Source organism: Marinobacter sp. F3R08 (genome assembly GCF_018860425.1).
Lineage (GTDB): Bacteria > Pseudomonadota > Gammaproteobacteria > Pseudomonadales > Oleiphilaceae > Marinobacter.
Window position 1 is genome coordinate 56654 of record NZ_JAHKPI010000015.1, and the last position, 114736, is coordinate 171389.

The following is a 114736-nucleotide window of genomic DNA, read 5'->3' on the forward strand; positions in this document are numbered from 1 at the left end:
TCGACAAGGAGTACGCCTATGGCTGGCCAGGAAAGCCTGCCGCTTCGCCGCCTTAAAGAATTTCAGCCTTTGAACCGGCTGACGGATGATCAACTTGTCCTGCTGGCCAGTCGTGCCGAGAGACGAACCCATGGGCCAGGGCAGCGGGTTCTGGAACGGGGTGTCCGGGATGGTCTGGATTTCTTTCTTGTTTCCGGCAAGGTGGAGCTTGAATCTCTGGACGGCCGTAAATCAATCATCGAGGCCGAGACGGAGAAAGCCCATAATCCCGTTGCCCGGCTGCAGCCACGAATGTACGACGTAACGGCCGTTGCGCCCAGCGAATTCCTGGTCGTCGAACAGGAGATCCTCAATCAGTTGCTGCGCTCGGCGCCGGTAGAGCAGGTAGAAATGGATTCCGGTGAGAGCACCGGTGATATGGAGAGTGAAGAGCACCACCTGTTGATGGAATTCCTGTCTGAGCTGAGGTCCAATCAGGTCAAGCTCCCCAGTGTGCCGGATGTGGCCTGGAAGGTCCGGAGGGCTGTTGATCGTGATGAGTCCACGGCAGACCAGGTAGCGCTGGCGGTCTCTGCGGATCCGGCCATGGCGGCGAAGCTCGTCCGTGCCTGCAATAGCCCCTTGTATCGCGGGTTCAGTGATGTCCGGAATGTCCGGGAAGCGGTTGTCCGCCTCGGTATGCGAACAACTCGTCAGCTAGTGACTGTGTTCTCCATGCGCGAGGTGTTCAAGACGCGTCAGGCGGCGTTGCAGAAAGAAATGGAAAAGCTCTGGCGACACTCCCGGGAAGTGGCGGCCCTGTGTTGGGTTCTGGCTGATCATGCCACTCGGCTCAACCCGGAAGAGGCGCTGCTGGCAGGTCTGCTCCATGATATCGGTGTGGTCCCGGTTCTGGTGCAGGCAGAGCACCATGTGAATCTGTTTGCTGATGAGGCCAACCTTGGTCACGCGATCAAAGAACTTAGAGCGGACGTGGGTACGGCGGTTCTGGAAAACTGGTCATTCCCTCCGGCATTCGTGGAGGCGGTTCGTCATGCTGAGGACTGGGGGTATGAATGCCGGGAGGCGTCGCCTCAGTTGGTGGACGTGGTGATTGTGGCACAACTGCATTCCATGATTGGTTCCAGTCAGAATGCCGATCTGCCCTCGTTTGACGAGGTGCCGGCATATCGGCGCCTGGGTGAACTTGAACTCAACGCTTCCCGCAGTTTGCAGCTTCTGACGGAGGCCAGGGCCCGGGTCGACGAAGTTCAACAATTGTTGGCCATTCGGTGACTGTTGAACTTATGAACGTACCTTTGTTTCCCCTGAATTCCATCGTCCTGCCCAGGGGGCGGATTCCCCTGCAGCTGTTCGAACCGCGCTACATCGATATGCTTACCCGATGTCTGAAGGAAGATCGCGGGTTCGTTGTGGTGTTGTTGCAAGAAGGCGGAGAAGCCGGGCGTACGGTAGCCTTTTACGACATTGGCACCTACGTGCGGATCATTGATTTTCAGCAACTCGACAATGGCCTCCTGGGGATCACCGTTGAGGGTGAGTCCAAGGTCTCGGTGATTCGTAGCTGGCAACAGGAAGATGGATTGAATCTGGGCGATGTCGAGTGTCTGATTGAAGAGGTGGCGAGTGAGGTGCCGGAGAGTTTCAGCGAGCTGCCGTCGGTGCTGAAGGCCCTGTTCCGGCATCCCGTTATCCGGGATCTCAATATGGAAATTGATTACGGGGATGCCCGTGATGTCGGCTGGCGGCTCACGGAGCTGCTGCCCCTGGACAAGCAGGAGAAGCAGAGATTGGTGGAGCTGCAGGATCCTCTGGAGCGACTTGGCCGTCTTCAGGAGCTTCTGGAGGCTTTGGAAGAGGGGTAGGCTCTAGCTCACCGGTCGAAAATTCAGAACGGCCTGTTCCCATGACATCATGATATATCCCACAGCAAACACCAGCCAGATAACCGTAGCGGCCACGACGGTTATATCGGGTGCCAGTGGTACCTTATCGTAACGGCTGTAGCTGGCCCGGATTGCTCCGGTGACCGTCAGAGCAAGCAATAGCCCTCCGATCACGTCTGTGAACCAATGAACGCCCAGGTAGAGCCGGCTCAGCGCGACCGGTACCAGTGGGAGAGACAGAAGAACATAGTACTGCCAACGCTTCCGGTGCCGGCTTTCACTGGCAACAAAGCTTGCCAGCAGAGTTACCAGCAGGGTAATCCCCGCGGTGTGGCCGCTGGGAAAGGCTCCTGAGTCAGGCGGCCCCATGACTTCGGTGGGCCGGGGGACACCGAGCAGGGTTTTAAGGCCCCAGACCAGAATAGCCGTCACGACGATGGCGATCAGGATATGGATGGCGGCGGCATAGTAGCCCCGAAGCAGCAGGGTTGCGCAGGCAAGTGCACCAGCGGCCATTAAAACCGGAGGGTCGCCAATCAATGTAACGGCAATGAAGGGGCCATCTAGCAGAGGCTGTCGGAGTTGCTCGAACCACTGGAGAACCGACTGGTCGAACCCGTCAAGCAGATTGGTTGCTGTAGCGAGTTGTCCCCAGATCAGGAAGAGTGCGGACGCGCCCAAAGCAAGCATGAATGACGCCAGAGGGAACTCGCCCTCCCGGGCAGGGCGTTGATTGGTGTACAGGCGCCAGAATCGATTCATGGCTTCGTATTGCTCCATCCATCGTTTAAGCCCCCGATAGAAGCGGCTGCTTTCTCCAAGCCCCAGTTGAAAACGCAGGAGCACGAAATAGACCACGGTCAGGGCGGCGAGGCTGACGCCGATCACCGCATAAAAGTGAGCCGGGGGCCTGATTTCGCTGGCCAGGGCGCTGCCGACGAGAAATCCCGGGAAAATATAGACGGGTGCCCAGGCGAACGCCGAGCCGATGTTAAAGACCAGAAAGCGACGCCAGGGCATCATCAGAGCCCCGGCCACGAGGGGGATAACCGGCCTTACCGGCCCGACAAAGCGCCCGATGATCACGCTTTTACCGCCGTGACGGTTAAAAAAACGCTCTCCAGTACTGACGATCTTCGGGTATCGGCTCAGTGGCCAGGCTGTTGTCAGGCGCCCCTCTAGCACCCGGCCAAGGCCAAAGCTTACGGTATCGCCAGCAATCGCTCCCAGGCCGGCCCAGAGCAGAGCTTCGGGTAGCGGCATGCCAGTCTCACCGGCCATTACCGCAACGGCAAACAGAATGGCGACGCCGGGGACAACAATCCCGGCTATAGCGAGGGATTCAATGAATGCGGTCCCAAACAGAGCCAGCGCCAGCCAGCCGGGATGCAGGCTCAGCCAGGCCGACAGGTCGTTTAGCCAGGCACTGCTCATGTTTCGATGGTTTCTCCCGGACTGAACCAGACCGAATCAGCGCCTCGCCTGCGGGCCTCCTCCATGGCCTGGTGGGCTCGCTTTCTGAACATGTCGGTGCGGGTGTCGCCACTGCCCCGAGTGGTGCAGCCGATGCTCACGGTCGCCTTGCCAACCACGGGCCAATTGTGCTCGGCGATGGTCCGACGAATCCGCTCCGCTATTACCCGCAAGCCTTCTTCGGGCGTAAACGGCAGTATCAGGAAAAACTCGGAATCCTTTAACGTGTACAGAGTGTCGCCAGCGCGTATCACACCGAAGAGGTGCTCGGTGATATCCCGGAACAGGCCCTGGATCTGATCCTTACCATGGAGATCGGCCACTTCATCCGCGTAATCAATGCTCAGATCGATCACTGAAAGACTGTGCCCGGTGGCAATCGCGCGACTGATTTCTTTCTGCAGGGTTTCATCCAGAAAGCGGGCATTGTGGGCTCCGGTCAGCGGATCCGTAATAGCCAGATCCTCAGCCGACTGGGCCATATGGTCATAGTGCCAGATGTACAGGGCAGCGACGGCCAGAAGAATGAACAAACCCGCGTTGATCGTGAGGGCGGCAGCCGGCTCGGTTTCCAGAAAAAGAATGGTCGACATGGGTAACAGCAGCAGAAGCGAGAGCCCGACGCCCTGGCGCAACGGCAGGATAAGCAGGTTCAGAACGAGCAGGGGCATTGCCCAGTGACTGATGCCGGGCGCGTCCATGGTCAACAACGCCGCCAGCATGCCGCTGTTCAGGCCGGACAGGAGGATGAGGTGTCCCGGCGCAGATAGCTGATGGCGCCGGCAAATAATAGTGTATATGGCGCCGACCAGAGTCAGTATGGCCATACCGGATGCCAGATAGAACAACTCATAGAAGCCGTAGCGGAGGTTTTGCACGGCCAGGGTTGAAATGAACAGGCAGGCAATGCTGTAGCCGGCGGCGTGGGTCCATGTCCGGAGGCGGGTCTCTGTCATGAAACCGGTCCCTGTGCTTGCGGTTGGCTCGGTTGTGCCGGCTGTGACCAGGAACTGTAGGCCTGGCTCCGGTTACCACCTTGTTGCTGCGCCCTGCGCAGAGCATTCGCTGCGCTCTGCTGCAAGCTATTGGCATCGTCGCCGATATTCAGCCCGGCAATTCCTGTACTGACGGTCAGGTTCATGCCGTGTGATTCCAGGAGGTTTGCCAGACCCTTGCGGATAGTTTCAGCGCGGACGATGGCGTCGCCGGTGGAAATGCCTGGCAGGATTGCCAGAAACTGGAGGTCTGCAACCCGGTAATAGGTGTCGAAATCACGGATCTGGGAATGCAGGTAGCGACCAATGCGCGGAAGTATCGAACGGATATCCTCATCCGGTTCGTCGTCACTGAGATGAGTGTCCAGTCCGATCATGATAATCGACATATCCGTGCCTTCCCGTTCACTGCGTTGGATTTCCTTGTGCAGATCGGCGAAAAGGTATTCCCGGCTGGCGGCTTGGGTCAGCTCATCGGTTCGACGCAACGGGGCCAGCTGCCGGGCCTTATAATCACGCAGGAACACCAGCAGGGCCGAGAGCAGAATGGTGAGCAGGAAGGCGCTGATCATCTGGTGCCGGTCGGCAAGACCGACGGCCCAATGTGAAGCGATTATTGCCAGAACAGCGATAACCACGGTCACCAGTGTTGCAGCTGCAGGAGGGATCAACGCAAAAGCGACAAGTGGAAGACCGTAGAGCCAGTGGCTCAAAATCCAGGGGCCGGTCCAGAAACTGGCGAGCAGGATCAGGAGAAGAACAACGAAGAAGGCCTGCTGGACCCGGGGCCAGGGCTGGTTGATCCGGTTTTGGTGATAGGCCTTACCGGCAATGACAACGCCTGAAGCCGCAGCCGCAGCAGCGGCAACCATGGGTTCTCCCATTACTGCGCAAAGGGTTGCGATGGCGATCAGGGCTACAAAGCCTGCCCGTGATAACTTGCTTAACAGGAATTTTTCGGCCATCTGGGCCATGGTGTCCTTCCTTCTCCTGAACTCCCCGAAAAAACCTTCCTCGGGGAGCCGTTCAGGTTCCGAGTATGGCATATCGCAGCTGTATAATATCTGTTTGGGATGCGTACTTGAAACGGGAAAGGTAAAGTTAGGCACTTATTCCTGATTCCGCTTGAAAACAGAAAGGTACATGAATGGACATAGTAGCGTATATGGCCGAGGTCGGGCAGCAAGCACGCACAGCTGCAACCGGCGTGGCGCGTTCCACCACCGACGCGCGCAATCAGGCGTTACTGGCGACGGCAGAGTCTCTGGATGCAGCCCGGGAAGAGCTTTCTCTGGCCAATGGCAAGGATCTGCAGCGGGGGCGTGAAAACGGCCTGGATGCAGCAATGCTGGACCGGCTGGAACTCACACCGCAGCGAATCGATGCGATGATCGAGGGTCTGCGCCAGGTGGCGACTTTGCCTGACCCTATCGGTGCCATTACTGACATGGCCTATCGCCCATCCGGTATTCAGGTTGGCAAGATGCGCGTTCCGTTGGGTGTCATCGGTATCATCTACGAGTCTCGCCCGAACGTGACGGTTGAGGCTGCCAGCCTGTGCCTCAAATCGGGCAATGCGGCCATTCTCCGAGGCGGTTCCGAGTCGATCCACTCCAATCAGGCGATTGCCCGCTGCCTTGCCGAAGGTCTGGCGCAAGCGGGGCTGCCCGAAAACGCAGTGCAGGTGATCAAAACAACGGACCGGAGTGCCGTGGGTGAACTGATCACCATGCCGGACTATGTTGATGTCATTGTGCCCAGAGGCGGTAAGGGGCTGATCGAGCGCATCAGCCGTGATGCCAGGGTTCCTGTCATCAAGCATCTTGATGGTGTCTGCCATGTATACGTTGACAGCCATGCCGACCCTGAAAAGGCGCTCAAGGTGGCGGTCAATGCGAAAACCCACCGGTACGGTACCTGCAACACGATGGAAACCCTTCTGGTCGACGCTGAGGTTGCAGAAGATATTCTGCCCCTGTTGGCCCGGGCTTTTATTGATAAGGGGGTGGAGTTGCGTGGTTGCGAGCAGAGTCGGGCGATAGTCGACGGCCTGGTCGAAGCCACTGAGGCAGACTGGGAGGCAGAATACCTCGCCCCGGTGTTGGCAGTGCGTGTGGTTGACGGACTGGACGGCGCGATTGGCCACATTAACCGATACAGCTCCCAGCATACCGACAGCATCATCACGGAGAATTATACCCGAGCCCGTCGTTTTATCACCGAAGTGGATTCCAGTTCCGTGATGGTCAACGCCTCGACACGCTTTGCCGATGGGTTTGAATACGGTCTTGGGGCTGAAATCGGAATCTCTACCGACAAGATCCACGCCCGGGGTCCGGTGGGGCTTGAGGGCCTCACATCCCAGAAATATGTGGTTTTCGGTGATGGACATATCCGGACCTGATGCCCATGCATGTAATTTATGGCGGGACGTTTGATCCGGTACATCATGGTCATCTCAGGCTGGCGCTGGAAATGACTGACCGTCTGGGGGTTGAGCGAATCAGTCTGGTGCCCTGTCATATTCCTCCCCATCGGGGGAAGACAGGTGCGTCCCCGGGGCAGCGGTTGAAAATGCTCAGGTTGGCGGTTGCCGGAGAGCCTCGTCTGCATATCGATGATCGGGAGTTGGCGCGAGAGGGGGCTTCCTATACAGCCGATACCTTGCGCCAGCTTCGTGCAGAGCTTGGGCCAGACGAACCTCTGGTGATGGTGGTCGGGACCGATGCATTCGCGGGCTTTGATCGCTGGCGGGAGTGGCAGCAAATACCGGAGCTGGCTCATGTGGTTGTCGTTCGCCGGCCGGGCCCGGCACTGGACCCATCCGGAGAGCCCGCTCGATTGCTGGCTGAGCGTGGCGTGGCTGGCCCTCAGAGCCTGCACGATCGCCCTTGCGGCTGTGTTTTATCGCTGGATCCCCCGCTTCTGGATATTTCTGCCACAGGAATACGTGAGCGAATTGCGAGCGGTCGTTCACCCCGTTACCTGATGCCCGATCCGGTCTGGACAGAAATTCGCCATCAGGGACTGTACGGTGCATGCCCCGACGGGAACTTTTAGTGCTACAATCGCGTCTGAATATGACATTTCGGGCGGCCATACCGGCAAACGCCCGTCCAACAGGGTGATTATGCAGGCAGAGCAACTGAAAGATCTGGTAGTTAATGCGCTTGAAGACGTGAAAGCACAGGACATCAGCGTGATTGATGTTCGTGACCGCACCAGTGTCACCGACTTCATGATTCTGGCATCCGCTACATCCAACCGCCATGTGAAATCTCTCGCCGACTCCGTCGTTGTCGAAGCCAAAGAGCAGGGCGTGCGCGCGAGCAATGTTGAGGGCGCAGGCGTCAGCGATTGGATTCTTGTGGATCTGGGCGATGTGGTAGTTCACGTGATGATGCCTGCCACGAGGGAATTTTACGATCTGGAGCGCTTCTGGCGCGATGCTCCGGATCTTGGTGTTGCGGGCAGCGAATAGTTATGCGGTTACGCCTGATCTGTGTGGGGCAGAAAATGCCCGACTGGGTCAGTACCGGATTCGGAGATTATGCCCGCCGCATGCCGCCGGAGCTACCCGTAGATCTGGTAGAGATTCCCGTCGCCCATCGGGGCAAGAATCCCGATATCCCCAGACTTATGCAGCGAGAGAGCGACGCTATCCTGGCGGCCACCGGCCAGAAGGATCGTGTGATTGCGCTGGAAGTTGGAGGTCGACCCTGGTCGACCGAAAAACTCGCAGCGCAATTGGAACTCTGGCAGCAGGATGGCCGAGACGTCAGTTTTCTGGTGGGAGGCCCGGACGGGTTGGCCGATGCCTGCCGCAAGCGGGCAGACCAACAATGGTCGTTGTCGCCGCTCACCTTGCCTCATCCCTTAGTGCGTATTGTTCTGGCAGAACAACTGTACCGGGCCTGGTCGATCACCCGCAATCACCCGTACCACCGAGGCTAGGGGACAGTTATGCCATGGGGTGAGTTCAAGGACACGGCGGCAGAGCGTCGTCTTTTTCAGCGCCGGACCCTGGTGATGCTGATCGTTGTCATGCTGGCTATTGGCGGCCTGGTTGCGCGAATGTATCAACTCCAGGTGGTGGAGCACGATATCTACACCACTCTCTCGGACAAGAACCGGGTTCAGGTCCAGTCCGTACCGCCTCCTCGGGGGTTGGTTTATGATCGAAATGGCTCTCTGCTGGCGGAGAATCGCCCTGTTTTCAGTGTGACGCTCGTACCCGAAAGGGTGCAGGGCATGGACGACACGCTGGCTCAGCTTGACACTATCCTCGATATTTCCGAAGAAGATCGTGAGCGCTTTCAGCGCCGGCTTCAGGAGCCTCGCCGTCCTTTCCAGGAAATCCCCCTGCGCTATGATCTGAACGAGGAAGAAATGGCCCGCCTGGCAGTGCATCGCCATGAACTTCCGGGGGTGGAGGTCGAGGCCGAACTGGTTCGTTTCTATCCGCACAGCGAACTGACGGCCCACGCTCTGGGTTTTGTCGGTCGTATAAACCGGGACGAGTTGCAGCGGATCGACCCGGTTAATTACGCGGGCACCAACTACATTGGCAAATCCGGCATCGAACGATTCTATGAAGAAATACTCCACGGTGAAGTCGGCTATCAGCATGTCGAAACCAACGCCCGTGGCCGGACCCTTCGGGTCTTGGAGCGCGAAAATCCGGTGCCAGGCGAGGATTTACAGCTCCATCTGGACCTGAGATTGCAGCAGCGTGCCCATGAACTCCTGGATGGTCGCAGAGGCGCCATTATCGCGATTGAGCCTGATACTGGTGGCATTCTTGCGCTGGCCAGCGTGCCGGGCTTCGACGCCAACAAGTTTGTGACAGGTATCAGCGTCAATGACTACCGGGAGTTGAGTGAGAGCAGAGATAAACCGCTGTTCAACCGGGCCTTGAGGGGGCAGTATCCGCCCGGATCCACACTCAAACCGATGCTTGCGGTTGCGGCCCTGGACAGTGGCGCAACGACCCGGGATTACACGATCTGGGATCCGGGCCACTTTCGGCTCAATCCGGGCGGACGGCTCTGGCGTGACTGGAAACGATCAGGACATGGCTGGGTCGATCTGAAAGATGCTGTGGCGGAATCCTGTGATGTCTATTTCTATGATGTCGCGGTCAAGATGGGTGTAGACACCATGTACAGCTATCTTTCTCATTTCGGATTTGGAGAGGACGCAACCCTTGATGTCTCGGGCGCACTGAGTGGCCTGCTACCTTCCAAGGACTGGAAACGTGCGGTCCGGGACGAGCCCTGGTATCCCGGAGACTCTGTGAATCTGGGAATTGGTCAGGGCTTTATGCTGGCCACGCCGCTGCAGTTGGCAACGGCGACGGCCCTTATTGCCAATCGAGGCAGATGGGTCGAGCCAAGATTATTGAAAGACATAAAAGGGGATCGCCCAGTCGAGGAATTTCTGCCCGCCGAGACCCATGAGCCGCTAGCGTTGAAGAACCCGGATGACTGGGAGTTTGTGGTGGAGACCATGGTTGAAGTCATGCACGGCCCGAAAGGCACTGCCCGCGGGGCCGGTCGGGGAGCGCCTTACCGAATGGCAGGTAAGACAGGCACTGCTCAGGTGTTCAGTTTGGCGGAAGATGAGGAATACGACAAAGAAGAGGTTCGTGAGCGGCTCAGGGATCATGCGCTTTTTGTTGGCTTCGCACCGGTCGACAACCCACAGATTGCCGTCGCTGTGATTGTCGAAAACGGCGGCAGCGGCAGTGGCACCGCGGCTCCGGTTGCAAGGGCCCTGTTTGACTCCTGGTTGCTCGAATACGGGCAAACAGATGGTGCGCTGATCAGTGGCGTTGATGAGGTGGCCAACTGATGGCATTCAAGGCGTTACTCGATTCAACGGCGAGCAACCCGCTTGGCCGGCATCGCAGTATCTGGGCCGCCCTGCACCTGGACCCGATACTTTTATTTCTTCTGCTGATATTGGTTTCTGGCGGCTTGTTCGTACTTTACAGCGGCGCTGACCGGAACCTCGAAGTGGTCAAGGCCCAGGGCTTACGTCTGGGTGTGGCATTTGGGGTGATGCTGATCTTTGCCCAGCTGGATCCGTCGGTGTTCCGTCGATGGGCGCCCTGGTTATACGGAGCCGGAATTATCGCGTTGGGTGCGGTCATTCTGGTAGGTGTTGGTGCCAAGGGGGCTCAGCGTTGGCTGGCAATACCGGGCCTGCCTCGTTTTCAGCCTTCGGAGTTGATGAAGCTGGTGGTGCCGATGATGGCCGCCTGGTACCTGTCACAGCATTTTCTACCGCCGAGGTTCCGGCAGATTGCAGTCGGGTTGGCCATTGTCCTTGTGCCCATGGTCATGATCATGCAGCAGCCGGATCTTGGAACTTCCCTGCTGGTCGGCATGGCGGGCATCTTCGTGATTTTTTTCGCCGGAATCAGCTGGAAACTGATAATGGCGTGCGTGGCCATGGTGTCGGTATCGGCTCCGCTGATGTGGTTCTTTGTAATGAGGGAGTACCAGAAACAGCGCGTGCTGACCATGCTCGATCCCCAAAGTGACCCTCTGGGCGCTGGCTGGAACATCATTCAGTCCAAGACGGCCATTGGCTCGGGCGGATTGGATGGAAAAGGGTGGCTCCAGGGAACCCAGTCACATCTTGAATTTCTGCCCGAGAGTCATACTGACTTCATTGTGGCGGTGTTGGCGGAGGAATTCGGGTTCGTGGGCATGCTTACCCTTATGACGGTGTATTTCCTGATTATTCTACGATGTTTGTATATTGCGGCAACCGCCCAGGATTCGTTTGGCCGTCTTCTGGCCGGCGCGCTCACCATGACGTTCTTTATCTACATCTTCGTGAATATCGGGATGGTAAGCGGGCTCTTGCCCGTTGTCGGTGTGCCGTTGCCGCTGATTAGCTATGGTGGAACCTCAGGGGTAACTCTGATGGCGGCATTTGGCGTTTTAATGTCGATTCACACTCATCGACGAATGATTGGTGCCTGACCGTTTCCATCCAACCATGGCGTGCGGGTAATGGTGATTCCGACGGAGAACCCGTTACAATGGTAGGGAGGCCGCCGAAAATCTGATGGCGGTGGCCATTGTAGTCAAGAGGAACCCCGGACAGTGAATTTCAAGCCTTCATTATCTCTATTGCTGACAGTTGTGGCGTCGCTGGTACTGGGAGGCTGTGCTTCAGCCCCGGATACAGACTCTTCGTCCCGCTATACGTTGGCCACCGATAGGGCGCCGTCGGGCAGTTTCGACGTCTCGGGGCTTGACGACGCGGTACCGGTTTATGAGGCTCCACGTAGTGCGGGCAACAAGTCTCCGTATGAAGTCTGGGGCAAGCAGTACTTTGTGCTTGAGAGCAATGATGGTTACGTTTCACGGGGTACAGCGAGCTGGTACGGCGAGAAATTCCACGGCCATAAGACCTCCAACGGTGAGACCTTTAACATGTATGCCATGTCCGCGGCGCACAAATCTTTGCGGATTCCCGGTTATGCCCGGGTGACGAATCTGGATAATGGTCGTTCAGTGATCGTCAGGGTCAACGACCGGGGGCCCTTCCACAGTGACCGGATCATCGATCTGTCCTATGCGGCTGCCAAGAAACTGGGCTATCAGACTCGGGGCACGGCGCGGGTGGAAGTTGCCGCTATTTCAGTCAAGCCGGACGGCAGCATGGCCATCGCAGGGGAGCCCTTCACCCCGGGAGAGTCGGTCGCATCGGCTGAAAGCCGGGTAAAGGCGAGCGGTGACATGGCCATGACGAACCGGTCATTGTTTGTGCAGTTGGGGTCCTTCAGTAGCCGGGATCCTGCCGAAAAATTGCTTAGCCAGGTGAGTGCAGTGCTGGAGAGCCCGATACGGGTACGAGCTGTTGATACGTCTTCAGGACGCTTTCATCGGGTTCAGGTGGGCCCGTTCAGCGATGAAGACAGTGCCAGGCGGACCCAGAGCTTACTGGAAGCCCGTGGTTTTGATCAGTCTATTCTGTTGACTGACTCCCACTGAGCACACCGAACAAAATACCCACATAAAAAACACACTTAACGACGAATGAATGGATCCATGGCCTTGAACTCTGTTTTCCGAACTCTATCCGTAGTCTTTGTGCTGATGCTTGCCCTGACGGGTAAGGCAATGTCCCAGTCGGTACTGATTCCGTCGCCGCCGCAGATTGCAGGCAGCTCCTATGTTCTGATGGATCCCAAAAGCGGACGAATCATAATGGAGGAGAATAGCCACGAGCGTCTGCCTCCGGCCAGTTTGACCAAAATGATGACGGCCTACATTGTCGAGCGGGAGCTTGATGAGGGGCGTATTTCGATGTCTGACATGGTTCCGATCAGTGTTCATGCCTGGAAGACTGAAGGTTCGCGAACCTTTGTCCGGGAAGGCACACAGGTGTCGGTGGAGAACCTGCTCAGGGGCGTGATCATTCAGTCGGGCAACGATGCCTCCGTGGCCCTGGCGGAATTCATTGCCGGCAGTGAAGATGCGTTCGTTGATATCATGAACCAGCAGGCCCAGTTGTTGGGCATGAAAGACACCAACTTTCTGAATGCGACTGGCCTGCCCTCTCCGGATCATTTTTCAACCGCCTATGACCTGGCTATGCTGGCCCGCGCGATCATCAATGATTACCCGGATAATTATCCGTTGTACGCCGAAAAACATTTTACTTACAACAATATCCGGCAGCCGAACCGGAACAGCCTGCTGTGGCGTGATGAAAGCGTTGATGGACTGAAGACCGGTCACACCGAGGAGGCAGGCTACTGTCTGGTTGCATCTGCAAAGCGTAATGATACCCGCTTTATTGCCGTGGTTATGGGTACCAGCAGTTCGGACGCGCGGGCGCAGGAAATCCAGAAAATGCTTAACTATGGTTTCCGTTACTTTGAGAGTGAACGCCTGTTTCGGTCGGGTCAGGAGTTGATAGAAGCTCCGGTCTGGGGCGGTCAGATTGATCAGCTTTCTGTCGGTATGGCTGAAGATGTTTACGTCACTATACCCCGGGGGTCCCGCAACGACCTCGAGTCTACGGTGGACTTGGATTCTGTCATCAAAGCACCCATAAAGATCGGGGATGAGCTGGGTCGCGTCAAGGTGTCCTATAACGGAGAAGTTCTGGTTGACCAGCCGGTACTGGCCCTCACTGAGGTTCCTGAAGGCGGGTTTTTCAAACGCATCTGGGATGCCATCAAGCTCTTTTTCGTTCAGTTATTTCAGTAGGGTGACGCGGGTCCCCGGGGAGTAAAGCGGCATGAGTGAGCCGAAAGCACCAAAAATTGAGTTTCCATGTGACTATGTGATCAAGGTGATCGGCAACGCCGCGCCGGATTTCACCGAGTTTGTCGTAGAGGTTGTTGAGCAGCACGCGCCCGGAATCTGTGAAACGGATATTACGGTTAACGACAGCAGCAAAGGCCGGTTCTCGTCGGTGCAGCTCAAAATTGTCGCTACCGGGGAAGAGCAGCTGAAAGCTCTGTTTGAAGACCTCAAGGCCAGCGGCCGCGTACACATGGTGCTCTGATTGCCATGGCTGACCTGATTGTTCGCGCGCTGGGAAAACAGCCCTATCTGGAAACCTGGGAGGCAATGAAGTCATTCACCGCCGATCGGGATGACAGCTGGGCTGATGAGCTCTGGTGCCTTGAGCATCCACGAGTTTATACCCAGGGGCAGGCGGGCAAGGCAGAACACATTCTTGCACCCGGTGATATTCCGGTAATTCAGGTGGATCGGGGTGGTCAGGTGACTTATCACGGCCCGGGCCAGTTAGTGGTTTACCTGATGATCAATCTGACCCGCAAGAAACTGGGCGTGCGCTCTCTGGTCGACGAAATTGAGCAGGCCATTGTGCGGACCCTGGCAGGCTTGGGCGTTGAGGCCGCGCCCAGGCCGGATGCGCCTGGCGTATACGTGGGAGCATCCAAGATTGCTTCTCTTGGTCTCAGGGTGCGTCGGGGCTGTTCATTTCACGGGCTGGCATTGAACGTGGACATGGATATGGAGCCCTTCCGGCGCATCAATCCCTGTGGCTATGCCGGTATGGCCATGAGCCAGGTGCGGGACTTCGTTCCCGGAGTAACCCTGCCCGACGTTCAGCAACGATTATCCGAGCAGTTGGTCAAAGGCCTGGCCCACAGCGATGTTGAATTCCGGAATGGTTGGTAGTTCTGGTCGCTGACAGCCGGTCGGCTTGGTTAAGCCAGTCCCAAGGACTATCCGTATAATGGGGATAAGTACCAGGCGTGATGAAATTCTCTGATCCGAACAGGTCACTATGTCTTCCAGACGTTCAGGAAATTCCGTTTCCCGCATCAAGACCGGCAGCTTCGAACGCAGGTTGAGTCTCACCCGTGCCGGGCTGTTTGCCGGTACGCGTATGGCTTCCCATATGGCAACCAACTGGTTCAGTAGCCGGGAAAACCGGGAAAAGCGGCACAGCGCCATGCTTTCAAGTCAGGCCCGGTTCCTGGTCGATGAACTGGGTAAGCTCAAGGGCAGCGTGGTAAAAATCGGCCAGGTCATGGCCCTGTATGGTGAGCACTTTCTGCCCGAGGAAGTCACCGAAGCACTGCATACCCTGGAAGATCAGACGACCTCGCTGGAATGGCCAGCTATTGAGCGCGTTCTGGTTGCTGAGTTGGGCGCGGATCGGATGGCCCAGCTGGACGTTGAGCCTGAGCCCATCGGGGCGGCTTCTCTGGGGCAGGTCCACCGTGCCTGGCGCCGAAGTGATGGCCTGGAGTTGGTTCTTAAAGTCCAGTATCCGGGCGTTGCAGATGCTGTCGACAGTGACCTTAATGCCGTCGCCCAACTGCTGCGCGTGGCAAGGTTGGTCAATTTCGGCCCTGAGTTCAATGACTGGCTCGAAGAAGTGCGGCACATGATGCACCGGGAAGTGGACTATCGCCTGGAGGCGGAAACCACCGAAAAGTTTCGCAACATGCTGGCGTCGGATCCGCGCTTTATTGTGCCCAGAGTCCTGCCGGAGTTTTCAACGGCGCACGTTATAGCCTCTACTTACGAACACGGCCATTCGGTCAGTTCCCGGGCGGTCAGGGATCTTCCACTGGAGCGCCGTAGCGCTCTGGGCAAGGCTGCATTGGAGCTGTTTTTCCGGGAGCTGTTCGTCTGGGGCGAAATTCAGACCGATCCCAATTTTGGCAACTATCGCATCCGGATCGCTGGCGAAGAGGGCGATGACCCCGGGTACGACCGCATTGTCCTGCTTGATTTCGGCGCTGTGCAGGCCTATTCCGATGAGTTTCTGAATCCGGTCATCCAGATGATCAGAGCTTCCTATGAGAACAATCTCGAGGAGGTGATTGACGGAGGTGTGAAACTTCGGTTCATGAGTACGGAGTGGCCCGGCGATGTGCTGGAGAAGTTTGGTCAGGTGTGTATGTCGGTACTGGAGCCTCTTGCGAGCAACAAGGATGCCTGGCCGGACTATGCCGTGAACAGCCATGGACAGTATCGCTGGAAGCAGAGTGAATTGCCGTCCCGGGTTGCCCGTCAGGCGGCCCGGTCTGCCATCAGCCGTTACTTCCGGGTACCTCCCAAGGAATTTGTTTTCCTCAACCGCAAGCTGATCGGTGTGTACACATTTGTGGCGGTATTGAATTCCGAATTCAACGGTGAGCCGTTGCTTCGTAAATACCTTTACGGCGATGGTGATGATGCACCGGACGCTTCCGCTACCAGCCAGAGCACGAACGCATAGCGCGCGCCCTTGCCAATACCCACGAGTATAACAAAGTTCAGCCAGGGCACGCGCATGATTCCGCCTACCAGAGTCAGCGCATCACCGCCCAGGGGCAGCCAGCCCATCAGCAAAGACCACTGTCCGTAGCGATTGAAACGATTCCGTGCTTTATGCAGTTGCGTTTCGCTGATTGGAAACCAGCGCTTGTGCTTGAGGCGATCCACCTGTCGCCCGATGATGCCGTTGACGACCGAGCCAAGGGTGTTGCCTAGGGTTGCCCAGAACCAGAGCCAGCACCAGGAGTAACCCTGGGTAAACAGGGTGCCGAGCAGAATCTCCGAGTAGGCAGGCAGCAGTGTGGCGGCAGCGAACGCGGTCAGAAATAGCGTCAGGTAGGCCAATGAGCCCTCCTTGAATTACGGCTTCAGACAGAGATCGATGACCGAAACTGACAGGGCCCATGGTGTATTGCAAGCGTGCCGGCGACTCACGCGCACATGGTTGGCTACTATAGCGACGATTCAAAGCATCAATTTTCAATTTTCTTGGGCCGTGTCATGCTTGGGCTATAGGATTTTCATCTATGTAGTTACTTTCAATCAGGTTCGGGAGAACGTTATGGAGCAGGTCACGATATATGGCCGGTCAAGCTGTGGATTCTGCGTGCAGGCAAAGCATCTGTGTGAAACCCGGGGTATCCCCTATGTCTGGGTTGATATGATCGAGAAGGGTATGAGTAAGCAAGACATTGCCGACCAGATTGGCCGACCGGTGTTCACCGTGCCTCAGATCCTGGTGGGGAGCCAGTACGTAGGTGGCTTTGACCAGTTTTATGCCTACCTGCGCGATCATGAGGCGGAAACGACGGGATGACTGATCGTTGTTGGTCATCAGAATGAAAAAGGCCTGCCAGAGATTCTCTGTCAGGCCTTTTTGGTACTTCCTGATGCACTCTGGCGTGCGACCTAGAGCTGGAATTCGGTTTTCAGCTTCTTCTCGGTCAGAATATTCTGCAACCTGGCGACCCGAGGCAGCCCATTGTCGAACGGTGGGAAACTCTCCCCGGCGATCAGGGGCTCCAGGTAATCCCGGCAGTCCTGGGTAATGCCAAAGCCGTCGTCCGTAATGTAATGGATCGGCATCTTCTTTTCCTGATTCGCCACCTCACTCAACGGTGCTTCGCCGATCTTCCAGCGGTAGGGTTTTGCCTGTTCGCGCACAATGGTGGGCATCAGTGCCTGTTTGCCTTCCAGGGCCATTTCCACCGCCGCCTTGCCAACGGCATAGGCTTGCTCTACATCGGTAGCGGAAGAAATATGGCGAGCGCTGCGCTGCAGGTAATCCGCAACGGCCCAGTGGTACTTGTGACCCAGCGCCTGCTTGACCATGTTCGCCAGGGCCGGTGCCACACCGCCGAGTTGGGTGTGCCCGAAAGCGTCCTTGGCTCCGGCGTCGGCCAGGAAGCGCCCGTCTTCGTACTGGGCACCCTCAGACGCCACAACAACGCAATAGCCGTATTCTTTTACGCAATGTTCTACGCGGGCAAGGAAGGTGTCGCGATCGAACGGAATTTCCGGGAACAGAATAATGTGCGGTGGCTCACCTTCGGTCTGGCCGGCCAGACCGCCGGATGCTGCGATCCAGCCCGCGTGGCGCCCCATAACCTCAAGAATGAATACTTTGGTGGACGTTTCACACATGGACTTGATGTCCAGGCTGGCTTCCAGCGTCGAGGTGGCGATGTATTTGGCAACGGAACCAAAGCCCGGACAGCAGTCGGTAAACGGCAGATCGTTATCCACGGTCTTGGGGACACCGATACAGGTAATGGGGTAGCCCATCTTGTCGGCGATCTGGGAGACCTTGTAGGCGGTATCCTGTGAGTCCCCTCCGCCGTTGTAGAAGAAGTAACCGATGTCATGGGCCCGGAAAACTTCGATCAGCCGTTCGTATTCGCGGCGGTTCTCGGAGATGTTTTTGAGTTTGTGGCGACAGGAGCCGAAGGCGCCCCCCGGGGTATGAATCAGCGCCTGAATGGCGTCGTCGCTCTCGAGGCTGGTATCAATCAGCTCTTCCCTCAGCGCTCCGATAATGCCGTTGCGTCCGGCGAACACCTTGCCAATTTTGTCCGGATGCTTGCGGGCGGTCTGAATGACGCCACAGGCACTGGCATTGATGACGGCGGTAACACCGCCTGACTGAGCGTAGAATGCGTTCTTGATGGCCATCTCGGGCTGGAGCCTCCTGCTGGTTCGATAATGGCGCAGATGATACGCCAAACGCTGGCAATTTTCATGAGCAGGATTGCGGATGGCGTGGCTCTTGACGGGGTGGGGCGGATACGGGAGGCTTGTCGGGTTTCAACACAGAGGGCAGTTGCCGAATGCACATTCACATCCTCGGAATCTGTGGCACCTTTATGGGTAGCCTGGCCGTTCTGGCCCGGGAGCTCGGCCACACCGTGACAGGGTCCGACCAGGGCGTGTACCCGCCCATGAGTACCCAGCTGGAAGCGCAGGGTATTAGCCTGATGGAAGGGTACAGTCCGGATCATCTGGAGCCGAAGCCGGACCTTGTGCTGATCGGCAATGCCATGTCCCGCGGTAATTCTGAAGTCGAAGCGGTGCTCAACCGGAATATCGATTACATGTCGGGGCCCGAGTGGCTGAGCCGTGAAGTCCTCAGGCATCGTTGGGTGATGGCGGTAGCCGGTACCCACGGCAAGACCACAACAACCTCCATGTTGCTCTGGATACTGGATCAGGCCGGGTTTGAGCCGGGTTACCTTGTTGGCGGCGTCCCTCTGGATTTCCCCGTGTCGGCGCGTCTGGGTAACAGCGATTTTTTTGTCATTGAGGCGGACGAGTATGACAGCGCGTTCTTCGACAAGCGCTCCAAGTTTATCCATTACCGGCCTCATACCCTGATCCTGAACAACCTTGAATTTGATCATGCCGACATCTTTGAAAATGTTGAAGCCATCGAGCGACAGTTCCATCATCTGGTCCGGACGGTACCTTCCCAGGGGCTGATTGTCCGGCCTGCGGTGGATGGTCATCTGGATAACGCTCTGGCCATGGGCTGTTGGAGCCCGGTGCAGGATACCGCCATCGGCAGTGAGACGCCGCGTGTATCGGATTGGCGGGCTGAACTGCTCTCTGAGGACGGCAGCCGGTTTCTGGTGATCCATCACGAGCAACCGGTGGCGACCCTGAAATGGGATCAGACTGGTTTTCATAATGTTCGCAACGCCCTGTCTGCCATTGCCGCAGCGCGTCATGTCGGTGTTACTCCGGATCACGCGGTGGCGGCCTTGTGCCGGTTCTCCGGTGTCAAACGACGGATGGAATTGCTGGCAGATATCGGTGGCGTGCGCGTGTACGACGATTTCGCCCACCACCCGACGGCGATTGCGACCACCCTCGAGGGCTTGCGAAACCAGGTGGGTGAGGAGCCGATACTGGCTCTGATTGAACCGCGCTCCAACACCATGAAGCAGGGTGTCCATCAGCAGACATTGCTACCTAGTGCTGACGCGGCGGACCGTGTTCTCTGGGCCAATCTGAATGATATGGACTGGCTGCCGGAACTGATTGCCGGCTGGCAGGACCTCAATGCCGGCTCCGACAGGCACCAGGTGGAGACTACGGTGGAGGGTCTGCTGTCCCGGGTATTGGTAGATCTGCCCAGCCCCTGTCACATTGTGATCATGAGTAACGGCGGTTTTGGTGGTATTCACAGTAAACTTGTTGCCGAGCTCGAGCGTATTCGTGGCTGATCCGGCATGGCCGGTCCTTCATCTTACAGACAACGGGCGGAATCCATGAGCAACGATCTGAACCGGGTATCAACCGTTAATCTGGCCTTTACCGGTGCGTCTGGCGCCCACTACGGCTTGCGGCTGCTGCAATGCCTGGTGTCGGCAGGCTGCCGGGTAAACGTCATGATAAGCCGGGCAGCGCAGGTGGTCATTGCCACGGAAACGGACCTGAAACTCCCAGGCACACCTCCTGCCATGCAGGAGACGCTGGCTGCGTACGCTGGCGCCGAGCCTGGCCAGGTTCTGGTGTTCGGTCGGGAAGACTGGTTTGCCCCGCCGGCTTCAGGTTCCGGGGAAAAAGCACCGCTGGTGGTGTGCCCCTGCAGCACCGGAACCCTATCGGCCCTGGCGACCGGTGCCAGCAATAATCTGATCGAACGGGCTGGTGATGTTGCGCTGAAAGAGCGGCGTCCTCTTATTCTTGTACCCCGGGAAGCGCCATTCTCGGAGGTGCATCTGGAGAACATGCTGAAGCTGACCCGTATGGGCGCCATAATCATGCCGGCCAGTCCGGGGTTCTATCACAAACCGCAATCGGTTGAGGATCTGGTGGACTTTATCGTCGCCCGCATCCTCGACCACCTGAATCTGCCCCAGAACCTGATGCCCCGATGGGGCGAAGCCCGCACGGAACAAAAGCGTAACGGTTGACGCTGCCAGGGGCGTTGTTTTTGGCCAGCCTGATTGATGCTTTTCATCATTGAGCAAACCGGGCTTCGGGCAGAGACTTGGTGAATGACAATTACAACACAGGTTATTCACCGAGGTTTATCATGATTCCACGAACACTTTTCGACGCCGACCTTGAAGGCTTCCGGGATTCTGTCCGTAAGTTCCTGGAGCAGGAAGCGGCGCCTCATCATGATCAGTGGGAGAAGGACGGGCAGGTCAGCCGCGAACTCTGGCAGAAAGCCGGTGAGTTGGGTTTCCTTTGCCCATGCCTGCCGGAAGAGTTTGGCGGTGTTGGCGCGGATTTCCGGTACAGCGCGGTGTTGATTGAAGAGGTGGCCAGGGCCGGCTTGACCGGGATCGGCTGGGGCTTGCACTCTGACATAGTTGCGCCCTACGTCCTCAACTACGGCTCCGACGAGCTCAAAAACCACTATTTACCGAAGCTGGCCCGCGGTGAGATGATCGGCGCTATTGCGATGACCGAGCCAGGCGCTGGTTCGGATCTGCAGGGGGTGAAAACCACGGCGGTCAAGAATGGTGACCATTACGTTCTGAATGGTTCAAAAACGTTTATTACCAATGGCCAGCTTGCCGATGTGGTTATTGTTGTTGCCAAGACCGATCCCAATGAAGGCGCCAAGGGCATCAGTCTGTTCATGGTGGAAACCGCGTGGGAAGGTTTCGAGAAAGGTCAGAACCTGAACAAGGTGGGCATGAAGGCTCAGGATACCTCAGAGCTGTTCTTCCAGGACGTGAAAGTGCCTGAAGGAAACCTGATCGGCCCGGGCGAAGGGCAGGGTTTTTTCCAGCTGATGCAGGAGCTGGCGGCCGAGCGTCTGCAGGTGGCTCTGGGAGCTGTTGCCGCCGCTGAAGCGGCCTGGCAGTGGACCCTGGATTACGTCAAGGAGCGCAACGCCTTCGGCAAGCCGGTGATTGCCTTCCAGAATACCCGCTTCAAGATGGCGGAAATGAAGGCGGAAATTACCGCCGCCCGGGTGTTCACCGATCGGTGTCTGGAGCTGCATCTTGATAAGAAGCTCGACATTCCCACCGCCGCGATGCTCAAACAGCTCACCACAGATCTGCAGTGTAAAGTGATGGATGAGTGCGTGCAGCTGCACGGCGGTTACGGCTACATGTGGGAGTATCCGATCGCGCGGGCCTGGGCAGACTCACGAGTGCAGCGGATTTACGCCGGCACCAATGAAATCATGAAGGAAATCGTTGCCCGTTCATTCTGATCCCGGCCTCTGGGCCTGGTTATAGGGGTAACTGAGGGCAGTGCTGGCACTGCCCGTTTCCTTTGATCAGGAGAGGTACAGATGAAACAGCCGTTGTCGCGAGAAACCGGTTTCGAGGTAAACAGCCTCGAAGAACTTGCACCGATGGCCGATTATTCGCTGATGGATCATCTTACCCCTGATCCTGACGCCACGCCCGATGGTGTTGACCATCGGCCAAGGCAGGTCTTTTCGGGGCATTATGTCCCGGTCAGGCCCACGCCCATCGAGACACCTGAATACGTGGCCCACAGCAAGAGTTTGTTCCGGGAACTGGGCTTTGCCGATAGCCTGGCCCAATCCGATGATTTTATCCGGATATTCTCCGGCGACCTCTCGCTCGTACCAGAGCCGATGCGAAAAGTGGGCTGGGCTTCTGGCTACGCGCTTTCCATCTACGGCAACGAATACACCCAACAGTGCCCGTTTCAGACCGGCAACGGCTACGGCGACGGTCGTGCCATTTCGGTACTTGAAGCCGTTATCAACGGTCGGCGCTGGGAAATGCAGCTCAAGGGTGGCGGGCAGACGCCGTATTGTCGCGGTGCCGATGGACGTGCCGTTCTGCGCTCCAGCGTCCGTGAATTTCTGGCGCAAGAGCACATGCACGCCCTGGGTGTGCCGACCTCGCGATCACTGAGTCTTTACGTCTCGAAAACGGAGAGGGTGCGGCGTCCCTGGTACTCCGAGGGCTCCCATTCCCGGGATCCCGACCAGCTTGTTTCAGAGCCGGTTGCCATTTCCACCCGCGTTGCGCCTTCCGTCATCCGGGTTGGCCAGCTCGAACTCTTTGGTCGCAGGGCCAGAAAACAGGAGCACCCTCGAGCGATCGATGAACTCGAACAGCTTGTGCTGCACCTGATTGATCGGGAGTACAGCGGGGTCATTGACCAGACGCTCGCGACTCCCACGAAAGTCATCATGCTTGCACGGGCGTTTCGCGGCCGCCTTGCCTCGCTGGTGGCAAACTGGATCCGAGTTGGCTATTGCCAGGGCAATTTCAACAGCGACAACTGCGCCGCTGGCGGCTTCACGCTGGACTACGGGCCTTTCGGCTTCTGCGACGTGTTTGAGCCGTTTTATCAACCGTGGACCGGTGGCGGACAACACTTTGCTTTCCTGAATCAACCGGCGGCAGCCGAGCAGAACTTCAAGAGTTTCTGCTTGGCCCTCCGTCCACTGCTCAATGGCCATGAAGACGAACTGGCTCAGATCGACGAGATTCAGAGAGGTTTTCCGGAGGTGATGCAGACGGAAATGCAAAGGATGTGGTCAGCGAAACTGGGGCTCAAAGGTTTTGACGTCGAACTCTTCCGGGAGCTGATGATGCTGATGAGCCGAACCCCGGTGGATTACACCATTTTCTTTCGTGAGCTGTCCTCGGTACCGGGCGATCTTGAACCAATAAAGCAGAGCTTTTACAGGTCACTGGATGAAGCCGGTAGAGCTGATTCGGACGGGCTGCTCAAGCGCTGGTCCAAATGGCTTGCCAAGTGGCAATCTCAGATTGGAATCGATGGGTCTGGTGACGGTTCCCGGCTCCGCGAGGAGCTCTCCCGAGACATGAAACTCGTGAATCCGAAATACACCATGCGCGAGTGGTTCGTGGTGCCTGCCTATCAGCGGGCAGCGGAGGGTGACTACCAGCCACTGAGAGAGTTGCAGGATGTATTGACGCAACCTTACGCCGAGCAGTCGAATGCCGTCGAGTCGCACTACTACCGGCTCAAGCCATTGGAATTATTCGATCTCGGTGGTTTTTCACATTACAGCTGCTCGTCGTGACTAGTGTTCTGTCTGGTTAACTCGCTGACCGGACGGGACGCTAGTTACCAAACTTTACAAATTGCCAAACCTATCAAGGTCTTCGGCCATCACATCCCCTAAAGTAGCGGCACAACCTCTAACAAGGATAAACGGTTGCCGCGATGAAACGCTTAATTTGCCTGTCTGTTACTGCTTTTTGCCTCGTCCTGACCGCTTGTGGCCAGGAGTCCGACGAGCTGCCTGAGGATGGGCGGGATTTCGATGGTGTCGCGTACAGTGAGCCGGCGCCCTATACGGGCAGGGTCATCGACGGTTACCTCAAGAATGCCCGGGTCTGGCTGGATATGGATGGCGACAGTCAGTACACGCCTGGACCGCTGGTTGTTAGGCTGGATAACGGCAATGAGGTCACTCTCACTGCAGGCGAGCCTACCACCATCAGTGGTGCCGGCGGTCGCTTTACGCTTGATATTTCAGAGTTGGTTCTGGATCCTTCAGTGGGCCCTGACCTTGATCCCGGAGACTATGCGCTGCATGCCCTGGCCCTGCCAGGTAAAACCCTTGAGGAAACTCGCAACGGAGAGGTCGCGGTGGCGAGTGCCTACCTGATGTCGGCACCTCCCGGGGTTCGCAATATCACGCCACTGACCACGCTGGCCCGTTATCGCGGAGTTGTCGGCCTTGGTCCTTTCCTCGAAGCGTCTTCTGTAAATGCGGCCAGCCTGGCCGACCTGAATCTGGTAAGGGATTATATTCTTGCCCGGGATGAACGCTCTCATGCCTATGCCCGTGCCCTGGCGAAGTTCATGGCAAGCCAGATGCCAGCCGCCTATAACGATGTGCTTGCAGAGGGTGACGGCACGGAGCGATTTCTTGGTAAGGATGCAGCTTTCCTGCTGGGTGTGTCTCTGGTCCAGAATGCCGGCGATGTCATCGAGGCGGTAGATGCCGCGGCCCAGGGGGATTTCGCTAATGTGGATGTTGACGCCGTGACGCTGCCCGAGGTCGATGTGGCGTTGAGCAATCCGGTGTTGCTGACCAGCCAGAAAATATACGCCGAGCCCTCCAGCCAGGACACTTTGCCGGCTAACCGTTCTGGCCTTCAGCTCTCTGCCGAGCTGGCCTTCGATTACAGCGAGAGCGGACGGCTGCTATCGGTGTCCGCTAACGGCTGCCTGGCACCCTCCATGACGGAACTGGCAAGGCTGATCGGCGTAAATGGCTATATGGCGGAATTGCAGACCCAGTGGCGGCCGTCCGCTGCACTCTCGGAGCAAAGTCGTTTGAATTTCGACGGCGAGGGCACGGATGAGCGCCTGATTTTTGATTGGGATAACCAGAGAATCTATTTCGAGACCGGTACCACCTGCCATGAGCACAAGGGGGTGTCAGCGGGCTCAACGGTGCTCGGTGGGGTTCCTGAAGTCACTTACAGCTGGACAACTGATGGTGGCGACCTGCTGACGTTATCTGCAGAGTATCGCGATGGCAGGCTTCGCACGCTGGTCCCGGAACCTGCAAATTCGTCGGCAGTGTTCCCGGGGTACCGGATTTCAGAGCAGGGTGGCGAGGTGGAAGCGGCCACTTTTGCAGCCGGCATCACCCTCTGTGATCCACAGGAAGATGCTGCGGCAATGAGCCAGGTGGTAACAGGTATGCAGGCATACCAGTTCTCAGGTTATGAACCACAGCCCCCCGGCTTTACCAACCCTGTACTGGAATTCGACCGAAGGCAGTTTTCCGGGCCTGAGCAACCAGCTCTTCGGCTGTTGCGTTACGGATTTCTTGATCCGGATTTGCTTAACCTCGCCAGGGTGACAGGTGATGGCAGTTTTGAATGGAGGATGAATTATTTCGCGGCAGATGTGGAAGATTTTGTGGCAGAACAGCCAAACCTTATTCGTGATGCCTACCTGAAAAGCTACGCTCCTGCAGGCGATTGTGGTCGCGAGTTTGACGGTGTGCCCAGTTCCGCTTATGCACGGGTGGAGTACAGCTATCAAAGACTGTCTGAGTATCTTGTGGGCTTGCTGGACTAGTCAGAGAAAAGCCCTGTGCTGACTGAAGAAAAAGGAGTCAGTTCGGCACCTGGTGTTGAATGCGTAGCAAGTATTGAGTAGGTAAAAGATGTTGCCGGTTGGCTGTCTGGCCACTTTCTGAGGAAGAAAGTGGTGCCGAGGAGAGGACTCTCTCATCAGCTTTTAATGTCGTTCTAAATCAGTTGCTTATCGATTCCCTGTCTGAGGTTGTGTACCAGCTTTGTGCCAGTACGTCGATTATATCACCTTATCAGTTGAATGATCAGCAAACGGTAACGGGCGGGTTAGTCAGTGTTGAGAGGCAAGTTGAGATTCTTAAAGCAAGAACCCTAATGAAAGGTCTTATAGGATGACTATTCCAGGCTGCTTTGGCTTTGCTTTAATGCCGTAAAGGCAAGTCGGTTCACAGGGAACTATTCGCCTCACAGAGCCTTAATTGGCTACTTGAAGCAATTTATCTTCGACATAGTGGGCTCCAATTGGAGAAAGCTTGCATCTGCCGTCCGGGAGGTAATCGATAAGCCTCTTAGACTTCATTTTTTTTAATATCCCTTTGAAGCGACTTGAGTTGCTGTACTCAACTAGTGTTTGGAGTTCGCTATCGATTAAGTTGTCCTTTTTGTAGAGAGTGATAAGGGCTTTCTCTTCAGCGGTCAGGCGATCATTCAGGACCATAAAGCTCTCGCCGTCGTCCCAAATTGCCTCTACTTGGCGTTCTACGATCTGATCAACAAGGAGTGATGCTTCTTTTGAAGTCAGGTTTGAGTTCAATCGAATGAGCTCCGCTAAACACCATTTGACGGATGCCAGGATTAATGATGCATCCATATGGTTTGGTGAAACCTCTCCAACATGCCCAACTCCCCTTTTGTTTCGAACGCAGTAAACACTATAAAGGACACGAGGCATTATCATGCGGTAAGACTCGTGCCCAGCAGCTTGCTCATACTTTGATAAGACTGAGCCGTTGAAGCTGCCGAGTGATTCTTCAAAAGGTTTGTAGGAACCGAATAGCTGGTACTCGATAGCCCTTCTGGCAGATTCAACGAAATGTCCCGCATCTAACTCGCTGGTTTTCCATTGGCCCAATGCGTACTGGCGTTCAACTTCCCGATAGGACTCGGATAAATGGGAGGCAATATCCTCAGGGAAGTGGTGTGACAGAATATCCTTAACTTGGGTCACTTTCGAAAGACTCCGCAAGTTCTTGAGCTGCTTTGCGCCCGACATGGGTTAGCTTTACTGTTTTGTTTCTGGCTCCGTTGAGAATGAATTTCCGCTTGTCTTTGAAAGCTTTCGAAAAGTTTCCTGCGTCCAAACAACCATGATTTTTGCAGCTCTGGCGAATCTCTTCGAAAGTGACCGTATCTTTGCCTATCATCTGTGAGCCAAAAGCATAAAGTAACGCAACATTGGTCATCTTCGCGCGATCACTCTCGCCGGGTATGTCCGCAACGATATGGAGGTCACCTTCTAGCACCTCGAAAGTGTGGGGATAGTTTTGTATGTCAGGCTGTCCGCCTGCCCTCTGGACGGGTGTGTTGTCAGTCTCCGGAGAGGAAGTGCCTTGAGGTTGATTTTCGTGATTAGGCTCGGTCCGATTAACTGCACTTTTAGATTCAGAGGAAGGAGAAAAAGAAGGTTGGGATTTGGTTTTGTTCATCAGTTCCGACAGCATAGGCTTCATATCAGCAACTGTCTTGGTAACGTATTCCTCTGGCCCTTCTAACTCTAATTCCCCGGTGCTTATATTTAGGCTGAATTTGACGTAGCTGTCCGACATGTCATCTCCTTTTTAGTCAGTCTAAAACTTTTTATTATCGCCAATTTAGCACCCTAATGATCGGGAAAACAATTCTCATCACCGTGTTAGATTTAGGTTGTTCTCCTGGCGGACATCCCAAACGTATTTTTCTTAAAAATTTGAGCAGCTAATACTATTAGAAGAATTGTCCGGAATTCCCCCGGTGCCCCCCTCAATCTCATCGTGTATTCCGCTAGCTTCATCTCAGAATTTTTTTATTCGCCTGTGAGCACGTTCGTAGTTTCTGTACGAATTATTGAAGAGTGATTAGTACAGTGTACGATATTTACATAATTATAATTCGGACATAGGGTTCAGTCACGTGTATGTAACTTTTAACTTTCGGACAGTCATTGCGAGGTGACCATGTGGATTGGGTATGCACGAGTCTCGACCAAGGAGCAAGACCTTGATAATCAGCTTGAAGCTCTGAAGCAGGCAGGTTGTCAGAAGGCTATCCACGGTAAGCAGTCGGGATCGTCAAAGGAGAATGACGCAAAGCTGGCGGAACTCGTGGAGTATGTCAGAGAGGGTGATGTTGTCGTTGTCACCAAGTTAGATAGGCTTGGGCGATCCCTGAAGATGATCTTGCAGACACTTGAAGACATCCACGAGAAGGGCGCGATGCTCAAAACCTTGGATGGTTCCATCGATACCAGTCAGGAGACCCCCTTCAGCAAGGCCATGGTGTCGCTCATTGGGACTTTTGCCGAGCTTGAGCGAAACCTGATCGTCTCCCGCACAACTGAAGGTCGAGATGCTGCCAAGAGAAAAGGCGTCAGGTTTGGACGTAAGCCTTCAATGTCAGAGGATGAGCAGCGGCAGGCATTGGCCAAGCTTGAAGCAGGGCAATCAGTCAGAGCCACAGCGCTTGAGTTTGGAGTTACACGTCAAACCCTTTACCGGGTCAAAGAGAAGGCCGGTAAGAAATCCTGAGGCTGCCTTAAAGCTACTGTGTTGGCTTTTCTTGATTGCTGCTGGGGGCTAGGTCAGGGATGACCTTGTTGTTTGCTCTATGCTCTCTTTCCTTTGGGCGGTCTCTTGGTCGACGACATGAAGTGTGACCTGGATGTTGGGTCTGCTCCGTTCCTCAAGCCTGAGTCATTAGCCATCTGCATTCCTCCCTCCCTGTCGTTTTGTTCTTCCGGTCAATCAAATGGCTTGCCTAGGGAAGAACTGAAACTAAACGACGTTATAGAGGAGGAAAACTATGAGCGATAAGCACAAGCAACGCCTGATTCATAAACACGCCGGGAAGCCCGGAAAAACAGGCAAGATTGCCGCAAAGTGCATCGAGTGTGTGTATGACCCCATGGAGGCAGGAACATGGCGTAAACAGGTCGAGAATTGCTCTGCTACTGGGTGTCCGTTGTACTCGATTCGCCCCAAGTCTGAAGCGAGGTCTGCCTGATATGGATCAACATAACACTATCAACATACACACAGACGGAGCCTGCAAGGGAAACCCTGGTCCCGGTGGCTGGGGTGCTGTGCTTGAGTTTGGCGATAAGCAGCGCTGCATTGGTGGTAGAGAGAACCTCACGACCAATCAAAGGATGGAGCTGAAGGCTGCCGTTGAAGCCCTGAGGCATGTCGAAGGCTCGGGCCGCAACATACGTCTTCTAACCGATAGTCAGTATGTCCAAAAGGGCATGTCTGAGTGGCTGCCTAACTGGAAGGCGAAGAATTGGAAGACCGCTAGTAAGAAGCCGGTGAAGAATGTTGACCTCTGGAAGGAGCTAGACGCTTTGGCAGGCGGACATTCGATTGAGTGGCTCTGGGTCAGGGGGCACAGCGGTGACCCCGGCAATGACCTGGCGGACAGTCTTGCCAACAGAGCGATTACAGAGGGCGACATAAAAGAAACCAACAGTTAGCTGCGCTTCAATCACCCGGCCTGAGTCCCTTAGCTTGAAGTTCTTAAGGGCGAGGGCTGGGTAAGTGGCTTACCTAAGGGGAAGGACACAGGCTCCAAGGATCGATGTCATCAGTGTGACCTAAGGTTAAAGCCTCAAGACACCTGAAGAAAGCCAAGGGCTAACCTAGGGACTGACCATGGACATCATTAACAACAAACAGGAAACAAGAACACAGGGCAGACCTGGAGATAGACCTAGGGTTAAACCTTGGGGGGGAAGGGGGGGTTTTCAGATAGATGCATTATGCATATAGCTTTAGTCTAACCTCTATCCTGAGGTCTCCAGTCTTATCCTGTTTGATTGGATAGTCTTACTTGTATTGATGGTCTTGAAGAAAAGCCAAGGTTAGCCACGAGAAGGAACTCATGGCTCCCTTAGTCTTTATCCTGAGGGCTGGTGGTCTCCGCGTTTTACGCTGGGTCATTGGCCCTATTTTTTCGTTAGATCGTCGCCTCAGGTTGACTATCAACAGCACTCAGAGGCGAGGGTATCTTAACGACCTCCTCGAGAAGTATCGGTACATCTGCAGGACCATACCTACCATGGACGTCGGAAGCCTTGTGGCCTGTGATGATTCTCTGGTGGTCGCCATCGACAGAAGCCCTGCGACACTCTGAGGTCAGCCAATGTCTAAAGCTGTGGTTCGGGTTGAGTCTGTCCCAGTCAGCTCCCGGAATCTGCTTTTTGATCCATTCTCTGAGTTTATTGGCCGGTGTCTTGGTGCGGTCTCCATGTTGGTCTTTCCATTGGCCCGGGAATAGGTATTTATCTTCCTTTGAAAGTGCTCGGACGTATTCGAGAAACCCCTCATTAATAATTGCAGGATGAAGTGGGACCGACCTTATAGACTCTGAGGTTTTGACTCTCTGACCTTCTTCGCTCCTGTCTATTTGAATATCTATGTAGGTAATACCCTCAGTTTCTCTGACATCGGAGCATCTGAGCCATAAGATTTCGCTGATTCGAGCACCTGTAAAGGCACATAACCACGGGACCCAACGGCTGATATTGGCGTTGGTGTTGGATACTCTCTTACCGCGTGGTTCCCTTGTGGCTTTCAGGAGCGTTGCAACCTGCTCTCGGGTGTACCCGATGATTTGACTAGAGTCAGAAGCTGACGCTTTAACTCTGACGCCTTTCGTAGGGTCGGCTTCTAGTTTCTCTTTGGATATTGCCCACTTGTATAGGGCCGACAGTGCCGCCAGGTGGTTATCGTTAACTGTCTTCGCTGTGAGCCTTTTTCCAGCCGGTGAGGTATCTTTCTCATGGGAGCGTAGCGCCTCAGCGTAAGACCAGATATCACTTTTACTGATTGATGAGGCGGGCCTGTGGTTGAAAAACCTGGATGCCTTCTCAATGTTCGACCGCCAGCCATCCAGCGTTCTCGGCGCTGTCCCGGCGTTTCGCCTTGACCGCTCGTAGCCTTCCCATAGTTCCACCAGAGATTGGCTAGGAGCTAACGTCTTGCCGGCGTACCGTGGTGGTGTCCAGTTGTCATAACCTAAAACTTCGGCGGCTGCGCCTTTGTAGGCTTGAATTTCGGCCTTGAGGATTTCTAGCCCGAGCCGCTTTTTATTAACAGGTGTCAGTGTAAGCCCGTGTTTTTGTAATAGTGGTTTGACAGCTTGAAGACCCCAGTCGTTCGCCCGCTGCCTCCGTTCGTCCCTCCATTCCTCTTGAGTTAGGCCTTCTTTGACTGGGGGTTCAATGTCCTCTAACAGCAGGTCGGGCGGTATCTCAAATCCAGAATCGGTCCATTGCTCCCTTTGAGCTTTCCGTATGGTTTCATCTAGTCGCTGATTAAAGTATTCACCCGTTATTGCCTGAAGGTCACTTGACCCCATATGGAGCGAACGGCGGAGCCTGGCTATCTCACTATCAATCTCAGCGCATACGGTTAGGGCCCGGCGCTTAGCTTCGTGGGGGTCTTTGGTCCTGAGGGATTTCTTGAATTCGAGCTTACCGGCTAGGGCTTGAAGTTCTTTGGGAACCCGCTTGCGAATCCAGTAGTTGGCGCTGCGTTTGGGGCGATAGGGACTGCACATACGGAGAGACATTTTAGACCTCTGTGTACCAGCTATGTGTACCAGTCAGGGTCTATAAGCAATTGAAAAAACGGGAAGTTACTGATTCGAAAGGGCCATTCAAGAAGAATGGTGCCGAGGAGAGGACTTGAACCTCCACGGGGTTGCCCCCACTAGCACCTGAAGCTAGCGTGTCTACCAATTTCACCACCTCGGCAGGTGATTTGCAGTTCTGCATTTAGTTTATTGAAAACTTGGCAGTTCTGCCGCAGTTGAAGTGTTGCCCCTCAACCGATGGCGCGTACTTTAATAATTCCGGAAAACGGTGTCAAACGTTTTTTATCAAAAATCTTGAATGGTATTTGTGCCTATATTTTTCGTGTGGTTAGGTAACTTCTTTATACCGGCGTTATACTCGGGAACAAATTCAATCATGAATACCGCTTTCAGGTACCAGGACAAGGACACGAATGGCTTCGAGAAAAAAGACAGGCAGAGATCCGCACGCAGGTCGTGAAGCAGAAAAATACGACAATCCGATTCAGAGCAGAGAGTTTATCCTCGAGCACCTGAAGGAGCGTGGCGCGCCGGCGACACACGAGACGCTTTGCGAAGAACTCGGGCAGAATTCCCCCGAGGGTATCGAAGCGCTGCGTCGACGTCTCATCGCCATGTGCCGTGACGGACAGATGATCTGCAATCGCCGTGGTGCGTACCTTCCGATTGAAGAGGCAGAACTGGTCGCCGGTCGGGTGGTTGGCCATAAAGATGGTTTCGGTTTCCTGATTCCTGATGACGGCGGTACTGATTTATTCCTCACTGCCCGGCAAATGCGCCAGGTATTTCATGGCGATCGGGTGGCAGCAAGGGTTGATCGCATTGATGATCGAGGTCGGCGTGAGGGTGTGATCGTCGAAGTTCTGGAATACCGGACCAGTCAGACGGTGGGGCGGTTCTTCCAGGAGAGTGGTATCAGCTTCGTTGTTCCGGAAAATGCGCGGATCAACCACGAAGTGCTGGTTCCTCAGGAGAACTGCGGCAACGCCCGTCACGGACAGTATGTGGTGGTGGATATTGTCCGTCAGCCTACCGTGCGTACCCAGCCATTGGGTAAGGTCGTTGAGGTCCTTGGTGAGCATATGGCGCCAGGAATGGAGATCGACGTCGCTATCCGCTCCTACGATATTCCCCATAGCTGGTCACCGGCTGTTGGCGAGCAGACGGCAGAAATTCCTGAAGAGGTCGCAGAGAAAGACAAGGCCAACCGAAAGGATATCCGCAATCTCCGGCTGGTAACCATCGACGATGAAACTGCCCGCGATTTCGATGATGCTGTGTATTGCGAGCCAAGACCCCGTGGCGGGTATCGCCTGCTGGTTGCGATTGCTGACGTTTCCCACTATGTCCGACCCGGAACGCCGCTGGACGAAGAGGCCGTCAATCGCAGCACCTCAGTTTATTTTCCGGACCATGTAGTGCCGATGTTGCCGGAAAAGCTGTCCAATGGCCTTTGCTCGCTGAATCCAGGGGTGGACCGCCTTTGTATGGTGGCCGATATGACCATCAGCGCTGCGGGCAATATCAGCAGTTACAGCTTCTATCAGGCAGTGATGTTCAGTCATGCGCGGCTTACCTATAACAAGGTAAGTTCCATGCTGGAACATCCGGATACCGAGCAGGGTTACAAGCTGTGCGAGCAATATGCCAGCGTTCTTCCTCAGTTGCACAATCTTTATGGTCTCTACCAGTTGCTGAGAAAGGCCCGTACTGAGCGTGGTGCGATCGATTTCGAAACCACCGAAACCAAGATCGTGTTTGACGCTGACCGAAAGATAGAAGAGATCGTACCGGTGCAGCGTAACGATGCTCACAAGATTATTGAGGAGTGCATGCTGTGCGCGAACGTTGCGACAGCGCGGTTCCTGAAAAAACACAAGCTTCCGGCGCTGTATCGGGTGCATGACGGGCCTTCAGAGGAGCGCCTCAATGCGGTCCGGCTGTTCCTGGGTGAACTGGGTTTGCAGCTGGGTGGCGGCGATTCGCCTACGTCCGCGGACTATCAGGCCCTGCTGGCCAGTATCAAGGACCGCTCCGATGCCAATGTGATCCAGACGGTAATGCTGCGTTCGCTCAGTCAGGCCGTTTACAGTCCGGAAGAGGGCGGTCATTTTGGCCTTGGCTATGCGGGTTATGCCCACTTTACGTCGCCGATCCGGCGTTACCCGGATCTGATCAATCATCGGGCCATCAAATCCGTGATTCACGGAGGCCAGGCTTCCAAGGATGTTGTTGTTCCCCCGGAAACGGATCCGGAACTTGCCGAGTATCCCTACGATTTGGCCCGGATGGAACAGTTGGGTGAGCACACCTCGATGGCAGAGCGGCGCGCCGACGATGCCACCCGGGATGTCATGGCCTGGCTGAAGTGTGAATATCTGAGTGATCATGTAGGTGAGGAATACGACGGCGTGATCGCGTCAGTGGTGCCATTCGGTTTCTTTGTTGAGCTTTCCGGTGTCTATATTGAGGGGTTGGTTCACGTGTCCACGCTCAATGGCGACTTTTTTCATCACGATTCCGCCAAGCATCGTCTTATTGGTGAACGCACGGCAATGAGTTTCCGTCTGGGTGATGAGGTTCGTGTCAAGGTTGTTCGGGTTGGTATGGAAGACCGGAAAATAGACCTGGAGCTGATCAGTGAACCTATGCATCGGCAGGCAGATCGCGACGCGCTCAAGATTGCTGACAAAGGGGAGCGAGGCAAAGGAAAGCGGGGCACCGGCAAAGCTGGCAAGCCGTCCACCAGGTCGAAATCCGGTCAGAAAGATGCGTCATCCGGCGACTCTGGTCTGAAGCGACCGAGGAAGCGCCCGGCATCAGCTGCATCGAAAAAAGCGGCTCCTGAGGCCTTTGATGACAATGAAACTCCTTCTGCCAGAGATGAGTTGATCGCCCGGGCTGCAAAGCTTGCCCTGAAGAAAGGCAAAAAAGGCAGTGGCGCTGGCAAAGACGATAAGAAAGCCAAGCCGCGAAAGTCCGGCAAATAACGGGAAGCGTAAACAGTGTCCGGAGAATTTGTGTTTGGCTGGCACGCGGTTGAGGCTGTTCTCAAGCGTGAGCCTGAGCGATTGCAGCAGGTCTGGATTCAGACCGGCAGGCAGGACAAACGGGTCAAGAGCATTACCGATGTCCTGGATGGTCTGGGTGTGCGCTGGAAAGTGGTCCATCGCAAGGAGCTCGATGAGCGGGTTTCCGGGGTGCATCAGGGCATTGTCGCGGCAGTCAGTGAGAGTCGGGAGTGGACGGAAGATGATCTGCTGGCGCAGCTGGCGGCTAGCGATAAATCGCCTTTCCTGCTGGTGCTTGACGGTGTGACCGACCCCCACAACCTTGGCGCCTGCATGCGTACTGCCGATGCGGTGGGCATTCAGGCCGTCATTGTGCCCAAGGACAAGTCAGCGTCCCTTACGCCGGTTGCCCGTAAGGTCGCTTGCGGGGCAGCGGAGACGGTGCCCTTTGTGCGGGTGACGAATCTTGCCCGTTTTCTGCGCAGTCTTCAGGAGCAGGGCGTCTGGCTCATTGGTACCGCCGGTGAGGCGGATGCCACACTTTACCAGGCCGACTTCAAGGGCCCGGTGGCTCTGGTGATGGGCGCGGAAGGAAAAGGTATGCGTCGACTGACCCGGGAGCACTGCGATCAATTGATCAATATTCCCATGCTGGGGCATGTGGATAGCCTCAATGTTTCCGTGGCTACGGGGGTGTGCCTTTACGAAGCCCTTCGCCAACGCCTTGGTTAACTCTTGCACACAAGGCCCTGCCCGCATAGAATACGTGACCCCTTTTTTAAGGGGTGGCTTTCTATTGCCTGAATGCAGGCAGTGTGGAGCCAAGCTTTTGATCAAGCCTTTCTTGTAAAGTCTTATTGATAAAGCAAAAAGAAACCGGCAGCAGCAGCTGTCAACTCCTTGCTTTCATGTTTGTCGGTCGCAGAGCGTTAAGCCTGGCCGGTAAAAAGGAAGCTGTTCAAACCGTAGGGAGAACTCATGCGTCACTACGAAATCGTTTTTATGGTACATCCGGATCAGAGCGAGCAGGTGCCCGCGATGATCGAGCGTTATACCAGCGTCATCACTGAAGATGGCGGTAAGGTACATCGCCTGGAAGATTGGGGCCGTCGTCACCTGGCTTACCCGATCAACAAGATTCACAAAGCTCACTACGTACTGATGAACATTGAATGTTCACAGGCCGCCATGGACGAGCTGACTCACAACTTCCGTTTCAACGATGCAATCATCCGCGACATGATTCTGCGCCGCGATGGTGCTGATACAGATCTGTCCCCGATGAAAGCTTCCGAGTCCCGTGAAGACCGTCGTGGCGGCGATGATCGCCCGCGTCGTTCAGCTGAATCTGACGAGCCACGTCAGCGCGCTGAAACCCAGGACGAAGAAGAGTAATTAACCGGAGTTGAGGAGTTAAGTTATGGCTCGTTTTTTCAGACGTCGTAAGTTCTGCCGCTTCACGGCAGAGGGTGTTAAGGAGATCGATTACAAAGATCTGGACACCTTGAAAGGCTACATCACTGAAACCGGCAAAATCGTGCCCAGCCGCATTACCGGCACCAAAGCACGTTATCAGCGTCAGCTGGCTACCGCTATCAAGCGTGCCCGCTACCTGGCACTGCTGCCGTACTCTGACAGCCACGATAACTAAGTAACAGAAATACAGGACTTGGGACCATGCGTGCACTTGCACAGTATGTAATGCGCGGTCCCCTCCAGGCCGGCGGGGTAGCAGCAGTCACAACTGCCGTACCCCTGTTGTTCTGGATTGGCGCAGCCGTTGTAGGCCTGGTTATTCTCAGGCTTGGCATCAGTCAGGGGCTCAATGTCGGGCTCTGGGCATTACTCCCGGCGCTTGGCTGGAGCATTTTCGGGCAAGACCCGACTGCTCTGGCTGTGTTGCTCCAGGTGATGCTCATGGCGTCGCTGATCAGAACAACACTGTCCTGGGAGAAAGCTCTGCTTGCGGGGAGTTTCCTTGCAATCGTCACGGGCCTGATGTTGCCCGTGGTCTACCCGGGGCTTCTGGATGATCTGGTCCAGGCCGGGGTGAGTTTTTACCAACAGTACAATGCCGACATTGCGCAGAGTCTCGGCGATGACCTCGATAAGGTGATCCGGGACACGATGAACGCAAGCATGGCAGGCACATACCTGGCAACGGGTGTGGGTATGACCATGCTGGCGCGCTCCTGGCAGGCGGGGCTTTATAACCCCGGTGGATTCCGCAAGGAATTTCATGCCCTGCGGCTGTCGCCACCAATTGCGGTGTTGTGTGCAGTAACCATGGTGGTGGGTCCGTTGCTGGGTCTCAACTCCATGCTGCTGGCCTGGGCTGCAGGAACGCCATTGTTCCTGGCCAGTCTGGCGCTGGTTCACGGCACTGTTGGTTTGAAAAAACTCAGTGGGAATTGGTTGGCGATGTTTTATGTTGCGCTGATTCTTTTGGGCCCAAGTCTGATGATTCTGTTAGTGGTTCTGGCTTTTGTGGATAGCTGGCTGGATATCCGGAGGCGTATAAAACCTGCCGGGCCGGCTGAATAAAGCACGAAGAGGTTAACGAGATGGAAGTTATTCTGCTCGAGAAAGTTGCAAACCTTGGATCCCTGGGTGACAAGGTAAACGTTAAGGCCGGTTACGGTCGTAATTTCCTGCTTCCTTATGGCAAAGCGGTACCAGCCACCGAAGCAAACCTGAAGGCGTTCGAAGAGCGTCGTGCCGAGCTTGAAAAAGCGGCTGCTGAAAAGCTGTCTGCTGCCCAGGCCCGTGCCGAAGCTCTCGAGGGTGCTGCGTTCACCATCAGCTCCAAGGCTGGTGAAGAAGGCAAGCTGTTCGGCTCTATCGGTGTACGCGACATTGCGGATGCGATCACTACCGGTGGTACCGAAGTCGAGAAGAGCGAAGTTCGTCTGCCGGAAGGCCCGCTGCGGGTGACTGGCGAGTACGATATCGAACTTCAGCTGCACTCAGACGTTGAAGTGACCATCAAGCTGGCAGTTGTTGCTGAATAAACCGTTTTTTCTGAAAACGGTGCCGGGAGCTTCCCGGCTCTGGTAACACGCCGGTGGCCGGCGCGGCCTTTTCGGAGGCCGCGCGCAGGTCAGCCCAACAGGCCCGAACCGCTCTTGCGGCTTTCGGGCCTGTTGCTTTCTGGTATGCTGTTTCGTTTCTTACCTCTCCCATTGCTGCGGCAGGTCGCTTAAACTGTTGTGGTTCTGATGTCCAACTGAAGATGTGTTCATGGCCAAGCCTAATCTGAAGCCCGCGAGTACCGATCTCGAAACCAGTCGCATTAAGGTCCCTCCCCATTCTGTGGAAGCAGAACAGGCGGTCCTGGGTGGTCTGATGCTCGACAACCGCCGGTTTGACGAAATCTCTGAGGTTATTTCTGCCGTTGATTTCTATCGGCAGGACCATCGCCTGATCTTTGGTGCGGTAGAGAGGCTCGCCAGTGAGAGTGAGCCACTGGATGTGGTTACCCTCGCTGAATTCCTGGAGCGCGCGGGTGACATTGAGGACGCCGGAGGCCTTTCATACCTTGCGGAGTTAGCCGAGAAAACTCCGGGTGCAGCCAACATTCGTGCGTATGCCGATATTGTCCGCGAACGTTCCATTTTGCGGCAGTTGGTGGAGGTGTCCGGCAAGATTTCCGATTCGGCGTTTAATCCGCTGGGTCGGAACAGTAATGAAATTCTGGATGAGGCCGAACGGAGTGTATTCCAGATTGCCGAAGCCCGGGTCAAGGAAGGGTCCGGCCCCCAGGCGATCAATCCCATCCTGGCAAAGACCCTGAGCCGGATCGAGGAGCTGTTTGAGTCCGGGGAGCAGACGACCGGTCTGACCACGGGCTTCAAGGACCTTGATGAGCAGACCTCAGGGATGCAGCCTTCGGACCTTATTATCGTGGCTGGTCGCCCCTCTATGGGTAAGACCACGTTCGCCATGAACATCGTCGAGAACGCGTTGATCAGCACGGGCACCCCGGTTCTGGTGTTCAGTATGGAAATGCCAGCAGATGCGCTGGCCATGCGTATGCTTTCATCCCTTGGCCGCATTGACCAGACCAAGGTCCGCGGTGGCAAGCTGGAAGAAGATGACTGGCCCCGGCTGACTTCTGCAGTCAGCCTGCTGAAGGACAAACCGCTCTATATCGACGATACGCCAGGCCTGAGCCCCACGGAAATGCGCTCCCGGGCTCGCCGTATAGCCCGTGAGAACGACGGCAAGATTGGCCTGATCATGGTCGATTACCTCCAGCTGATGCGGGTGCCCGGTAACACCGAGGGCCGGACGGCAGAAATCTCGGAAATTTCACGGTCTCTCAAGGGCATCGCGAAGGAGTTGAGCTGTCCTGTGGTCGCTCTGTCCCAGCTTAACCGGAGTCTCGAGCAGCGGCCCAACAAACGCCCTGTCAACTCGGATCTCCGGGAATCCGGCGCCATCGAGCAGGACGCCGACGTCATCATGTTTGTGTATCGGGATGAGGTATACAACGAGGACACTCCGGACAAAGGCATTGCCGAAATCATCATTGGCAAGCAGCGGAACGGGCCGATTGGCACTATCCGTCTTGCGTTCATCGGCAAGTACACGAAATTCGAAGACCTGGCCCACGGTGATTACGGTGACTACGGTGGAGACTATTAATGCCACGAAGCACTGTTGCCCGGATTGATCTTGCAGCCCTCCGTCGTAATTTCCAGACCGCCTGCAATCGGGCAGGCAAAGCGCGGGTGATGGCGGTGGTCAAGGCCGATGGCTACGGGCACGGTATCGGTCCCGTGGTGTCTGCTCTTGATAGTCTGGCGCCAAAATTTGCGGTGGCTTGCCTGGAGGAGGCCCGGGCGATTCGGGCTGCGAGCCTGGTCCAGCCGGTGGTACTGCTGCAAGGTGTGCATAGCGGCGCTGATATTGATGAGTGCGCGCGAAACGAATTTGAACCTGTTTTCCACTGCCCGCAACAACTGGAGTGGCTGGAACGCTCGGATGCGAGGCCGGTGTTCTGGCTGAAGGTGAACAGTGGCATGAATCGCCTGGGCTTTCATCCAGACGATCTGGCGGGGGTGGTAAACCGGGTCCTGGCCATGGGCGAAGATCAGAGGCTGCTGGGTTTCGTGACACACTTTGCCTGCGCGGACGACCCCGACAGTCCGATGACGGCGGAGCAGACCTCTGTGTTCGAACAGGCAACGGCCTCGTTTCCGGAGCGGATGAAGAGCGTTGGTAACTCGGCGGCCCATTTTGTTCCGGGCCAGCCGTTGTTTGACTGGAGCCGTCCCGGGATCATGTTGTATGGCGGTTCGCCGGTGATTGGCAAGACCGGTCCCGAGCTTGGTCTTGAGCCAGTGATGTCCCTGGAAGCACCATTGATCAGTACCCGTATGGTGCCTGCCGGAGAGTCTGTTGGTTATGGTGCCGGGTGGGTTGCAGACCGGGATATCCGGATGGGAATGGTTGCAATTGGTTATGGGGATGGTTATCCCCGGCATGCCGGAACCAACACGCCCGCCGCTATCAATGGCCAGAGAATTCGGCTGATCGGGCGGGTTTCTATGGATATGCTGGCCGTGGACCTGACCGGCGCACCTGAGGCGAAGGAAGGCGACAGCGTTGAGTTGTGGGGGCGCACGGTGAGCGTTGACGAGGTGGCCGCTTGCGCGGGTACCATCTCTTATGAGCTTCTGACCGGCATCACCGCACGGGTACCAAGGCATTACGGGTGATCCCGGGGCCGCTTTGGCCCAACCCATCATTGCGCCGGAGGCGTTCAGGTGTCTGAAGGGTTCATGGCAAAGTGGTAAAGTAAGATCGCGCTATAGGGCATGGATCGGACTGGATAAACCACTGGCCCGGCCAGCTCAGGAGCACCGCTACATCATTGATATCCGGAGGCATTGAATCCCAGTGCATGTACTTGTTGTTCACGATTACGGCCCCTTGGGGAAGGTTTTACTGGAGCAGCTGCGAGAAACTCACCTGCAGGTAAGCCCGTTGCTGGTCAGTGATCCGTCCAACGCCGACCTGAATGCGCTGGAAAACTGGGTCCCTGAGGATACGGACCTGATCGTGAACGCACTCTGGATGCCAGATCCGGAGGTCGCTGAGAAGGACCCTGAGGGTGCTCATATGGCTGCGTTCTCACTGCCGCTGGCGATGGCCGAGTTCGCTCGTGATCGTGGCATGGCACTGCTTCAGCTCTCCTCCTGCTATGTGTTTGATGGCCGGAAACAGAGTGGCTACATTACGTCCAATCCCGGGCAGCCGGTGAATGAGCTGGGCAACTGGCAATGGGAGTGTGAACAGGCCCTGCGTACGCTGCTGCCACGGCACATTATCCTGCGCACCGGCTGGAGCCTTGCTCGTTTTATCCGGAAAGTTCAGGCGAGTACGGTTGCCGGAGAAGTTCTGTCATTGCCGGGTCGCTGTCGGGGCCAGCCTGTGGCAGTTCGGGATCTGGCCCGGGTGATCAAGGCCGTGGTTCTTCAAATCGACTGCGGAGCTGAAGTGTGGGGTACTTACCAGTATGCCGGCGCCGAAGAAATCAATCTTTACGAGCTGGGATTGGCAATTACAGGGCTTCCCGGGATCCCCGAGGGTATCCGGGTCGTGGACGAGGTTCCGGAGTGGGGTCACCTTGAGCCGGTAAACACCACGCTGATCTGCACCAAGATACGCAATACTTTCGGGATTAAACAGCTGCCATGGCGTTCCGGCCTGGTGGATGAGCTGGCCATGATGAAGCAGGACAACGGTCGGGAAGTTGAAGGTGAACCCGCCGGGTAGTTTTTCAGACGGGTCCGGGGTAGGCCTGTATCAGTTGTTACACTGACGTGAAAACTCGCGGCTGACCAGTTGCAGGGCTTCGATATCAAGGAGCTCAACCTCACGGCCCCGCGCCTTGATGATTCCCTGGTTCTGAAAACGCGTGAAGACACGGCTGACCGTTTCAACCGCAAGTCCGAGGAAGTTGGCTATGTCGTTGCGCGCCATGGGCAGGCTGAAATTGGTCGGTGACATCCGACGGCGCTGGAAGCGGCTGGACAGCGACAGCAGCAACGCGGCAATGCGCTCTTCTGCAGTATTCTTGCTCAGCAACATGGCCAGTTGGTGACTGTTCTGGATCTCCTGGCTCATCAGGTGATACATGTGATGCTGCAGTCCCGGCAATTTGCCCGTCAGTTCCTCGAGCCTGTCGATCGGGAACTCACACACGCTGGTTCGTTCCAGAGCCTTCGCAGTGCAGGCGTAGTGCTCCCCGCCGATGCTGTCCAGGCCAACCAGTTCACCGGGCATGAAAAAGCCGGTTACCTGTTCCTCGCCACTTTCAGTGATTATTGAGGTTTTGATAGACCCGCTTTTCACCGCAAAGCAGGATCGATAGGGCGTGCTCTGGTCAAAGATATGTTCGCCGCGGTTGAAGATCCGACCCTGCTGGATGATGTCCTCCAGTCTGGCCAGATCGTTCTCTCCAATCGCCAAGGGCAGGCACAGGTTGCTCAGGCTACACTGCTGACAGGATGCTTTGAGCGGAGAAACCTGGCGAAAAGGGATTGCTTGAGCCATGCGTGATGATCCGTCCGATTTGATCGAAGTCAAACAACTACCTTAATACGGATGCAGGTCTTTGCCAATAATCAAGCGTAAAGATCTTAGTTTATAATTGAAAACAATAAGGGCCCGGGGGCCCTATTGATTACGCCTGAAGCCTCTCGAATATCAGAGAGGCATTGGTGCCACCAAATCCGAAGCTGTTGGACATGACGGTGTTGAGCGTCGCTTCGCGACCCTCCGGCCCCACCAGCGGGATATCGCTGATTTTCTCGTCGGGATTGGCCAGGTTTTTGGTGCCGGCAATAAAGCCATTCTGCAGCATCAGAAGCGAATAGATGGCTTCCTGAACACCGGCGGCGCCCAAAGAGTGGCCAGACAGTGATTTGGTAGAGGAAATGGCCGGGATGTCGGCGCCAAAGGTGGCCTGCACAGCACCCATTTCGGCGACGTCGCCAACCGGCGTGCTGGTGCCGTGAGCGTTGATATAGTCGATCTTGCCCCGGACGGTGGCCATAGCCTGCTTCATGCAGCGTTGGGCACCTTCGCCTGATGGTGCGACCATGTCGTAGCCATCGGAGGTGGCACCGTAACCGGTGAGTTCGGCAATGATAGTGGCGCCCCGCTTCTTCGCGTGTTCGAGTTCCTCCAGCACGACCATGCCCCCACCGCCTGCGATCACGAAACCATCCCGCCCAGCATCAAAGGGGCGGGAAGCGGTTTCGGGAGCATCGTTATATTTGGTAGAAAGCGCACCCATGGCGTCGAACATCATGGTCAGGCTCCAGTCCTCCTCTTCACCGCCGCCGGCAAAGACGATGTCCTGCTTACCGGCCTGGATCTGCTCCATGGCGTGGCCAATGCAGTGGGCGCTGGTAGCACAGGCTGAGGACATGGAATAGTTCACGCCGCGGATTTTGAAGGCAGTGGCCAGGCAGGCTGAAACCGTACTGGTCATGATGCGCGGAACCATATAGGGCCCGATGCGCTTCACGCCTTTCGCACGCATGATGTCGGTGGCCTCCACCTGACTGGAGCAGGATGCGCCACCGGAGCCGGCGATCAGGCCAGTGCGATCGTTGGATATCAGATCTTCGGTCAACCCGGCCTGGGCAATGGCCTGTTCCATGGACAGAAAACTGTACATCGCTGACGGCCCCATGAAACGGCGGATCTTGCGGTCGATAATGGATGTATCCACATCAACAGAGCCGGCAACCTGGCTGCGAAAGCCCATGTCCTTGTAGGTCTCGTTAAAGCGAATGCCTGATTTTCCGTTTTTCAGGCTCTCCGTTACCTCGTCCAGTGAGTTGCCGAGGCAGGATACGATGCCCATGCCAGTGACGACGACGCGTCTCATAAGTTCCTCCTTACCGGTCAGCCGAAATGGCTGACCCTGCAATCAATTACCTTACTGCATAGTCTAGGCCCTTTGAGCCAGATAGGATATTTGACCTTGGTAAGGGGAGGTTGAAGGGGATTAGTTTGCCGGGTTCTCAGATGACTCGGTCTCGCGTTCGATCATCTCTGGTGTTTCCAGAGAAATACGACCGAGTTTTCCAGAGCGAAATTCGTTGAGTAACACCTCGGAAACCTTGTGCAGGTCCGGAATGCCGCCGCGACTGAAAAACCGTCGTTTTGCCGCAATGCCGTCCATCAGTGCCAGGCCGTCTTTCGGTAACTCCTCGAATCCGTAGCGGGCTTTGACCAGTTCCGGGTAGGCCTCCCGCAGAAACTCGGCTTCAAACATCGCGATGTCTTCGAAGTCCAGAACCGCGCTGCGAATGGCGCCGGTGATCGCAAGCCGGTATCCGCAGGCTTCCGGGGAAAGCTTGGGCCACAGGAAACCCGGCGTGTCGTACAGCAAAATATTATGTGGAAGTTTGATCGCCTGTTGCGATTTTGTCACCGCCGGCTCGTTTCCGGTTTTGGCTGCCGGCCTGCCCGCGAGGGTGTTGATCAGGGTGGATTTTCCGACGTTGGGAATGCCCAGAATCATCACCCGAAGAGCACTCTTCTGGCGATCGTGGTCTGGCGTCATCTCCTCGGCCAGTCTCAGAATGCCGAGAGCTTCGTTGCGCTGGTTGTGGGTCAGGGTTATGGCCCTCACTCCGCGTTCCTTTTCCAGCCATGCCTGCCAGCGTGCGGTAACGTCCGGGTCAGCCAGATCGCGCTTGTTAAGTACCTTGATCAACGGCGTGTCACCGCGCAGCGCGGGCACCAGCGGATTTTCGCTGCTGAAGGGAATCCGCGCATCAATAACCTCAATAATGAGGTCCATCTGCGGCATGACTTTTTTGATCTCCTTGCGGGCCTTGTGCATGTGCCCTGGAAACCAGTTAATGGCCATCGTATCTGCTCCGGATGTGGTTAAACGGCGCCATTATGAAGGGGAATGACTAAACTTTCACATTTGTTTGATTCCGCGTGTGTGGCGGCTTTTGGCGGAGGGTGCCCAGAGGTGTGTACAAAATGAGGGCTGACCGGGGTGAAAAACCGTATCCGTATGCTTTAGGGTGTAGGCCCTGAATAAAGAAATTAATGTACGTTGGTGGTATTCAGTTGATGGCCACCCTGTTAACGGAGAGCATTATGAAGTTTGCAAAACTGTTTGGATCTGCCCTTGTAGCCTTGAGCATTGCGGTTCCGGCCGCAGCCCAACAAGCGGGTGGTCAGCCTGATCAGGTGGCTCAGCTTGCCCAGATGGTAGGGCTGTCGGAGGATCAGCAAACCGAAATCCGTGGCATCATCGATGAGATGCAGGGCGAAATTGGCGAGCTCCGTGAGGAAGCCCGTGGGCTTCAACAGCAGATGCAAGGTGAGATCAAAGCAGACTATGACGAGTCAGCCATCCGCGAGAGCGCTGAGGAGTTGGGCGATGTGACTGGCGAGATTGCAGCTCTGTCAACGTTGATGCAGGCGAAGATTGACAGTGTCTTTACCGAAGAGCAGCGCGACGAACTGGATAAGCGCATGCAGGAGATGCAGCAGCAAATGCAGCAGCGTCGCCAGATGCAACAACAGATGCAGCAGCAGGGCCAGGGTATGCAGTGATCCTGGCTTCCCGCTAGCTGGTTTGGAAAAGGGCCACATCTTCGGGTGTGGCCCTTTTTTTATGCTTGTATTCTGTCCGGCTCAAGTGCCAGCCCCAAAGGGTTTTACCAGAATGATCAGTCTGGGTAGCAGGGTAAGCGCTCCAACCAGAGCCATGAACATGGCAAACCCCGTGAACAACCCGAAGTAAATGGTCGGGATGAAGTTGGACAGTACCAGTATCGAGAACCCGGAGATGATGGTCAGTGAGGTGAAGAACATCGCCTGGCCGATGCTTCGGTGGCAGCGATGCATGGTGGCTATATAGTCACCATCGTTCCGGAATTCGGTTTTGAAGCGATGGATATAGTGAATGGTGTCATCCACTGCAATCCCCACAGTGATGGCCGCGACGGTAATGGTCATCATATCCAGGGGAATGCCGAGCCAGCCCATCAGGCCGAGCACTGAGCCTGCAGCGATGAGGTTGGGGGCCATGCCGATCAGGGCCAGTTTCAGGGAGCGGAACAGGATCAGGAACATCACCATGATGGCGGCGAAGACAACCCCGATGGTCTTGATCTGGGAGTCGAACAGACTTTGCAGCATGTTGTTGTACATCACAGTCATGCCGGCGAACAGAATCTGGTCCTGATCGTAGCCCAGCTCTGTCGTCAGGTGGTTGTGAATGCGGTTCAACAGTTCCTGCCGGCGCAACTCGGGCATGGTTTCCAGAATCCGGATGCTGAAGCGGGCCTGGTCGTGTTCTTCGGAGATGTATGGGGTCAGCAGGGTATCCTGAAGATCATCGGGGACCGCGGCCGGCACGAAGGCCAATTCGAGGGCGTCCAGAGGCTCGCCCTGATTGATCCGGGCCAGAATGTCCAGCGTGGTGCTGATGGACAGAACCTTGCCGGTTTCCGGCAATCCGTCCAGATACTCGTGAACGGCTTCCAGTTCCGCCATTTTTTGATAGGTGTACCAGGTATCGCGGTATTCCTGCGCTTCGCCGCAGTCCTCGACAAAGGGATCACAGTCGCTGGCGAACGGATCGCTGGTGTCAGCGCTCTCGGGTGGGGGGGCGTCAGTGATCACGACGTCCAGTGGCGTGGTGCCGCCCAGGCGATTATCGATGGTGATCATACCCTGATGGATTTCGGTGGAGGATTTGAAGTAGTCGATGAAGCTGTTTTCCACCGTCAATCTGCTCAGGCCTACCACACAAAACACCGTAATGAGCGCCGACCCGATCAACACCGTCTTGCCGAAGTGTTCGGTGAGTCGGGCGAAATGATCGGTGAATGGAATTCGGTCGGAGGTAACCCGGCTATCCAGTGGTGGTGGTAACAGGGTCAGCAGGGACGGAAATACGATGAAGGTAATAAGGAACGCTACCGTCAGACCGAGTGTCATCATCCAGCCGAAATCAATCACCGGGCGAATGCCGCTGAAAGTCAGTGAGCCGAAGGCGACGATGGTGGTGATGGCCATATAGAAGCAGGGCTTGATCATTGCCGTCACGGTGTTGCGGAGGGTCTTGCCAGGGCTGGCTTCTGGTTCGTCGTGCTGAAACTCCCGATACCGTACGATCAGATGAATGGTCAGTGACAGGGTCATGATCAGCAGCAGGGAAATGAAGTTGGATGAGATCACGGTGACCGGCCACTGTGCCCAGCCAAGGAAACCGATCATCAGCCATACGGTAAAGCTGCAGCAGAGCAGCGGTACCAGGACCCAGCGCCACTGTCTGAAGATTATGGCCAGTGTCAGAAGCAGAAAGGCAAGGACCCCGAACCCGAAGGTCGAGAGGTCGTTCTCGATGAAGCGGATCATGTCCGCCACGATCATGGGTACGCCGCCAAGATGAATGTCGGCGCCGTCCCGGTAGCCGTCAAGAATGGATCGGACCTTCCGGATAGTGGCGTCTCGCTCAGCACCGAGCGCCTCGGTAAAGTCAACAAAGTCCTGTTTTACCCGCTCCAGTTCCGCCAGTTCGGCATCAGAGGCTGTACCTGCAGCCGCCTTGTCTCTCAGATCGTTGCGCTTGTTCAGCAGTTCAAAGTATCGGTCTGGCGTAGGCAGATTTACCTGAATGGCGGTGGTGCGGCCATCTTCGCTGATCAGCAGATTCGGGTAGAACGGGTTGTCCAGCAACGCCCGCCGGGCTGTCTCTGGGGTTACGTCGTGCTCGTCCAGGGTCTTTATTTCGCTGTCGACGGAATCGAGGGTCAGGCCGGGGCTGTGAAGCAGAGGAACATTCAGGATGCTGTTGGTGGAACCCACAGCCGCCAGGCTCTGCAGTTCGTTCCTCAGTGCAGCAAGCCGGGCGAGTCCATTGTCGGAAAAAAGTTCATCATCCGGGGTATAGGTGACGATCAGAAAATCATCGGAAGTGGTAAATCGGCGGTTTACCTGACGATATTGTTCCAGGGAACGGTCGTTTTCCAGCACCAGGGATTCGGCGGAAGCATCGAGACGGAACTCGCCGAATTTCACGGCGGCGAGGGCCAGTAGGAGGCCAAACGCCGCCAGGATGATAAGTGGATGCGGAAAAATCAGGCGATCATATAAAATGTGAAGACGATTCATGAACAACGACTCTGCCAGTTCGGACGAGTGCAGAGTGTGCCATAAACCTCAGTGAACCGTGACCTTTGACGAAGCATCTTCCAGAGAATCGATCAGCCGTTTCAGGCGGCGGCTCATTTCTGCGCTTTCGGAAAGCTGGGTCACCATATTCTGGGTGGTTTCGCGGATACCCTGAACGTTGGCAAGCACGTCGTCGGTGCCTGCGGTCTGTTCGGCGGAGACATTGGCGATTTCCTGATTGGTATGGTCGATCCGGTTGACCACTTCGTTGATCGTCTCAAGTGCTCGCCGAGCTTCCTCGGATTCCTCAACGCAGAGTGTGGCATCGTCGGAGCTGCCGGTCATCTGGTATACCGCGGTGTTCATTGCATTGAGCAGGCGGTCTATGGTGCCCTGAATCTGATCTGTGGAGTCCTGAACCCTTTGTGCCAGGTTGCGGACCTCATCGGCCACCACGGCAAATCCGCGGCCCTGCTCACCAGCTCTGGCGGCCTCAATGGCTGCATTCAGGGCCAGCAAGTTCGTCTGCTCGGCAATGCCACGAATCTCGGTGATGGCGTGGCTGATTTCATGACTGTTTTCGGCCAGGGCTTCGACGCTGCTCGCAGAATTGCGTACCACATCAGCCAGCTTGCGGATACTGTCGGCGCTTTGCCCAACCCGCTCACCACCGTCACGAGCAGCGGCGCTGGCCTCATGAGACAGAGTCTTGGCAATGCCTGCCTGCTCGGCAATACCGGTGAAGCTTTGCAGCATGATTTCGATGACTTCTGCGGAGCGGTCGGCACCGGCCTGCTGCCGACCGAGATCATCGCGGCGCGCCTCGGCGGCGGAGGTCAGTTCCTGAACTTCATTATGAAGCCGCTCAATGGCCTCCTTCATACTCCGGACCACTACCACGGTACGGTCCTGCATGGCATTGAACGCGCTGGCCATTTCGCCGATTTCGTCAGTGGAATCTACAACGGCTCTCTGGCTCAGGTTGCCTGAGGCCTGGACGTCAACCATCGTGTCTTTCAGACGATTGACGTGGCGCTCGATGAATGAGATCAACAGTTGGGAGCCGGCCATCTCAAGCACCATGAGCACTGACACCACCAGTGCGAAACCGGGCGCTGTATCCGAGAAGACCTCTTTGAACGTCCTGCCGGTTTGCCCGGCCATGGTGTTCATGGCGTAGAGTACCAGCAGACAGAGAACTGCAAAAACGACAATGTTCAGCAACCAGAATTTGTACTTCAGCCGGGCATTTCGCAGCAGTGTCAGCATGAATGTTCTCAGTCGATGGCCTTTACCGGAATCTGCAGGGCATTGGAGGTCTGGGGAACCTCTGGCACGGCGAGACCAAGATTGTTTTTGTCGAATACCTTATCGGCCCGGTAGCTGGAGCGGACCATAGGGCCGGATGGTACTTCCATGAAGCCTTTCTCGAGGCCGATATCCCGGTAGCGGTTGAATTCTTCCGGGGTGACATAGCGTTCGACAGGCAGATGATTCGGAGTAGGGCGAAGGTACTGACCCAGCGTCAGGATATCTACGCCGATCGCGCGCAGATCATCCATGGTTTTCAGGATTTCCTCTTCGGTTTCACCCAGGCCCAGCATCAGGCTGGTCTTGGTGAGTACATCCGGACGATGTTTCTTGGCATGCTCCAGAACCCGCAGGGTTTTTTCATAGCCGGCCCGGGGATCACGGACATGGCCGGTCAGCCGTTTTACTGTTTCCACGTTCTGGGCGAAGACATCCAGTCCCGAATCCACAACCTTCTCAACGTTGGACATCACAGCATCGAAATCCGGAGTCAATGCCTCAACGGCGACTTCCGGAGTACGTTGTTTGATCGCGGATACGCAGGCAGCGTAGTGGGCAGCACCGCCGTCTTCAAGGTCATCGCGATCTACCGAGGTGAGAACGATGTAACGAAGGCCCATTAGCTCGACGGACTTGGCTGTGTTCTCTGGCTCCTCATGGTCCAGCCAACCTTTTGGATTACCCGTATCCACTGCGCAGAACTTGCAGGCCCGGGTGCACACGGAGCCCATGACCATGATAGTGGCAGTGCCGGCGGTCCAGCATTCTCCGATGTTCGGACAGTGGGATTCCTGGCAAACGGTACTTAGCCGGTGCTCACTGACATTCTTGCGCACCGCGTCATAGCGCTCGCCTCCGGGCATGCGCGCGCGCAGCCATTTCGGCTTTCGCTGAGGCTTCTCCGCTGGTGTGGCTTCCTGCTTTGTTGACCGCTTTACGCCGTCCTTGATGGCTGAGAAGCCATGCTCGTTGCGGAATTTGGAACCACTGGTAATGCGGGTTTTTGCGCTGTCGCTCATTGCAACCGGACTCTCGATTCGGGCATGGGGAACCCTAAAGAGTAATGGGCCAGCGGGGGAGTTACAAGACAGGTAGGGGCAATCACGGGGATACCGGGCACGACTTTGGTCGTACCCGGTTGACCGTCATCAGGCCTGGGCTTTATCCAGAGCCTGGCTGATGTCGGCAATAATGTCGTCAACATGCTCAATGCCGATGGACAGCCGCACCAGGTCCTCGCTTACACCGGCGCTTTGCAGTTCCTCCGGGTTGAGCTGGCGGTGCGTTGTGGTCGCCGGATGGCAGGCAAGGGACTTGGCGTCGCCAATGTTCACCAGGCGCAGGATGAGGTCGAGAGCGTCAATGAACTTTGCGCCAGCTTCCCGGCCGCCCTTAATACCGAAGCTCAGAATGCCGGAAGCCTTGCCTCGGCATATCTTGTTACACGTGGCCTTATAGGGGCTGTCGGCGAGCGTGGCGTAGTTGACCCATTCCACGGATGGATGATCCTGCAGGAAGTTGGCGACCTTCTCCGCATTCTCGCAATGGCGTTCCATGCGCAGAGCCAGAGTTTCCAGGCCTTGCATGATCAGGAAGGCATTAAACGGTGACAGGGCAGCGCCAGTGTTGCGCAGCGGCACCACGCGGCACCGCCCTATAAAGGCTGCAGGACCGAGGGCGTCGGTGTAGACCACGCCGTGATAGGAGGGATCCGGTTCGTTCAGCATCGGGAATTTGTCGGCGCTGGCTTTCCAGTCAAACTTGCCGGAATCCACCACAACGCCCGCCACAGTGGTGCCATGGCCGCCAATGTACTTGGTCAGAGAATGAATGACGATATCCGCACCGTGCTCAAAGGGGCGGCACAGGAACGGCGTTGCAACGGTATTGTCGACCATGAGCGGAATGCCATGCTTGTGGGCAATTTCTGCCCAGCGCTCGATGTCTACCACGTTACCTGCCGGATTGCCGATGGATTCGCAGAAGAGGACGCGGGTGTTGTCATCGATGGCTTTTTCAATCGCGTCAAAATCGTCATGGCTTACCATCCGGCATTCAATGCCCTGATTCGGCAGAGAGTGGGCGAACAGGTTGTAGGTACCGCCATAGAGCTGGCTGGTACTGACGATGTTATTGCCTACCTTGCAGATGGTTTGCAGGGCATAGGTAATAGCGGCCATGCCTGAGGCCACAGCCAGGGCGCCTACACCGCCTTCCATTTCTGCCATCCGCTCTTCCAGAATCGCGTTGGTGGGATTCATGATGCGGGTGTAGATGTTGCCCTGAACCTTCAGGTCAAACAGATCAGCGCCGTGCTGGGTGTCGTCGAAGGTGTAAGACGTGGTCTGGTAAATCGGCGTGGCGGCCGCCCGTGTTGTGGGGTCGCTCTTGTAGCCTGCGTGCAGTGCCAGGGTTTCCGGTTTCATGTCAACGGTCCTTGCTGGTGTGTTTTTGTTTGTGAGTTTGAGCGTGAGAGTATGCCATAGAGTCGGGCCCGGGTGGATTGCGTTCGATCGTGGAATCGGTGTCCGGAAAAAGAGTGTCGTAACACCAGGTGAATACGAACGCATACACCAGGTAAAAAACCACAAAGGCGATATCGACAATCAGGGCTTCCAGCAGCCCGATGTCCATCCACCAGGCGATAATGGGCAGAAAAATCAACATCAGACCCAGTTCGAAGCTGAGAGCATGCACGATACGGATGGACAGGGTCTTTCGGGTTGATCCGGTGAGGTGCCTCAGCCCGTGATCGAAGCCGAGGTTGAACAGATAATTCCAGATGGTTGCGATAGTGGCGCCCAATACGCCCAGCACTCCGGTTTTGCCCATATCAAAACCGAAGGCAAAAGCGGCCATTGGTACCGATAGAAACAGACCTATTATCTCAAAGGATATGGCCTGGCGTACTCTGTCTTTGATTGATCTCATAAAAGAAAGATTGCGAATGCGGGTCGTCCCGCGTTCAGGGCCCGGAAAGGGTGGGGTCGTCCCCAGAAACTGAAGAATCCGACCGGTCGCGACGAGGGTCTAGCATAATAGGTGTGCGCGCCATAGTCGACTCGTCTCCGGCTTCTGCCGGCAGGGCGTATGCCTGAGCTTCTGTTGCATCCGATAAACAGGGTTTTTCTGGATTTCTCACGAAATCGGAGTATAAGCATTTTGTAATGTTTTGAGCCTGGATCGTTTTTCTCATGCCCTGCCGTTTTGTCATCGCGCCCGTGCTGCTGTGTTTCTCATTGTTTGGTCTGTCAGATTCCGCGCAAGGTGATCCGGTAACGCTGAATATACTCGCTCCTGATCTGCCCGGAGCTTCAGAAGCTGGCGGGTACGGACGAGATATTGAGATCGTGGATGAAACACTGGCCTCCTGCGGGTATGAGGCCAATTTTATCATCCAGCCTTTTGGACGGCATCTGGTGAGTTTCAAGTATCTTGAGAGCGTTGATGGCGTAATGACTGTTCCACTGGCTTACTCTACGCCTGGTTTTTCTACCGCGGCTTATATCTGGTATCAAAACGGCGCCTTTTACGATGCTTCTGAACGGGGGCCTATCGAAACGGTTGATGATCTTGCCGGACTGAACGTTGTGAGCTTTCAGGATGGCCCCGAAATACTCGGGCTAGGCAACAGTGTGGAGGAGCTGGATTCGGTTCTTACCATTGCAGATCAAACGATCCATTCCCGTCTGCTGTTGAGAGGAAGAGTTGATGCCATCCTTGCCGATGGCCTTGTCGTGGCTGAGGTTAATCAGCGTATTGTCGACGACTCTGGCTTTGATGATCGTCTGGTGGCTAAACAGGCCCAGCTTGAGTTTGCACCTATTTTTTTTCCCACTCCCTATAAGATGGTGTTCAAGGATCCGGCACTGGCTATCGCCTTTGATCGCTGTTTTGACGAGCTGTTTTTGCAGGGAGTGATTACTCGTATCAGTGACCAATTTACCGGAAAACATCGAAAACAGCTGAAGTTCCGATACCTTGCCCAGTGAATGCGATTGCACTGTCTGGGCAATGTCTTATGAAGAATCCGGCTGCCGTCCATCGCACCTGACCTGTGTTACCCGCCTGGCCTCCTCGATAAGCGCCTGATGTCCCTCAAAGTCATATCCTCATGGTGTTCAGAAATCCGTTAAAACAGGTAGGTGGGATATTGCCACCGACCACGGGGAAGTAGGGCAAAAAAGAAGAAGGGGCGCAAACCTATACGCTTCAGCGCATTCCCGGCCCCGGGAGCATCACGATGGCCATAAAAATAGAACGAATTGCCAATGTGTGTTTATCGACTATAGTCAGAGTGATTCGGCTGCCTGGGCAAAGACAAGCTTCAATTTATAATTGCTCGCAGTGCACGTAGGGAATGCGTGTTTGTAGGAGGGGTTCATGGATAGGCGACTTCCGCTGTGGCTTGTTTTGTTTTTTCCGTTGGTGTTTGTTTCCTTTCTGGCTTTTCCTGCTTCACAAAAGCCCCACATTGTTGGTGTCTTCGAGGGTATCAAACGTGAAATTGCGGTTTCCGACGGCCAGTTGGTCGGACGTTTTGCTCCCTACTATCAGTGCGTATTTGATCGGGTCGAAGCTGACGTTCGATTTATCGAGATGCCGCTTGCTCAGATGCTTCATCAGTTAAATAAAGGCGGCATTGCCATAGGATTGCCTTTGGTGCAAACCGCTGACAGAGACGAGTATGCGGACTTTGGTGGTCTGTTGTTCCAGACCGAATATGTCTACCTCTTGCTCGACGATCTCCCTCCCTTGGCGAGTCTGAAGGGCGTGAGGTATGCATTCGTCCGTCGTTTCGTGGCTGATCAACTGCTGCAGGGTGAAAACCCGCAAGTGACCCATGTTTCAGGTTGGGGGCAGGCGGTTGAAATGCTCAAGCGCAGACGGGTGGATGTGGTCGTTCTTCCCTGGGTCATGATTGACCTGTATATGGCTGACTACCCGGAGCCCCATTATGAGAGGACTGCGGCCTGGGTGGATCTTTCTATGTACATTTCTCACGCTGTCAGTGATGGCAGACTAACCGAGGACCTCAGGCAAGCAATTCGAGAATGTCGTTTCATTTCGGAGAAAACGTAAGGTGGTGGGGATATTTGCACCGGATTCGAGGAAGTGGAGGGCGTGAACGGGTTGTTGTTGAGGTGTCGTCAACCAACAAAAAAGGGTTACGACGTGAATCGTAACCCTTTGAATACTGGTAGCAAGGGGCGGAGTCGAACCGCCGACCCCAGCATTATGAGTGCTGTGCTCTAACCAACTGAGCTACCTTGCCATTTCGCTTTGGGACTCAGCCCCAAACGAGGCGCGTATTTTCAGTATTTGCGCCCGCTCTGTCAAGACTTCGACTCAGTTTTTCCTGAAAAATTAAACGTTGAAGCGAAAATGGATAACATCGCCGTCTTTCACGATGTATTCTTTGCCTTCCAGGCGCCATTTTCCAGCATCCTTGGCGCCGGCCTCGCCGTTATAAGTCACGAAATCGTCGTAGCTCACCACTTCTGCCCGGATAAAACCGCGCTCGAAGTCTGTGTGTATCACTCCAGCGCCCTGAGGTGCTGTGGCACCGATTTGTACGGTCCAGGCACGAACTTCCTTCACTCCGGCGGTAAAGTAGGTCTGTAGCCCCAGAAGGCTGTAGCCGGCGCGGATCACGCGGTCCAGGCCCGGCTCTTCCATGCCCATTTCATCCAGGAACATGGCTTTCTCTTCGTCTTCCAGTTCGGAAATCTCGGCTTCCATCTTGTTGCAGATGGGGACAACCACGGCATTCTCGGATTCGGCAATCCTGCGCACGGTATCCAGGTGCGGATTGTTTTCGAAACCGTCTTCGTTGACGTTGGCGATGTACATGGTGGGCTTGACTGTGAGCAGGCAGAGCTCACGAATGAGAGCCATCTGGTCCTTGTCGAGGTTCATGCTCCGCACTGGTTGGCCTTCATTCAGGACCGGCAGTAGCTGTTCGAACATTTCGAGCTGGGCCTTGGCTTCTTTGTCGCCGCTTTTTGCCACTCGCTGTACGCGCTTGATGGCCTTCTCCACAGTCTCCAGGTCGGCCAGGGCAAGTTCGGTATTGATGACCTCAATGTCAGAGGCAGGATCTACCTTGTTGGCCACGTGAATAACGTTGCCGTCTTCAAAGCAGCGAACTACGTGAGCGATGGCGTCGGTCTGGCGAATGTTGGCGAGAAATTGATTGCCGAGGCCTTCGCCTTTGGAGGCGCCTGCCACCAGGCCAGCGATATCGACAAACTCCATGGTCGTGGGCACGGTGCGCTCGGGCTTTACGATCTCGGCCAGTTTGTTCAGGCGAGGGTCGGGCATGGCGACAACCCCGGCATTGGGTTCAATGGTGCAGAAGGGAAAGTTTTCTGCACCGATGCCGGATTTGGTGAGCGCGTTGAACAGGGTAGATTTGCCGACGTTGGGAAGGCCGACGATGCCGCAGTTAAATCCCATGGAGTGCCTCTGCTGGTACTGGAAAATTTGAGCGGATTATACCGGTTTGAAACTGTGCAGGCGATTCATGGCGGTGGGGAGCTTACCGCTGGCTGCATCGGGCAAAACCCGCAAGATTTCGTCAATCACCGCGTTCAGTTCTTCGGTTTCCTGCTTGCCCAGTCGACCGAGAACATAGCCGGTTACTTTGCGACTGTCGCCAGGATGGCCTATGCCGATGCGCAGTCTCTGGAAATCCTTCGTGCCCAGGTGGGCGATGGTGTCCCGAAGACCGTTGTGTCCGCCGTGTCCGCCGCCTTGTTTGAGTTTGGCGGTACCCGGGGGAAGATCAAGTTCATCGTGGGCAACCAGAATCTGTTGGGGCTGAATCTTGAAAAAGTCCGCCAGCGCCTTGATGGCGAGGCCGCTGCGATTCATAAAGGTCGAGGGGTTCAGGAGGTGCAGGTCCAGGCCCTGCCACTGAATTCGGGTATAAAGCCCGTGGTACTTCTTCTCTGGACGTAGCGTCTGGCCCGCGCAGCGGGCCAGAGCTTCGACGAACAGGGCGCCGGCGTTATGGCGGGTATTCTCGTAATCAGCTCCGGGGTTTCCCAGACCGACCACCATGAGGATATCCTGTGCCATCCACCGTTGCCCTCGTCAATGCAGGAGTAATTACTCCTTGGCTTCGCCTTCTTCACCATCTTCAGCGTCTTCGGCTTCATCAGCCTTGATGCCGCGTGGTTTGTGGATTGCCACAACAGGCTGGTCGTGATCGTCACCCTGAACCAGAGCGGCAATCTTGACGTCTTTCGGCAGATTCAGATCGCTCAAGTGAATGACCTGATCCATCTCGACAGTTGCCATGTCCACTTCAATGAACTCGGGCAGATTCTGCGGCAGACAGATCACTTCGACTTCGGTGATCTGGTGGTTCGCTACACCGCCATGGAGCTTGATAGCCGGAGCGCTTTCTTCATTGATGAAGTGCAGCGGTACGTTGACGTGGATCTCGTGGTCCTTGTCGACACGCAGAAAATCAGCGTGGGTCAGAAGCGGCTTGTACGGGTGGCGCTGCAGATCCTTCAGGATGACACTTTCTTTTTTGCCGTTCAGCTCAACAGTCAGAACGTGAGAAAAGAACGCTTCGTTTTCCAGCGCTTTTTTCAGTTCGTTGTGCCAAATGGCGACCGGAGTAGCATCTTTCCCGCCACCGTAGATGATGGCCGGAATTTTACGTTCCTCACGACGCAGGCGGCGGCTCGCACCTCTCCCCTGATCGTCGCGAGGAAATGCTTCAATAACAAATTCCTGAGACATGGTATTAACCTCAATCGTCACCCGAACTGCCCGCGACCAGGCGTTGGATCAGGTGATGTTTCTAAAAAGCCGGATTTTTCCGGCTGACGAAAAGAGTCGGGAGCCTGTTTAGGCTCCCGACCCGGTAACTGCTTGTAATGCCTGAGTATTACGACTGAAAGATTGCTCAGGCGTTCTCGAACATGGCACTGATGGACTCTTCATTGCTTACGCGACGAATCGATTCTGCAAGCAAGCCGGCCATTCCGAGGACGCGGATTCTATCACAATTTTTCGCTTTGTCACCCAGTGGGATGGTGTCGCAGACGACAAGTTCGTCCAGCTGGGAAGCATTGATGTTATCAATGGCCGGGCCAGAGAGAACCGGGTGAGTGATGTAGGCAACCACTCGGGCGGCACCGTGTTCTTTCAGGGCGTTGGCTGCCTTGCACAGAGTGCCGGCAGTATCAATGATGTCGTCCACCAGGATGCAGGTTTTGTCTTTTACATCGCCAATGATGTGCATTACCTGGGACACGTTCGCTTTCGGGCGGCGCTTGTCGATGATGGCCAGGTCGGCGTCGTCAAGACGCTTGGCCACGGCCCGGGCGCGCACAACACCCCCAACGTCCGGAGAAACAACCACGAAGTTCTCGAACCGCTGTTTGAAGATGTCTTCAAGCATGACCGGAGTGGCATAGATGTTGTCTACCGGGATGTCGAAGAAGCCCTGGATCTGGTCAGCGTGCAGGTCGACGGTCAAAACGCGGTCAACACCGATGCTGGAAATCATGTCGGCTACCACTTTGGCGCTAATGGCGACACGAGTGGAGCGTACCCGACGATCCTGACGCGCGTATCCGTAGTAAGGGATAACGGCGGTGACACGTGTTGCAGAAGCACGGCGAAGTGCATCGGCCATCACGATCAGTTCCATCAGGTTGTCGTTGGTGGGATAACAGGTTGGCTGAATGATGAATACATCATGGCCACGTACATTCTCATCGATCTCGACGGTCGTTTCGCCGTCGCTGAAGCGGCCTACAGTGGCCTGACCCATGGGAATATGGAGTTTGCGTGCAATCGCCTGGGCAAGTTCGGGATTGGCATTGCCAGCGAAGATCATCAGTTTGGACACGACGGCATCCTTCTCAGTATCGGCGTTTGATTCAGAAGAAGCGGGAGAAAGGTGGCTGGGGTGGCAGGATTCGAACCTGCGCATGACGGGATCAAAACCCGTTGCCTTACCACTTGGCGACACCCCAGTATCGTGCTTTTTTGGCATCATTTTAGCTCTGTTAGCTTTTTGTGTAGAGGTGATATGTTCACCCCTTTAGCTACGAACCCCGTGACGCCGGAGGGTTTGCTTTCCCAGATGATCCGCGCTGCGGATTTTGTCGGGAAACGTCCAAAAATGCAAGCCCCGGTTCCGGTTAATCTTGCAGGTCCGAATTGTGAAAGCCATTTCAGGCTTTGGTTGACTTCGGGGTGCAGTTTTAAAACTACCTCCTCGCAGTCGTTTCGGTACCTCGAGGCGTCTCCCTCAAAAGCGGGCGCTATTTTGATTCTCGGGGTGTTCCTTGTCAACCCTTGCTCGGAAAAAATCTTACGGGTGTTTATGTTGCACTCAGGTTTGAGAACAACGAACCAGTCTTCCGGAGGGTTTGTGTTGGTCAGTATATCACCAACTCCTTCGCCGAATGCGGCATGGCCATGAACAAAAACGGGGACATCGGCGCCCAGCTTCAGGCCGATGGTGGCTAGTTCATCGGGGCTCAAATCCAGCTGCCAGAGGCGGTTCAGCGCCAGCAGAGTTGTTGCTGCGTTTGAGCTGCCGCCGCCGAGGCCTCCGCCCATTGGCAGGCGCTTGGTGATTTCGATTGTTACTCCGGGCAGGTTATCCGGGGCCCGCTCCATGACGGCTCTGGCTGCACGAATAATGAGGTTGTCCTCATCGGCGACACCGGGGACAGGGTTCGCCAGCCTTACGCCGGGCTCGTCTGTTGAGAGGGTAAAGCGAAGCTCGTCACCATAGTCGAGAAACTGAAACAGGGTCTGGAGCTCGTGATAGCCGTCGTCCCGACGCCCGACAATGTGCAGGAATAAATTCAGTTTGGCCGGGGAGGGCAGTACAAGGCTGGTTGTCACTCTGGGTGCTCCTGCCAGTCACTGACCACGAGTCGAACCTGTTTGTCCTCCTTCAGGGCGGTGATACGGGCAGGGAGAGAGGGGTAGCTGGCGAGGAAGGTCTGCCAGCGGTCGTAGCGAATCTCCCAGCCGTTCTGGCGGATGATGGCCAGGGTGCCTTGCTCGTCAAAGAGAAGGCGAAAGTCGCTGGTGGGTGATGGCAGGCCGCGAATCCACCAGGTCAGGTTCTCCATCGGCAGTTGCCAGCCGGTAGCGGCTTCTACCAATGCTTCCGGTTGTCCCGAGCGGTAGGTTTCTCCGTTGGGCAGGGTTAGCTCAATAAAGCCCGGGACGCCTTTGAGGGTCGTACTGCCCATGCCGAGAAATGACGATGAGAGCGCCAGGTCGTAGGCTTCCCCCTCCTGGGTCCAGTGATTAATGATGGCGGTTCCGCTGTCTGATGGCTGGCGGACGGCGAGCTTGCCTGAAAGCTTCCAGTGATCGAACTCACCGAGTTGGGCTGCGCGGGAGGTCCAGGTCGCGGGGGGCTGGTCTGTCATGCCCTCCGGCAATGGGTCGATCTGGATGGTGGTGCAGGCGCCAAGGGCCGCAAAAATCGTCAGTGCGGTCAGGGTGCGGGCTACTTTCATTCCGGGTGACCACCATTGGTCAGCCGGTCTATGGTTTCCCTGAGTATTTCGTGATCCCGGTCCTGCTCCAGGCCTTCCTGCCATATGATTCGTGCCTGCTCCTCGGCCCCGCTCATCCAGAGCGCTTCGCCATAATGGGCGGCAACCTCGGGATCCGGGAATGCGGCCCAGGCACGTGAAAGGTATTCGAGCGCTGGTTCAATCTGGCCTTCGAGGAACAGGACCCAGCCCATACTGTCGAGAATGGCCGGGTTGTCCGGGTCCTGGCCAAGCGCCTTCTCAATATAGCTGCGGGCCTCTCGGAGTCTGTCTGTCCGTGTGGTCAGGATGTACCCCAGAGCATTCAGGGCAACGGCGTTATCGGGTTCCTGCTCAACAATTTGCTTCAGGTCGCTTTCGGCATCGGCGGGCTGCCCGATACCGTCGTATAGCATTGCCCGGGCATAGCGGATCTCGATATTGCCCGGATGTTCTTTCAGTGCATCCGTGGCTGTGTTCAGCGCTTCATGTTGGTGATCCTGATCAATGAGCAGGTTTACCTCCAGGAGCCAGAATTTCTCTGACTGTCTGGGGTTGGCCTCGCGCAGGCGGTGGATGCGGTCAATGGCGTCCTCGAACTGGCCGTTGCTGGCCTGCAAAGAGCTGGCGCGAGCCAGTGAAGGGAAGTAGTAATTGCCATGTTCGACACTCTGATAGTAGCCAATAGCCTGCTCTGTGTTGCCAGCCTGGTCTTCAATTCTGCCCAGATAGTAGTTGGCTTCGCTGGTATGGTGGCCCTGTTCGGCCAGCTGTGTCAGTTCTTCCTGTGCCAGGTCGGTCTGTCCATTCTCCAGGGCCACAAGTGCATGTGAGAGCTTTAGGCCCGGGGTGTTCGGATGGCGTTCAACGAGTCTGGCAAATTCGTCCTGGGCCGCCTGTAATTCGCCTTCATTGATCAGCATGCGGCCATAGAGCGTGCCCATCTGCCGGTTGTCAGGAAAGCGTCGGGTGTTCGTCAGAAGATAATCGAGAGCACTGTTTTCCTGGTGAGTCTGATAGAGCAGGTCGCCCTTGAGGATGATGGCTGGCTGAAAGTTCGGATCACCCTCCAGCAGAGGATTGAGCCTGTCCAGAGCTTCCTGCGGCTGGCCGGTTACCTTTAATAGTAGTGCGGTGCTGTATTCGAGCTCGGGAGTGTCGGGGTGACGCTCTGTCATGTCATCGTAGAGGGTCAGCAGCTCTTGTTGTTGCCCCGGTGGCAGATTTGCGGCCATGGCTGCCAGGCTGTCGAAGTCAGCGTCGCCGCCCTGATCCATGATTCGTTCCATGTGATGGATGGCGGTCTGGAGGTTGTTGCTCTTTACCGCCTGAATAGCGGCAATCCTGTGAGCTTGAAGGCTGTCCGGGTCAACTTCCAGCCATAGTTCTGCCAACTGTTTTTGGGCGTTGTCTCCATTCAGAGACTGGGCAACTCTCATGGCTCGCGCAATAACCCCCTGGTCACGGGATTGCCTCGCGGCTTTCAGGTAATTCACCAGGGTAATATCGTAACGGCCCCGTTGGGCGGCGATTTCGGCGGACAAGAGCAGGTAGAGAGTTTCAGGCTCAAAGTCGCCATATTCAACCGGTGGCGTTGACTCCTGCGCTTGATCGTTGGCGACTGTCTCGTTCGAAGCAGGCGCTTCCTCGGTGCCGGTAAGGCTGGCACAACCTGCCAGTGTGAGGCCGAGAAGGCAGGTAACCAGAAACGGTACGGATTTGTGCATGCAACTTCCCATGATCTGTCGAAAACGCATCAGAAATAACCACGCTCCGGCCTCTTTCTTGAGCTGGATCGGGTCCCGGCCTCAGCCGAACCCCTATAATGGCATAAGCGTCTGATCTTGCCCAACCTGTCCGCACTTGCCGAAGCAGTGGCGGTTATGGGTGGCAGCTAAGGCCGCTGGCAGTTAAAATGTTCAGTTATCGTGCGCATCTGCGCCCCTCATTGGAAAAGGTTATTCAACCACGAAATGGCATTGGTAACGCTGGGAATCAATCATCGCACGGCCCCCGTTGAATTACGGGAGCGGGTGGCGTTCACGCCCGAGCGCATGTCGGAGGCGTTCGCGGAGCTGCGCGCAACCACCGGAGCCACTGAGGCCGCCATTCTTTCAACCTGTAATCGGACAGAGTTGTACCTTGCGGGTGATGATGACTGTGCCCCCATGGTGCTTCGCTGGATGGCGGGGTTTCATGGTTTGGACGCCGCAGAGTTGGAAGAAGCGCTTTATGTGCACCGCGACGGTGATGCGGTGAGGCACATGATGCGTGTGGCCGCTGGCCTGGATTCCATGGTTCTGGGAGAGCCGCAGATTCTTGGACAGCTGAAAGATGCCTATTCCCTTGCCAGGGAGCATGAGGCGAGCGGTTCGTTTCTGTCCCGATTGTTCGAACATACGTTCTCAGTTGCCAAGCGTGTACGGACCCAGACCGCCATTGGTGAAAACCCGGTCTCCGTCGCCTACGCAGCCGTGAGTATGGCGCACCACATTTTTGCCGATATGTCTCGCAACAAGGCTTTGCTGATTGGTGCCGGCAAAACCATTGAGCTGGTGGCCCGGCATCTTGCGGATGCCGGAGTGAGAGATTTTCTGGTGGCTAACCGTACCCTTGAGCGAGCACAGGCACTGGCAGAATCTCGTGGCGGCAAAGGTATTCTGTTGTCTGAGATCCCTGAGCATCTTTCCGATGTCGACATCGTGATTTCGTCCACGGCAAGCCCGCTGCCGATCCTTGGCAAGGGCGCCGTTGAGCGCGCCCTGAAGAAACGCAAGCATCGGCCCTATTTCATGGTGGACATTGCCGTGCCCCGGGATATTGAGCCGGAAGTAGCCTCACTGGCGGACGTCTATCTGTACACGGTTGACGACCTGCGGCAGGTTATCGAAGAGAATATCCGTTCCCGTGAGGGTGCGGCCCGGGAAGCGGAAAATATGGTGGCGTCCGGGGTCCAGGATTTCCTGAACCAGCTGCGCGCGCTGGATGCGGTCTCCACCCTCAAACAGTTTCGTCAGCGCGCCGAAGTTCTGCGCGATGCGGAGACAGAAAAAGCTCTGCGAGCCCTGCGCAATGGTGCAGATCCCGAAACCGTGCTGCGCAGCATGGCTCGTGGCCTCACCAATAAACTCCTGCACGAACCGTCGGTACAGGTTCGCAAGGCCACTACAGAAGGTCGCGCCGAGGTGACAGAGTGGCTGCGTGAGTTGCACCAGCTGGATGCTCTGGACGCAGATACGACGCCTACTCCGGAAAAACTATGAAGCCATCGATTCAATTCCGCCTCGAGCAGCTGACAGACCGCTATGAGGAGGTCAGCGCTTTGCTCAGCGATTCTTCCATTATCTCTCAGCAAGACAAGTTCCGGGATCTTTCGCGGGAATTCGCCGAAATTGAGCCCATTGTTCAGTGCTTCCAGGCATGGCAGCTTTCGCTTGATGATATTGAAGCGGCCCGGGAGCTGGCGAAAGATGGTGACGCAGATATGCGGGAGATGGCTGAGGAAGAGCTGCAACTTTCCCGGCAGAAAAGTGAGTCTTTGAGTGAGGAGCTGCAGCGCCTGATGCTCCCGAAAGACCCCAATGATGGCAAGAACGTGTTTCTGGAGATTCGCGCCGGCACCGGAGGTGATGAAGCTGCCATTTTCGCTGGCGATCTGTTCAGAATGTATCTGCGCTACGCCGAGCGCCGTCGATGGCAGGTTGAAGTTCTGAGTGAGAGTGAAGGAGAGCACGGAGGCTTCAAGGAGTTGATCGCCCGTGTGGCGGGTGATGGGGTATACGGTGCCCTGAAGTTTGAGTCCGGTGCTCATCGGGTGCAGCGCGTCCCGGAAACCGAGTCTCAGGGCCGGATTCATACCTCGGCGTGCACTGTAGCGGTGATGCCTGAGGCGAGTGAGGCCGAGGCCGTTGAGATTAACAAGGCGGATCTCAGGGTGGACACGTTCCGCGCGTCCGGTGCCGGGGGGCAGCACGTCAACAAGACCGATTCGGCCATCCGGATTACGCATATTCCTACCGGTACGGTGGTGGAATGCCAGGAAGAGCGTTCGCAGCACAAGAACAGGGCAAAGGCCATGAGCCTTCTGGCCTCCCGGCTGCAGAATGCCGAAACCGAGCGGCAGCAGAAATCCATGGCAGAAACCCGCAAGAGCCTGGTGGGCAGCGGCGATCGTTCCGAACGAATTCGCACCTACAATTTTCCTCAGGGACGTGTGACCGATCATCGGATCAATCTCACTCTTTACAAACTCGATGAAGTCATTGGCGGTGATCTTGACGCTGTGGTCGTGCCTTTGCAGCAGGAGCATCAGGCCGAGTTGCTCGCTTCTCTTGCCGATGACCAGTAAATCCTCACTAACCTGCGAGATGCTTTTAACGTCGGCATCCACTCGAATCGACAGTGACTCCTCAAGACTGGATGCCGAGCTGCTGTTGAGCCATGTAACGGGATTGAGCCGGACACGTTTCCGGGCCTGGCCGGAGCATGAGGTAACCGATGTTCAGGCAGCAGCCTTTGAGGCGCTTGTGCAGGACCGAGAAGCCGGCAGGCCGGTGGCACACCTGTTAGGGCGGCAGGAGTTCTGGTCCCTGCCTTTGAAGGTCAGTGCCTGCACCCTGATTCCGAGACCGGATACCGAGTGCCTGGTGGAAGCCGCTCTGGACTTACCGTTGCCGAAACAGGCTTGTGTTCTGGATCTGGGGACGGGCACCGGAGCCATTGCCCTGGCTCTTGCTAGTGAGCGCCCTGACTGGCGAATCACCGCTTGCGATGCCGTGGCTGAGGCGGTGGCACTTGCCCGTGATAATTCCAATTCGCTGGGCCTGACCGTTACTGTGGTTCAGAGCTCCTGGTTTGCTGACCTGGAGACAGGCCGCTTCGATCTGATTGTTTCCAACCCGCCCTATATTCCGGAAAACGATCACCATCTGAAAGAAGGCGATGTTCGCTTCGAGCCTGCGTCGGCTCTCGTATCTGGCCGTGATGGTCTGAAAGACCTTCAATTGATTGTTGACCAGGCGCCTGGCTGGCTGGTTGAAGGCGGGTGGCTTCTGGTTGAACATGGCTTTGATCAGGCCCAGGCTGTGACAGAATTGTTTCGCAGCCGCGGATTCGCAGGCGTCGAGACCCGTCAGGATTATGGTAAGCAGGACCGGATGACGCTGGGGCAATGGTATTCTGATGCCCCGGTCAACGCTCCGGTGTCCAACAGGGGAGGTGTGGATGCTCAGTGACGACGAATTGTTGCGCTATAGCCGGCAGATTCTTATACCGAGGTTTGATATCTCCGGTCAGGAAAAGCTGAAATCTGCCCGGGTTCTGGTGCTTGGTGCCGGTGGTTTGGGGTGTCCTGTCGCTCTTTATCTTGGTGCTGCGGGTGTCGGGACCCTTACCTTGGTGGATGACGATGATATCGAGCTGGCCAACCTGCAGCGTCAGATCGGTTTTGAGTCGGGGCAATTGGGTGAATCGAAGGCGGAAAATCTTGCCGAACGGGTGCGGCGGATAAATCCGCTGGTGTGCGTCTCAGCGCTCAATCAGCGCCTTGGGGGCGACGCCCTGGCTCGCGCCGTTGCCGAAGCGACTCTGGTGGTGGATTGCACCGATAATTTCAATACCCGGTTTGCCCTTAACCGGGCTTGTGTCGCGGCTAAAGTTCCCCTTGTCTCTGGTGCTGCCATTCGTGGCGAAGGGCAGATCTCGGTGTATGACAGCCGGCTGAACAGCAGTCCCTGTTACCACTGTCTGTATCCGGAGCAGGGTAATGAGGATCTGACCTGTTCTGAGGCGGGAGTCATTGCGCCTTTGGTGGGAATGATTGGTTCGGCCCAGGCGATGGAGGCCATCAAGGTGATTTCGGGCGTTGGAACACCGCTGGTCGGGCGGTTGCTGATTCTCGATGCCTGGGAGATGCAATGGCGGGAGATGAAGCTGGCTCGGGATCCTTCTTGTCCGGTTTGTTCTGGTTAAATTCTGTGCTGTCAGCCCATCGCCAACCCCGCTTCCGGCTTCTGAGCTCGTCCTGCAAACGTTTTCAGTTCTTCAGCGCCTGAAACCTGGCGATTGCCTCTTTCCTGCTTTCTTTCAGATCAACGATCTGCCTCGGGTACCCCTTGGGAATCACGCCACTTTTTGCACCCGGATCATGAATTCGTTTGTTATCCAGTTTGGCCAGTTCGGGAACCCACTCGCGGATAAATTCGCCATTCGAGTCGAAGCGTTCGCTCTGGGTGACCGGGTTGAAGACCCGGAAGTAGGGGGCGGCGTCGGTGCCGGTTGAGGCGCTCCACTGCCAGCCACCGTTGTTGGAGGCGAGGAAGCCGTCGACAAGTCTGGACATGAAGTAGTCCTCGCCCAGGCGCCAGTCGATAAACAGGTTTTTGGTGAGGTACATGGCCGTGATCATGCGCAGGCGGTTGTGCATCCAGCCGGTCTGATTTAGCTGTCGCATGGCGGCGTCAACGATGGGCACACCGGTGTTACCTGTTTTCCAGGCTTCGAAGGTGTCACCGGGAGTGTTCCATGCGAGGGCTTCGGTTTCCGGCTTGAAGGCCCGGTGCATGCTGACACGGGGATAGTGGTATAGGATGTTGATGTAGAAATCCCGCCAGGCGATTTCGTTGATCCAGGTGGCCAGCCCTTCCTCGTTGCCTCCCATGGCCTGCGCCTGTTTCGCCGCTATCAGGCACTGCCGGCCAGACAGAATGCCGTTTGCCAGGTAGGGGGAGAGCTGGCTGGTTCCATCTATAGCCGGGAAGTCCCGCTTCTCTTTGTACGCCCCGCCATATTCTTCCACGAAACGTTCAAGCTGGTCGTGGGCGGCCTTTTCGCCGGTGGACACCAAGGGGTCCGGAGCGTCGCGGAAGGCTTTCGGGACAGTGTCTATCCTTGCGGGACTTACGGCGCCGCCTCTGGCTTTGGGCGCTGGAAGCAGTCCGGGATGGGTTTCCTCTATCCAGCTGCGCCAGCGCCTCGAAAACGGTGTGAAGACAGAGTAGGGCTCGCTTTGTTGAGTCAGGATCTCGCCAACCGGCGCCACTGTCTGGTCACGGTATTTGCGAACGGTTATGCCAATGTCGTCGAAACGGTGTTTGATGGCTTTGTCCCGTTTGCGCTCGTTCACCCCGTACTCTTCGTTGAAATGCAGTGCCTTGACACCATGTTCTGAGCAGTGGCTCTCCAGTTTGCCGATGCTGTCCTCAAAACGGTCTGCGTGAATAAATGAGAGCTTTATGCCTAGTCTGGCCAGTTCCTCCGAAAGCGCATTGGCATGAGCGGTCACAAATTGTACCCGGGCCGGAGACCAACTGTGCTCCTGCCACTGCTCCGGGGTGATGATAAAGCAGGCGCGTACCTCGTCATCGCTCTTGCATGCAGCGGTGAGGGCGGGGTTATCAGCCACCCGCAGATCGTTTCGGAACCAGACCAGTTGTGTCATCTGTATGCCATTGTCGTCAGGAAATCGATGTAAGGGGGTTTACCCCTCGGTGAGTCAACAAAATCATTAAGTTGGATATTCGCCCGAACTGACTGATTGGATTATAGTTGATTCATCTTTTCAAAAGTTCGGACGATCAATCTCCAGGGAGGTTTGTGCCGGGAATACAGAGCAGTATCGAAGGCTGGCATGATGGCGTGTGGGCTAAGCCGTATAGCTTGTCCTCCGGGCAAACTCAGCAGCATCAATTGGGGCACATCCGCTTGTGGGTCACCCTGCTGGATCAGGAATGGCAAATCCGTTCTGAGGTTCTTGAACTGGAAAACGATCCGGCTGGCTGGACGGAAACCATTGGTCACACTCTGCCTTCGGCCACGGTTCCGGTGCAACGCTTTATCCGGCAATGCCAGTCTTCAACAGTAACCTTCCTCCCTGCACTGGCCAGCCTGCCTACTGTAATTCGCCCTTTCCAGCCCCTCACGATTCCTGCAGGCGGCCGCTGCACCATCTATGTAGGGACCCTGGTCTGGGTAAAGGTGTGTGTGGGAGAAACGCATACCCTGTTAACTGAGATCCCCCTGGCTCAGCCTTCCCTGACCTGGTTGGGGCGAAACACCATGGAAGGCGAGCTCTGCTATGCCTCACCCAGTTTTGCGCGTTTGGTGCTGGAGGCTGTGCCCAAGCGGCCATGGCGTGCGGTTACGCCGGTAACCCTGATCAACCGCCAGGAGCAGCCGCTGTTGCTCGAACGGTTCAGCCTGCCTACACCTTTGCTCTCGTTGCACCTGAACGAACGCGGCCAGTTGTGGACTCCGGGCGTGACGGTGCAGGTGGAGACCGATATGAATTCTGCCAGTCTGCACGTGGAGCCGTCAGTACTTGCCGCGGCGGGGAGTTGTCGGCAGGTTGCGGACGCCCGGGAGAAAATGGTCCGTGGGCGGCTGGTACGGGCATTCGATCGGATGTTTGGTTAATACCGATGTTACGGAGTGGATACTTTGCTTGAAGCAATTGAAACAGGTGTCATGAAGGTGTTTACCGATATCGCCTGGGGGCAGTGGATCAGCTCCGCTTTTCTGGTCGTACTTGGTCTGTTTCTTGGCTCGCTGGCGGCCAGAAGTGTCGGTCAATTCATGGCACAACGTGCTTCCCGTCATCATGCCGCAATGGTGCGGCGGTTGGTGTTTTACATCATTTTTGTTCTGTTCCTGGTGGCGGCTCTGCGGGAGGCCGGGTTTTCTCTCGATGTCGTACTAGGCGCCGCCGGTATCCTGACCGTGGCTATCGGTTTTGCATCGCAGACATCGGCGACCAACATGATCAGTGGTCTGTTTCTTCTGGTTGAAAAGCCCTTTGAAATCGGGGACTTCATTGAAGTGGATGCCACCATTGGCGAGGTGATCGCGATTGATATGCTCAGCGTGAAGTTGCGTACCCCGGATAATCTCTATGTAAGGATACCCAATGAAACTCTGATCAAGACTCAGGTGGTTAATCGCTCAAGGTTTCCTATTCGCCGGCTCGACCTGCCCGTGGGTATTGCCTACGCTGAAGATGTAGAGCGTGTTCAACGTCTGCTACTGGACCTTGCTGACAAGAACCCGGTCTGTCTCGAAGAACCGAAACCGTTCACGATTGTGACTGCCTTTGGTGCTTCTTCCGTGGACCTTCAGTTTTCCTTTTGGGTACCGAAGGAGAAAGTGCTTGAGGGGCGGAGCAGTATGATGGTTGCGATCAAGAGCACTCTGGATCGTGAAGGTATTGAAATTCCGTTCCCTCACACCAGCATTTATGCGGGGAGCCATTCAGAGCCTTTTCGTGTTCAGTTGCTAGGGACGGAACAAACCACTGAAAAGGATCTCCCGGATGTCGACAAAGACCGCTGACGTTATCAAAACCGTTGCCCCGACACCTGCCGACAATAAACTGAGCCTCGGCTGGCGTGAGTGGGTGGCTTTGCCGGATCTGGATATCAACCGTATCAAGGCGAAAATTGACACCGGCGCCAGAACTTCCTGTCTGCACACATTCCGCACCGAACCCTACACTGACGATGGCGTGCGTCGGGTACGTTTCTGGGTTCATCCTGTGCAAAACGATCTGCACCAGGTGGTGGAGTGCGACGCCAGGGTACTGGATGAGCGGAATGTGTCCGACTCTGGGGGCCATAAGGAAATGCGCATGGTGATTGAAACCACGCTGCTGATCGGCGGGCAGCGATGGCCCGTTGAAATGACATTGACCAACCGGGATTCCATGCGATTCCGGATGTTATTGGGCCGTACCGCGATGTCAGGGCGCTCAGTGATTTATCCCGAAGCTTCCTATCTTGCCGGCGAGCCGGCCTTAAGGACTGAAAAATGAAAATTGCGGTAATGTCGCGAAACCGTCACCTGTATTCGACCCGTCGACTGGTGGAGGAAGGTATCAATCGGGGACATGAAGTGAAGGTCATCGATTGTCTTCACTGTTCGATGAACATTACCTCGGCTAACCCGCAGATCCATTACCACGAAGAGGTTCTGGAAGATTTTGATGTGGTGATCCCGAGGATCGGCGCATCGGTAACCTTCTATGGGACTGCGGTATTGCGCCAGTTCGAGATGATGGGTGTGTTCCCGGTGAATGAGTCTGTTGCCATTACCCGTTCCCGGGACAAGTTGCGTTCCTTGCAGTTACTGGCCCGAAAAGGCGTAGGCATGCCGGTCACCGGCTTTGCCAATAAACCGGATAACGTGCCTGAGCTGCTGAAAATGGTGGGCGGCGCACCGGTGGTGATCAAGTTGCTGCAGGGTACCCAGGGTATTGGGGTGGTGCTGGCAGAAACCCGCAAGGCTGCAGAGAGTGTTATTGAGGCGTTCATGGGGCTGAAGGCAGATATCCTGGTGCAGGAGTTCATCAAGGAGGCCGGCGGTGCGGATATCCGTTGCTTTGTCATTGGTGACAAGGTGATTGCGGCCATGAAGCGTCAGGGCGCGGAAGGTGAGTTCCGGTCCAACCTCCATCGGGGGGGCAGTGCTTCGCTGGTGCGGATAACACCAGAGGAACGGCGCACCGCCATTACCGCGGCCAAGTCCATGGGGCTGAATGTCGCGGGTGTGGATTTGTTGCGCTCCAGCCGTGGGCCGTTAGTTATGGAAGTAAACTCGTCGCCGGGCCTTGAGGGCATCGAGAATGCGACAGGCAAGAACGTGGCGGGCATGATCATGAACTGGACCGAGAAAAACCAGAAGCCGTGGAAAACCGGAACCAAAGGTGGGAGAGGGTGATTCATGGCTCGTGCCCCGTTTGAAATTGCTGGCACCGAGATAAAGGCCGGCACTCGGGAGACCGTGGAAGTTCCGGTCGCCAAACTCTATACCCATACGCCGCTGCACATTCCCGTTGAGGTTGTGCACGGGCGTCGGGACGGGCCTGTATTGATGGTGTGTGGTGCCATCCATGGTGATGAAATCAATGGCGTTGAAATTGTCCGCCGAGTGCTTACCAACTCGGCTCTGAGGCATCTTCGGGGAACCCTGGTAGCCGTGCCCATCGTCAATATCTTCGGATTTGTACAGCGCACTCGCTACCTGCCGGACCGGCGGGATCTGAACCGCTGTTTCCCGGGCAGTGAAAGCGGGTCGCTGGGGGGACGCATTGCCTATCTTCTGCGCACGCAGATCATGGAACGCGTGACCCATATCATCGACCTGCACACCGGTGCGGTTCACCGGTTCAACCTGCCGCAAATCCGGGCCGAGCTGAAAAACCCGGAAACCGTGCGCATGGCAGAAGCCTTTGGTGCTCCGATTATTATCAATGCCGGACTGCGTGAAGGCAGCCTGCGGGCTTACGCGGATTCCCAGGATATCCCGGTGGTTACCTTTGAGGGAGGCGAAGCGCTGCGCTTTGACGATGTGGTGATTGGCAGTGGCGTGAAAGGAGTGATTCGGGTCATGCGTGAGCTGGAAATGATTCCCCCGAAAAAAGGGCCAAAGGCACCTAAAAAACGCTCGGAGACCGCTGCAAATTCCCAGTGGGTGAGAGCAGATATCGATGGCATCATGCGGCCCGTTGCCCGTCTGGGGCAGAAAGTCCGGAAAGGGCAGCGTCTGGCTATGGTCGCGGACCCCTTTGGCGAGTCCGAAACCGCGGTAGTCACCCCCTGCTCGGGGATCGTCATCTGCGTGAACAATCTGCCGCTGGTTAACGAGGGCGAGGCTATTTACCACGTGGCCCGGTTTGACGAACTCAGTGAGGCCGAGAAGGCAATGGATTATTTTCGGAGTAGCTATGAGGGGGACGTTGCCGAAGACGTGGTTCCGGTGCACCCCTGGGATGACCGGCACAAATAAACAGGAGAACCATTATGATCTGGGATCAGTCGTTTATAGAGTTGGCGCCGCTGCCAAGGGGCTTTCACCTGATGACCAATGAAATATTGGCCCAGGCACCGGAGCTGACCAACTGCGAGGTGGGGCTGTTGCACCTGTTTATCCAGCACACGTCAGCCTCCCTGGCGGTGAATGAAAATGCAGATCCGGATGTGCGGGGAGATCTGGAGCGTCATTTCAATGTGATGGTGCCGGAGAACGCGCCCTACTATAAGCATGTCATGGAAGGCCCGGACGATATGCCGGCACACATCAAGAGCATTCTTATTGGCCCCTCGCTTACCCTGCCGGTGAATCGTGGGCATCTGGCGCTGGGTCCCTGGCAGGGAATCTACCTGTGCGAACACCGGGAGCAGGCCGAGAGCCGGTGCATTGTTGCAACACTCCAGGGGCGGTGGTGAATTCAGGTTTGATGATGGGCAGAATTTTGGTGGCACGTTTCAGGGGTTTATGCCTCAACTGCCCTGGTCACATCTATTCAGCCACCCCGTCGGACAAGAGCATTTAAGGTTTTTGAATATTGCAAAGCAAAGTGCGACACTTTATTTTGAATTCTTAATGCAGTGTGTTGTTTGCAGGTGGAATTCAGTCAAGACATCGCTGCAAGCCAGATATACCAGCAATTTGCTACTCGACTTAAGAAAAGGTCACATGGGAAAGATACAGCATAGAGTTCTTTATCAAGAAGCTGCGGACAGAATCAGAGAGTTGATCGAACTCGGCAAATTGGCCCCCGGGGAGAAAATCTCCGAAAAAACACTCTGCGAAAAGTTCGGTATCTCCAGAACTCCTCTTCGTGAAGCATTGAAAGTTCTCAAATCCGAGGGCCTGATTGAGATTCCACCAAATCGAGGCGCCAGAGTAACTCTTTTGACTACGAAGGACGTCGAAAACACCTACGACGTCATGGCCGCTCTTGAAGGGTTGTCAGGTGAAACTGCCTGCAAGTACATCAATGATGCTGAAGTTGCTCACATACGTGAGCTTCACCTCAAGATGGTAGAGCATTTCCATCGTAGCGAGCTCAAGGAGTATTTTCGCGCCAATCAGAAAATTCATGAATGCATTATGTTGGCGTCGAAGAACGATGTGTTGATGGAAATGTACAACAATCTCAGTCAGCGTATTAAGCAAATCCGCTACTCTGCACAGATGACCGACGAATACTGGCACAAAGCAGTGAATGATCACGAAAATATGATCAAGGCGCTTGAAGATCGCGATGGGGAGCGCCTTGGCAATATTCTCCGAAGTCACCTAGGTCATCATAAGCTGGAGTCCGCAGATCTGAAGGGAATGATCGCTGAATAACTCTTCTATGCCAGACCCTGACGCTTGGTTCGATCACGAACAGGTTTAACTTCAAATCCGTGAACCCCTGTCATGGCGTATGGCCTTCCGAAGGTGCAGGTTGGAAATGGAGTTCTTCCTGCAATATGCCCCACCAAAACACTTATGGGCTATCACTGTGTGGTGTCCCTGATCCCTGGTTACTCCTCAGACAACGACCTGACGTGGTGCGTGCTGGTGTCGATTTTGCCCCATTTATAGGCAATGGGGCGGTGTCATCAATACCGCTATAGACGGTATTTTCGTTTAACTTAATGAAAATAATATCAAAATCTCTCTTTGGTACTATGTGTGCTCTATGAATTGCATTCATAATTCATTATTCTTATTTGTCTGTAGAGGGAGTCATCGATGGCTCCCTGTTGCTGGTTCATTCGCGTGTCGAAGCCGCCTAAGCTAGGTCTGGTGCAGAGTCGGGAGGTATTCGGGTGAGGTAGTAGATATTGCTTGCCGCGCAGCGCATCACTGACAACATCTCCTTTGCTGGCGAGGTGATTCAATAAGCGCTATGCCGGCGTATTCTGGGGTGAGGTGCTTGTTGACCTCCCTGACATTGTTCTGGAGCGAGGTTTCTATGTTGTCAGCGCTGGTGTTCTTCTCCCTGGTAGGCGCCGTGGCCGGTGTGATTGCTGGTTTGTTTGGTATAGGCGGGGGAGTGGTGATTGTGCCGGCGCTGATCGTGGCCCTCAATCAACAAGGCGTAGATTCGGTGGTGGTCGTCCACCTTGCTATCGGCACTTCGCTTGCAATCATAACCGTAACCGGGGCCTCTTCGGCATTTGGCCACTGGAAAAAGGGCGCCGTAGCTTTCGACCTGCTCAGGCGTATGCTCCCGGGATTGATGTTCGGTGCGGTACTTGGCGGGCTTATTGCCGACCAGTTGCCGGCAGAACTTCTTGAGCGCTACTTTGGGGTATTCATGCTTTTGCTGGCGTTTCGAATGCTGTTTTCCAAGCCTCCTAAAGCTGGGCAGCAACCAGTCGGTTTACCAGCAATGTTTGGTGCTGGAGGGTTGATTGGCACGGTCTCAGCGCTCTTTGGTATCGGTGGGGGGGTGCTCAACGTACCTTGGCTTGCCAGGAACGGTGCCAGTATGGCGAGAGCGATTGGTACCTCAGCAGCTTGTGGTCTTCCGATCGCTGCGGTTGGTGCCGGGACCTTTGTGTTGACTGGGCAAGGGCAATCGACATTGCCAGCGTATAGCTCAGGATATCTCTATTGGCCTGCATTCGTTGGTATTGCTCTGTTCAGTGTTCCCTGTGCCAGGTTAGGCGTCAGACTCGCTCACTACCTATCGCCGCAGCTGCTTAAGCGCCTTTTTGCGCTTCTGATGCTGCTGGTTGGCTTTAAATTAATCATCTGATCGGATCACCTGTCCGCTGGAACCCGAGGAAGAAGCCACGTGAATGACAACCCTGTTATGACCATCAATAATTATCAAGCCTCACTGGCAGAAGGGCGAGCTGCCCCCTTAGACTGGTGGCATTCCTGCGCTGCGCAGATCGAACGGTGTGAGCCCGAAGTAAAGGCGTGGGAGGCTCTGGCTCTTGAGGCCCCTGAGCTGGATGCTGAGTTGGCAGACAAGCCATTGTTCGGTGTGCCCGTGGGCATCAAGGATATTATCGAGACTGTCGATTTTCCGACAGGCTGGGGCACCGACGGTTACTTGCAAACTTCCTCCTCACTTGTCGATGCTTCGCTGGTGACGCTGCTTCGGAATCAGGGTGCGCTGGTTATGGGCAAAACAGTCTCAACCGAGCTCGCTTACTTCACTCCGGGTAAGACTTGTAACCCGCTCGATACATCCCGAACTCCTGGAGGCTCATCAAGTGGATCCGCGGCGGCAGTAGCCGCAGGCATGGTTCCGCTAGCCTTCGGTACTCAGACTGCTGGCAGTATTATTCGCCCGGCGAGCTATTGCGGTGTCTTCGGTTTCAAGCCGACTTTCGATACTCTTAGTGTTGCGGGCGTCAAATCGTTTGCATCATCGTTGGATACCCTGGGTTGGTTCGCGGGAAATATCGAAGACATCTGCACAACGTTTTCGGCGCTGACCCGTGCGCCACATATAATGGCGCAGGATGATCTTGCCGGGGTGCGTGTCGGCGTCCATAGTTTGCCCGGCTCCCTCCCGCTTGAGGATGATGTTGTGCAGGCTTTGGCTAAAGCCCAGATGCAGCTAAAGAAAGCAGGCGCTGAATTAGTGCCGTTGCCTCTGGACGAGCGATACGAAGCTCTGATTGACCACCAAAAAGTAGTGATGGCCTATGAGGCGAGCCAAGCCCTCGCCAGTGAATACTCTCGATTATCCGACCACATGAGCCACAAGCTGGTCGAGCTGATTGAAGAGGGGAAGGAGGTCAGCTACTTACAATATCGAGATGCGATGCATGCGGCAGCGAGCCTAAGGCAGGCCCTGACAGCGGTATTCGACGCTCAGGTCGATGTGATTCTTGCCGCAAGTGCGACCGGGGAGGCTCCGGAAGGTCTGGAGAGCACGGGCGACTCCATCTATTGTCGCGCCTGGACGCTTCTTGGCGTGCCATGTCTCAACCTGCCTCTTAGCGCTGGGAAGGCTGGCATGCCGGTAGGGGTTCAGTTGATTGCGGACCGTTGGCAGGATCAGCGACTGCTCGAGATTGCCAGCACCCTGATGGCAAAAGAACGCGGGGTCGTTTAGACCCTGCGCGATCGTGGAAATTTAATAACGGTTTTTCAGATTCAGCCCGATTCTGGGCTGAGTTTGTAACGTCCCCCTCTCCTCTCGAAGAATGTGCCACCGTTTTCAATCCCTGCCGGTTACGAGTCTATTCGCCTCTGATACTGCGAGGTCTTCTTCGGTTCCTCCCTTGGCTACTTTACGGTGCATGTTGCGCCACTGGTCGTGAAAAAGCGTGCTTTTTCGGTGCGAAGTTTTTAGTTAAATATCGTTGCTTGAAAAATTAATTCCATAAAAATACATATAAAACAATGTGTTATGAAATATGGTATACATTATGCAAAATTCAATGCATCAATTGATGAATTAAATGAAAACGACAACCGGAGAAAGAAAAAGATGACGATTCGTAAGAAAGTTCTTATTGCTGCTGCATCGATTCCCATGATGCTCGCGTCCGCACTGCTCTCTGCAGCACAGCCTATTAATGTCTCTTACAACGCGGCTGCGGGTTCCAGCTGGCATCAAGGAGCTGAACGCTTCCGCGATCTTGTAGATGAGTACTCAGAAGGAGATTACGTCGTTCGGTTACACCCTAATGCGGCTTTGGCAGGGGGGAGTGATCGGGTTGAATTGGAGATGACACAATCAGGCGCTATCCACTTTCTGATCAAGTCGACGACCTGGATGACCGGCCTTGATTCGCGTTATCAAGTACTGGGGCTTCCCTGGCTTTTTCCGGATCATGAGACAGCTAATGCTGTCATAGATGGTCCAGCAGGTGATGCTTTGTTGAATGACCTGGAGCGACACAGCCTGGTCGGGCTGGCATGGGGTGTAAACGGCTTTCGACAAGTGACGAATTCGAAAAGACCGATCACTGAGCCTGCTGATTTCGATGGTCTGAGCATTCGTGTTCCGGGCATTGAGCTCTACCTGTCGATTTTCGAAGCGCTGGGCGCTTCGCCAACCACGATGAATTTCGCCGAAGTATTCACCGGGCTTCAGACCGGAGCGGTTGATGGTCAGGAAAACCCTCTGTCACTCATCTGGTCATCGCGTTTTTACGACGCTCAGGATCACGTGACCATTTGGAACTACTCCTACGATGCACTTTCGTTTGTTGGCAGTTTGCCTTTCTGGAACAGCCTTTCTGAAGTTGACCAGGAAATGTTTACGCGTGCTGCACGCGAGGCTATGTCGTATCAGCGTGAAGTCGTTGCACAGGAAGATATAGACCTGATCGATAAACTGAAAGATGCCGGCATGACCGTCACGACACTAAGTGACGAGCAGTTGGCGGTATTTCAGGATGTCCTGATGCCAGTTTATGACGAATACAAGCAGTCACTTGGCAAGGACTTCGTTGAGCTCTTCGAATCCGAAGTTGCTTCTAATATCGAGTAACGCCCCGCAGCAGGGCGGTCGATCAGACTGCCCTGCTATTTTTGTCTGCCACACGAGGTCTGAACGTGGAGAGATTGAAGAAATATGTGGTTTTCACGGTTGATCACCTGGAGGAAATCATTGTTGTCGTGTGTATGCTCGGGATCGTCATTCTCACTTTTACAGCCGTGATCGCTCGTTACGTTTTCAGGATCCCCATTGCCGGTGCTGATGAAGTGGCAACGTTCATGTTTCTGTGGGCCGCACTTTTTGGTGCTTCGGCTGCGTTCAAGTACAACAAGCATGGCAGCGTTCCCCTCCTTGCCGATCTCCTACCTCTCGGTTATCGGCGCATTGCCGATCTGTTGGTATTGCTCGTCACCGCAGCGTTTTTCATCTTCCTGGCTTACTACTGTTGGGCTTTTTTGCTTCAGTCATTCCGTGTGGGCCAAACGAGTCCCGCAACGGGTATCCCGGTATGGACCATCAATGCAGGTATTTTTGCCAGCCTGTCGATGTGTGGGATTCGATGTTTGATTGCTGTCTATCGCGATGTTGCAGGTTTGTCGCGTTACAAGGATGTCCCGTCTTCGGACAGGCTCGTTTCTGAGAGCGAACTGGAAAAGCAGTACAAATAGACCTTTTGTTTTTTCTGCGGAGATTCATTAATGGATGTACTTTCAAGCGCAGGCATCTTGGCCTTGCTGCTTTTCTTTGTTTTCCTGCTGGCTAATTTCCCGATCTCGATATCGCTGGGGCTTGCCGGCGTGGTGGTTTTCGCTTACCACCATATTGCACCTTTCACGACTTTGCCGCAGATCTTTTCCGGTGCTATCGACTCCTTCACTCTATTAGCCATTCCGCTCTTTATTGTCGCCGGAAACATGATTGCGCAAACGGGCCTGGCTACCCGGTTAGTGTATCTGGCGCAGTTTATGTTGGGCCGTGTTCCTGGGGGACTGGCGATTACCGTGATTGTTGCGGGAGCTTTCCTTGGTGCCTTGTCGGGCTCGAATGTTGCGGCGATCGCTGCACTTGGTTTTATGATCGGAGCCATGCAGAAAGCTGGCTATCCGTTGGGCTTTTCATGTGCCACGGTAGCTGCAGGCTGCACTTTTGGTGTCGTGATTCCGCCGAGCATGAATCTGATTCTCTACGGTGTGATTGCCAATGCTTCAATCCCGGCGCTGTTTGCCGCGGGAATTGGGCCAGGGCTTATTCTTGCTGTGGTGTTGTGCGCTTATATATACGTTGTTGCGAAGAAGCGAAAATTCCCTATTGCTGATATTGAGAGAACGCCTACGGAGTTTCGACGAGCTCTCAAGGATGCTTTCTGGGGACTGATGGCTCCGGTGATCATCTTGGGCGGTATTTACGGGGGTATCTTTACGGCCACCGAAGCGGCTGCCGTCGCCGTCATTTATGTCTTTGTTATTGATCGCTTCTTCTATCGTCAGATTCGGCTCAAAGATTACCCTTATCTTATGTTGCAATCGGGAATCACGACAGGGGTGGTGATGTTGATTCTGGCCATGGCATCGATTCTGTCGTTCATTCTTATGATCGACGGCACTGCCATGCAGGTGCGCGATTGGCTATTGGCAGCGAGTGGTGGCAGTGAAGTGGTTATGCTATTGCTCGTCAATTTTATTCTGTTCTTTGCTGGCGCCTTTCTCGATCCTGTTTCGGCGATTTTTCTGCTGGTTCCCCTTCTGTTGCCGGCCGTGCAGGCTGTGGGTGTAGATACCATCCATTTCGGTGCAATTATGACTACAAATCTATCCATGGCGCATATCACCCCGCCAATAGGGCTCGCCCTTTATCTAGCCTCTCAGATTGCAGGTATCCGGTTTACTCAAGCGGCCAAAGCCGTGGTGCCGTTTGTTATATGTGAGATGTTTGCCTTGATGATCATTACGTATTTCCCGGACCTGACCTTGTTCTTCGTCAAGCTGTTGACTTGATCAAGCGTCGTTTTTTATCAAGTAGTTGAGTATCGGTTACCTGTACCAGTCCATAAAAGGAGTAACACACCGAAACCCGAGACGGACATGGATGCGAGTGCGCAGGGAGGCTCACGGTCTGAGGGGAAGTCGTTGTTTTTGGCAGCTTCATTACCTAATGGATTCTGAAACTGTCGCGGTATTCCCTTGCTCTGGGATCGTGATTTGTGCGAACACCGGGGGCAGGCCGAGAGCCGGTGCATTGTTGCAACACTCCAGGGGCGGTGGTAGACCGTGGCTATCGGACCGGTGCTTCAACCGGTTGATAGCCGAAATTGTTTCTGCCGCTCCTCTTGACCTTGTAAAGAGCCTCGTCGGCAGCACTGACAAGGCTCTCCATTGTGAGGTCATTGGTTGGCACCACTGTTGAGATTCCGATGCTGATGGTCAAAAAAGGCTCAACGGGATTGCTCTCGTGCTGAATGTTGGCCGAAAGGATTCGTTCCCGTATCGATGCTGCAATGTTCATGGCGGCATCCCGGTCAGTGCCCGGAAAAACCAGAAGGAATTCTTCGCCGCCGTATCGCGCTGCCATGTCTGATTTCCTTTGCGCAGCCTGTGATAGGGACGCTGCAACTTGCTTCAGCGCTTCGTCTCCGGCCTGGTGTCCATATCGATCATTGTAGTGTTTGAAGTAGTCGATATCCGCAAGCATGACACACAGGGGGTCGCTTGTTCGGCTCAGAATTTCCCAGGCCTGTTTTAGCTTCGTTTCAAGGGCCAGCCGGTTCGAGAGGCCGGTGAGAGGATCGTGCTCGGATAAGTTCCTCAGTTCGGCGTTCGCGCTCTGGAGCTGGTTCTGGGTTGCAAGCAACGTTTGTTGTTTCGAGTTCAGCTCAGCATTCAGACGCAACAATTCCGTGTTGTTGGATTCAATCAAATCGATCATGGCGTTGAACTCCCGGGACAGGGCACCGATTTCATCATTGTGACTTATGCTGGCCCGGAGGGAGTAGTCCATGGCACTGGAAATGTCGGATATATCGGACTTCAGGTTCATGATCGGCCCAATGATTATCCGGCGGAAGAGTACCAGCAGCGCTGCTGCGAGAAGGGCGCACAATAATACGAGCAGTGTCACCCCATAGAATGTGATTTCCTTGCCCAGTTGCGTGATTTTACGGGGCAGGATTGCGGTCGCTCTCAGACTCGGCGAGTCCTCGATACTGAAGATTTTGGAAGCGGCAAGTGAGCTTGAATCAATGATGTCCACGGTGTACCTGTTCAGGTCAGCCGTATCCGAGGTATCCGATACCATTTCGATCGTGAAATTCAGGACAATCTGTTTGGACAGTCGGCTGATCAGTCGGTCATCGAGAAACTGGCCAAACACTATATATCCGCGGTGTGGTCCTGAGCCGTCGCTTTTCACGATTGGGCGCATTGAAAGTAGAACCGGCATGCCATTCAGGTCGACAATGCCACTGGTAGTTTGCTCATCAATGTGTTCCTGAATATCAATCTGGTTCCTGAGATTGGCGATTGCTGCTATCGCTTTGTCGAGATGGGTCTCTGTCAGATCGACGAAACTGTCTTCTGACGGGAAGTTGAAAATCCGACCCCAGACGAGCTCTCCATCACGGTTGAGGAAAAGAACGACATTGATCCCGAAGTTCACAAACGTGTCCGGATACAGATTTGAATCGATGTACTCCGGATCAACCGTTTGTATAAAGGAATAGGTGTCATTCCATGCTGACCAGTCGTATACCGTTGAATCGATAGTTCTCCGTTGTGCCTCCAGTCGACGGACTACCCGGTCAATGTTGTTTTTGGCGTAATCGACTTCGATGTCATTAAAGGCGGGGTAAATTACGTTGCGCTGAATGAGAAAGGCCGACAAAGAAAGCAAAATGCCCATGAGCAGAATCAATGTCGTGGTCTTAGCGGAAATCGACATGTCGTCGTGCCTCAGGTGAGCGGCGTTCGGGGGAAGGCAGAATTCAGTATAAGCGATTTAGCCGACATGTTCATAGTGTGTACAGTAGTGCTTCCTGGCCAAGGTGTTTGATGCTGGTGGGGTTCCTCTGCTCCCTGACACCCACTCAGGCCCGAAGATGGAGGTTTATTCTGGTCATTTTCCACCCATTGCCAGATATAAATGAGTGGGATTTCACCCATTTTTGAGATCTTGGAAGCTGATAAATCTTAAAGCCCACTGTTTTCTATCTATTTTTACAATCTGGCCGTTTTTTTGCTTAAATTCTCCTTCTGAAGCCTTCTTCGCTTCGTTGAGCACCCAACAAACAAAATGAAACGGGAGCATTCTTTATGAAAACCCAAGCCGTAATGGCGGTGGCCTTCGCCTCCACCTTCGCAGTCGCAACCCCCGCTATCGCTCAGGACCGTTCAGACTGGCCGAGCAACTTCACAGTTGGTACGGCCAGCCAGGGCGGAACCTACTTTGCCTATGGTTCTGGTTGGGCCAACTTTGTGGCTGAAAACCTGGGCGTGTCTGGTGGCGCGGAAATCACCGGTGGTCCGGTACAGAACATGGCGCTGGTGCACACCGGTGATCTGAAGTTCGGCCTGACTACCATGGGTCCGGCGCGTGAGTCGATGGATGGTAAGAGCCCCCTGGCACCGGGAATGAAGATGGACAATGTGTGTGCCATGTTCCCGATGTATGAAACGCCGTTCTCCGTAACCGCGCTCTCCAGCTCTGGTATTACTTCCATTGCCGACATCCCGGATGGCGCCACCATCGGTTTCGGACCGGCCGGCTCTACTTCTGACACCTATTTCCCCCGGATGATGGAAGCCCTCGGCGTTGACTTCGAGCGCCGTAATGGCAGCTGGTCTGATCTGGGCGGTCAGCTCCAGGATGGTCTGATTGATGTCGTTGCCTTTGCGGCCGGTATCCCGATCCCTGCGGTCAGCCAGCTGGAAGTTCAGACCGATGTGAACATCATCGAGATGACCGATGCAGAAGCGGAAACCATCATCGATAATTTCCCGGTTTCCGAGTTCATCATTCCGGAGTCTACCTATCAGTCCCTGGAACAGCCCTCACGTGTGGTTTCCATGTGGAATTTCGCGATGGTGAACTGCGATGTATCGGAAAGCTTTGTGTACGAGATGACCAAGCTGACCATGGAGAACAACGAGAAAATGGTCTCCATTCATAAGGCAGCTCGCAATTCTGTTCCCGAGAACTACACAAAGAACAATGTTCTGCCCTGGCATCCGGGTGCAGCACGTTGGTTTAACGAGAACGGTTACCCGATCGAAGACAGTCAGATCAAGTAACGGCGCTCCCGCGGGGGATTGCGAGGCAGTCCCCCGCATAGAATGGCCAGCACAGTTCTGGCTCCGATTTGCCTGCATGCAGAGTGTTTCATGACTACCGAACAACATTCCAAAGACCTTTCGGACATAGAGGTGGGCGACGACCATGTCCTTGCCCACAACGTGGACGACGAACCGGTTGAAGCCAACCGCCGGCTGTTCGAAGGCGGCCTGCTGAAATTTGTCGCTTTGCTGGCGATTGTCTATTCAGCTTTCCACCTGTACTCCCTGAACATTGCGCCCCTGGAAACATGGTCGTTCCGGATTGTGCATATTGCTGGCGCCCTTGTGTTGGGCTTTGTTCTGTTTGCTGGCGCCAGATTCGTATCGTCTGAGGAGGGCGGGGCTCGCCATCGTTGGACCACCTGGATCAGTGCTGCAGCCATGCTGCCAGCGCTCTATGTGCTGTATCAGACTTTTTCGTTCTGGCAGATGGTCCAGAACGGAGCCATGCGGATCCCTGTGGAGCTGGAGGTCTGGCACTTCGGCTGGCCTTTGTTAGCGGCAACGGGCGTGGGCATTGTCATGAGCTGGTTTCACCAACGGGAACGGTCGGTATTCAGCGTGCCGGATCTGGTCCTGATTGTCTGCTCACTGGCTGTAGCTGCCTATTTTCTGGTGGTTTATAACACCTCCATGCGGATGTCGACCGGTACCTCCTTTGCCCCGGTTGGAATCTCGTTCGCAGCGATTGCAGGCACAGCCCTGATTATGGAGTTGACCCGTCGGGTAGCGGGAATGGCGCTTGTAATCATCGGGCTGATATTTCTGGCCTATGTGTTTGCCGGTCCCTATTTGCCCGGTTTTCTGGGGTATCCGGGCCTGTCGGTGCAGCGGTTCTTCAGTCAGGTTTACACCGATGCGGGTATTCTTGGGCCCACCACGGCGGTTTCCTCAACCTACATTATTTTGTTCATCATCTTTGCCGCCTTCCTGCAGTCCTCCAAGGTGGGCGACTATTTCGTAAACTTTGCGTTTGCGGCGGCGGGTCGTTCCCGCGGTGGTCCGGCCAAGGTCTCCATTTTCGCATCCGGCCTGATGGGTATGATTAACGGAACCAGTGCCGGCAACGTGGTATCCACCGGTTCATTGACGATTCCACTGATGAAAAAGGTGGGCTACAGCAAACAGTCCGCCGGCGCTGTTGAAGCGGCCGCCTCTACCGGTGGTCAGATCATGCCGCCGATCATGGGGGCTGGCGCCTTTATCATGGCGGAGATTACCGGGATTCCCTATACCGAGATTGCTATTGCCGCGATCATTCCGGCGATCCTGTATTTTGCTTCGGTCTATTTCATGGTGGATTTTGAGGCCGCTAAGACCGGCATGCGTGGCATGCGCGAAGATGAGCTGCCGAAGCTCAAAGCCATGATGAAGCAGTGCTACCTGTTCGTGCCAATCATTATTCTGATTGTTGCCTTGTTTATGGGCTACTCGGTGATCCGGGCCGGTACTCTGGCTACTGTATCTGCCGCCGTGGTGAGCTGGATATCCCCCAACAAGATGGGTATCAGGCATATCCTGCAGGCGCTGGAAATTGCGTCTTACATGGCCATTCAGATTATCGTGGTATGCGCAGCAGCCGGGGTTATCGTTGGTGTGATCTCCCTGACCGGGGTAGGTGCACGCTTCTCGGTGTTGTTGCTGGATGTTGCTGCAACCAGTCAGCTGCTGGCACTGATCTTTGCCATGTTCATTTCTATCCTCCTGGGGATGGGAATGCCGACCACCGCAGCCTATGCGGTTGCCGCTTCGGTGGTTGCGCCGGGCCTGGTTCAGTTGGGTATTGAGCCTCTGACCGCACACTTCTTCGTGTTCTACTTCGCTGTTGTGTCTGCGATTACACCACCGGTTGCACTGGCGTCCTATGCGGCGGCCGGGATTTCCGGCGCTAACGCAATGGAAACCTCTGTTGCCTCATTCCGGATTGGTATTGCCGCGTTCATCGTGCCTTTCATGTTTTTCTACAACGGTGCTCTGTTGATGGAAGCAGGCTGGTTCGATATTGCGAGGGCTCTGGTAACCGCAACCTTTGGCGTCTATATGCTCTCTGGCGGTGTTCTGGGCTGGTTTGCGCGCGTGTCCGCGTCCTGGATAACCCGAGTGCTTCTGATTGCGGCGGCCTTGCTGATGATTGAAGGCGGGATCTGGACAGACCTCACCGGTGTAGCCTTGGCAATCCTGGCATTTGTCATCCAGAAGCAACGCAGGAGTCGTCTGACCACGGCAGACGCTCTGTAACGGGCAGGCCCCGATGGTCTGTAGCTGAACAACCGTATCATGGAGACATGGTACGGTTGTTCTGTCTGCAGCCTGTCTATACTCTAGCGGCTTTCCACGGTTTTTCAGGAACCGGATGTTATGTCCTACCGGGTTGGTGCTGTTCTTGTTTTCGTTGCCACGCTGGCTATGTCCTGGTTGCTTGGTGGCTGGGTCGGATATCGCCAGGTGGAGCAGGAAAGCCTGGAAGAGTCCTTTCGTTATCGTCAGCTCGTAGCAAACGAACTGAACCGGTATCTCCCTGTACCGGAGCTGATGGCGGAACACCCTCTGCTTGAGAAGGCGTTGAGCGAACCAGACAACCCGACCGCGATTCTTCAGGCCAACGAGCAAATGCAGCGCATGGCTACGATTGTTGGTAGTTCTGATGTTTATCTGATGAATACCTCTGGACTGACCATCGCAGCCAATAACTATTTGCAGCCCGACAGTTTCGTAGGCCGGAGTTTCAGTTTTCGTCCCTACTTTTACGAAGCGATGGCATCCGGTGACTCGGCCATCTATTTTGCCCTGGGGTTGATGTCTGACGTTCGCGGGCTCTATTTTTCGCATCCGGTTCGGAATGACGAAGGTCGGGTGCTTGGCATAGTTGCTGTAAAGGTCCTGGTGCATGAGCTGGAATCTCAGTGGCACCGGCCTTCGGCGTTAAGGGAAGCGGAAATGGTTGTGTTGGACGAGGCGGGCATTAGTTTCCTCGCAAGCAAGCCGAACTGGTTATACCGGAATTTCTTCGGGAACGCAGAGACACTGCTGGATGAAGAGTCTCGTCAGCGCTATCCGGATCGGGATCTGACGCCAATTACGCTGGATGTATTGGATCAGCCGTGGGGGCTGTCCAGGCAGTCTGAAAAGGTGGCGATCCGTGAAAGTGGCGAAGCCAAGGAATACCTTAGCGTTCGTGTGCCCTTGCCCAGGCTGGACTGGAATCTGCAGGTGATGGTCGGGACCCGTTCTGTGCTCTGGACTCGTATCGCGTTTCTGTTTGGTGGTGCAGCCTTGTTTTTCGGCGGCCTTCTTACATGGCTCTACCTGCGTGAGCGATACCGCCGTGAGGCAGAGCTGGCTCTGAGAGGTGAGCAGCTGGAACGTCGGGTGGCCGAGCGCACTGCCGATCTTGAGAATTCCAACTCCAAGTTGCTGGAAGAAATCAGGGAGCGCGAACGCACGCAGACGGAGCTCCGGGAAACCCAGCAGGAGCTGATCCAGGCTGCGAAGCTGGCGGTGCTTGGTCAGATGTCTGCGGGCCTGAATCACGAGATGAATCAGCCTCTGACGGCCATCCAGACTTACGCCAGGAATAGTCGGCGCTTTCTGGAAAAGGGTGCCGAGGATATGGTCGACGCAAACCTGTCAGAAATTATCACCCTGTGCGACAAAATGGCGGAGCTGACCCGGCAGTTCAAGGTTTTTGCCCGAAAATCCGAGGGACCTCCCGCCTTGGTAGACCTTCGGCAGTCGGTAGATGCCTCCCTCAAGATTATTGTGGCGCAAAAATCCAGTGCAGATATCGATATTCAGTGGAGTCGGCCGGAATACCCGGTGATGTGCCATGGAGACCTTATACGGATTGAGCAGGTCATGGTGAACCTGATTACCAATGCAGTACAGGCTGTAGAGGGCGTCAGGGATCCGAAAGTACGAATTGATATTGAGGAAGCAGAGGATTGCTGGACATGCCTGGTTCGGGATAACGGGCCAGGCCTGCAGGGCAACACACAACAGATCTTCGAGCCCTTTTATACTACCAAGTCGGTCAAGCAGGGACTGGGGCTGGGGCTATCCATTTCGCGCCAGATCGTCGATGCACTCGGTGGCAGTCTGATTGGCCGTAACCGGACGGAAGGCTTCGGAGCGGAATTTGCCCTGACCCTCAAGAAACGGGAGTCCACGGAATGACAACACCTTCAATTATATTTGTGGACGATGATCCACATATCCGACAGGCCATTGCCCAGACACTCACCCTGGAGGACCTGCCGGTCACCTGTTTCGAGGATGCGCCGTCGGCACTGAAACACGTTGATGCGGACTATGACGGAGTGATTCTGTGTGACTTCAACATGCCGGAGATGAACGGTCTGGAAATGCTGGATCGGGTTCGTTCCATCGACGATACCATTCCGCTGATTATCCTCACCGGCCAGGGGGATATAAGCACAGCCGTAACGGCCATGCAGCAGGGGGCCTACGATTTCATTGAAAAACCGTTTGATCAGGACGAGTTGATCGAGCTGCTTCGCCATGCCCTGGAAAAGCGGCACCTTGCTCTTGAGAACCGGCGACTAAAGGCTCAGTTACGTCATCTGGCCAGGCCTGGTCCCCGGATGCTGGGCGATTCGCCGTCCATGCAGAAAGTGATGGCAACCATTGATCCGATTCTCGATATCTCCGCGAACGTCCTTCTGCATGGGGAGACGGGCTCGGGTAAGGATGCATTGGCTCGCTACATTCACGAGAACAGTGGACGTAGCGCTCATAATTTCGTGGCGATTAACTGCGGTGCGGTGCCTGAAAACCTGATTGAAAGTGAATTGTTCGGACACGAGGCTGGAGCCTTCACCGGAGCGGAAAAACGTCGTATCGGAAAGATTGAGCATGCCAATAAGGGCACGCTGTTTCTGGATGAACTGGAAAGCATGCCGATGCCGTTGCAGGTGAAACTGTTACGGGTGCTTGAAGAACAGCGTGTTGAGCGCCTGGGCAGCAATCAGGTGCAGGAAGTGGATGTGCGGATTATTGCTGCCACCAAGGCCGACCTGAAAAAACTCAGTGACGAGGGCGAGTTCCGCTCTGATCTCTATTACCGGCTGAATGTTGTCAAGGTGGACATCCCTCCATTGAGGGAGCGCAAGGAAGACGTCCCCATGCTGTTTCACCACTTCGTTCTTATAGCGGCCGCCCGCTATGACCGCGAGAGTATTCCGCTGGATGCGGGCCAGGCTGCCCGTTTGATGCAGCACTCCTGGCCCGGTAACGTCCGTGAGCTCAGAAATCTGGCCGAGCGTTATGTCTTGCTGGGACCTGCGGCACTGAATGAAAATGAGCCCTCGTCCGATTCAGCCAACGTTGCAGGCCGGCAGACGCTGGCCGAAATGATGGACAGTTTTGAACGCTCCGCCATTATTAGCGCGTTGAACACTTGCCATGGAAGCATCAAGGACACCATGGTGCAGCTCGGCATTGCCCGCAAGACCCTGTACGACAAGATGCGAAAGCACGGCCTCGACAAGGCGGAGTTTAAAGACTGAGTTAGAGACACGTTCCCCCTGGTTTCAGCCCTGAAACCGACTACGCACTATCAGCAATGACGCTTCCGGTCGCTTTTCATTGGCCCTCGTGCCGGTGATCGTGCTGACGGCATTCCACTACCTACAACCTCAAGCAGGCCGGAGATATCGGTGACGAGGCTGTGGTCGGCTTCTCTTCTGACATGGAGGAGAGCAAGCGCCAGGAGGAGCTGAACTATCTGGCGCTGGCTAGGTTTCCTATGGCTGGAAGCAGAGTGACACCGGACAGGTGGAAGAAGGTGTCCGGGTTATTGAACAGTTGGGAGCCGATTCCTGTCGTATTGATAGCGTGCTTGAGGTGATTCACGAAATCGCCGATCAGACCAACCTTCTGGCCCTGAACGGAGTCACGCTGATCGGTGCTATCAGCGAGCGCAGTGAGGCGACGGTAGAAGAAACCCGTCAGGTGGATGATGCGTTGCAGCGCATAGGTCAGGCCGTCGCAACCATCACTGATATGAACACCCGGATTGCAAGTGCTGCGCAAGAGCAGACCAGTGTCTCTGAAACCATCAATCAAAAGGGGCAGAACGTTCGTTCTGCCCCTTTTGTCATCTTGGGATTTGGCACTGTCAGAGATTGGCCTCGGCAAACTCTGCCAGCAACGAGCGTGGAACCCCCTGCAGGTGGATATGGGCGCCGTGGCGGAAGCCCTTGAACCGTTCGGTCATGTAAGTGAGACCGGAACTGAGTGCGCTCAGGTAGGGCGTATCGATCTGCGCCAGGTTGCCCAGACAGATGACCTTGGAGCCGTTACCGGCCCGGGTGATGATGGTTTTGATCTGGTGCGGTGTCAGATTCTGGGATTCGTCGATGATGATCAGGCTGTGCTGGAAACTGCGCCCCCGGATGTAGTTCATGGATTTGAAGTGCAGGGGTACCTTACTGAGGATGTAATCCACGCTGGCTGTCATGTTTTCATCATCTTCATGCAGCGCTTCCAGATTGTCGACGATAGCGCCCAGCCAGGGCTCCATTTTCTCGGCTTCGGTTCCGGGCAGGAAGCCGATATCTTCGTCCAGTCCCTGGGTGGAGCGGGTGGCAATGATGCGCTTGTAGAGTTTGCTGGCCACGGTCATCTCGATGCAGGCGGCAAGGGCCAGAATTGTTTTGCCCGAGCCGGCGGAGCCGGTGAGGTTGACCAGATGGATATCCGGGTCCAGTAGCAGATTCAGCGCCATGGCCTGATAAATATCCCGGGGAACCAGGCCCCAGACTTCTTCGTTCATCAGGTCGTGCTGGTGCAGGTCCTTGATGATCACCTGAGTGTCGTTAAGATCCGCCACCTTGCCGACAAATCCCATCTCGTCCACGACAAATTCATTGATGTTCAGTTTCGCCAGTTCACCTTCGCGTTTCAGAATATGCTCGGTAGAACCTTCCCGCTGCACGGTTTCCACCTTCTCAATGGTATCCCAGAAGGAGTTGGGGAACTCCCGGTAGCCCTTGGGCAGCAGGTCGATGTCGTCAAGGAGCTGGTCGTTGTGGTAGTCCTGGGCTTCCACTCCGAAGCCGCGAGCCTTGAGGCGCATGTTGATGTCTTTTGACACCAGTATGATATCCCGGGATTTGTGCCGGTCTTGCAGGGCAGCCAGGGTGTTAATGATCTTGTTGTCGTTAAGGTGTTGCGGCAGCGAGTGTTTGCCACTGTCGCCGGTACTCATCAGGATTGAAAGGCGGCCCAGAGGTTCGGCTTTTTTGCCCCGGATGATAGGAACGCCCTTCTCGATCTCTTTGGGGCTGGCATCACCAAGCAATTTGTCGATGTTTCGGATGGCCTGGCGGCAGTCGGCTGCCACGGCCTGCTTGCCAGACTTGAGATTGTCGAGCTCTTCGAGGACCGTCATCGGAATAATGACATCGTGTTCTTCAAAGTTGAGGAGGGCGTTCGGGTCGTGAATCAGGACGTTGGTGTCGAGGACGTACATCTTTCGGCGAGCTTGCGGTGCTCTGGGCATAAGTGGCGTTACCTCTCTGGTGGCTCAGTCTTTATCGGCGCAGCGTTGCGTGAGCTCCTCGTCCGAGATCACTTTTAGCATGTCGTAAGTCGTTATGATGCCGGTAATTTTTGAATCGTTGGTGACAAAGATCCGATGCAGATGCTCGCGCATCATGATATTGGCAATGTCGCGCACCGGCGTCTTTTCGTCAACCGATAAAACAATGGGCGTCATGATGTCGCGGACTTCCACCGGCACCTTGCCCATTTCTTCAAAAATCACCATTCGCAGACGCCGGGCTTCCTCATGTTCCTCCGGGGTCAGGTGTCGGTCGGTATCGGAACGTGTGGCGTTCCACCGGAACTCGGTAATGTCTTTGAGGGTGGCAATACCAACAATCTCGCCATCGTCATCGGTAACTGGGCTGCCGGTTATTTCGTTGTCGGTGAGAAAGCGGGCCAGCCGGTCCATGGTCCAGGATTGGGGAACGGCTTTTATGCTGGGTGTCATGATCTCGTAAGCGAGAACGGTCATCAATCTGGGCTGCCTTGCTAGAGTCCTTTGCCAAAGCTTAGCGCGTCACATGGCGCACGTCATCCCTTGATGGGGCGCCAGGCTCACGGCGTTGATAAGCGAATGCCGGTCAGTTGGCCCTGCGCGTCGTGAACCAGCCGGTAGCCCCGGTACTTTTCTGTGTTTGCGACGCGTTCGAGCATCTCCATGGATCGTATCGGAATATCCACCAGCAGGGAGTTCACCAGCCAGCCAGGCAGTGAGCCATTGGGATCGGTGTGCTGAACCCAGACCATTCGGGTTTTATTCCCTTGCGGGGTGAAACGGTACAACGTGTCGGAGCGGTCGACTCGTATCCGGCTGCTGTTTTCCGCCCGCTGATCGGGCACTGCGTTCAGGTGCATAATAATCTCACCGGAGGCCTGATCGCCGCGGGTCTGGATGCGCAGGACATAATCCCGGTCGGTTACCGGCCAGGGCATATCGTTGACCGAATAGGCAAAGCGGTCGAGGAACTCGCCGTCGCCAAAAGCATAGGATTCGGTGCAGTTGTGCACCCACTCGACACATGAACCGGGGTTGGCCATGACGGCCATCAGGTTTTCGATAGGCGTCTCGAGTATCGCCACGGCCTTGAAGGCTTTGAATCTGGAATCTGGCTGCTCAATGGTATAAACGCGAATGCCACTGGATTCCTTGCGCAGCGTCCATGCCTCGTCCGTTTCAGTGGGCAGTTCAGCCCGGGCGGTGGCAGCAACAGCAAACACTAGCAATGCGCAGACAAGCCCGCTTATGACCGAGGCCCAGCCCGCAATGCCATGGGCTATGCTCTTTCTCATGGGGTACACTTCCTGGGAGATGGTGGGCCGAGTCTAGCATGAGGCTTTTGCTGACATGGCCACGGAAACAATGGATTGTGAACCAGGTAGCGACCTGTTGATCCTATCCCTCAAATTGGCCTGATCTGACGACGACTATGACTATAAAAAAACTGATCAACGGTAAAGGGCAAGTGGTTCCCGGGCAACTGGATGAGCCTGTAGAAGAGATCAATTATCTGGACTATGACTTGCGTACGGTGATGGACCGTTCGCGTTCACGGCTGGCCAGGCGCTGGCGCTTCAACCAGTTTCAGTTTGTCAGCGCCATGGGGCCGGGCTGGGTGTTTGGCCTGGCGGTGGTGGATCTGAAACTGGTGGGGAACGGATTTTTCTATCTCTTTGATTTCGAGACCGGTCAGATGATGGCGCAGTCTTTCCTGCAGCCTTTGGCCAGACACACCTGCATTGAGCCACGTCCGGAGGAGGGTGTGTCGACGTTCAACAAGGGTGAGGTTGCCGTGCAAATTGCGCCGTCCACTGACGGTCGTGCAATCACCGTTTCTGCGCCGGGCGGTATCGAAATTGAACTGACTCTGAAGGAGGACCGTGACCCGCTTCGACTGGTTTGTCCGGCTGGTTATAACGGCTGGGTGTTTACCCGTAAATCAGCAGGTTTGCCGGTGGAGGGGGAAGTGCGTTGGGGGCACCAGATCTGGCGCTGTGACGAGCACACCCGGGGATCCATCGACTGGAGTTGCGGCTTTATGCGCCGGGAGACTGCCTGGAATTGGGCGTGTCTTGCCGGGCAGTTACAGGATGGCAGATCTTTGGGGCTGAACCTGGCTGCTGGGGTCAACGAAACAGGGATGACAGAAAATGCGCTCTGGCTGGATGGTGTCTGCCATAAACTGGGAGCGGCAAAGTTCCGTTTTGATCGCTACAGGCCCGGTAGTGACTGGGATGTGTCCACGGAGGATGGTCGGGTTGATCTGCACTTTGTTCCGGCCGGTGTCCGCAAAGAGAAACTGGATGCGTGGGTGTTGGCCTCCAACTTCCGGCAGTATGTCGGCACGTTTAATGGAACGGTGACGGATGAGGCTGGCAGGACAATCCAGGTCAAAGGTCTGCGGGGGCTTATGGAAGACCACTTCGCGAGGTGGTAAGTCATGACCTGCCCGTTCCGGGGCAGGCCACGTGGTTTATCGCTCCGGTAGTGTGACGTTCAGTTCCAGTACCGAGCAGCTGTCATTGCGGTCAACTTCAACCTGAACCATGTCGTCACTGATCTGAACGTATTTGCGGATGACCTCCAGTAGTTCCTGCTGGAGCTGAGGAAGATAATCCGGCTGTTCACGCTGGCCACGCTCATGGGCAACAATGATCTGCAGGCGCTCTTTTGCCACACTGGCGGTGTTCTTCTTTTTACCTTTGAAATAATCGAGGAAACTCATTCCTTAGCCTCCCTTGAACATCCGTGAGAAGAAACCTTTCTTCTGGGAAGTCATGAAACGGTGTTCCCGTTCCTCACCCAGCAGGCGTGCGACGGCGTCGTTGTATGCTTGTCCCGCATCGCTATCCTCTTCCAGAATGACAGGCATCCCCTGGTTGGATGCATTCAGTACGATCTGGCTCTCGGGAATGACGCCCAGCAGGGGAATTGCGAGAATCTCTTCCACATCCGCGACGGACAGCATTTCGCCTCGCTCTACCCGGTCGGGGTTGTAGCGTGTCAGAAGCAGGTGCTCCTTCACCGGATCCTGACCCATTTCGGCGCGGCGGGATTTGCTTTGCAGAATGCCCAGGATGCGGTCGGAATCCCGAACAGACGACACTTCCGGATTCGTGACTACAACTGCCTCGTCGGCATAATACAGGGCCATTTGGGCGCCGTGTTCAATGCCGGCCGGGGAATCACAAACGATGTAATCGAAGGTTTCAGAGAGCTCGTTGATGACCTTCTCGACACCGTCTTTGGTCAACGCTTCTTTCTCCCGGGTCTGGGAGGCGGGAAGGATGTAAAGGGTATCGACCCGTTTGTCCCGGATCAGGGCCTGATTCAGGGATGCTTCGCCCTGAATCACGTTTACGAAGTCGTACACCACGCGGCGTTCGCAATTCATGATCAGATCGAGGTTGCGCAGGCCCACGTCAAAATCAATGACTACGGTCTTGTGGCCCCGCTTGGCAAGGCCGGTGCTGATCGAGGCGCTGGTGGTGGTTTTGCCAACGCCGCCCTTTCCTGAGGTAACGACAATAATTCTAGCCAAGGTTCTGTTCCTGTTTCTCGGTGGATTCGTCGTGTCTGCCGAATTATCCGGTCAATTATTGTATTCAGATCCAGTCTCAGGCCTTGTCCAGTGGCGTCACCACCAGCAGGTCGTCCCGGAGCTGGATCTGCACAGCGCTTTTCCAGCCATTATCCTGAAGATCTTCGGAGATTTTATAGTGTCCCGCAATGGACACAAGCTCTGCCTCCAGAGATTGACAGAATACCCGAGCGGATTCTGCGCCGTGAATGCCGGCAAGAGCCCGTCCCCGCAGAGGTCCATAGACGTGAATGTTGCCCGCCGCGAGCACTTCGGCACCGGCCTGAACCGGTGCAAGAATCACGAGATCTCCCTCCGGAGCGTGGATCTGCTGGCCGGAACGCACCGGCTGACTGATAATTTTGGCCGGGGGTGGATCACCGGCACTCGTTGTCGGCGTAGGAGCATTCGCGGTTTCTGCTTCCTCGGCGGCCATTTGGTTGGCTTCGTGGGTGCGGTCGCGCTGACCGTTACCCGGTAACAGGGCCAATGCGGCGCCACGGGCGAGGCGGCGCTGGTCATCGGTACCTCCGCGCACGCCAATCACGTGGATGTGGTTGCGACGACAGGTGCCGATGATCTTGAAAAAGTCCAGTTCGCTGTCCAGCCCCTGGTATTTCTCCAGGCTGATAATCAGAGGAATATCCTTGAAGAACCCGGGTGCCTGGCTGATTTTATCCCGCAGTACGCCTTCGAATTCACCGTCATCAAAGTAGTAGAGCTCCAGGGCAGTCATGGAGACGCTGGCGCTTTTTAACTGAAAACCCTGTTTTACCCCGGAGGTAGCGGTATCGCTCATGAAGGAGTCTCTTCCCTGGTCATGTTGTCGGTTGGGTTCGGGCGCTGACGAAGTGGCATGCCTTCGAAGCGAATGCCAGACCATCCGGTGCTGATGAACTGGCGGATATTGCCATGGCTCTCGCCGGTCGGGTCGTCCAGTACCTGTTGGTAGTGTTCGGCGAACAGTTTGAGTGTGTCGACTTCGCTCAGATTGCAATGTTGGCCAAGGCCAAAGATCCGGCAGGACCCAGCGTTCTCGCCCTCTGCATTCACCAGTGGTCCGTTCCGGAAACCACAGGGGTGGTACTCAAAGTGCTGTTCGATCAGGGCCAGGGAATCTTTGAAGCTGGCATGGCCGGCGTCCAGGGATGCCAGATGGATCCTTACGGCATCGTTGACACTCATTATTTATGGTCCTGCTTGGGGCCTTTCTGGTAGAGGGCTTTCCAGTCCTCGTAGGGCATGCCGTAGATTTCTTCCCGGGCTTGCGGGTCGGACAACTCGAATCCGCGCTCATCCGCTTCTGCCCGGTACCATTTAGACAGGCAGTTGCGGCAGAAGCCTGCCAGGTTCATCAGATCGATATTCTGTACGTCAGTGTTTTCACGCAGGTGTTTGACCAGCCGGCGAAAGGCGGCTGCCTCAATTTCAGTGCGTTCTGTTTCTGGGATCGGGTTGCTCATGGGGCCTCGCAATATTTGGTGCGCCGGTGGATAAGGGTTCCTGACATTCTCTGCATGTTAGCTTAAGATACAAGGCTGTATAAATGTACAGAATGTCGACGCGAGCCCCCTGATTATGCCACAACGCAAGATCATCCACGTGGATTGTGACTGCTTCTATGCGGCGGTGGAGATGCGGGATGATCCCAGCCTCCGGGATGTGCCTCTGGCTGTGGGCGGTGAAGGCGGTCGAGGCGTGGTAGCCACCTGCAATTACAAGGCACGCGCATACGGGGTGCGTTCAGCGATGCCTGGCAGTGAGGCTCGGCGGCGGTGTCCCGGGCTGGTGACGGTGCCGCCGGATATGGGGCGGTACCGGGCGGTTTCACAACAGGTGATGGCCATCCTGCGGGAACTGACAGACCTGGTGGAGCCTCTGTCTCTGGATGAAGCCTTTCTTGATGTCTCCGATGTCGTTGATTACAAAGGCAGTGCAACGCTGATGGCCCGCCACCTCCGTGAGCGTGTGTTTCGGGAAGTGGGTATTACCATCTCCGCTGGCGTTGCGCCCAACAAGTTCCTTGCCAAGATTGCCAGCGACTGGGAAAAACCGGACGGACTGTTTGTTATTCGCCCGGAGAGCGTTGCGCCCTTTGTTCAGGAATTGCCGGTGGAAAAGTTGTTCGGGGTAGGGCAGGTGACCGCACAGAAACTTCACGCGCTCGGTGTCAAGACCTGCGGTGATATGCAGGCACTCGGGGCTGATGTGTTGATTGAGCGGTTCGGCAAACAGGGCTATCGTCTTCATGAAATGGCCCACGGTCGCGATGAACGGGCTGTGGTGGTGTCTCGGATCGCGAAATCAGTCAGTGTCGAACGAACGTTTTCCCAGGATCTGCCGGACATGTCCGCCTGTGAGACCGTCATGGCATCTCTGGTCGCTGACCTGAATCTGCGATTGTCACGTAAGGCTCGCCGGAAACCGATTCATAAACTCTTTATCAAGATTCGCTACAGTGATTTTTCCACCCATACCTTGGAACGTGTTCGGGAGCATATTCAGGCACCTGCTCTGGAGGACTACCAGCCGTTACTCAAAGAATTGGTGACCAATCGGGAGCGGCCGGTACGGCTGTTAGGGTTGGGGGTGCGTTTTCGCAATGACGACGCTCCGGTTGCCCAGTTGCGTCTGTTTGATTAATGCTCAGGCAGATCCTGTGAATGCCAGGACGAATTCCTGATGCAGCCAGATCATGGCGGTATAGCCCATGAGCCCTCCAATCAGCGCGCCAGCTGCGACGTCACTGGGGTAGTGAAGTCCAAGAACCACCCGGGATGCAGCGACGCTGAGAGTGAATGGAAGCACCAAAATCGCCAGAGCCGGATCAGCAACCGTCAGCATAACCTGGAAGCAGGCGGCGTGAAGGGTGTGGCCTGAAGGGAAACTATAGCGGTCCAGTGGTGGTGTGCCGCAGTTGATGGCCGGAAACGAAATGAAGGGCCGCTCCCGTATGAGCTTGCGCTTCAGGAATTTGTAGCTGATCGTGCAGGAGAGTCCGGTCAGCGTCATAAGTAAGGCCAGCCCCGGACCTGAATCCGGGTGGAGAAGGGGAATGGAAAGGATCAGGGCGTACCAGAACCAGCCGTCACCGAGTCGGCTAACCAGTCGAAAGTAACCTAGAGCAGGCCGGAAGCTGACCGCACGGTTGATGGACTGGCAGAATGCGACTTCCCGCTGGTCTGCCAGTTCAAAGAAGCGAGACGCTTTGCTTGTTGAGGGCATGGTATCCGGCCTTTGCAGTTTGGTTGAGAACCAGGTGTTCAAACTGTTCGATCTGTGAGTTCCAGCTCTGTTCCAGGGCGTCCAGTCTGGCCTGGGTCCTGATTCGGTTCAGCAATGTCGGCTGATCCGCGAGCCGGAGTGCGCTATCGACGTAAGCCTCGTCCCGATCCAGAGGAACTTTCATTCCGTTTTCCCCGTTGCGGATGTGTTCGGCTGCTGCGGCATCGTCAAAGCTGACGACACCCAGACCGCTGGCCATGGCTTCCAGAACCACGTTGCCAAAAGTGTCGGTCTTGCTGGGGAAAAGGAACAGGTCACCCGAGGCGAAATGTCGCGCGAGGTCGTCGCCACGCTGAGTGCCACAGAACACGTAATCCGGGTGGCGTTCAGCCAATTGATGTCGGAGTGGGCCGTCTCCAACCAGGATGAATCTGGCCTGAGGGTGAAGGCCCCGGATCCGCTCAAAGCAGGCAACCGCCATGCGCAAATTTTTCTCCGGTGCGAGCCGTCCCACATACAAAATGGCGCGGTCGTTGGTCTGCAAACCCCAGGATTCCCGGAGAGCGTTGTCCCGCTTGTGAGGGGTGAAGCGATGACAGTCGACGCCGCGGCTCCAGAGCCCGGTGATCGGTATGCCCATGGCTCGGGTTGTCTGCTGCATTTTTCGGGTTGGCACGAGGGTAATGGCGGTACGATTGTGAAACCAGCGGCCGTAGAGACAGAGCAGCCGCTCAAGTACACCGACCCCATAGTATCGGCTGTAGCTGTGAAAGTTGGTATGGAAGCCGGAGCTCACCGGAACGCCGATTCGTCTGGCCGCAAATGTAGCGGCGACGCCCAGTGGACCCTGAGTGGCAACATAGATGGCGTCGGGACGGTCGGTGGTCAGGAGTTTCTTCAGATGGTTGATTCGGGCAATGCCGAAACGCAAATCGGCATAGCCTGGCAGGGGCAGACCGGTCACTAGATGCTCACGGGTGAACAGAGCCGAGCCGGCACTGGCGAAGTCGCCTTTGCGCTCATGCTGCTGACGAGGCCGTATAACCGTCACTCGGTGCCCACGTTGCATCAGCCCCTGGCACAGGTATCTGAGGGTGTTTGCCACACCATTGATTTCCGGCGGAAAAGTCTCGGAAACAATGGTAATGTGTTGTTGGCGCCGGTTGGCCTGTTTGGTCTCGGTCACGGTGTTTCCTGTGCTTCCTTTGACATGCTCCTACTATGAAAAGCGGGCATGACAGTTATGCGACACTCCCGTGACATTCCCTTTACCCGATAATCGAATCAAATCGGAGACGATATGCAAACGCGAAAGCTTGGAAAAACGGATCTCGACGTCAGCCTTATATGCCTTGGGACCATGACCTGGGGCGAGCAGAACACAGAGCAGGAAGCATTTGAGCAGCTGGATTTTGCAGTGAATGAGGGCATTAACTTCATCGATGCCGCTGAGATGTATCCCGTGCCGCCGCGCGCGGAAACCCAGGGTCTGACCGAAACCTACCTTGGTAACTGGCTTGCGAGCAGGGGCAAACGCGACGACCTCGTGATTGCTTCCAAAGTAGCAGGGCCTGGCAATGGCCTGACGTACCTGCGTAACGGGCCGCGTCTGACACGAGATCACATTCTGGAAGCCTGTGATGCCAGCCTGAAACGCCTGCAGACTGATTACATCGACCTCTACCAGGTGCACTGGCCGGATCGCAGCACGAACTTTTTCGGCAAGCTCGGTTATGAGCACAATCCGGACGAGTCTTTCACGCCTATCGAGGAAACTCTTGAGGCGCTGGACGAGCTTGTGCGGTCCGGTAAGGTCCGACACATTGGCCTGTCCAATGAAACGCCGTGGGGCACCATGGAGTATCTTCGTCTGGCTGGAGAAAAGGGCTGGCCCCGTGTGGCGAGTATCCAGAATCCCTATAACCTCCTAAACCGATCGTTCGAAGTCGGGATGGCGGAAATTGCTCATCGGGAACAGGCCGGTTTGCTGGCCTATTCGCCGCTGGCGTTCGGCATGTTGTCTGGTAAGTATCTGGGAGGTAAATGGCCAGAAAAAGCCAGAATGACCCTTTACGAGCGTTTCAGCCGATACACCAGCGACCGTGGCATGGATGCGACCCGGGCATACGTTGAGCTGGCTCGTGAAAACGGACTGTCTCCGGTCCAGATGGCACTGGCGTACGTGAACAGCCGGAGCTTTGTGACCAGCAACATCATTGGCGCCACGTCCATGGAACAGTTGCGTGAGAATGTGGGGTCTGCACAGGTTATTCTGAGCCCTGCAGTACTGGAAGCGATTGAGGCCATTCATCAGGAATTTACCTATCCCTGCCCCTGAGTGGCATCCCGGCTATAGCCTCCGGCCACCAGGTGTTGGCTGGAGGTTACAGTCTGAAATATTAGAGATCATAAATTGACAAAAACATGGTGCTCCTGTGACAAAAAAGCGGCGCATTTGTGTGCGAAATCACAGCTTTCCAGCCTGTGTTTATTAGACTTAAGCCTAATGTATCAGTAGACTCTCATTTCGAAAAAGGTCTCAGGCAGCGTCATGGTTATTCGCATCTTCGTCGCATTACTCGCTCTAAATCTCCTGGCATTCGTCGTGCGTGCGGAAGCCTCCGGGCGGGTATTCGAAGTGGTCGAGAGCGCGACAACCAGTGAACAGGTTATTGAGATGGAGGACAGGGTTTTCGGCGACTTTGAAGATGACAGCTCAGAGGCAGTCACCGAAATCGGTTCCCGCCTTCTTAGCCTTACGTTGACCCGTTCAAAGACCACGGGCAGGCATTATGCGTCAGATCCTGCGCAGGCCGATCATGGCATTGCGCTTCTGAATGAGGGCGCCTGCCTGAACCTGAAGTGGAACTTCTGAACCCCTCGCATACCTCCCCACCTGCAAATCTTCTGAACTCAGAATCATGACCTGGCGCATTGTCTGCGCGCTGTGCTCGTGTGATCATCCGTGTTGGAACGCTTGTTAGCCAATAAGGAGCCTGGACATGGCGGGTGCTAGAGGGCAGTTATCGAACGACGTGAACGCCTGTGTTGATGAGGTGATTCGCCGGGTAGGCAAGGAAATTACTCTCGGGCTGCCGCTCGGGCTAGGTAAGCCCGTCCGCTTTGTAAATGCACTATACCAGCGGGCCAAAGACGACCCCGAGATTCGCCTGCATATTGTCACAGCGCTTTCGCTTCTGGCACCAATGGATGGCTCGTCGCTGGAAAAACGCTTCATGGGCCCGTTCGTGAAGCGCCTGTATGGTCGGATTCCGGAGCTGACCTATGCCCGGGATGTCTCAGGTAATTGTCTCCCGCAGAATGTCCAGGTCTCGGAGTTTTTCTTCAAGGCCGGCAGTTACCTGAACAATCGTTCCCAGCAGCGTCACTACGTTTGTACCAATTATACCCATGCCGTTCGTGATCTTATGGCGGTGGGTGTCAATGTGGTCGCCCAGATGGTGGCGTCGGGCGAGGCTCACGGGCAACCCGGGCAAGTCAGTCTGAGTTGCAACCCCGACCTGACGTTGGATTTGATTCCTTTGCTTCGGGAGCGGGAGGCCGCGGGCACGCCGGTTGCATTGGTGGCCGAGACCAATCAGAACCTGCCGTGGTTCGGACGCCACGCGGCCCTTGACGCAACGCGGTTCGATATCGTGCTTGATGAGCCTTCCAGCGATTACCCGTTGTTTTCTGCCCCGCAGATGTCGGTTAGCCCGGAAGATCATATGATCGGGTTTTATGCGAGTACCTTGCTGAAGGATGGAGGAACTCTTCAGGTAGGAATTGGCTCTCTGGGTGCCGCCCTGGTACACAGCACCATACTGCGACACAGCCACAACGATGCGTGGCGGAAGGTGTTTGATCACCTCAAAGTTGATGAAACCTTCCCTGTCGTCCGGGAAGAGGGTGGCACCGGCCCCTTTAAAGAAGGGCTGTATGGTTGCAGCGAAATGATGGTTGATGGCTTTCTGTATCTGATGCAGGAAGGCATCCTGAGTCGTGAGGTTTATGATCATGCCGATCTGCAGGCGCTGATCAACCGGGGCGATCTTACTGTTGAACTATCTCTGACTACGTTGGATGTTCTGCGCCGCGAAAAGCTTATCGATAGTCCGCTGCAGGCAAGGGATGTCCATTGGCTTGTCCGGCATGGCATCCTGAAAGACGCTGTGGAATTCAAAGGCGGTCGGTTGCGTGTCGGTGATCAGTCGGTGGAGGGGGACCTGGACAACCCGGAAGCACGGGAAGCTATCGAGACCCTTGCTCTTGGAGAGCGGCTGACGGGCGGGATTGTCATGCATGGAGGCTTCTACGTGGGCCCCGAGCAGTTCTATCAGTCCCTGCGAGAGCTGCCCGACGAGCAGCGTGCGAAAATCTGCATGACCAGCGTGAACTTCATCAATCACCTTTATGACCATCGATTCGGGAATCAGAAGCTGAAGGCAGCCCAGCGCGTCCATGGCCGTTTTATCAACTCGGCAATGATGTACACCCTTAATGGCGCCGGGGTATCCGACGGCCTGGAAGATGGTCGGGTGGTCAGTGGTGTCGGCGGGCAGTACAACTTTGTGGCCATGGCCCATGAACTTCCGGGAGCGCGTTCCATTCTGTCGCTGCGCAGTACCCGCTCATCAAGGGGCAAGGTACTCTCCAATATTGTGTTCAACTATGGCCATTGCACCATTCCCCGCCATCTGCGGGATATTGTGATTACCGAATACGGGATTGCCGACCTGAGAGGGCAGTCAGACGAGCAGGTATTCCTCCGTTTGATCCGCATCGCGGATTCCCGATTCCAGCAGGCGCTTCTGAAAAGGGCCCAGAAGGCGGGCAAGGTGAATCCCGATTTCAGGTTGCCGGCTGATTGGTGTAACAACACTCCGCAAGCCGTTCGGCAGGCAGTTGCTGTGACGGGAGATCCCGGTCTGTTCCCGCCATTTCCGTTTGGCAGAGACTTTACCGACGAGGAGCTGACGTTGGGGAAAGCCCTTAAGGGGCTGAAGGCCGCAACGGCCACTCGTCGTGGTAAACTGTCGACGCTGCTGAAGGCCCTCCGGGCCCGAGACGACGAAGGCCGGTATGGGGCCCTGCTGGAACGCATGGGGCTGGCCAGCCCTTCAGGATTGCGGGACAAGCTGGACCAACGTCTGGTTATCCATGGCCTGCAGCAGCTTGAATCACCACCGGATACAGGAAACTCGAAAACCTGATGACAGCTTCACAAACAAGACCCGACGTTTTTACCGTCCACTATGTGCTGAAGAACAAGGTCGGCGAGCTGGTCGATACGTCCGAAGGCAGTGAGCCTCTGCACTTCGTCTATGGCAGCCCCGAGATTATTGAAGGGATCCAACAGGCGGTGAAAGACCGCAATGTGGGGGATTGCCTGGAGGTGACGGTGCCTCCGGCAATGGCTTACGGAGAGCATAAGCCGGAGCTGGTGCGTAAGGTGCCCCGCTCACTGTTCGAAGGGATCGAGAACCTGCAGGTAGGCATGAAATTCCAGACCAACACCGGCGATGAAGCGCAGATCGTTCAGGTGGTCGGAATTGATGGCAACCTGGTGAGGGTTGATGCCAATCACCCGCTGGCAGGCTTCACCCTGTACTTTGATCTGGAGATTGTTGGCCGCCGTGAAGCGACGGAAGATGAGGTAGTCCAGGGTCATCCTCTGTTCTGAGAACATCGATTGCCGGTTTGTCGTATTCACCCTTGTAGACCCGCTTCAGGCCGTCGAGCACCGTGTCTCTCAGGCTGAGAGCGAATTCGTTGGTTGGCATTGTTTCCGGTGGGTGCACCGCAGCATGGAAAACAACGTCGACCCGGGCGGCGGGTTGTCTGAGCATTCGCAGCAAATGGCTGAGGAACTCGTCTTCAGCAATGAAGGGGGCGAGATGATCGGGGCGTCCGTTTCTGCGATAAGCAATGGTGATGGGCTGAACCGGTACCTTGCTTTCCGTTGCAGCCTTCAACAAAAGGCCATGGAACGGCAATACAGTCAGGCCGGCGCTCGTAGTGCCTTCCGGGTAAATCAGGACGTTCTCTCCGGCCTGCAGGTTGCCGATTATCTGGCCGCGTACGCGTCGGGCCTGACCGCCTCCGCGCTGAATGAACAGCGTTCCGGCCTGCCGTGCTAGCCAGCCAATCACTGGCCATTTGGCCACTTCAGCTTTTGATAGGAACCGGATTTGCGCCAGGCTTCCCAAAACCGGGATGTCTGACCAACTGATGTGGTTGCTGACGAAGAGGGCGGTATTTTCTGATGGTAAGCCGTGCTGGTGTAGGTCCAGTCCCAAACACCGGCAGGCCCATCGGAGGCAGAATCTGGTCCAGGGCCGCCGATCGATTGCTTTACGGGTTATTATTTCAGTGGCTCGCAAGCTGGCGGCAAGCATTGTGGTGGCTGCCAGAAAAGCGATAAAGGCTGTGACACGAACGCACAATCTGAGCCAGCTCATCTCCGAGACTCCCGACCTCAAGGGGCTGTACGCATGAAGTGTCGGCTGTAACGGTCAGCCAGTTTGCTCACCTCCAGTACGACCAGCAGATCCGCGCAGCGAAAATCAGGATCCCAACAGGGTTCACCGCAGACTCGGGCGCCAAGGCGCATGTAGGCTCGGATCAGAGCAGGTACGTCCACCGGGCGATCGGTGTCGCGGGTGTGGGTCAAATGAGGCATGGGTCTGAGTGGTTTGACCAAAAATGCCGGTTCCGCAAGGTATTCGGCCTGAAGATGACGGGCAGTGCGCCAGGCTTTGAGTCCTCCATCGGACATGCTGATGCTCGCGCAGCCGATCATATAGTCAACGCCGCGCTCAACAAGATACTCGGCGACTGCCGACCAGAGTACGCTGATGGTTGCGCCGTTCCGGTAGTCCGGGTGGACACAGGTGCGCCCCAGTTCAGCGATGGTGCCCGGGAGTTTTTCCAGAGAGCTCAGGTCAAACTCTCCTGCAGAGTAAAAGCCGGCAACCGCTCCCGTGTTGGCCTGGTGCAGGACTCGCGTGGTAGCGACCAGTTCGCCGGAATCCAGGTCAGTTACGATCAGGTGGTCACACACTGTGTCGAACACGTCAGCATCGATGCCAGGCGTCTGAGCTCCAAGGTCACAGCCATATTCTTCTGAAAACACCTGGTATCGCAGCCGCTGTGCTGCCTCTATCTGTTTTGGGCATCGGGTTGTGTCGGTTTTCAGGCTGCGGGCACTGCGGCGGGCTTTCGCGGTTTGTGAGGTCATGGCATCGTCTCTTTTATTTCCATTTCCCGACAAGCCTATGAAGCCGGTATGACACACCGGTGACCACGCTGTGACGTGTCTGTGACACTGGGGCAGTTTGGTTGCTTTGGAGTCTTTGTTGCGGGGTGTAACGAAGCAGCGGTTCCATGTATATTTATGAATAGCATGTATAATTGCTGTTACAGCAAGTTGCCTGTATTGTCAGATAGACAGAATGACCTGAAACCGGAATAAAAAAATCAGAGATGGATGGCGTGGAACAGACAAACGAAAGTTGGCGAATTCTGATTGTCGAGGACGACGAGCGGTTGGCAGAGTTGACCCGTGAATACCTGGAAAGCAACGGGTTGACCGTCTCCCTGGAAACTCACGGTGGTCCAGCAGTTGAGCGGATCCGCAATGAACAGCCGGATCTCGTGGTGCTGGATCTTATGCTGCCGGGTGAAGACGGGCTGTCCATTTGCCGTCGGGTGCGCCCGTTTTATTCCGGCCCGATTATCATGCTGACCGCCCGCACCGATGACCTGGATCAGGTCCTTGGGCTGGAAATGGGGGCAGACGATTATATTGGTAAGCCGGTCAAACCCAGAGTATTACTGGCGCGCATCCGGGCCATGTTACGTCGGGTTTCCGAGACCGCACAGGGGGCAGGCGATGAAGCCGGTGGTGAAGAGCCTGTGCGCCTGCAGTTTAATGATCTGGTTGTTGATCGCTCTATGCGAGAGGCCTGGTTGAATGATGACAGTATTGATCTGACCAGTGCTGAGTTTGATCTGCTCTGGTTGCTGGCCAGCAACGCAGGCCGCGTACTAAGTCGCGAAGAAATTTTCACTGCTTTGCGTGGCATTGAGTACGACGGTCAGGATCGTTCCATTGATGTTCGTGTGTCTCGGATTCGACCCAAGATTGGAGATGATCCTATTCACCCGCGGCGCATCAAGACCGTACGCAGTAAAGGCTATCTGTTCGTGAAGGAAGCCTGACGATTCAGTCTCTGGAGCCGGTGTGCAATTCATCCGCTACCGGTGTTCCATGCCAGGGTTGAAACCATGCCCCTGAAGTTCTTCCTCAAGCTCTACGCTCGCCTTGCCGGCCTGGCCGCACTGGTTGTGGTGGTCTGTGTCCTCCTGTTCTCTGGTATCAACACGGTACGCTCGCAGTTCTGGCACGAGCGTTTTCCCGAGCCCCTGATGCGCTGGTTAGCGGCGTCTCCGGCACCGTTACATCAGTACCATTGGCTGGGCTCCACAGTGGGTCTCCGGATGGGCGACGCGTCCCGGTTTAATCTGTCCCCGGTGGCGGTGGAGCGACTTGGCTACGGTCAGGTGGTGAGTGTCGAGAGTGATGTGGGGTATCGGGTTCTGGTAACCGGTCTCTCGGGAGACATTCTGCAACTACGTCTAAGCGAGCCCTACCGGGACGTGTCGGAAACGATTGGTCTGATCATTCGATGGCATCTTGATTCAGCCCCGGCGAACGACCGTGTCAGTGTTGCCTCGCAAATGGCCCAATCTCTCGACGTTGAAGTCCGACGTCTGGGGGATGCCGGCATGCTGCCCGATCCTGATGTTCTGGATCAGGTCGTCGAGCGTGGCCTTGCGTTTTACACTGATGAAGCAGATGGCTGCGGTCGAGTCATCGTTAAGCTGTCTGATGGCGAGCTGTTCCAGATCGTCATGCCAACGGGATTCAACGCCTGGGCCTGGCCAGTGGTTCTGTTGCTGGTACTGGTACTGGGAGCGATGCTGGCTGTAGCGCTGTTTCTTGCTCTGCGGGAGGTTGACAGTAATCTCCGGACTGTAGAGTCGGTAGCGGTGAGAATCGCCCGGGGAGAAATGGGCGCTCGGGTGCAGGCCGGTGATGGGACGTTGGTTACCCGTTTGGCCTCGTCATTCAATGGAATGGCCGAACATATACAACGTTTAGTGCAGGTCCAGCGGGAAATGATACATGCCGTTTCCCATGAGTTACGTACTCCGGTGGCCCGAATCCGCTTTGGTGTGCAGATGATAGAAGACTGTCAGGATTCCGCTGCGCTTCAGAGGCAACTGGACGGCATTGATGGCGACATCCAGGAACTGGATGAGCTGATAGACGAGATTCTCACTTATGCTCGTTTGGAGCAGGGTGGCCCGGTATTTTCCATTCAGGAAGCATCGGTAACGGATATTGTTCGCCAGGTGGTTTCCGAGCAACAGATGGTTCGACCGGAATTGAAAATTGAAAGCAGTATTGATGAGGTCTCCGAACGTTGGGCGCTGTCGGATATTGAGCCTCGATATCTGCATCGGGCAATCCAGAATCTGGTGGGCAACGGTGGCCGCTACGCCGCTGGCAGAGTGTTGGTAAACTGTCATTTTGACGAGGACAACTGCCGTATTGATGTGGAAGACGATGGCCCGGGCATTCCCGAGGAAGACTGGGACAAAGTGTTCACTGCGTTCGCGCGTCTGGACGATAGCCGCACCCGAACCTCAGGCGGTTACGGCCTCGGCTTGTCTATAGTCCGGCGGATTCTGTACTGGCATGGAGGGCACGCCTTCGTCAGCAGGAGCGACACGCTTGGTGGTGCAAAGTTCAGTCTTGTCTGGCCGCGAAAGAAGCCCATGGACTCCATCGTGTGAATCGGGCCCACTGTTTCACTTGATGTAACAAAGGTGCTACACAAGCACTACTGAAGTTTTTGGCTCTCCGGGCAATAATTCAAAGCGTAAGGGATGACTTTTGAGGTTGTAGTTCTTACGAACTTTCCTTGTTTCATTCGTCATTTGAGGGCCGGTTTTCCGGCCCTTTTTTTATGCCTGCCTGTAAATTCCCGATCGATCACCTTTTCCCCGCGATGGCGCATGATACAAAGGAAATCCGGGGCGGCATTCTGGTGGTGTTCAGTGGAGCAGGAATGCCGCCTGAATCAGGCGGCGCGCTCGAAGGCAATGAGGTGATCTGCCTCCACCCGAACAGGAACATGTTCGCCAAGATTGAAGTCGAGGTGGCTTCGGAACAGGGCTTCGAACTCGGTATCCTCGGAACATCGGAAACGGTACAGGGTGGAAGTGCCGGCAAAGGTTTTTTCAACGACCTTCGGCTGAAGTTCCGAGCGAGGGTCATGGACGATGTCATCGGGGCGGATCAGAACATCAACGAGAGTCCCGGGCTCCCATTTATAGGCCCGGTTACCATGGATCACCCCTAATTCGGACTCAATGGTGTCCGGGCCCAGGGCCTTGCCCGGGATGAATCCACCCTGACCCACAAAACTCGCCACGAACCGATTTGCCGGTTCGTGGTAGAGGTTGTAGGGGACGTCCCACTGCTGAATTTCACCGTCCCGTAACACCGCAACCTGATCGCACATGGCGAACGCTTCCTGCTGGTCGTGGGTGACCAGAATGGCACTGATGCCCAGCGTCTTGAGAATTTCGCGAACATCAAGGCTCAGGCGCCGGCGCAGATCGGCATCCAGATTCGAAAACGGCTCATCCAGCAGGATCAGTGTGGGCTCAGGCGCCAGTGCTCGGGCCAGGGCTACCCGTTGCTGTTGGCCGCCGGACAGTTGGTGGGGATAATTGTCAGCCAGGTCCTGCAGGTGCACAACATTGAGCAGCTCCATGACCTTCTGCCGCTTTTCTGCCTTGTTCAGGTTGCGTAGACCAAATCCCACGTTGTCGGCGATGTTCAGGTGAGGAAACAGGGCGTAATCCTGAAACACCATGCCGATTCGCCGTTTTTCCGGGGGCAGGGTGCGTCCGGGCAGGCTAATGGCTTGAGACTGCAGGCTGATTTCACCACCGCTCAGCGGCAGAAAGCCGGCGAGGGCTCGTAGTATTGTGCTCTTGCCACAGCCGCTTGGGCCGAGCAGACAGCCAATATCGCCATGGCTCAAGGCAAAGCTGACATCCTTGACCACTGACTCCCCGCCGTAGCCGCAGGACAGGTTATTGACCTCGAGCAGCCAATCTGCCTGAGATTGTGCGGTTGTGCTCATGGAATCAGTCCAAGCGGTTCAGGATTAGAAATTCAAGCAGGGCCTTCTGAGCATGCAGACGGTTTTCGGCCTCATCCCAGACCACCGAGGCTGGATGTTCCATCATGTCTGTTGAAATTTCCTCGCCCCGGTGAGCCGGCAGGCAGTGCATGAAAAGAGCATCCTTGTCGGCCAGAGCAAGCAGTTTCGGGTTGATCTGGTAGCCACTGAATGCTTTTTCTCGGGCTTTCTGTTCATCTTCCTGGCCCATAGAAGCCCAAACATCCGTTACCAGCAGCTGAGCGTTGCGGGCAGCTTCTCCCGGATCGCGGATCACCTTGACCCGGTCTTTGTGGGCCTGGGTCAGTGACTCGGCTGGTTCGTAGCCTTCGGGGCAGGCGATATTCAAGTTGAAATCAAACCGGGCTGCGGCATTTATGTATGAGTGGCACATGTTGTTGCCGTCACCAATCCAGGCCACCGTGGCGCCACGAATGCTGCCACGGTGTTCGCGGTAGGTCTGCATATCGGCCAGCAGCTGACAGGGATGAAAGTCATCAGTCAGGGCGTTGATCACCGGCACCCGGGAGGCGGAGGAGAAGCGTTCGACGGTTTCATGGGCGAAGGTGCGGATCATCACCGCGTCCACCATGCTGGAGATCACGATGGCGGAGTCTTCAATAGGTTCGCCGCGACCAAGCTGGGTGTCCCTTGGAGACAGGAACATGGCGGAGCCCCCGAGTTGAGCCATGCCGGCCTCAAAAGAAACCCGGGTCCGTGTTGAAGATTTCTCGAAGATCATCGCAAGGACCCGGTTTTTCAGGGAGTCCCTAACCTTGCCTTGACGCCATTCGTTGCGCAGTGTTGCAGCATGATCAACCAGGCTTTCCAGCTCGGCAGTTGTCATGTCATTCAATGTCAGAAAATGTCTTGCCGCCATGAAGTGGCCCTTATCTAACCGAACCCCGCCACTGGCGGGATTGCCTGAACGTTGACGGAAAAAAATGGGGCATCAAGTCTAGCCCTTCGGAGCAGGTATGACAACGCTGTCAGCTGGCTGGAATGGCAGGCATTGCGAGAGATCTGTTCAAGAGGTTTGGTTAGGGGTTCGGCACCCGTGTACAATGTCGTCAAGAAATTGGCCAAACGGCAAGACTGCACAAACAGAGGTGAGTGTTCATGGACATCAATGAAACTATCAAAAGCCAGCTCGACGAAAATCCGATCATTCTATACATGAAGGGCAGTCCTCAGGCGCCACAGTGTGGTTTTTCCGCGAAAACCGTGCAGGCTGTGATGGCTTGTGGCGAACGCTTTGCGTTCGTGAATATTCTGGATAACCAGGATCTTCGTGAGGGTCTGAAGGTTTATTCCAGCTGGCCGACATTCCCCCAGCTGTATATCAATGGTGAGCTCGTGGGCGGATGTGACATTGTTCTGGAAATGTCAGAGAGCGGTGAGTTGAGCAAGCTCGTGAAAGAGGCTGCGAAACAGGCGGAAGCCTGAGATCGTGGTCGGTCAGAGCCGTTTCGGGGTGAACAACAAGTCAACTTCGAAGCGGTTCTTCCTGTTACCCCCATCGTTTTCCGGCGGTTGGGGGTAGGGACTTGCCGCCAAGGCAGCACGGTAAGCTGCTGCGTCAATACTCTTGATGCCTGTTGAGTTCAGTACCTTCGCCTGGGTCAGGGCGCCATTTCCAAGTAGTTGCAGTTCCACCGCCATCTCGACGGCTCCATTCAAATCTCTCAATGCCGGAATTCTCAGCTCCTCCAGTTGCTGTGCCAGATGGATTGCCAGCTTGACGACGTAAGGGTCCAGCTCCGCCGGCGACTCGGTAACACGTGTAATGTGGCTTTCCGGATTTTCCGATGCTGTAGGTTTTTTCGGTTTTGTTCCGGTGGAGGCGCTGACCCTCGCCAGGGCTGGTTTGCTGATTGGAGAGCGGGAGCTGGTTTGAGCCCTCGGTGCGAGTGTTCCTGGTTGGTGGGTACTCATTAGCATGGGTTGCGGCAGAGATTCGGATTCCGGGGTTTCCTGATTGGACGGCGCGATTTGTGTTGCTGTCTCAGTTGCGCTGGCTTTCCCGGGCATGTTGACGGTGGGTTTATGTGAACCGGGAGAGACCAGCGTGAAATGCATGCTCTCACTGTGCGTGGCCACCTTGTCTTCGATCGGAGAGGGTATGCCTGTGAGTATAAGTGTATGAAGGAACAGAGCCAAAGACACCGAAAGCCCCAGCCGGTAAGTGGCCGGCAGGGCGTTGGGATTACTGTTTTCAGTCATCGGTGTCAGGCGGTCTTGTTCCGCAGGCTCCCGACGACCGCATCCAGAGCCCGATCAATCAAGGCACCTTGCTCGAGCAGGGTCAGCCTGCCACGCCGCATTTCATGGGCCAGTTCGGTTCGGGTTTTTTCAATGACCTTCAGGCCCATGCGGTTGACAAAAACAAAGCAGTCCGCTTCCTCAATAATGGCGGAAAGCTTGCATCTGAAGCTGGCACCATTGACGAGTCTAAACTCTACCCAATTGCCGATCTCGATACCGTCGATTTGGGCAACGTATTCAGAGATAGCGGCCTCTTCCAGCTCCTGCTGACGCTCAACGGCAGTCTGATGAATGGTGGCGATGTCTTCTTCCGGCTCCTCAGGTGAGTCCTGAAGTGCCTCGATGGCCGCATTGGTCCGGAATGCTTCGGCCAGTTGATGCTTGAGCTGTCCCATCATTTCATCCAGCCGGGATGAGTTGTAGGAAACTTCTTCCAGCCCGGATCTCAGTGACTTGAGCAGGCTGGGCACCACGCGAACCCACTGATCCCTTTCGTCGTCTTCCTGGTGAGGGTGAAGGCACCAGATAAGATCATCTACAACCTTGACGGTAGCATTCCATCGATGTTCCACATCGTCCCTGAGATAGGCGAGAAACATCACCCGGCTCCAGCCATTCATCAGAATGTCGTGGATGGATTCCGGCAGCTTATATCGGGAGACTTTCTGCTTCAGCAGGTTATCGACGGTTTGCTGGGCTGTCTGAGATTTGATTCGGCCCCGCTCTGATTCCCGGGTTCTCTGTTCAACCAACGACGCCTTTCGGTTCTCCCGTTCGAGGAATTGCTCGAATTCCTGGTTGAGGGTGTCAAACAGGGCAACGTCGCCGTCGAATTCGTTCAGAATCCTTTGCACGATGTTGTGAATCTGCCCGTAAAGTTTATCTTTCGTTTTTTCGTCGCTGCTGCTCCAGCCAATGCCGGCCCTTGCAAGTGAGTTGAGAAGGCGTCTTGCCGGATGTGTGGCTTGGCTGAAGAAACTCTTGTCCCGGATAACTACTTTCAGAATTGGAATCTGCAGGCGACTTATCAGAACCTGAACCGGAGCAGAAAGGTTGTAGTCGTCAAGAATAAACTCGAACAGCATCGAGACCAGATTGATGAGGTCTTCGTCGACCTCGTTCAGTGCGGGCTTGCGGCCATCTCCCGTATCGGCTTGGGCGAGTATCTGTTGCACCAATTGCCGGAGATCAACGCTTACGGGTTCGCCATCGCTCAGGTTGTGTTGATCCTGTCTGGCTTCGGGCAAGGATAACGAACTCAGGAGGCTGGCCAGTTCGGTGCCACCGACGACCCGAATATTGGGGTCCGTGGAGCGCGGCGAAACACCTGCGTTGGCGCGCTGACGTGCCAGCATCTCTCTGATTTGTTCAAAAACGGCGCTGCTTGCTGCCTGCTCTGAGGCGTTGGCCGTATCCTGCGATGAACTTTCCGCCGTCTCCGCATCTGCGGGCTGTGTCTTTGATGCCTCGTGTTGCTCTCCGGCCTTGCCGTGATACCTGAAGTTTGGAATGACACCGGCCTGGATCAGTATCCGATTAGCCTCATCCAGAAGCATGCCCAGGTTGGACACAACGTAACGGTCAAACTGTTTGAGCAGGATCAAGCGTTCGCGAATCTGAATTTCCAGAGCCTGAATTGCTTCGGTGAATGCGCTGCACAGGTGTTCCGGCGCCATGGGATTTACCGGAGATTCGTCGGTGGCTTCCGGGTAAACCTGACTGAAGCGGGTCTGGAGCTGAAGCAATGGTCCCTGAAAGTGAGCCTTCGCCTTGGTGATCATGGCGTTGAGGGCAACCTGCTCCTCAAGGTCGTCGTTGCCGACCAGGGCGAGAGTGTCAGCGTTGTCCTGCTGGCTCAGATTTTCTTCCTGGAGAGGACCGGTATAGGGAGGATTAGAGAAATATTGGGCAACTGTATTCTGGAAATGCCGCTCTACACCCTTCCGTTTGATGCGGATTTCACGCATCGCTTCGAAATACCGATTTTGTTCGTTGTTGCTGCGGGCATTATTGGCCAGTTCGAACAGTGAATCGTCGACGGCGTCGAACGCGCCCTGCAGCAAATCACCGAGTCCGGCGACAACCGTGTCCCGGATTCGGGTGACCTCCGCAGGAACCGGTCTGCTACTTCCGGCTTCCCTATGCTCGCGGAGATAATGTATGCCGGACTGCTTGTTCATGGCAGACTCCTGTTTACGCCTCAACCGGATACATGACCGAGCTTAAATTTTTTGAATTCTCATTATTGGCTAAATTTACCGCATTTTGCTCAAAGTTAACATGACCAAACGCTCACGTAGGCGCAAATCTGAAAAAACGTGAAATGCCGCAAAGGCTCTCCTGAAGCCGGCTAATGTTGGGATCAACGTTAGTAACAAGGTCGTCCTGGTGTGCGGTTTTGTGACGGAGTCGGATTCGTTGTTGGCGGTCTCTCTCTCCTGATCAGGATAGGCCGGCTCGCAACGAGTGTGTCAGGTTCATGGAGGTGTTCCCTGTGTTTATTTCCCTGTGATTATTTTCTATCGCACACCTCGTTAGTGTTGACGGAGGATCACTGGGGGGCAAGCATGCGGTTAAATTTTAATCGTTCAAGGGCGGGCGGCGCTATAACAAAAGGGTCTATAGCGCCGGGAGATTTGGCGTGTCGGGCGTTAATGTGTGAGGTGCAGTGAGCGCTTTTTGCGCTTTTTCGGATGTACAATGGCTGCTTTCACAACATTGTCCTTGATCTGCAGTACCTCTACCCGGTGACCGTCCACTTTCAGGCAGACGTTGGTGTCAGGGATGTTCTCCAGAGTTTCGGTGATCAGGCCGTTGAGTGTTTTGGGGCCGTCGGTGGGGAGCTTCCATCCAAGCGTCTTGTTGATGGTTCGCACTGCGGCGGTGCCATCAATGATGAAGGTGCCATTATCCTGAGGGATGATGTCCGGGCTGGTCGCAGCGTAATCCGTTGTGAAGTCTCCCACGATTTCTTCGAGTATGTCTTCAAGTGTCGCCAGGCCGAGGACATCGCCATATTCGTCCACAACTATACCGAACCGGCGGCGACGCTTCTGGAAATTGATAAGCTGCGTATTCAAAGGAGTGCTTTCCGGGATGAAGTAAGGTTCCTGACAGAGCTGCATGATCATGGCCTTGTTAATCTCTTCCTGGAGGAGCAGTTTCGAGGCGCTTCTTAAATGCAGGGTGCCCTGAATGTTGTTGACGTCACCTTTGTAGACCGGCAGCCGGGTATGTTGGCTGCTGCGCAACTGCCGCAAAATCGTATCGGTGTCGTCGTCCAGATCGATGCCCACAACCTCGTTTCGGGGCACCATGATGTCGTTTACCGTCACCTTTTCGAGGTCCAGAATGCTGACCAGCATATCTTTGTGCTTGGCGGGTATCAGGGCGCCGGCCTCGTTGACCAGGGTTCTGAGTTCTTCCCGGCTGAGGTGGTCATTGGCCGCATCCTCGGCGGAAACGCCGAGCAGTTTCAGTATGCCGCTGGTGAACAGGTTGACCGCCCAGACAATGGGGTAGAGAAGTTTCAGCAGTGGCCCGAGTATGTAGCTTGCGGGGAAGGCAATTTTCTCGGGGAACAGCGCTGCAAGAGTTTTCGGGGTTACTTCAGCAAAGACCAGAATGACGATGGTCAAACCGACCGTTGCAATTGCAATTCCCGCATCGCCCCATATTTTCATGGCGATGACAGTTGCGATAGCGGAGGCAAAAATATTAACAAAATTGTTGCCGATCAGAATGACGCCGATCAGCTGGTCCGTGCGTTGCAGCAAACCCTGAGCCCGCTTGGCCCCTTTGTGGCCAGTTTTGGCCATATGTTTGAGGCGGTAGCGGTTGAGGGACATCATTCCGGTTTCTGAACTGGAGAAAAAGCCGGAGAGCAAGATCAGTGCTACGAGGAGCATAAACAGCGCTGTAAGCGATGTTTCGGGATCGTTCAAAAGAGGTGTCCTTGTATTGCTGGCAAGTATCGAAAATAGGGTTTGGGTGAGCTCTGTGTCAAGAGGCTACCGGCTGCTCGGGGTCTCAACCACCACGCTGGAATATGAGTTCCAGAACGAACTTGCTGCCATAAAATGCCAGCATCAGGAGCGCGCACCCTGCCAGAGTCCATCGGCTAGCGGTGATGCCGCGCCAGCCTTTTGTGTGCCGGCCAATCAGGAGCGCCACGAAAACCAGCAGGGACAGGAGCGAAAATAGTGTCTTGTGGGCAAGGTTCTGGGCAAACAGGTCATCTATAAAGAGGGCGCCGGTCACAATTGCCAGAATCAGCAGCACCACACCGGCCCAGACCATTTCAAACAGTAGCGATTCCATGGTCTGCAGGGGCGGCAGATTCCGAACCAGCAGGCTGTTGTAGTTGTGTTTCAGTTGTCGATTCTGAAAATAAAGAAGCACTGCCTGGATAGCAGCCAGAGTAAAGAGGCTGTAGGCTGTGACTGAAAGCGCGATATGAGAGAGCATCCCGTAACTTTGCTCGGATACCAGTCTGGAGGGGCCGTGCGCTACCAGGGCCAGGGTGATGGTAAGCCCGGCGAGCGGGTACACACCAAGAAACAGGCTTTGTACGGGCTTTTTGAGATTCAGTCCAAGCAGCAGGAAAACGATCAGCCAGGAAATCAGGATCGAGCTTTTGAAAAAGCTGAAGTCGAATCCGCCGTCATGGTAGACCGTCTGGCCAATGAGTAGTCCATGACTGGTAAGGGCGAGTACGCCAATAAGGGTGGTAATGGCGATGTTGCTTTGAACCCGGCCCCGAAAATGCAGGGCCTGCAGCGCTGTACCGACGCTGTAAAGAAAAAGGGCGGTGACCGCGAGAATCAGCGTTCCCATGACTTCCTTATTAACCACTGT

At 55.5% G+C, this 114736-nt stretch carries 106 protein-coding genes, 3 tRNA genes and 1 pseudogene; 64 read left to right on the forward strand and 46 right to left on the reverse strand.

Annotated elements, in window-relative coordinates; all coding sequences use genetic code 11:
- Positions 1–18 precede the first annotated feature (18 nt).
- Together KO499_RS09325 and KO499_RS09330 are read left to right on the forward strand one after the other, a co-directional pair.
- Positions 19–1275, forward strand: a complete 1257-nt coding sequence (locus KO499_RS09325; protein WP_215983475.1) for an HDOD domain-containing protein — start codon at positions 19–21, stop codon at positions 1273–1275.
- An 11-nt stretch (positions 1276–1286) separates the two neighbouring features.
- Positions 1287–1865 carry an LON peptidase substrate-binding domain-containing protein gene (locus tag KO499_RS09330; protein WP_215983476.1) on the forward strand — a complete coding sequence of 193 codons (579 nt, stop codon included), beginning with the start codon at positions 1287–1289 and terminating at the stop codon, positions 1863–1865.
- A 3-nt stretch (positions 1866–1868) separates the two neighbouring features.
- Here the strand turns inward: KO499_RS09330 and KO499_RS09335 are convergent, their stop codons facing one another.
- Genes KO499_RS09335 through KO499_RS09345 form a run of 3 tightly spaced genes read right to left on the reverse strand, consistent with a single transcriptional unit; the run spans position 1869 to position 5328 of the window.
- Positions 1869–3320, reverse strand: coding sequence for a bifunctional DedA family/phosphatase PAP2 family protein (locus KO499_RS09335; RefSeq protein ID WP_215983477.1), 1452 nt, complete (start codon positions 3318–3320; stop codon positions 1869–1871).
- Positions 3317–4315, reverse strand: coding sequence for a GGDEF domain-containing protein (locus KO499_RS09340; RefSeq protein ID WP_215983478.1), 999 nt, complete (start codon positions 4313–4315; stop codon positions 3317–3319). The genes KO499_RS09335 and KO499_RS09340 overlap by 4 nt, the downstream gene beginning before the upstream one ends.
- Positions 4312–5328 carry a GGDEF domain-containing protein gene (locus KO499_RS09345; protein WP_215983479.1) on the reverse strand — a complete coding sequence of 339 codons (1017 nt, stop codon included), beginning with the start codon at positions 5326–5328 and terminating at the stop codon, positions 4312–4314. The genes KO499_RS09340 and KO499_RS09345 overlap by 4 nt, the downstream gene beginning before the upstream one ends.
- Before the next feature lie 173 nt (positions 5329–5501).
- Here KO499_RS09345 and KO499_RS09350 point away from each other — a divergent pair, with 173 nt between their 5' ends.
- From KO499_RS09350 to KO499_RS09400, 11 genes are all read left to right on the forward strand, one after another.
- Positions 5502–6758, forward strand: coding sequence for a glutamate-5-semialdehyde dehydrogenase (locus KO499_RS09350; RefSeq protein ID WP_215983480.1), 1257 nt, complete (start codon positions 5502–5504; stop codon positions 6756–6758).
- A gap of 5 nt (positions 6759–6763) precedes the next feature.
- A complete protein-coding gene (nadD, locus tag KO499_RS09355; RefSeq protein WP_215983481.1) occupies positions 6764–7414 on the forward strand; it encodes a nicotinate-nucleotide adenylyltransferase in 651 nt (216 codons plus the stop codon).
- 70 nt (positions 7415–7484) lie between these two features.
- Positions 7485–7835, forward strand: coding sequence for a ribosome silencing factor (rsfS, locus tag KO499_RS09360; protein WP_215983482.1), 351 nt, complete (start codon positions 7485–7487; stop codon positions 7833–7835).
- A gap of 2 nt (positions 7836–7837) precedes the next feature.
- The gene (gene rlmH, locus KO499_RS09365; RefSeq protein WP_215983483.1) at positions 7838–8308 is read left to right on the forward strand and encodes a 23S rRNA (pseudouridine(1915)-N(3))-methyltransferase RlmH; all 471 of its coding nucleotides are present in this window, start codon (positions 7838–7840) and stop codon (positions 8306–8308) included.
- Positions 8309–8317: 9 nt separating this feature from the next.
- Entirely contained in the window at positions 8318–10207 is a 1890-nt protein-coding gene (gene mrdA / locus KO499_RS09370) for a penicillin-binding protein 2 (protein WP_215983484.1), read from the forward strand.
- On the forward strand, positions 10207–11349 hold the full coding sequence (rodA, locus tag KO499_RS09375; RefSeq protein WP_215983485.1) for a rod shape-determining protein RodA: 1143 nt from the start codon (positions 10207–10209) through the stop codon (positions 11347–11349). Before mrdA ends, rodA begins: the two co-directional genes overlap by 1 nt.
- A 123-nt stretch (positions 11350–11472) precedes the next feature.
- Positions 11473–12366: a septal ring lytic transglycosylase RlpA family protein gene (locus KO499_RS09380; protein ID WP_215983486.1), complete on the forward strand. Its 894-nt coding sequence runs from the start codon at positions 11473–11475 to the stop codon at positions 12364–12366.
- Positions 12367–12423: 57 nt separating this feature from the next.
- Positions 12424–13590, forward strand: a complete 1167-nt coding sequence (locus tag KO499_RS09385; RefSeq protein WP_215983487.1) for a D-alanyl-D-alanine carboxypeptidase family protein — start codon at positions 12424–12426, stop codon at positions 13588–13590.
- A gap of 31 nt (positions 13591–13621) precedes the next feature.
- Positions 13622–13891 (forward strand): YbeD family protein, encoded by a 270-nt coding sequence (locus tag KO499_RS09390; RefSeq protein ID WP_215983488.1) that lies wholly within the window; start codon positions 13622–13624, stop codon positions 13889–13891.
- A 5-nt stretch (positions 13892–13896) separates the two neighbouring features.
- Positions 13897–14535, forward strand: coding sequence for a lipoyl(octanoyl) transferase LipB (gene lipB, locus KO499_RS09395; protein WP_215983489.1), 639 nt, complete (start codon positions 13897–13899; stop codon positions 14533–14535).
- Positions 14536–14644: 109 nt separating this feature from the next.
- On the forward strand, positions 14645–16090 hold the full coding sequence (locus KO499_RS09400) for an ABC1 kinase family protein (RefSeq protein WP_215983490.1): 1446 nt from the start codon (positions 14645–14647) through the stop codon (positions 16088–16090).
- Here KO499_RS09400 and KO499_RS09405 read toward each other — a convergent pair.
- Complete coding sequence (locus KO499_RS09405) at positions 16030–16473, reverse strand: YqaA family protein (protein WP_215983491.1); 444 nt, start codon at positions 16471–16473, stop codon at positions 16030–16032. The two genes, KO499_RS09400 and KO499_RS09405, sit on opposite strands and share 61 nt — an antisense overlap.
- A 217-nt stretch (positions 16474–16690) precedes the next feature.
- Between KO499_RS09405 and KO499_RS09410 the strand changes: the two genes are divergently transcribed.
- Complete coding sequence (locus KO499_RS09410) at positions 16691–16945, forward strand: GrxA family glutaredoxin (protein ID WP_215983492.1); 255 nt, start codon at positions 16691–16693, stop codon at positions 16943–16945.
- A 92-nt stretch (positions 16946–17037) separates the two neighbouring features.
- On the opposite strand, the gene KO499_RS09415 is transcribed toward KO499_RS09410, so the two are convergent.
- The gene (locus KO499_RS09415) at positions 17038–18300 is read right to left on the reverse strand and encodes a 6-phosphofructokinase (RefSeq protein WP_215983493.1); all 1263 of its coding nucleotides are present in this window, start codon (positions 18298–18300) and stop codon (positions 17038–17040) included.
- 155 nt (positions 18301–18455) lie between these two features.
- Here KO499_RS09415 and mpl point away from each other — a divergent pair, with 155 nt between their 5' ends.
- From mpl to KO499_RS09440, 5 genes are all read left to right on the forward strand, one after another.
- On the forward strand, positions 18456–19850 hold the full coding sequence (gene mpl, locus KO499_RS09420; protein ID WP_215983494.1) for a UDP-N-acetylmuramate:L-alanyl-gamma-D-glutamyl-meso-diaminopimelate ligase: 1395 nt from the start codon (positions 18456–18458) through the stop codon (positions 19848–19850).
- Positions 19851–19895: 45 nt separating this feature from the next.
- A complete protein-coding gene (locus KO499_RS09425; RefSeq protein ID WP_215983495.1) occupies positions 19896–20543 on the forward strand; it encodes a flavin prenyltransferase UbiX in 648 nt (215 codons plus the stop codon).
- 122 nt (positions 20544–20665) lie between these two features.
- Positions 20666–21805, forward strand: coding sequence for an acyl-CoA dehydrogenase family protein (locus KO499_RS09430; RefSeq protein ID WP_215983496.1), 1140 nt, complete (start codon positions 20666–20668; stop codon positions 21803–21805).
- An 81-nt stretch (positions 21806–21886) separates the two neighbouring features.
- Positions 21887–23629, forward strand: coding sequence for a protein adenylyltransferase SelO (locus KO499_RS09435; RefSeq protein ID WP_215983497.1), 1743 nt, complete (start codon positions 21887–21889; stop codon positions 23627–23629).
- 143 nt (positions 23630–23772) lie between these two features.
- Positions 23773–25650: a hypothetical protein gene (locus KO499_RS09440; RefSeq protein ID WP_215983498.1), complete on the forward strand. Its 1878-nt coding sequence runs from the start codon at positions 23773–23775 to the stop codon at positions 25648–25650.
- A 432-nt stretch (positions 25651–26082) separates the two neighbouring features.
- Here KO499_RS09440 and KO499_RS09445 read toward each other — a convergent pair whose 3' ends face one another.
- Positions 26083–26835, reverse strand: coding sequence for a hypothetical protein (locus KO499_RS09445; protein ID WP_215983499.1), 753 nt, complete (start codon positions 26833–26835; stop codon positions 26083–26085).
- Positions 26822–27433: a hypothetical protein gene (locus KO499_RS09450; RefSeq protein ID WP_215983500.1), complete on the reverse strand. Its 612-nt coding sequence runs from the start codon at positions 27431–27433 to the stop codon at positions 26822–26824. The genes KO499_RS09445 and KO499_RS09450 overlap by 14 nt, the downstream gene beginning before the upstream one ends.
- 387 nt (positions 27434–27820) lie before the next feature.
- Here KO499_RS09450 and KO499_RS09455 point away from each other — a divergent pair, with 387 nt between their 5' ends.
- The 3 genes from KO499_RS09455 to rnhA all read left to right on the forward strand — a co-directional run bounded on the left by KO499_RS09455 (position 27821) and on the right by rnhA (position 29331).
- On the forward strand, positions 27821–28390 hold the full coding sequence (locus tag KO499_RS09455) for a recombinase family protein (RefSeq protein ID WP_215983887.1): 570 nt from the start codon (positions 27821–27823) through the stop codon (positions 28388–28390).
- 274 nt (positions 28391–28664) lie between these two features.
- Positions 28665–28865 (forward strand): hypothetical protein, encoded by a 201-nt coding sequence (locus KO499_RS09460; protein ID WP_215983501.1) that lies wholly within the window; start codon positions 28665–28667, stop codon positions 28863–28865.
- Position 28866: 1 nt separating this feature from the next.
- On the forward strand, positions 28867–29331 hold the full coding sequence (gene rnhA, locus KO499_RS09465) for a ribonuclease HI (RefSeq protein ID WP_215983502.1): 465 nt from the start codon (positions 28867–28869) through the stop codon (positions 29329–29331).
- A 482-nt stretch (positions 29332–29813) separates the two neighbouring features.
- On the opposite strand, the gene KO499_RS09470 is transcribed toward rnhA, so the two are convergent.
- Together KO499_RS09470 and KO499_RS09475 are read right to left on the reverse strand one after the other, a co-directional pair.
- Positions 29814–31430 (reverse strand): site-specific integrase, encoded by a 1617-nt coding sequence (locus KO499_RS09470; protein ID WP_215983503.1) that lies wholly within the window; start codon positions 31428–31430, stop codon positions 29814–29816.
- Between the two features lie 97 nt (positions 31431–31527).
- A tRNA-Leu gene (locus KO499_RS09475) sits at positions 31528–31614 on the reverse strand.
- 253 nt (positions 31615–31867) lie between these two features.
- Here KO499_RS09475 and rnr point away from each other — a divergent pair.
- From rnr to KO499_RS09520, 9 genes are all read left to right on the forward strand, one after another.
- A complete protein-coding gene (gene rnr, locus KO499_RS09480) occupies positions 31868–34444 on the forward strand; it encodes a ribonuclease R (protein ID WP_215983504.1) in 2577 nt (858 codons plus the stop codon).
- Positions 34445–34459: 15 nt separating this feature from the next.
- Positions 34460–35197, forward strand: a complete 738-nt coding sequence (gene rlmB, locus KO499_RS09485; protein WP_215983505.1) for a 23S rRNA (guanosine(2251)-2'-O)-methyltransferase RlmB — start codon at positions 34460–34462, stop codon at positions 35195–35197.
- A gap of 246 nt (positions 35198–35443) precedes the next feature.
- Positions 35444–35860 carry a 30S ribosomal protein S6 gene (gene rpsF / locus KO499_RS09490; RefSeq protein ID WP_215983506.1) on the forward strand — a complete coding sequence of 139 codons (417 nt, stop codon included), beginning with the start codon at positions 35444–35446 and terminating at the stop codon, positions 35858–35860.
- A gap of 25 nt (positions 35861–35885) precedes the next feature.
- The gene (rpsR, locus tag KO499_RS09495) at positions 35886–36116 is read left to right on the forward strand and encodes a 30S ribosomal protein S18 (protein WP_007154918.1); all 231 of its coding nucleotides are present in this window, start codon (positions 35886–35888) and stop codon (positions 36114–36116) included.
- A 26-nt stretch (positions 36117–36142) separates the two neighbouring features.
- Positions 36143–37009 carry a hypothetical protein gene (locus KO499_RS09500; RefSeq protein ID WP_215983507.1) on the forward strand — a complete coding sequence of 289 codons (867 nt, stop codon included), beginning with the start codon at positions 36143–36145 and terminating at the stop codon, positions 37007–37009.
- A gap of 20 nt (positions 37010–37029) precedes the next feature.
- The gene (gene rplI, locus KO499_RS09505) at positions 37030–37476 is read left to right on the forward strand and encodes a 50S ribosomal protein L9 (protein ID WP_215983508.1); all 447 of its coding nucleotides are present in this window, start codon (positions 37030–37032) and stop codon (positions 37474–37476) included.
- Between the two features lie 229 nt (positions 37477–37705).
- Positions 37706–39112 (forward strand): replicative DNA helicase, encoded by a 1407-nt coding sequence (gene dnaB / locus KO499_RS09510; protein WP_215983509.1) that lies wholly within the window; start codon positions 37706–37708, stop codon positions 39110–39112.
- Positions 39112–40188: an alanine racemase gene (gene alr / locus KO499_RS09515; protein ID WP_215983510.1), complete on the forward strand. Its 1077-nt coding sequence runs from the start codon at positions 39112–39114 to the stop codon at positions 40186–40188. The genes dnaB and alr overlap by 1 nt, the downstream gene beginning before the upstream one ends.
- Before the next feature lie 181 nt (positions 40189–40369).
- Entirely contained in the window at positions 40370–41248 is an 879-nt protein-coding gene (locus tag KO499_RS09520; protein ID WP_215983511.1) for a sugar nucleotide-binding protein, read from the forward strand.
- A 30-nt stretch (positions 41249–41278) separates the two neighbouring features.
- On the opposite strand, the gene fnr is transcribed toward KO499_RS09520, so the two are convergent.
- From fnr to ylqF, 3 genes are all read right to left on the reverse strand, one after another.
- On the reverse strand, positions 41279–42028 hold the full coding sequence (gene fnr / locus KO499_RS09525) for a fumarate/nitrate reduction transcriptional regulator Fnr (protein WP_215983512.1): 750 nt from the start codon (positions 42026–42028) through the stop codon (positions 41279–41281).
- Between the two features lie 130 nt (positions 42029–42158).
- Complete coding sequence (fabB, locus tag KO499_RS09530) at positions 42159–43373, reverse strand: beta-ketoacyl-ACP synthase I (protein WP_215983513.1); 1215 nt, start codon at positions 43371–43373, stop codon at positions 42159–42161.
- A gap of 120 nt (positions 43374–43493) precedes the next feature.
- Positions 43494–44363 (reverse strand): ribosome biogenesis GTPase YlqF, encoded by an 870-nt coding sequence (ylqF, locus tag KO499_RS09535; protein ID WP_215983514.1) that lies wholly within the window; start codon positions 44361–44363, stop codon positions 43494–43496.
- Between the two features lie 242 nt (positions 44364–44605).
- On the opposite strand from ylqF, the gene KO499_RS09540 reads away from it, so the two are divergent.
- On the forward strand, positions 44606–45067 hold the full coding sequence (locus tag KO499_RS09540; protein ID WP_228339865.1) for a Spy/CpxP family protein refolding chaperone: 462 nt from the start codon (positions 44606–44608) through the stop codon (positions 45065–45067).
- Between the two features lie 81 nt (positions 45068–45148).
- Here KO499_RS09540 and KO499_RS09545 read toward each other — a convergent pair whose 3' ends face one another.
- From KO499_RS09545 to KO499_RS09565, 5 genes are all read right to left on the reverse strand, one after another.
- Positions 45149–47635 carry an efflux RND transporter permease subunit gene (locus KO499_RS09545; RefSeq protein WP_215983516.1) on the reverse strand — a complete coding sequence of 829 codons (2487 nt, stop codon included), beginning with the start codon at positions 47633–47635 and terminating at the stop codon, positions 45149–45151.
- A gap of 48 nt (positions 47636–47683) precedes the next feature.
- Positions 47684–48904 (reverse strand): methyl-accepting chemotaxis protein, encoded by a 1221-nt coding sequence (locus KO499_RS09550; protein ID WP_215983517.1) that lies wholly within the window; start codon positions 48902–48904, stop codon positions 47684–47686.
- An 8-nt stretch (positions 48905–48912) separates the two neighbouring features.
- Positions 48913–49965 (reverse strand): lipoyl synthase, encoded by a 1053-nt coding sequence (gene lipA, locus KO499_RS09555; RefSeq protein WP_215983518.1) that lies wholly within the window; start codon positions 49963–49965, stop codon positions 48913–48915.
- 129 nt (positions 49966–50094) lie between these two features.
- The gene (locus KO499_RS09560; RefSeq protein ID WP_215983519.1) at positions 50095–51372 is read right to left on the reverse strand and encodes an O-acetylhomoserine aminocarboxypropyltransferase/cysteine synthase family protein; all 1278 of its coding nucleotides are present in this window, start codon (positions 51370–51372) and stop codon (positions 50095–50097) included.
- A 1-nt stretch (position 51373) separates the two neighbouring features.
- Positions 51374–51877, reverse strand: a complete 504-nt coding sequence (locus tag KO499_RS09565) for a PACE efflux transporter (protein ID WP_215983520.1) — start codon at positions 51875–51877, stop codon at positions 51374–51376.
- A 263-nt stretch (positions 51878–52140) separates the two neighbouring features.
- Here KO499_RS09565 and KO499_RS09570 point away from each other — a divergent pair, with 263 nt between their 5' ends.
- Together KO499_RS09570 and KO499_RS09575 are read left to right on the forward strand one after the other, a co-directional pair.
- Entirely contained in the window at positions 52141–52938 is a 798-nt protein-coding gene (locus KO499_RS09570) for a transporter substrate-binding domain-containing protein (protein WP_228339866.1), read from the forward strand.
- Between the two features lie 391 nt (positions 52939–53329).
- Positions 53330–54028, forward strand: a complete 699-nt coding sequence (locus KO499_RS09575; protein WP_215983521.1) for a transporter substrate-binding domain-containing protein — start codon at positions 53330–53332, stop codon at positions 54026–54028.
- A gap of 116 nt (positions 54029–54144) precedes the next feature.
- On the opposite strand, the gene KO499_RS09580 is transcribed toward KO499_RS09575, so the two are convergent.
- From KO499_RS09580 to KO499_RS09620, 9 genes are all read right to left on the reverse strand, one after another.
- A tRNA-Met gene (locus tag KO499_RS09580) sits at positions 54145–54221 on the reverse strand.
- Between the two features lie 92 nt (positions 54222–54313).
- Positions 54314–55405, reverse strand: a complete 1092-nt coding sequence (gene ychF, locus KO499_RS09585) for a redox-regulated ATPase YchF (RefSeq protein WP_215983522.1) — start codon at positions 55403–55405, stop codon at positions 54314–54316.
- A gap of 36 nt (positions 55406–55441) precedes the next feature.
- A complete protein-coding gene (pth, locus tag KO499_RS09590) occupies positions 55442–56029 on the reverse strand; it encodes an aminoacyl-tRNA hydrolase (RefSeq protein WP_215983523.1) in 588 nt (195 codons plus the stop codon).
- Positions 56030–56059: 30 nt separating this feature from the next.
- The gene (locus KO499_RS09595; RefSeq protein ID WP_215983524.1) at positions 56060–56704 is read right to left on the reverse strand and encodes a 50S ribosomal protein L25/general stress protein Ctc; all 645 of its coding nucleotides are present in this window, start codon (positions 56702–56704) and stop codon (positions 56060–56062) included.
- A 166-nt stretch (positions 56705–56870) separates the two neighbouring features.
- Entirely contained in the window at positions 56871–57821 is a 951-nt protein-coding gene (locus KO499_RS09600; RefSeq protein ID WP_215983525.1) for a ribose-phosphate diphosphokinase, read from the reverse strand.
- A gap of 52 nt (positions 57822–57873) precedes the next feature.
- A tRNA-Gln gene (locus KO499_RS09605) sits at positions 57874–57948 on the reverse strand.
- A gap of 19 nt (positions 57949–57967) precedes the next feature.
- A complete protein-coding gene (ispE, locus tag KO499_RS09610) occupies positions 57968–58831 on the reverse strand; it encodes a 4-(cytidine 5'-diphospho)-2-C-methyl-D-erythritol kinase (RefSeq protein ID WP_215983526.1) in 864 nt (287 codons plus the stop codon).
- Positions 58828–59460 (reverse strand): lipoprotein insertase outer membrane protein LolB, encoded by a 633-nt coding sequence (gene lolB, locus KO499_RS09615; RefSeq protein WP_215983527.1) that lies wholly within the window; start codon positions 59458–59460, stop codon positions 58828–58830. Before lolB ends, ispE begins: the two co-directional genes overlap by 4 nt.
- The gene (locus KO499_RS09620) at positions 59457–61205 is read right to left on the reverse strand and encodes a tetratricopeptide repeat protein (RefSeq protein WP_215983528.1); all 1749 of its coding nucleotides are present in this window, start codon (positions 61203–61205) and stop codon (positions 59457–59459) included. Before KO499_RS09620 ends, lolB begins: the two co-directional genes overlap by 4 nt.
- 246 nt (positions 61206–61451) lie before the next feature.
- Here KO499_RS09620 and hemA point away from each other — a divergent pair, with 246 nt between their 5' ends.
- From hemA to KO499_RS09640, 4 genes are read left to right on the forward strand one after another with little or no spacing between them, the layout of a single operon-like run.
- Positions 61452–62741 carry a glutamyl-tRNA reductase gene (gene hemA, locus KO499_RS09625; protein WP_215983529.1) on the forward strand — a complete coding sequence of 430 codons (1290 nt, stop codon included), beginning with the start codon at positions 61452–61454 and terminating at the stop codon, positions 62739–62741.
- On the forward strand, positions 62738–63826 hold the full coding sequence (prfA, locus tag KO499_RS09630; protein WP_215983530.1) for a peptide chain release factor 1: 1089 nt from the start codon (positions 62738–62740) through the stop codon (positions 63824–63826). The genes hemA and prfA overlap by 4 nt, the downstream gene beginning before the upstream one ends.
- Positions 63816–64712, forward strand: coding sequence for a peptide chain release factor N(5)-glutamine methyltransferase (prmC, locus tag KO499_RS09635; protein WP_215983531.1), 897 nt, complete (start codon positions 63816–63818; stop codon positions 64710–64712). The genes prfA and prmC overlap by 11 nt, the downstream gene beginning before the upstream one ends.
- A complete protein-coding gene (locus KO499_RS09640; protein ID WP_215983532.1) occupies positions 64702–65448 on the forward strand; it encodes a molybdopterin-synthase adenylyltransferase MoeB in 747 nt (248 codons plus the stop codon). The genes prmC and KO499_RS09640 overlap by 11 nt, the downstream gene beginning before the upstream one ends.
- A 64-nt stretch (positions 65449–65512) precedes the next feature.
- Here KO499_RS09640 and phrB read toward each other — a convergent pair whose 3' ends face one another.
- Complete coding sequence (phrB, locus tag KO499_RS09645) at positions 65513–66916, reverse strand: deoxyribodipyrimidine photo-lyase (RefSeq protein ID WP_215983533.1); 1404 nt, start codon at positions 66914–66916, stop codon at positions 65513–65515.
- 164 nt (positions 66917–67080) lie between these two features.
- Between phrB and KO499_RS09650 the strand changes: the two genes are divergently transcribed.
- The 12 genes from KO499_RS09650 (at position 67081) to KO499_RS09705 (ending at position 78651) form a co-directional block, all read left to right on the forward strand.
- On the forward strand, positions 67081–67890 hold the full coding sequence (locus tag KO499_RS09650) for a hypothetical protein (RefSeq protein ID WP_215983889.1): 810 nt from the start codon (positions 67081–67083) through the stop codon (positions 67888–67890).
- A 51-nt stretch (positions 67891–67941) separates the two neighbouring features.
- Positions 67942–68802 (forward strand): mechanosensitive ion channel family protein, encoded by an 861-nt coding sequence (locus KO499_RS09655; RefSeq protein WP_215983890.1) that lies wholly within the window; start codon positions 67942–67944, stop codon positions 68800–68802.
- Positions 68783–69280: an ATP-dependent zinc protease gene (locus KO499_RS09660; RefSeq protein ID WP_215983534.1), complete on the forward strand. Its 498-nt coding sequence runs from the start codon at positions 68783–68785 to the stop codon at positions 69278–69280. The genes KO499_RS09655 and KO499_RS09660 overlap by 20 nt, the downstream gene beginning before the upstream one ends.
- The gene (gene rimK / locus KO499_RS09665) at positions 69277–70185 is read left to right on the forward strand and encodes a 30S ribosomal protein S6--L-glutamate ligase (RefSeq protein WP_215983535.1); all 909 of its coding nucleotides are present in this window, start codon (positions 69277–69279) and stop codon (positions 70183–70185) included. Before KO499_RS09660 ends, rimK begins: the two co-directional genes overlap by 4 nt.
- Positions 70186–70188: 3 nt before the next feature.
- Positions 70189–71253 (forward strand): succinylglutamate desuccinylase/aspartoacylase family protein, encoded by a 1065-nt coding sequence (locus tag KO499_RS09670; protein WP_215983536.1) that lies wholly within the window; start codon positions 70189–70191, stop codon positions 71251–71253.
- 14 nt (positions 71254–71267) lie between these two features.
- Positions 71268–71693 carry a secondary thiamine-phosphate synthase enzyme YjbQ gene (locus tag KO499_RS09675; RefSeq protein WP_215983537.1) on the forward strand — a complete coding sequence of 142 codons (426 nt, stop codon included), beginning with the start codon at positions 71268–71270 and terminating at the stop codon, positions 71691–71693.
- Positions 71665–72603: a GntR family transcriptional regulator gene (locus KO499_RS09680; protein ID WP_228339867.1), complete on the forward strand. Its 939-nt coding sequence runs from the start codon at positions 71665–71667 to the stop codon at positions 72601–72603. Before KO499_RS09675 ends, KO499_RS09680 begins: the two co-directional genes overlap by 29 nt.
- Before the next feature lie 613 nt (positions 72604–73216).
- On the forward strand, positions 73217–74005 hold the full coding sequence (locus KO499_RS09685) for a sulfite exporter TauE/SafE family protein (protein WP_215983538.1): 789 nt from the start codon (positions 73217–73219) through the stop codon (positions 74003–74005).
- Between the two features lie 39 nt (positions 74006–74044).
- Positions 74045–75322, forward strand: a complete 1278-nt coding sequence (locus KO499_RS09690; protein ID WP_323133335.1) for an amidase — start codon at positions 74045–74047, stop codon at positions 75320–75322.
- 297 nt (positions 75323–75619) lie between these two features.
- On the forward strand, positions 75620–76708 hold the full coding sequence (locus KO499_RS09695; RefSeq protein WP_215983539.1) for a DctP family TRAP transporter solute-binding subunit: 1089 nt from the start codon (positions 75620–75622) through the stop codon (positions 76706–76708).
- Positions 76709–76773: 65 nt separating this feature from the next.
- Positions 76774–77325, forward strand: coding sequence for a TRAP transporter small permease (locus tag KO499_RS09700; RefSeq protein ID WP_215983540.1), 552 nt, complete (start codon positions 76774–76776; stop codon positions 77323–77325).
- A 30-nt stretch (positions 77326–77355) separates the two neighbouring features.
- Positions 77356–78651, forward strand: coding sequence for a TRAP transporter large permease (locus KO499_RS09705; protein WP_215983541.1), 1296 nt, complete (start codon positions 77356–77358; stop codon positions 78649–78651).
- 277 nt (positions 78652–78928) lie between these two features.
- On the opposite strand, the gene KO499_RS09710 is transcribed toward KO499_RS09705, so the two are convergent.
- Positions 78929–80590 carry a diguanylate cyclase gene (locus KO499_RS09710; RefSeq protein ID WP_215983542.1) on the reverse strand — a complete coding sequence of 554 codons (1662 nt, stop codon included), beginning with the start codon at positions 80588–80590 and terminating at the stop codon, positions 78929–78931.
- 371 nt (positions 80591–80961) lie between these two features.
- Here KO499_RS09710 and KO499_RS09715 point away from each other — a divergent pair, with 371 nt between their 5' ends.
- The 5 genes and pseudogenes from KO499_RS09715 to KO499_RS09735 form a co-directional block, all read left to right on the forward strand.
- Complete coding sequence (locus KO499_RS09715) at positions 80962–81939, forward strand: TAXI family TRAP transporter solute-binding subunit (RefSeq protein WP_215983543.1); 978 nt, start codon at positions 80962–80964, stop codon at positions 81937–81939.
- Positions 81940–82029: 90 nt separating this feature from the next.
- Complete coding sequence (locus KO499_RS09720) at positions 82030–84219, forward strand: TRAP transporter permease (protein ID WP_215983544.1); 2190 nt, start codon at positions 82030–82032, stop codon at positions 84217–84219.
- A gap of 120 nt (positions 84220–84339) precedes the next feature.
- On the forward strand, positions 84340–86154 hold the full coding sequence (locus KO499_RS09725) for a sensor histidine kinase (protein WP_215983545.1): 1815 nt from the start codon (positions 84340–84342) through the stop codon (positions 86152–86154).
- Complete coding sequence (locus KO499_RS09730; RefSeq protein WP_215983546.1) at positions 86151–87506, forward strand: sigma-54-dependent transcriptional regulator; 1356 nt, start codon at positions 86151–86153, stop codon at positions 87504–87506. The genes KO499_RS09725 and KO499_RS09730 overlap by 4 nt, the downstream gene beginning before the upstream one ends.
- Positions 87507–87771: 265 nt before the next feature.
- A pseudogene (locus KO499_RS09735) lies at positions 87772–88065 on the forward strand (methyl-accepting chemotaxis protein); the annotation flags it as partial.
- A gap of 52 nt (positions 88066–88117) precedes the next feature.
- Here KO499_RS09735 and KO499_RS09740 read toward each other — a convergent pair.
- From KO499_RS09740 to KO499_RS09750, 3 genes are all read right to left on the reverse strand, one after another.
- Positions 88118–89503, reverse strand: a complete 1386-nt coding sequence (locus tag KO499_RS09740) for a PhoH family protein (protein WP_416240389.1) — start codon at positions 89501–89503, stop codon at positions 88118–88120.
- A gap of 24 nt (positions 89504–89527) precedes the next feature.
- Positions 89528–90019, reverse strand: coding sequence for an HPP family protein (locus KO499_RS09745; RefSeq protein ID WP_215983547.1), 492 nt, complete (start codon positions 90017–90019; stop codon positions 89528–89530).
- A gap of 83 nt (positions 90020–90102) precedes the next feature.
- Entirely contained in the window at positions 90103–90837 is a 735-nt protein-coding gene (locus KO499_RS09750; protein ID WP_215983548.1) for an START domain-containing protein, read from the reverse strand.
- Positions 90838–90974: 137 nt separating this feature from the next.
- Between KO499_RS09750 and KO499_RS09755 the strand changes: the two genes are divergently transcribed.
- On the forward strand, positions 90975–91982 hold the full coding sequence (locus KO499_RS09755) for a DUF2804 domain-containing protein (RefSeq protein ID WP_215983549.1): 1008 nt from the start codon (positions 90975–90977) through the stop codon (positions 91980–91982).
- A 36-nt stretch (positions 91983–92018) separates the two neighbouring features.
- Here the strand turns inward: KO499_RS09755 and minE are convergent, their stop codons facing one another.
- The 5 genes from minE to KO499_RS09780 form a co-directional block, all read right to left on the reverse strand.
- Positions 92019–92270 carry a cell division topological specificity factor MinE gene (gene minE / locus KO499_RS09760; RefSeq protein WP_215983550.1) on the reverse strand — a complete coding sequence of 84 codons (252 nt, stop codon included), beginning with the start codon at positions 92268–92270 and terminating at the stop codon, positions 92019–92021.
- 3 nt (positions 92271–92273) lie between these two features.
- On the reverse strand, positions 92274–93086 hold the full coding sequence (minD, locus tag KO499_RS09765) for a septum site-determining protein MinD (RefSeq protein WP_215983551.1): 813 nt from the start codon (positions 93084–93086) through the stop codon (positions 92274–92276).
- A 76-nt stretch (positions 93087–93162) separates the two neighbouring features.
- On the reverse strand, positions 93163–93924 hold the full coding sequence (gene minC / locus KO499_RS09770; RefSeq protein ID WP_215983552.1) for a septum site-determining protein MinC: 762 nt from the start codon (positions 93922–93924) through the stop codon (positions 93163–93165).
- Positions 93921–94310, reverse strand: a complete 390-nt coding sequence (locus KO499_RS09775) for a HopJ type III effector protein (RefSeq protein ID WP_215983553.1) — start codon at positions 94308–94310, stop codon at positions 93921–93923. Before KO499_RS09775 ends, minC begins: the two co-directional genes overlap by 4 nt.
- Positions 94310–94588 (reverse strand): DUF1244 domain-containing protein, encoded by a 279-nt coding sequence (locus tag KO499_RS09780; RefSeq protein WP_215983554.1) that lies wholly within the window; start codon positions 94586–94588, stop codon positions 94310–94312. Before KO499_RS09780 ends, KO499_RS09775 begins: the two co-directional genes overlap by 1 nt.
- A 115-nt stretch (positions 94589–94703) precedes the next feature.
- On the opposite strand from KO499_RS09780, the gene dinB reads away from it, so the two are divergent.
- Complete coding sequence (gene dinB, locus KO499_RS09785) at positions 94704–95768, forward strand: DNA polymerase IV (RefSeq protein WP_215983555.1); 1065 nt, start codon at positions 94704–94706, stop codon at positions 95766–95768.
- A 3-nt stretch (positions 95769–95771) separates the two neighbouring features.
- On the opposite strand, the gene KO499_RS09790 is transcribed toward dinB, so the two are convergent.
- Positions 95772–96350 carry a phosphatase PAP2 family protein gene (locus KO499_RS09790; protein WP_215983556.1) on the reverse strand — a complete coding sequence of 193 codons (579 nt, stop codon included), beginning with the start codon at positions 96348–96350 and terminating at the stop codon, positions 95772–95774.
- Entirely contained in the window at positions 96316–97536 is a 1221-nt protein-coding gene (locus KO499_RS09795) for a glycosyltransferase family 4 protein (RefSeq protein WP_215983557.1), read from the reverse strand. The genes KO499_RS09790 and KO499_RS09795 overlap by 35 nt, the downstream gene beginning before the upstream one ends.
- Positions 97537–97650: 114 nt before the next feature.
- Between KO499_RS09795 and KO499_RS09800 the strand changes: the two genes are divergently transcribed.
- From KO499_RS09800 to KO499_RS09815, 4 genes are all read left to right on the forward strand, one after another.
- The gene (locus KO499_RS09800; protein WP_215983558.1) at positions 97651–98688 is read left to right on the forward strand and encodes an NADP(H)-dependent aldo-keto reductase; all 1038 of its coding nucleotides are present in this window, start codon (positions 97651–97653) and stop codon (positions 98686–98688) included.
- Between the two features lie 213 nt (positions 98689–98901).
- Positions 98902–99225, forward strand: coding sequence for a hypothetical protein (locus tag KO499_RS09805; protein ID WP_215983559.1), 324 nt, complete (start codon positions 98902–98904; stop codon positions 99223–99225).
- Positions 99226–99352: 127 nt separating this feature from the next.
- On the forward strand, positions 99353–101563 hold the full coding sequence (locus KO499_RS09810) for an acetyl-CoA hydrolase/transferase C-terminal domain-containing protein (protein WP_215983560.1): 2211 nt from the start codon (positions 99353–99355) through the stop codon (positions 101561–101563).
- A complete protein-coding gene (locus KO499_RS09815; protein WP_215983561.1) occupies positions 101563–102033 on the forward strand; it encodes an FKBP-type peptidyl-prolyl cis-trans isomerase in 471 nt (156 codons plus the stop codon). The genes KO499_RS09810 and KO499_RS09815 overlap by 1 nt, the downstream gene beginning before the upstream one ends.
- On the opposite strand, the gene KO499_RS09820 is transcribed toward KO499_RS09815, so the two are convergent.
- Both KO499_RS09820 and KO499_RS09825 read right to left on the reverse strand, forming a co-directional pair.
- On the reverse strand, positions 101951–102811 hold the full coding sequence (locus tag KO499_RS09820; protein ID WP_215983562.1) for a lysophospholipid acyltransferase family protein: 861 nt from the start codon (positions 102809–102811) through the stop codon (positions 101951–101953). The genes KO499_RS09815 and KO499_RS09820 overlap by 83 nt on opposite strands.
- A 17-nt stretch (positions 102812–102828) precedes the next feature.
- Positions 102829–103590 carry a GNAT family N-acetyltransferase gene (locus tag KO499_RS09825; RefSeq protein WP_215983563.1) on the reverse strand — a complete coding sequence of 254 codons (762 nt, stop codon included), beginning with the start codon at positions 103588–103590 and terminating at the stop codon, positions 102829–102831.
- 245 nt (positions 103591–103835) lie between these two features.
- On the opposite strand from KO499_RS09825, the gene KO499_RS09830 reads away from it, so the two are divergent.
- Entirely contained in the window at positions 103836–104573 is a 738-nt protein-coding gene (locus KO499_RS09830) for a response regulator (RefSeq protein ID WP_215983564.1), read from the forward strand.
- A gap of 66 nt (positions 104574–104639) precedes the next feature.
- Positions 104640–106214, forward strand: coding sequence for an ATP-binding protein (locus KO499_RS09835; protein WP_215983565.1), 1575 nt, complete (start codon positions 104640–104642; stop codon positions 106212–106214).
- 287 nt (positions 106215–106501) lie between these two features.
- Here KO499_RS09835 and KO499_RS09840 read toward each other — a convergent pair whose 3' ends face one another.
- Both KO499_RS09840 and argF read right to left on the reverse strand, forming a co-directional pair.
- Positions 106502–107575, reverse strand: a complete 1074-nt coding sequence (locus tag KO499_RS09840) for an ABC transporter ATP-binding protein (RefSeq protein WP_215983566.1) — start codon at positions 107573–107575, stop codon at positions 106502–106504.
- A 4-nt stretch (positions 107576–107579) separates the two neighbouring features.
- Positions 107580–108494 (reverse strand): ornithine carbamoyltransferase, encoded by a 915-nt coding sequence (argF, locus tag KO499_RS09845; protein WP_215983567.1) that lies wholly within the window; start codon positions 108492–108494, stop codon positions 107580–107582.
- Positions 108495–108733: 239 nt separating this feature from the next.
- Here argF and grxD point away from each other — a divergent pair, with 239 nt between their 5' ends.
- Positions 108734–109060 carry a Grx4 family monothiol glutaredoxin gene (gene grxD / locus KO499_RS09850; RefSeq protein ID WP_215983568.1) on the forward strand — a complete coding sequence of 109 codons (327 nt, stop codon included), beginning with the start codon at positions 108734–108736 and terminating at the stop codon, positions 109058–109060.
- 12 nt (positions 109061–109072) lie between these two features.
- On the opposite strand, the gene KO499_RS09855 is transcribed toward grxD, so the two are convergent.
- The 4 genes from KO499_RS09855 to KO499_RS09870 form a co-directional block, all read right to left on the reverse strand.
- Entirely contained in the window at positions 109073–109837 is a 765-nt protein-coding gene (locus KO499_RS09855) for a TonB family protein (protein WP_215983569.1), read from the reverse strand.
- Positions 109838–109842: 5 nt separating this feature from the next.
- The gene (locus KO499_RS09860) at positions 109843–112059 is read right to left on the reverse strand and encodes a DUF1631 domain-containing protein (protein ID WP_215983570.1); all 2217 of its coding nucleotides are present in this window, start codon (positions 112057–112059) and stop codon (positions 109843–109845) included.
- A 471-nt stretch (positions 112060–112530) separates the two neighbouring features.
- On the reverse strand, positions 112531–113823 hold the full coding sequence (locus KO499_RS09865; RefSeq protein ID WP_215983571.1) for an HlyC/CorC family transporter: 1293 nt from the start codon (positions 113821–113823) through the stop codon (positions 112531–112533).
- An 85-nt stretch (positions 113824–113908) separates the two neighbouring features.
- On the reverse strand, positions 113909–114715 hold the full coding sequence (locus KO499_RS09870) for a cytochrome C assembly family protein (protein ID WP_215983572.1): 807 nt from the start codon (positions 114713–114715) through the stop codon (positions 113909–113911).
- Between the last annotated feature and the right edge of the window lie 21 nt (positions 114716–114736).

Bases quoted from the DNA above. Each gene is read 5' to 3' on its own strand.
- KO499_RS09325 (WP_215983475.1), top strand. From the start codon at position 19: ATGGCTGGCCAGGAAAGCCTGCCGCTTCGCCGCCTTAAAGAATTTCAG.
- KO499_RS09330 (WP_215983476.1), top strand. From the start codon at position 1,287: ATGAACGTACCTTTGTTTCCCCTGAATTCCATCGTCCTGCCCAGGGGG.
- KO499_RS09335 (WP_215983477.1), bottom strand. From the start codon at position 3,320: ATGAGCAGTGCCTGGCTAAACGACCTGTCGGCCTGGCTGAGCCTGCAT.
- KO499_RS09340 (WP_215983478.1), bottom strand. From the start codon at position 4,315: ATGACAGAGACCCGCCTCCGGACATGGACCCACGCCGCCGGCTACAGC.
- KO499_RS09345 (WP_215983479.1), bottom strand. From the start codon at position 5,328: ATGGCCCAGATGGCCGAAAAATTCCTGTTAAGCAAGTTATCACGGGCA.
- KO499_RS09350 (WP_215983480.1), top strand. From the start codon at position 5,502: ATGGACATAGTAGCGTATATGGCCGAGGTCGGGCAGCAAGCACGCACA.
- nadD (WP_215983481.1), top strand. From the start codon at position 6,764: ATGCATGTAATTTATGGCGGGACGTTTGATCCGGTACATCATGGTCAT.
- rsfS (WP_215983482.1), top strand. From the start codon at position 7,485: ATGCAGGCAGAGCAACTGAAAGATCTGGTAGTTAATGCGCTTGAAGAC.
- rlmH (WP_215983483.1), top strand. From the start codon at position 7,838: ATGCGGTTACGCCTGATCTGTGTGGGGCAGAAAATGCCCGACTGGGTC.
- mrdA (WP_215983484.1), top strand. From the start codon at position 8,318: ATGCCATGGGGTGAGTTCAAGGACACGGCGGCAGAGCGTCGTCTTTTT.
- rodA (WP_215983485.1), top strand. From the start codon at position 10,207: ATGGCATTCAAGGCGTTACTCGATTCAACGGCGAGCAACCCGCTTGGC.
- KO499_RS09385 (WP_215983487.1), top strand. From the start codon at position 12,424: ATGGCCTTGAACTCTGTTTTCCGAACTCTATCCGTAGTCTTTGTGCTG.
- KO499_RS09390 (WP_215983488.1), top strand. From the start codon at position 13,622: ATGAGTGAGCCGAAAGCACCAAAAATTGAGTTTCCATGTGACTATGTG.
- lipB (WP_215983489.1), top strand. From the start codon at position 13,897: ATGGCTGACCTGATTGTTCGCGCGCTGGGAAAACAGCCCTATCTGGAA.
- KO499_RS09400 (WP_215983490.1), top strand. From the start codon at position 14,645: ATGTCTTCCAGACGTTCAGGAAATTCCGTTTCCCGCATCAAGACCGGC.
- KO499_RS09410 (WP_215983492.1), top strand. From the start codon at position 16,691: ATGGAGCAGGTCACGATATATGGCCGGTCAAGCTGTGGATTCTGCGTG.
- KO499_RS09415 (WP_215983493.1), bottom strand. From the start codon at position 18,300: ATGGCCATCAAGAACGCATTCTACGCTCAGTCAGGCGGTGTTACCGCC.
- mpl (WP_215983494.1), top strand. From the start codon at position 18,456: ATGCACATTCACATCCTCGGAATCTGTGGCACCTTTATGGGTAGCCTG.
- KO499_RS09425 (WP_215983495.1), top strand. From the start codon at position 19,896: ATGAGCAACGATCTGAACCGGGTATCAACCGTTAATCTGGCCTTTACC.
- KO499_RS09430 (WP_215983496.1), top strand. From the start codon at position 20,666: ATGATTCCACGAACACTTTTCGACGCCGACCTTGAAGGCTTCCGGGAT.
- KO499_RS09435 (WP_215983497.1), top strand. From the start codon at position 21,887: ATGAAACAGCCGTTGTCGCGAGAAACCGGTTTCGAGGTAAACAGCCTC.
- KO499_RS09440 (WP_215983498.1), top strand. From the start codon at position 23,773: ATGAAACGCTTAATTTGCCTGTCTGTTACTGCTTTTTGCCTCGTCCTG.
- KO499_RS09450 (WP_215983500.1), bottom strand. From the start codon at position 27,433: ATGTCGGACAGCTACGTCAAATTCAGCCTAAATATAAGCACCGGGGAA.
- KO499_RS09455 (WP_215983887.1), top strand. From the start codon at position 27,821: ATGTGGATTGGGTATGCACGAGTCTCGACCAAGGAGCAAGACCTTGAT.
- KO499_RS09460 (WP_215983501.1), top strand. From the start codon at position 28,665: ATGAGCGATAAGCACAAGCAACGCCTGATTCATAAACACGCCGGGAAG.
- rnhA (WP_215983502.1), top strand. From the start codon at position 28,867: ATGGATCAACATAACACTATCAACATACACACAGACGGAGCCTGCAAG.
- KO499_RS09470 (WP_215983503.1), bottom strand. From the start codon at position 31,430: ATGTCTCTCCGTATGTGCAGTCCCTATCGCCCCAAACGCAGCGCCAAC.
- rnr (WP_215983504.1), top strand. From the start codon at position 31,868: ATGGCTTCGAGAAAAAAGACAGGCAGAGATCCGCACGCAGGTCGTGAA.
- rpsF (WP_215983506.1), top strand. From the start codon at position 35,444: ATGCGTCACTACGAAATCGTTTTTATGGTACATCCGGATCAGAGCGAG.
- rpsR (WP_007154918.1), top strand. From the start codon at position 35,886: ATGGCTCGTTTTTTCAGACGTCGTAAGTTCTGCCGCTTCACGGCAGAG.
- KO499_RS09500 (WP_215983507.1), top strand. From the start codon at position 36,143: ATGCGTGCACTTGCACAGTATGTAATGCGCGGTCCCCTCCAGGCCGGC.
- rplI (WP_215983508.1), top strand. From the start codon at position 37,030: ATGGAAGTTATTCTGCTCGAGAAAGTTGCAAACCTTGGATCCCTGGGT.
- dnaB (WP_215983509.1), top strand. From the start codon at position 37,706: ATGGCCAAGCCTAATCTGAAGCCCGCGAGTACCGATCTCGAAACCAGT.
- alr (WP_215983510.1), top strand. From the start codon at position 39,112: ATGCCACGAAGCACTGTTGCCCGGATTGATCTTGCAGCCCTCCGTCGT.
- fnr (WP_215983512.1), bottom strand. From the start codon at position 42,028: ATGGCTCAAGCAATCCCTTTTCGCCAGGTTTCTCCGCTCAAAGCATCC.
- fabB (WP_215983513.1), bottom strand. From the start codon at position 43,373: ATGAGACGCGTCGTCGTCACTGGCATGGGCATCGTATCCTGCCTCGGC.
- ylqF (WP_215983514.1), bottom strand. From the start codon at position 44,363: ATGGCCATTAACTGGTTTCCAGGGCACATGCACAAGGCCCGCAAGGAG.
- KO499_RS09540 (WP_228339865.1), top strand. From the start codon at position 44,606: ATGAAGTTTGCAAAACTGTTTGGATCTGCCCTTGTAGCCTTGAGCATT.
- KO499_RS09545 (WP_215983516.1), bottom strand. From the start codon at position 47,635: ATGAATCGTCTTCACATTTTATATGATCGCCTGATTTTTCCGCATCCA.
- KO499_RS09550 (WP_215983517.1), bottom strand. From the start codon at position 48,904: ATGCTGACACTGCTGCGAAATGCCCGGCTGAAGTACAAATTCTGGTTG.
- lipA (WP_215983518.1), bottom strand. From the start codon at position 49,965: ATGAGCGACAGCGCAAAAACCCGCATTACCAGTGGTTCCAAATTCCGC.
- KO499_RS09560 (WP_215983519.1), bottom strand. From the start codon at position 51,372: ATGAAACCGGAAACCCTGGCACTGCACGCAGGCTACAAGAGCGACCCC.
- KO499_RS09565 (WP_215983520.1), bottom strand. From the start codon at position 51,877: ATGAGATCAATCAAAGACAGAGTACGCCAGGCCATATCCTTTGAGATA.
- KO499_RS09570 (WP_228339866.1), top strand. From the start codon at position 52,141: ATGCCCTGCCGTTTTGTCATCGCGCCCGTGCTGCTGTGTTTCTCATTG.
- KO499_RS09575 (WP_215983521.1), top strand. From the start codon at position 53,330: ATGGATAGGCGACTTCCGCTGTGGCTTGTTTTGTTTTTTCCGTTGGTG.
- ychF (WP_215983522.1), bottom strand. From the start codon at position 55,405: ATGGGATTTAACTGCGGCATCGTCGGCCTTCCCAACGTCGGCAAATCT.
- pth (WP_215983523.1), bottom strand. From the start codon at position 56,029: ATGGCACAGGATATCCTCATGGTGGTCGGTCTGGGAAACCCCGGAGCT.
- KO499_RS09595 (WP_215983524.1), bottom strand. From the start codon at position 56,704: ATGTCTCAGGAATTTGTTATTGAAGCATTTCCTCGCGACGATCAGGGG.
- lolB (WP_215983527.1), bottom strand. From the start codon at position 59,460: ATGAAAGTAGCCCGCACCCTGACCGCACTGACGATTTTTGCGGCCCTT.
- KO499_RS09620 (WP_215983528.1), bottom strand. From the start codon at position 61,205: ATGCACAAATCCGTACCGTTTCTGGTTACCTGCCTTCTCGGCCTCACA.
- hemA (WP_215983529.1), top strand. From the start codon at position 61,452: ATGGCATTGGTAACGCTGGGAATCAATCATCGCACGGCCCCCGTTGAA.
- prfA (WP_215983530.1), top strand. From the start codon at position 62,738: ATGAAGCCATCGATTCAATTCCGCCTCGAGCAGCTGACAGACCGCTAT.
- prmC (WP_215983531.1), top strand. From the start codon at position 63,816: ATGACCAGTAAATCCTCACTAACCTGCGAGATGCTTTTAACGTCGGCA.
- KO499_RS09640 (WP_215983532.1), top strand. From the start codon at position 64,702: ATGCTCAGTGACGACGAATTGTTGCGCTATAGCCGGCAGATTCTTATA.
- phrB (WP_215983533.1), bottom strand. From the start codon at position 66,916: ATGACACAACTGGTCTGGTTCCGAAACGATCTGCGGGTGGCTGATAAC.
- KO499_RS09655 (WP_215983890.1), top strand. From the start codon at position 67,942: ATGAAGGTGTTTACCGATATCGCCTGGGGGCAGTGGATCAGCTCCGCT.
- KO499_RS09660 (WP_215983534.1), top strand. From the start codon at position 68,783: ATGTCGACAAAGACCGCTGACGTTATCAAAACCGTTGCCCCGACACCT.
- rimK (WP_215983535.1), top strand. From the start codon at position 69,277: ATGAAAATTGCGGTAATGTCGCGAAACCGTCACCTGTATTCGACCCGT.
- KO499_RS09670 (WP_215983536.1), top strand. From the start codon at position 70,189: ATGGCTCGTGCCCCGTTTGAAATTGCTGGCACCGAGATAAAGGCCGGC.
- KO499_RS09675 (WP_215983537.1), top strand. From the start codon at position 71,268: ATGATCTGGGATCAGTCGTTTATAGAGTTGGCGCCGCTGCCAAGGGGC.
- KO499_RS09685 (WP_215983538.1), top strand. From the start codon at position 73,217: ATGTTGTCAGCGCTGGTGTTCTTCTCCCTGGTAGGCGCCGTGGCCGGT.
- KO499_RS09695 (WP_215983539.1), top strand. From the start codon at position 75,620: ATGAAATATGGTATACATTATGCAAAATTCAATGCATCAATTGATGAA.
- KO499_RS09705 (WP_215983541.1), top strand. From the start codon at position 77,356: ATGGATGTACTTTCAAGCGCAGGCATCTTGGCCTTGCTGCTTTTCTTT.
- KO499_RS09710 (WP_215983542.1), bottom strand. From the start codon at position 80,590: ATGTCGATTTCCGCTAAGACCACGACATTGATTCTGCTCATGGGCATT.
- KO499_RS09715 (WP_215983543.1), top strand. From the start codon at position 80,962: ATGAAAACCCAAGCCGTAATGGCGGTGGCCTTCGCCTCCACCTTCGCA.
- KO499_RS09720 (WP_215983544.1), top strand. From the start codon at position 82,030: ATGACTACCGAACAACATTCCAAAGACCTTTCGGACATAGAGGTGGGC.
- KO499_RS09725 (WP_215983545.1), top strand. From the start codon at position 84,340: ATGTCCTACCGGGTTGGTGCTGTTCTTGTTTTCGTTGCCACGCTGGCT.
- KO499_RS09730 (WP_215983546.1), top strand. From the start codon at position 86,151: ATGACAACACCTTCAATTATATTTGTGGACGATGATCCACATATCCGA.
- KO499_RS09740 (WP_416240389.1), bottom strand. From the start codon at position 89,503: ATGCCCAGAGCACCGCAAGCTCGCCGAAAGATGTACGTCCTCGACACC.
- KO499_RS09745 (WP_215983547.1), bottom strand. From the start codon at position 90,019: ATGACCGTTCTCGCTTACGAGATCATGACACCCAGCATAAAAGCCGTT.
- KO499_RS09750 (WP_215983548.1), bottom strand. From the start codon at position 90,837: ATGAGAAAGAGCATAGCCCATGGCATTGCGGGCTGGGCCTCGGTCATA.
- KO499_RS09755 (WP_215983549.1), top strand. From the start codon at position 90,975: ATGACTATAAAAAAACTGATCAACGGTAAAGGGCAAGTGGTTCCCGGG.
- minE (WP_215983550.1), bottom strand. From the start codon at position 92,270: ATGAGTTTCCTCGATTATTTCAAAGGTAAAAAGAAGAACACCGCCAGT.
- minC (WP_215983552.1), bottom strand. From the start codon at position 93,924: ATGAGCGATACCGCTACCTCCGGGGTAAAACAGGGTTTTCAGTTAAAA.
- KO499_RS09775 (WP_215983553.1), bottom strand. From the start codon at position 94,310: ATGAGTGTCAACGATGCCGTAAGGATCCATCTGGCATCCCTGGACGCC.
- KO499_RS09780 (WP_215983554.1), bottom strand. From the start codon at position 94,588: ATGAGCAACCCGATCCCAGAAACAGAACGCACTGAAATTGAGGCAGCC.
- dinB (WP_215983555.1), top strand. From the start codon at position 94,704: ATGCCACAACGCAAGATCATCCACGTGGATTGTGACTGCTTCTATGCG.
- KO499_RS09790 (WP_215983556.1), bottom strand. From the start codon at position 96,350: ATGCCCTCAACAAGCAAAGCGTCTCGCTTCTTTGAACTGGCAGACCAG.
- KO499_RS09800 (WP_215983558.1), top strand. From the start codon at position 97,651: ATGCAAACGCGAAAGCTTGGAAAAACGGATCTCGACGTCAGCCTTATA.
- KO499_RS09805 (WP_215983559.1), top strand. From the start codon at position 98,902: ATGGTTATTCGCATCTTCGTCGCATTACTCGCTCTAAATCTCCTGGCA.
- KO499_RS09810 (WP_215983560.1), top strand. From the start codon at position 99,353: ATGGCGGGTGCTAGAGGGCAGTTATCGAACGACGTGAACGCCTGTGTT.
- KO499_RS09815 (WP_215983561.1), top strand. From the start codon at position 101,563: ATGACAGCTTCACAAACAAGACCCGACGTTTTTACCGTCCACTATGTG.
- KO499_RS09820 (WP_215983562.1), bottom strand. From the start codon at position 102,811: ATGAGCTGGCTCAGATTGTGCGTTCGTGTCACAGCCTTTATCGCTTTT.
- KO499_RS09825 (WP_215983563.1), bottom strand. From the start codon at position 103,590: ATGACCTCACAAACCGCGAAAGCCCGCCGCAGTGCCCGCAGCCTGAAA.
- KO499_RS09830 (WP_215983564.1), top strand. From the start codon at position 103,836: ATGGATGGCGTGGAACAGACAAACGAAAGTTGGCGAATTCTGATTGTC.
- KO499_RS09835 (WP_215983565.1), top strand. From the start codon at position 104,640: ATGCCCCTGAAGTTCTTCCTCAAGCTCTACGCTCGCCTTGCCGGCCTG.
- KO499_RS09840 (WP_215983566.1), bottom strand. From the start codon at position 107,575: ATGAGCACAACCGCACAATCTCAGGCAGATTGGCTGCTCGAGGTCAAT.
- argF (WP_215983567.1), bottom strand. From the start codon at position 108,494: ATGGCGGCAAGACATTTTCTGACATTGAATGACATGACAACTGCCGAG.
- grxD (WP_215983568.1), top strand. From the start codon at position 108,734: ATGGACATCAATGAAACTATCAAAAGCCAGCTCGACGAAAATCCGATC.
- KO499_RS09855 (WP_215983569.1), bottom strand. From the start codon at position 109,837: ATGACTGAAAACAGTAATCCCAACGCCCTGCCGGCCACTTACCGGCTG.
- KO499_RS09860 (WP_215983570.1), bottom strand. From the start codon at position 112,059: ATGAACAAGCAGTCCGGCATACATTATCTCCGCGAGCATAGGGAAGCC.
- KO499_RS09870 (WP_215983572.1), bottom strand. From the start codon at position 114,715: ATGGGAACGCTGATTCTCGCGGTCACCGCCCTTTTTCTTTACAGCGTC.